The organism is Enterobacter cloacae complex sp. 394F7 (assembly GCF_057320385.1).
Genome location: NZ_JBXWCS010000002.1, coordinates 57,672 through 173,014 on the forward strand (window position 1 = coordinate 57,672; position 115,343 = coordinate 173,014).

The 115,343-nt window shown below is 53.5% G+C and carries 107 protein-coding genes, 2 tRNA genes, 1 other RNA gene, 1 pseudogene and 1 other annotated feature (2 of these 112 cut by a window edge); of the genes and pseudogenes, 51 read left to right on the forward strand and 60 right to left on the reverse strand.

Going from position 1 to position 115,343, the window contains the following annotated elements; genetic code table 11:
• A protein-coding gene (locus tag AC2FAK_RS02745; protein WP_095454496.1) for a YcjX family GTP-binding protein crosses the window boundary here: on the reverse strand, positions 1-237 show its 5' portion. It extends 1,161 nt beyond the left edge of the window; the window shows 237 of its 1,398 coding nt (coding positions 1-237); its start codon is at positions 235-237; its stop codon lies off the left edge, out of view.
• 151 nt (positions 238-388) lie between these two features.
• On the opposite strand from AC2FAK_RS02745, the gene AC2FAK_RS02750 reads away from it, so the two are divergent.
• Entirely contained in the window at positions 389-1,399 is a 1,011-nt protein-coding gene (locus tag AC2FAK_RS02750; protein WP_023621299.1) for a LacI family DNA-binding transcriptional regulator, read from the forward strand.
• A 34-nt stretch (positions 1,400-1,433) separates the two neighbouring features.
• Here AC2FAK_RS02750 and AC2FAK_RS02755 read toward each other — a convergent pair whose 3' ends face one another.
• From AC2FAK_RS02755 to pspA, 15 genes are all read right to left on the reverse strand, one after another.
• Complete coding sequence (locus tag AC2FAK_RS02755) at positions 1,434-2,348, reverse strand: OmpG family monomeric porin (RefSeq protein ID WP_038419574.1); 915 nt, start codon at positions 2,346-2,348, stop codon at positions 1,434-1,436.
• Between the two features lie 66 nt (positions 2,349-2,414).
• A complete protein-coding gene (locus AC2FAK_RS02760) occupies positions 2,415-3,497 on the reverse strand; it encodes an ABC transporter ATP-binding protein (protein WP_095454497.1) in 1,083 nt (360 codons plus the stop codon).
• Between the two features lie 2 nt (positions 3,498-3,499).
• Positions 3,500-4,177 carry a beta-phosphoglucomutase gene (pgmB, locus tag AC2FAK_RS02765; protein ID WP_029883672.1) on the reverse strand — a complete coding sequence of 226 codons (678 nt, stop codon included), beginning with the start codon at positions 4,175-4,177 and terminating at the stop codon, positions 3,500-3,502.
• On the reverse strand, positions 4,167-6,446 hold the full coding sequence (locus tag AC2FAK_RS02770; RefSeq protein WP_095454498.1) for a glycoside hydrolase family 65 protein: 2,280 nt from the start codon (positions 6,444-6,446) through the stop codon (positions 4,167-4,169). Before AC2FAK_RS02770 ends, pgmB begins: the two co-directional genes overlap by 11 nt.
• The gene (gene ycjS, locus AC2FAK_RS02775) at positions 6,440-7,498 is read right to left on the reverse strand and encodes a D-glucoside 3-dehydrogenase (RefSeq protein WP_095454599.1); all 1,059 of its coding nucleotides are present in this window, start codon (positions 7,496-7,498) and stop codon (positions 6,440-6,442) included. Before ycjS ends, AC2FAK_RS02770 begins: the two co-directional genes overlap by 7 nt.
• A gap of 11 nt (positions 7,499-7,509) precedes the next feature.
• Positions 7,510-8,298: a 3-dehydro-D-guloside 4-epimerase gene (gene ycjR, locus AC2FAK_RS02780; protein ID WP_095454600.1), complete on the reverse strand. Its 789-nt coding sequence runs from the start codon at positions 8,296-8,298 to the stop codon at positions 7,510-7,512.
• 18 nt (positions 8,299-8,316) lie between these two features.
• A complete protein-coding gene (ycjQ, locus tag AC2FAK_RS02785; protein WP_013096411.1) occupies positions 8,317-9,369 on the reverse strand; it encodes a D-guloside 3-dehydrogenase in 1,053 nt (350 codons plus the stop codon).
• A gap of 28 nt (positions 9,370-9,397) precedes the next feature.
• A complete protein-coding gene (locus AC2FAK_RS02790) occupies positions 9,398-10,240 on the reverse strand; it encodes a carbohydrate ABC transporter permease (protein ID WP_095454499.1) in 843 nt (280 codons plus the stop codon).
• The gene (locus AC2FAK_RS02795; RefSeq protein ID WP_013096409.1) at positions 10,227-11,108 is read right to left on the reverse strand and encodes a carbohydrate ABC transporter permease; all 882 of its coding nucleotides are present in this window, start codon (positions 11,106-11,108) and stop codon (positions 10,227-10,229) included. The genes AC2FAK_RS02790 and AC2FAK_RS02795 overlap by 14 nt, the downstream gene beginning before the upstream one ends.
• Before the next feature lie 23 nt (positions 11,109-11,131).
• On the reverse strand, positions 11,132-12,424 hold the full coding sequence (locus tag AC2FAK_RS02800; RefSeq protein WP_095454500.1) for an ABC transporter substrate-binding protein: 1,293 nt from the start codon (positions 12,422-12,424) through the stop codon (positions 11,132-11,134).
• 15 nt (positions 12,425-12,439) lie between these two features.
• Complete coding sequence (locus AC2FAK_RS02805) at positions 12,440-14,125, reverse strand: sugar phosphorylase (RefSeq protein ID WP_095454501.1); 1,686 nt, start codon at positions 14,123-14,125, stop codon at positions 12,440-12,442.
• A 209-nt stretch (positions 14,126-14,334) separates the two neighbouring features.
• Complete coding sequence (pspD, locus tag AC2FAK_RS02810; protein WP_013096406.1) at positions 14,335-14,556, reverse strand: phage shock protein PspD; 222 nt, start codon at positions 14,554-14,556, stop codon at positions 14,335-14,337.
• Between the two features lie 12 nt (positions 14,557-14,568).
• Positions 14,569-14,928 carry an envelope stress response membrane protein PspC gene (gene pspC, locus AC2FAK_RS02815; protein ID WP_095454502.1) on the reverse strand — a complete coding sequence of 120 codons (360 nt, stop codon included), beginning with the start codon at positions 14,926-14,928 and terminating at the stop codon, positions 14,569-14,571.
• Positions 14,928-15,152, reverse strand: a complete 225-nt coding sequence (gene pspB / locus AC2FAK_RS02820; protein WP_013096404.1) for an envelope stress response membrane protein PspB — start codon at positions 15,150-15,152, stop codon at positions 14,928-14,930. Before pspB ends, pspC begins: the two co-directional genes overlap by 1 nt.
• A gap of 54 nt (positions 15,153-15,206) precedes the next feature.
• A complete protein-coding gene (gene pspA, locus AC2FAK_RS02825; protein WP_013096403.1) occupies positions 15,207-15,875 on the reverse strand; it encodes a phage shock protein PspA in 669 nt (222 codons plus the stop codon).
• Positions 15,876-16,041: 166 nt separating this feature from the next.
• On the opposite strand from pspA, the gene pspF reads away from it, so the two are divergent.
• Positions 16,042-17,019 carry a phage shock protein operon transcriptional activator gene (gene pspF / locus AC2FAK_RS02830; protein WP_047023082.1) on the forward strand — a complete coding sequence of 326 codons (978 nt, stop codon included), beginning with the start codon at positions 16,042-16,044 and terminating at the stop codon, positions 17,017-17,019.
• Between the two features lie 56 nt (positions 17,020-17,075).
• Here the strand turns inward: pspF and AC2FAK_RS02835 are convergent, their stop codons facing one another.
• Genes AC2FAK_RS02835 through AC2FAK_RS02850 form a run of 4 tightly spaced genes read right to left on the reverse strand, consistent with a single transcriptional unit; the run spans position 17,076 to position 23,228 of the window.
• On the reverse strand, positions 17,076-18,809 hold the full coding sequence (locus tag AC2FAK_RS02835) for a polyurethane esterase (RefSeq protein ID WP_095454503.1): 1,734 nt from the start codon (positions 18,807-18,809) through the stop codon (positions 17,076-17,078).
• 27 nt (positions 18,810-18,836) lie between these two features.
• Positions 18,837-20,195: a TolC family outer membrane protein gene (locus tag AC2FAK_RS02840; RefSeq protein WP_095454504.1), complete on the reverse strand. Its 1,359-nt coding sequence runs from the start codon at positions 20,193-20,195 to the stop codon at positions 18,837-18,839.
• 2 nt (positions 20,196-20,197) lie between these two features.
• Positions 20,198-21,511 (reverse strand): HlyD family type I secretion periplasmic adaptor subunit, encoded by a 1,314-nt coding sequence (locus AC2FAK_RS02845; protein ID WP_013096399.1) that lies wholly within the window; start codon positions 21,509-21,511, stop codon positions 20,198-20,200.
• Positions 21,504-23,228 carry a type I secretion system permease/ATPase gene (locus AC2FAK_RS02850; protein WP_276307899.1) on the reverse strand — a complete coding sequence of 575 codons (1,725 nt, stop codon included), beginning with the start codon at positions 23,226-23,228 and terminating at the stop codon, positions 21,504-21,506. The genes AC2FAK_RS02845 and AC2FAK_RS02850 overlap by 8 nt, the downstream gene beginning before the upstream one ends.
• A 470-nt stretch (positions 23,229-23,698) precedes the next feature.
• Here AC2FAK_RS02850 and AC2FAK_RS02855 point away from each other — a divergent pair.
• From AC2FAK_RS02855 to AC2FAK_RS02885, 7 genes and pseudogenes are all read left to right on the forward strand, one after another.
• Positions 23,699-23,863: pseudogene (locus AC2FAK_RS02855) on the forward strand (site-specific integrase); the annotation flags it as partial.
• Positions 23,864-23,929: 66 nt separating this feature from the next.
• Positions 23,930-25,570 (forward strand): ABC transporter substrate-binding protein SapA, encoded by a 1,641-nt coding sequence (gene sapA / locus AC2FAK_RS02860; protein WP_038419595.1) that lies wholly within the window; start codon positions 23,930-23,932, stop codon positions 25,568-25,570.
• Positions 25,567-26,532, forward strand: a complete 966-nt coding sequence (sapB, locus tag AC2FAK_RS02865; protein ID WP_095454505.1) for a putrescine export ABC transporter permease SapB — start codon at positions 25,567-25,569, stop codon at positions 26,530-26,532. Before sapA ends, sapB begins: the two co-directional genes overlap by 4 nt.
• Positions 26,519-27,409 (forward strand): putrescine export ABC transporter permease SapC, encoded by an 891-nt coding sequence (gene sapC / locus AC2FAK_RS02870; protein ID WP_013096395.1) that lies wholly within the window; start codon positions 26,519-26,521, stop codon positions 27,407-27,409. Before sapB ends, sapC begins: the two co-directional genes overlap by 14 nt.
• A complete protein-coding gene (sapD, locus tag AC2FAK_RS02875; protein ID WP_013096394.1) occupies positions 27,409-28,401 on the forward strand; it encodes a peptide ABC transporter ATP-binding protein SapD in 993 nt (330 codons plus the stop codon). The genes sapC and sapD overlap by 1 nt, the downstream gene beginning before the upstream one ends.
• Before the next feature lies 1 nt (position 28,402).
• On the forward strand, positions 28,403-29,209 hold the full coding sequence (gene sapF / locus AC2FAK_RS02880) for a putrescine export ABC transporter ATP-binding protein SapF (RefSeq protein WP_013096393.1): 807 nt from the start codon (positions 28,403-28,405) through the stop codon (positions 29,207-29,209).
• Between the two features lie 196 nt (positions 29,210-29,405).
• Positions 29,406-30,320: an ATP-grasp fold amidoligase family protein gene (locus tag AC2FAK_RS02885; RefSeq protein ID WP_095454506.1), complete on the forward strand. Its 915-nt coding sequence runs from the start codon at positions 29,406-29,408 to the stop codon at positions 30,318-30,320.
• Between the two features lie 12 nt (positions 30,321-30,332).
• Here the strand turns inward: AC2FAK_RS02885 and AC2FAK_RS02890 are convergent, their stop codons facing one another.
• Both AC2FAK_RS02890 and AC2FAK_RS02895 read right to left on the reverse strand, forming a co-directional pair.
• A complete protein-coding gene (locus AC2FAK_RS02890) occupies positions 30,333-31,400 on the reverse strand; it encodes an ATP-binding protein (RefSeq protein ID WP_029883563.1) in 1,068 nt (355 codons plus the stop codon).
• On the reverse strand, positions 31,397-32,101 hold the full coding sequence (locus AC2FAK_RS02895) for a response regulator (RefSeq protein WP_020690953.1): 705 nt from the start codon (positions 32,099-32,101) through the stop codon (positions 31,397-31,399). The genes AC2FAK_RS02890 and AC2FAK_RS02895 overlap by 4 nt, the downstream gene beginning before the upstream one ends.
• 315 nt (positions 32,102-32,416) lie before the next feature.
• On the opposite strand from AC2FAK_RS02895, the gene crrC reads away from it, so the two are divergent.
• The 7 genes from crrC (at position 32,417) to pdeR (ending at position 43,506) form a co-directional block, all read left to right on the forward strand.
• Positions 32,417-32,803, forward strand: coding sequence for a colistin resistant protein CrrC (gene crrC, locus AC2FAK_RS02900; protein ID WP_028027998.1), 387 nt, complete (start codon positions 32,417-32,419; stop codon positions 32,801-32,803).
• A 128-nt stretch (positions 32,804-32,931) separates the two neighbouring features.
• On the forward strand, positions 32,932-33,834 hold the full coding sequence (locus AC2FAK_RS02905; RefSeq protein ID WP_040022219.1) for an ABC transporter six-transmembrane domain-containing protein: 903 nt from the start codon (positions 32,932-32,934) through the stop codon (positions 33,832-33,834).
• Positions 33,835-33,869: 35 nt separating this feature from the next.
• Positions 33,870-36,965, forward strand: a complete 3,096-nt coding sequence (locus AC2FAK_RS02910) for a multidrug efflux RND transporter permease subunit (protein WP_095454507.1) — start codon at positions 33,870-33,872, stop codon at positions 36,963-36,965.
• A gap of 271 nt (positions 36,966-37,236) precedes the next feature.
• Positions 37,237-38,025, forward strand: coding sequence for an enoyl-ACP reductase FabI (gene fabI / locus AC2FAK_RS02915; RefSeq protein WP_013096384.1), 789 nt, complete (start codon positions 37,237-37,239; stop codon positions 38,023-38,025).
• A gap of 154 nt (positions 38,026-38,179) precedes the next feature.
• Entirely contained in the window at positions 38,180-39,166 is a 987-nt protein-coding gene (locus AC2FAK_RS02920) for a CMD domain-containing protein (protein WP_095454508.1), read from the forward strand.
• Positions 39,167-39,254: 88 nt separating this feature from the next.
• The gene (locus AC2FAK_RS02925; protein ID WP_095454509.1) at positions 39,255-41,189 is read left to right on the forward strand and encodes an exoribonuclease II; all 1,935 of its coding nucleotides are present in this window, start codon (positions 39,255-39,257) and stop codon (positions 41,187-41,189) included.
• Positions 41,190-41,514: 325 nt separating this feature from the next.
• Positions 41,515-43,506, forward strand: a complete 1,992-nt coding sequence (gene pdeR, locus AC2FAK_RS02930; protein WP_013096381.1) for a cyclic di-GMP phosphodiesterase — start codon at positions 41,515-41,517, stop codon at positions 43,504-43,506.
• On the opposite strand, the gene AC2FAK_RS02935 is transcribed toward pdeR, so the two are convergent.
• The gene (locus AC2FAK_RS02935; protein WP_023620809.1) at positions 43,503-44,372 is read right to left on the reverse strand and encodes a crotonase/enoyl-CoA hydratase family protein; all 870 of its coding nucleotides are present in this window, start codon (positions 44,370-44,372) and stop codon (positions 43,503-43,505) included. The genes pdeR and AC2FAK_RS02935 overlap by 4 nt on opposite strands.
• 193 nt (positions 44,373-44,565) lie before the next feature.
• Here AC2FAK_RS02935 and AC2FAK_RS02940 point away from each other — a divergent pair, with 193 nt between their 5' ends.
• From AC2FAK_RS02940 to osmB, 3 genes are all read left to right on the forward strand, one after another.
• Entirely contained in the window at positions 44,566-44,748 is a 183-nt protein-coding gene (locus AC2FAK_RS02940; protein WP_013096379.1) for a YciZ family protein, read from the forward strand.
• 43 nt (positions 44,749-44,791) lie between these two features.
• Positions 44,792-45,544 (forward strand): DNA-binding transcriptional regulator YciT, encoded by a 753-nt coding sequence (gene yciT, locus AC2FAK_RS02945; protein ID WP_485453287.1) that lies wholly within the window; start codon positions 44,792-44,794, stop codon positions 45,542-45,544.
• A gap of 261 nt (positions 45,545-45,805) precedes the next feature.
• The gene (gene osmB, locus AC2FAK_RS02950) at positions 45,806-46,024 is read left to right on the forward strand and encodes an osmotically-inducible lipoprotein OsmB (protein WP_008501216.1); all 219 of its coding nucleotides are present in this window, start codon (positions 45,806-45,808) and stop codon (positions 46,022-46,024) included.
• A 102-nt stretch (positions 46,025-46,126) separates the two neighbouring features.
• On the opposite strand, the gene yciH is transcribed toward osmB, so the two are convergent.
• The 5 genes from yciH to pgpB all read right to left on the reverse strand — a co-directional run bounded on the left by yciH (position 46,127) and on the right by pgpB (position 49,776).
• The gene (gene yciH, locus AC2FAK_RS02955) at positions 46,127-46,453 is read right to left on the reverse strand and encodes a stress response translation initiation inhibitor YciH (protein ID WP_013096377.1); all 327 of its coding nucleotides are present in this window, start codon (positions 46,451-46,453) and stop codon (positions 46,127-46,129) included.
• Positions 46,453-47,190, reverse strand: a complete 738-nt coding sequence (gene pyrF / locus AC2FAK_RS02960) for an orotidine-5'-phosphate decarboxylase (protein ID WP_095454510.1) — start codon at positions 47,188-47,190, stop codon at positions 46,453-46,455. The genes yciH and pyrF overlap by 1 nt, the downstream gene beginning before the upstream one ends.
• 185 nt (positions 47,191-47,375) lie before the next feature.
• Positions 47,376-48,545, reverse strand: coding sequence for a lipopolysaccharide assembly protein LapB (lapB, locus tag AC2FAK_RS02965; RefSeq protein ID WP_485453288.1), 1,170 nt, complete (start codon positions 48,543-48,545; stop codon positions 47,376-47,378).
• Between the two features lie 6 nt (positions 48,546-48,551).
• Positions 48,552-48,860, reverse strand: coding sequence for a LapA family protein (locus AC2FAK_RS02970; protein WP_013096374.1), 309 nt, complete (start codon positions 48,858-48,860; stop codon positions 48,552-48,554).
• A gap of 148 nt (positions 48,861-49,008) precedes the next feature.
• On the reverse strand, positions 49,009-49,776 hold the full coding sequence (gene pgpB / locus AC2FAK_RS02975) for a phosphatidylglycerophosphatase B (protein WP_028027956.1): 768 nt from the start codon (positions 49,774-49,776) through the stop codon (positions 49,009-49,011).
• Between the two features lie 198 nt (positions 49,777-49,974).
• On the opposite strand from pgpB, the gene ribA reads away from it, so the two are divergent.
• Positions 49,975-50,565 carry a GTP cyclohydrolase II gene (gene ribA / locus AC2FAK_RS02980; protein WP_013096372.1) on the forward strand — a complete coding sequence of 197 codons (591 nt, stop codon included), beginning with the start codon at positions 49,975-49,977 and terminating at the stop codon, positions 50,563-50,565.
• Between the two features lie 44 nt (positions 50,566-50,609).
• Here the strand turns inward: ribA and acnA are convergent, their stop codons facing one another.
• The 5 genes from acnA to topA form a co-directional block, all read right to left on the reverse strand.
• Positions 50,610-53,285, reverse strand: coding sequence for an aconitate hydratase AcnA (gene acnA, locus AC2FAK_RS02985; protein WP_058682255.1), 2,676 nt, complete (start codon positions 53,283-53,285; stop codon positions 50,610-50,612).
• Between the two features lie 164 nt (positions 53,286-53,449).
• The gene (gene ymiC / locus AC2FAK_RS02990) at positions 53,450-53,548 is read right to left on the reverse strand and encodes a small membrane protein YmiC (RefSeq protein WP_044159376.1); all 99 of its coding nucleotides are present in this window, start codon (positions 53,546-53,548) and stop codon (positions 53,450-53,452) included.
• 311 nt (positions 53,549-53,859) lie between these two features.
• The gene (locus tag AC2FAK_RS02995; RefSeq protein ID WP_213382645.1) at positions 53,860-54,000 is read right to left on the reverse strand and encodes a YmiA family putative membrane protein; all 141 of its coding nucleotides are present in this window, start codon (positions 53,998-54,000) and stop codon (positions 53,860-53,862) included.
• Between the two features lie 337 nt (positions 54,001-54,337).
• Positions 54,338-55,312, reverse strand: a complete 975-nt coding sequence (gene cysB / locus AC2FAK_RS03000) for an HTH-type transcriptional regulator CysB (RefSeq protein ID WP_006175683.1) — start codon at positions 55,310-55,312, stop codon at positions 54,338-54,340.
• A gap of 187 nt (positions 55,313-55,499) precedes the next feature.
• Entirely contained in the window at positions 55,500-58,097 is a 2,598-nt protein-coding gene (gene topA, locus AC2FAK_RS03005) for a type I DNA topoisomerase (protein WP_029883572.1), read from the reverse strand.
• A 399-nt stretch (positions 58,098-58,496) separates the two neighbouring features.
• Here topA and AC2FAK_RS03010 point away from each other — a divergent pair, with 399 nt between their 5' ends.
• Entirely contained in the window at positions 58,497-58,748 is a 252-nt protein-coding gene (locus tag AC2FAK_RS03010; protein ID WP_003856804.1) for a YciN family protein, read from the forward strand.
• 34 nt (positions 58,749-58,782) lie between these two features.
• On the opposite strand, the gene sohB is transcribed toward AC2FAK_RS03010, so the two are convergent.
• Positions 58,783-59,829, reverse strand: coding sequence for a protease SohB (gene sohB / locus AC2FAK_RS03015; RefSeq protein WP_095454511.1), 1,047 nt, complete (start codon positions 59,827-59,829; stop codon positions 58,783-58,785).
• A gap of 251 nt (positions 59,830-60,080) precedes the next feature.
• On the opposite strand from sohB, the gene AC2FAK_RS03020 reads away from it, so the two are divergent.
• Positions 60,081-60,842: a YciK family oxidoreductase gene (locus AC2FAK_RS03020; protein ID WP_023620279.1), complete on the forward strand. Its 762-nt coding sequence runs from the start codon at positions 60,081-60,083 to the stop codon at positions 60,840-60,842.
• The gene (gene cobO, locus AC2FAK_RS03025; RefSeq protein WP_013096364.1) at positions 60,839-61,429 is read left to right on the forward strand and encodes a cob(I)yrinic acid a,c-diamide adenosyltransferase; all 591 of its coding nucleotides are present in this window, start codon (positions 60,839-60,841) and stop codon (positions 61,427-61,429) included. The genes AC2FAK_RS03020 and cobO overlap by 4 nt, the downstream gene beginning before the upstream one ends.
• A 36-nt stretch (positions 61,430-61,465) precedes the next feature.
• On the opposite strand, the gene rluB is transcribed toward cobO, so the two are convergent.
• The 3 genes from rluB to rnm form a co-directional block, all read right to left on the reverse strand.
• Complete coding sequence (rluB, locus tag AC2FAK_RS03030; RefSeq protein WP_013096363.1) at positions 61,466-62,341, reverse strand: 23S rRNA pseudouridine(2605) synthase RluB; 876 nt, start codon at positions 62,339-62,341, stop codon at positions 61,466-61,468.
• Positions 62,342-62,437: 96 nt separating this feature from the next.
• The gene (locus tag AC2FAK_RS03035; protein WP_013096362.1) at positions 62,438-63,058 is read right to left on the reverse strand and encodes an L-threonylcarbamoyladenylate synthase; all 621 of its coding nucleotides are present in this window, start codon (positions 63,056-63,058) and stop codon (positions 62,438-62,440) included.
• Entirely contained in the window at positions 63,055-63,936 is an 882-nt protein-coding gene (gene rnm / locus AC2FAK_RS03040; RefSeq protein WP_095454512.1) for an RNase RNM, read from the reverse strand. Before rnm ends, AC2FAK_RS03035 begins: the two co-directional genes overlap by 4 nt.
• Positions 63,937-64,075: 139 nt before the next feature.
• Here rnm and trpL point away from each other — a divergent pair, with 139 nt between their 5' ends.
• The 10 genes from trpL (at position 64,076) to AC2FAK_RS03090 (ending at position 73,432) form a co-directional block, all read left to right on the forward strand.
• A complete protein-coding gene (trpL, locus tag AC2FAK_RS03045; RefSeq protein ID WP_106993556.1) occupies positions 64,076-64,120 on the forward strand; it encodes a trp operon leader peptide in 45 nt (14 codons plus the stop codon).
• Positions 64,097-64,190: a sequence feature (Trp leader region), on the forward strand. Its footprint overlaps the gene before it by 24 nt.
• 25 nt (positions 64,191-64,215) lie before the next feature.
• Entirely contained in the window at positions 64,216-65,778 is a 1,563-nt protein-coding gene (locus AC2FAK_RS03050; RefSeq protein WP_095454513.1) for an anthranilate synthase component 1, read from the forward strand.
• Positions 65,778-67,373 carry a bifunctional anthranilate synthase glutamate amidotransferase component TrpG/anthranilate phosphoribosyltransferase TrpD gene (gene trpD, locus AC2FAK_RS03055; protein WP_095454514.1) on the forward strand — a complete coding sequence of 532 codons (1,596 nt, stop codon included), beginning with the start codon at positions 65,778-65,780 and terminating at the stop codon, positions 67,371-67,373. The genes AC2FAK_RS03050 and trpD overlap by 1 nt, the downstream gene beginning before the upstream one ends.
• A 3-nt stretch (positions 67,374-67,376) precedes the next feature.
• Positions 67,377-68,735: a bifunctional indole-3-glycerol-phosphate synthase TrpC/phosphoribosylanthranilate isomerase TrpF gene (trpCF, locus tag AC2FAK_RS03060; protein ID WP_095454515.1), complete on the forward strand. Its 1,359-nt coding sequence runs from the start codon at positions 67,377-67,379 to the stop codon at positions 68,733-68,735.
• Between the two features lie 10 nt (positions 68,736-68,745).
• Positions 68,746-69,939: a tryptophan synthase subunit beta gene (gene trpB / locus AC2FAK_RS03065; RefSeq protein WP_028013413.1), complete on the forward strand. Its 1,194-nt coding sequence runs from the start codon at positions 68,746-68,748 to the stop codon at positions 69,937-69,939.
• The gene (gene trpA, locus AC2FAK_RS03070; protein ID WP_095454516.1) at positions 69,939-70,748 is read left to right on the forward strand and encodes a tryptophan synthase subunit alpha; all 810 of its coding nucleotides are present in this window, start codon (positions 69,939-69,941) and stop codon (positions 70,746-70,748) included. The genes trpB and trpA overlap by 1 nt, the downstream gene beginning before the upstream one ends.
• A 182-nt stretch (positions 70,749-70,930) precedes the next feature.
• Positions 70,931-72,142 (forward strand): selenium metabolism membrane protein YedE/FdhT, encoded by a 1,212-nt coding sequence (gene yedE / locus AC2FAK_RS03075; protein WP_029883576.1) that lies wholly within the window; start codon positions 70,931-70,933, stop codon positions 72,140-72,142.
• Positions 72,139-72,372 carry a sulfurtransferase-like selenium metabolism protein YedF gene (yedF, locus tag AC2FAK_RS03080; RefSeq protein ID WP_013096288.1) on the forward strand — a complete coding sequence of 78 codons (234 nt, stop codon included), beginning with the start codon at positions 72,139-72,141 and terminating at the stop codon, positions 72,370-72,372. The genes yedE and yedF overlap by 4 nt, the downstream gene beginning before the upstream one ends.
• 132 nt (positions 72,373-72,504) lie before the next feature.
• Positions 72,505-72,939 carry a universal stress protein UspF gene (gene uspF / locus AC2FAK_RS03085; protein ID WP_013096287.1) on the forward strand — a complete coding sequence of 145 codons (435 nt, stop codon included), beginning with the start codon at positions 72,505-72,507 and terminating at the stop codon, positions 72,937-72,939.
• An 88-nt stretch (positions 72,940-73,027) separates the two neighbouring features.
• Positions 73,028-73,432 (forward strand): cell envelope integrity TolA C-terminal domain-containing protein, encoded by a 405-nt coding sequence (locus tag AC2FAK_RS03090; RefSeq protein WP_046889824.1) that lies wholly within the window; start codon positions 73,028-73,030, stop codon positions 73,430-73,432.
• 53 nt (positions 73,433-73,485) lie between these two features.
• On the opposite strand, the gene ompW is transcribed toward AC2FAK_RS03090, so the two are convergent.
• On the reverse strand, positions 73,486-74,118 hold the full coding sequence (gene ompW, locus AC2FAK_RS03095; protein WP_013096285.1) for an outer membrane protein OmpW: 633 nt from the start codon (positions 74,116-74,118) through the stop codon (positions 73,486-73,488).
• 281 nt (positions 74,119-74,399) lie between these two features.
• Here ompW and AC2FAK_RS03100 point away from each other — a divergent pair, with 281 nt between their 5' ends.
• The 4 genes from AC2FAK_RS03100 to yciA all read left to right on the forward strand — a co-directional run bounded on the left by AC2FAK_RS03100 (position 74,400) and on the right by yciA (position 76,670).
• A complete protein-coding gene (locus AC2FAK_RS03100) occupies positions 74,400-74,804 on the forward strand; it encodes a YkgJ family cysteine cluster protein (protein WP_058650762.1) in 405 nt (134 codons plus the stop codon).
• A 25-nt stretch (positions 74,805-74,829) separates the two neighbouring features.
• The gene (locus AC2FAK_RS03105) at positions 74,830-75,573 is read left to right on the forward strand and encodes a YciC family protein (RefSeq protein ID WP_013096283.1); all 744 of its coding nucleotides are present in this window, start codon (positions 74,830-74,832) and stop codon (positions 75,571-75,573) included.
• Positions 75,574-75,629: 56 nt separating this feature from the next.
• Positions 75,630-76,169, forward strand: coding sequence for a septation protein A (locus tag AC2FAK_RS03110; protein ID WP_038419778.1), 540 nt, complete (start codon positions 75,630-75,632; stop codon positions 76,167-76,169).
• A 105-nt stretch (positions 76,170-76,274) separates the two neighbouring features.
• Positions 76,275-76,670 carry an acyl-CoA thioester hydrolase YciA gene (yciA, locus tag AC2FAK_RS03115; RefSeq protein WP_013096281.1) on the forward strand — a complete coding sequence of 132 codons (396 nt, stop codon included), beginning with the start codon at positions 76,275-76,277 and terminating at the stop codon, positions 76,668-76,670.
• Between the two features lie 38 nt (positions 76,671-76,708).
• On the opposite strand, the gene tonB is transcribed toward yciA, so the two are convergent.
• Positions 76,709-77,434: a TonB system transport protein TonB gene (tonB, locus tag AC2FAK_RS03120; protein ID WP_013096280.1), complete on the reverse strand. Its 726-nt coding sequence runs from the start codon at positions 77,432-77,434 to the stop codon at positions 76,709-76,711.
• Between the two features lie 220 nt (positions 77,435-77,654).
• Here tonB and AC2FAK_RS03125 point away from each other — a divergent pair, with 220 nt between their 5' ends.
• Entirely contained in the window at positions 77,655-77,951 is a 297-nt protein-coding gene (locus tag AC2FAK_RS03125; RefSeq protein WP_013096279.1) for a YciI family protein, read from the forward strand.
• 36 nt (positions 77,952-77,987) lie between these two features.
• On the opposite strand, the gene leuE is transcribed toward AC2FAK_RS03125, so the two are convergent.
• Together leuE and AC2FAK_RS03135 are read right to left on the reverse strand one after the other, a co-directional pair.
• On the reverse strand, positions 77,988-78,623 hold the full coding sequence (gene leuE, locus AC2FAK_RS03130; protein WP_013096278.1) for a leucine efflux protein LeuE: 636 nt from the start codon (positions 78,621-78,623) through the stop codon (positions 77,988-77,990).
• 107 nt (positions 78,624-78,730) lie between these two features.
• Positions 78,731-78,904, reverse strand: coding sequence for a YciY family protein (locus AC2FAK_RS03135; protein WP_086528096.1), 174 nt, complete (start codon positions 78,902-78,904; stop codon positions 78,731-78,733).
• Positions 78,905-79,048: 144 nt separating this feature from the next.
• On the opposite strand from AC2FAK_RS03135, the gene cls reads away from it, so the two are divergent.
• Both cls and AC2FAK_RS03145 read left to right on the forward strand, forming a co-directional pair.
• Positions 79,049-80,509, forward strand: coding sequence for a cardiolipin synthase (gene cls / locus AC2FAK_RS03140; protein ID WP_020690926.1), 1,461 nt, complete (start codon positions 79,049-79,051; stop codon positions 80,507-80,509).
• Positions 80,510-80,542: 33 nt separating this feature from the next.
• On the forward strand, positions 80,543-80,872 hold the full coding sequence (locus AC2FAK_RS03145; RefSeq protein WP_013096276.1) for an HI1450 family dsDNA-mimic protein: 330 nt from the start codon (positions 80,543-80,545) through the stop codon (positions 80,870-80,872).
• Between the two features lie 29 nt (positions 80,873-80,901).
• On the opposite strand, the gene AC2FAK_RS03150 is transcribed toward AC2FAK_RS03145, so the two are convergent.
• From AC2FAK_RS03150 to AC2FAK_RS03180, 7 genes are all read right to left on the reverse strand, one after another.
• Positions 80,902-81,771 carry an ion transporter gene (locus AC2FAK_RS03150; protein ID WP_170942729.1) on the reverse strand — a complete coding sequence of 290 codons (870 nt, stop codon included), beginning with the start codon at positions 81,769-81,771 and terminating at the stop codon, positions 80,902-80,904.
• Positions 81,772-81,785: 14 nt separating this feature from the next.
• Positions 81,786-82,790 carry a murein tripeptide/oligopeptide ABC transporter ATP-binding protein OppF gene (gene oppF, locus AC2FAK_RS03155; protein WP_020690924.1) on the reverse strand — a complete coding sequence of 335 codons (1,005 nt, stop codon included), beginning with the start codon at positions 82,788-82,790 and terminating at the stop codon, positions 81,786-81,788.
• Complete coding sequence (gene oppD / locus AC2FAK_RS03160) at positions 82,787-83,800, reverse strand: ABC transporter ATP-binding protein (protein ID WP_013096273.1); 1,014 nt, start codon at positions 83,798-83,800, stop codon at positions 82,787-82,789. Before oppD ends, oppF begins: the two co-directional genes overlap by 4 nt.
• A gap of 11 nt (positions 83,801-83,811) precedes the next feature.
• Positions 83,812-84,720 carry an oligopeptide ABC transporter permease OppC gene (oppC, locus tag AC2FAK_RS03165; protein WP_013096272.1) on the reverse strand — a complete coding sequence of 303 codons (909 nt, stop codon included), beginning with the start codon at positions 84,718-84,720 and terminating at the stop codon, positions 83,812-83,814.
• Between the two features lie 12 nt (positions 84,721-84,732).
• Positions 84,733-85,653, reverse strand: a complete 921-nt coding sequence (gene oppB, locus AC2FAK_RS03170; protein ID WP_013096271.1) for an oligopeptide ABC transporter permease OppB — start codon at positions 85,651-85,653, stop codon at positions 84,733-84,735.
• An 83-nt stretch (positions 85,654-85,736) separates the two neighbouring features.
• On the reverse strand, positions 85,737-87,368 hold the full coding sequence (oppA, locus tag AC2FAK_RS03175; protein WP_020690922.1) for an oligopeptide ABC transporter substrate-binding protein OppA: 1,632 nt from the start codon (positions 87,366-87,368) through the stop codon (positions 85,737-85,739).
• A gap of 770 nt (positions 87,369-88,138) precedes the next feature.
• Positions 88,139-88,786: a YchE family NAAT transporter gene (locus AC2FAK_RS03180; protein WP_020690921.1), complete on the reverse strand. Its 648-nt coding sequence runs from the start codon at positions 88,784-88,786 to the stop codon at positions 88,139-88,141.
• Between AC2FAK_RS03180 and AC2FAK_RS03185 the strand changes: the two genes are divergently transcribed.
• Positions 88,692-88,967 (forward strand): hypothetical protein, encoded by a 276-nt coding sequence (locus tag AC2FAK_RS03185; RefSeq protein ID WP_162185062.1) that lies wholly within the window; start codon positions 88,692-88,694, stop codon positions 88,965-88,967. The genes AC2FAK_RS03180 and AC2FAK_RS03185 overlap by 95 nt on opposite strands.
• A gap of 297 nt (positions 88,968-89,264) precedes the next feature.
• The gene (gene adhE / locus AC2FAK_RS03190) at positions 89,265-91,943 is read left to right on the forward strand and encodes a bifunctional acetaldehyde-CoA/alcohol dehydrogenase (protein WP_013096268.1); all 2,679 of its coding nucleotides are present in this window, start codon (positions 89,265-89,267) and stop codon (positions 91,941-91,943) included.
• A 73-nt stretch (positions 91,944-92,016) separates the two neighbouring features.
• On the opposite strand, the gene tdk is transcribed toward adhE, so the two are convergent.
• Complete coding sequence (gene tdk, locus AC2FAK_RS03195; RefSeq protein WP_013096267.1) at positions 92,017-92,631, reverse strand: thymidine kinase; 615 nt, start codon at positions 92,629-92,631, stop codon at positions 92,017-92,019.
• A 550-nt stretch (positions 92,632-93,181) separates the two neighbouring features.
• Between tdk and hns the strand changes: the two genes are divergently transcribed.
• Positions 93,182-93,595: a histone-like nucleoid-structuring protein H-NS gene (hns, locus tag AC2FAK_RS03200; RefSeq protein WP_008502781.1), complete on the forward strand. Its 414-nt coding sequence runs from the start codon at positions 93,182-93,184 to the stop codon at positions 93,593-93,595.
• A 199-nt stretch (positions 93,596-93,794) separates the two neighbouring features.
• Here the strand turns inward: hns and galU are convergent, their stop codons facing one another.
• The 3 genes from galU to rssA all read right to left on the reverse strand — a co-directional run bounded on the left by galU (position 93,795) and on the right by rssA (position 96,912).
• A complete protein-coding gene (galU, locus tag AC2FAK_RS03205; protein WP_029883446.1) occupies positions 93,795-94,703 on the reverse strand; it encodes a UTP--glucose-1-phosphate uridylyltransferase GalU in 909 nt (302 codons plus the stop codon).
• A gap of 201 nt (positions 94,704-94,904) precedes the next feature.
• Entirely contained in the window at positions 94,905-95,918 is a 1,014-nt protein-coding gene (gene rssB, locus AC2FAK_RS03210) for a two-component system response regulator RssB (RefSeq protein ID WP_320736865.1), read from the reverse strand.
• 91 nt (positions 95,919-96,009) lie between these two features.
• A complete protein-coding gene (gene rssA, locus AC2FAK_RS03215; RefSeq protein WP_095454518.1) occupies positions 96,010-96,912 on the reverse strand; it encodes a patatin-like phospholipase RssA in 903 nt (300 codons plus the stop codon).
• Between the two features lie 115 nt (positions 96,913-97,027).
• On the opposite strand from rssA, the gene AC2FAK_RS03220 reads away from it, so the two are divergent.
• From AC2FAK_RS03220 to AC2FAK_RS03240, 5 genes are all read left to right on the forward strand, one after another.
• Positions 97,028-97,486 carry a YchJ family protein gene (locus tag AC2FAK_RS03220; RefSeq protein ID WP_141236753.1) on the forward strand — a complete coding sequence of 153 codons (459 nt, stop codon included), beginning with the start codon at positions 97,028-97,030 and terminating at the stop codon, positions 97,484-97,486.
• Positions 97,487-97,534: 48 nt separating this feature from the next.
• On the forward strand, positions 97,535-98,377 hold the full coding sequence (purU, locus tag AC2FAK_RS03225; protein WP_013096262.1) for a formyltetrahydrofolate deformylase: 843 nt from the start codon (positions 97,535-97,537) through the stop codon (positions 98,375-98,377).
• A gap of 156 nt (positions 98,378-98,533) precedes the next feature.
• Positions 98,534-98,618: transfer RNA gene (locus tag AC2FAK_RS03230), tRNA-Tyr, on the forward strand.
• Between the two features lie 35 nt (positions 98,619-98,653).
• Positions 98,654-98,738 (forward strand) — tRNA-Tyr (locus tag AC2FAK_RS03235).
• 44 nt (positions 98,739-98,782) lie between these two features.
• Positions 98,783-98,913, forward strand: a non-coding RNA gene (locus tag AC2FAK_RS03240) — RtT sRNA.
• A gap of 85 nt (positions 98,914-98,998) precedes the next feature.
• On the opposite strand, the gene AC2FAK_RS03245 is transcribed toward AC2FAK_RS03240, so the two are convergent.
• A complete protein-coding gene (locus AC2FAK_RS03245) occupies positions 98,999-99,442 on the reverse strand; it encodes an Lrp/AsnC family transcriptional regulator (protein WP_029740417.1) in 444 nt (147 codons plus the stop codon).
• Between the two features lie 107 nt (positions 99,443-99,549).
• Here AC2FAK_RS03245 and AC2FAK_RS03250 point away from each other — a divergent pair, with 107 nt between their 5' ends.
• Positions 99,550-100,446 carry a DMT family transporter gene (locus AC2FAK_RS03250; RefSeq protein WP_062857059.1) on the forward strand — a complete coding sequence of 299 codons (897 nt, stop codon included), beginning with the start codon at positions 99,550-99,552 and terminating at the stop codon, positions 100,444-100,446.
• On the opposite strand, the gene narI is transcribed toward AC2FAK_RS03250, so the two are convergent.
• The 5 genes from narI to AC2FAK_RS03275 all read right to left on the reverse strand — a co-directional run bounded on the left by narI (position 100,443) and on the right by AC2FAK_RS03275 (position 108,881).
• A complete protein-coding gene (narI, locus tag AC2FAK_RS03255) occupies positions 100,443-101,120 on the reverse strand; it encodes a respiratory nitrate reductase subunit gamma (RefSeq protein WP_013096259.1) in 678 nt (225 codons plus the stop codon). The two genes, AC2FAK_RS03250 and narI, sit on opposite strands and share 4 nt — an antisense overlap.
• On the reverse strand, positions 101,120-101,830 hold the full coding sequence (gene narJ / locus AC2FAK_RS03260; RefSeq protein WP_095454520.1) for a nitrate reductase molybdenum cofactor assembly chaperone: 711 nt from the start codon (positions 101,828-101,830) through the stop codon (positions 101,120-101,122). Before narJ ends, narI begins: the two co-directional genes overlap by 1 nt.
• The gene (gene narH / locus AC2FAK_RS03265; protein WP_013096257.1) at positions 101,827-103,362 is read right to left on the reverse strand and encodes a nitrate reductase subunit beta; all 1,536 of its coding nucleotides are present in this window, start codon (positions 103,360-103,362) and stop codon (positions 101,827-101,829) included. The genes narJ and narH overlap by 4 nt, the downstream gene beginning before the upstream one ends.
• Entirely contained in the window at positions 103,359-107,102 is a 3,744-nt protein-coding gene (locus AC2FAK_RS03270; RefSeq protein WP_013096256.1) for a nitrate reductase subunit alpha, read from the reverse strand. Before AC2FAK_RS03270 ends, narH begins: the two co-directional genes overlap by 4 nt.
• 381 nt (positions 107,103-107,483) lie before the next feature.
• On the reverse strand, positions 107,484-108,881 hold the full coding sequence (locus AC2FAK_RS03275) for a NarK family nitrate/nitrite MFS transporter (protein WP_013096255.1): 1,398 nt from the start codon (positions 108,879-108,881) through the stop codon (positions 107,484-107,486).
• A 309-nt stretch (positions 108,882-109,190) separates the two neighbouring features.
• Between AC2FAK_RS03275 and narX the strand changes: the two genes are divergently transcribed.
• Together narX and narL are read left to right on the forward strand one after the other, a co-directional pair.
• Entirely contained in the window at positions 109,191-110,987 is a 1,797-nt protein-coding gene (gene narX, locus AC2FAK_RS03280) for a nitrate/nitrite two-component system sensor histidine kinase NarX (RefSeq protein WP_020690912.1), read from the forward strand.
• Positions 110,980-111,630 carry a two-component system response regulator NarL gene (gene narL, locus AC2FAK_RS03285; RefSeq protein WP_003856701.1) on the forward strand — a complete coding sequence of 217 codons (651 nt, stop codon included), beginning with the start codon at positions 110,980-110,982 and terminating at the stop codon, positions 111,628-111,630. Before narX ends, narL begins: the two co-directional genes overlap by 8 nt.
• Before the next feature lie 3 nt (positions 111,631-111,633).
• Here the strand turns inward: narL and AC2FAK_RS03290 are convergent, their stop codons facing one another.
• Together AC2FAK_RS03290 and AC2FAK_RS03295 are read right to left on the reverse strand one after the other, a co-directional pair.
• A complete protein-coding gene (locus tag AC2FAK_RS03290) occupies positions 111,634-113,040 on the reverse strand; it encodes a YchO/YchP family invasin (protein WP_040022167.1) in 1,407 nt (468 codons plus the stop codon).
• 137 nt (positions 113,041-113,177) lie between these two features.
• On the reverse strand, positions 113,178-115,343 hold the 3' portion of the coding sequence (locus AC2FAK_RS03295; protein ID WP_095454521.1) for a nitrate reductase. Its footprint extends 312 nt past the window's final position; only the last 2,166 of its 2,478 coding nucleotides appear in the window; its start codon lies beyond the right edge, outside the window — the gene reads right to left on this strand; its stop codon occupies positions 113,178-113,180.

Sequence of the window (115,343 nt, forward strand, 5' to 3'; positions counted from 1 at the left end):
AAAGCGAGGGATACCGAAATCGCGCTGGGGAACGCGCTTAACGCCCAGCAGACGCTCTTCCCGCACCGCACTGAGCAGCGGCAGGCGTGCCCCGGCGTGCAGGTTCAGCAGCTGGTTAACCATCGCCGTGATAAATGCCGTTTTGCCACTGCGGCTAAGCCCGGTGACCGCCAGACGCAAATGGCGATCGACGCCACGGTTCACCAGAGAATTGAGTTCGTTTTTAAGTCGCTTCATCGCCGTCCTTCGTCGCTGGAAGCCTGGAATGACTTGCTTCAGAATACAGTAAATGGGGGCAGATCGTTGATTATCAATTCATAATTATTGCTATTGCCGTTTTTTCTCCAGTAAGATGAACGACATTGCCGTCCCGGAGTGAGTAAGGTGTATGTCACCCACCATCTATGATATTGCGCGCGTTGCTGGTGTTTCTAAATCAACCGTGTCCAGAGTGTTGAATAAACAAACCAATATTTCTCCTGAAGCGCGGGAGAAAGTGCTGAAGGCGATTGAAGAGCTAAATTATCAACCAAATAAACTTGCCCGTGCTCTGACCTCATCTGGCTTTGACGCCATTATGGTGATTTCCACCCGCTCAACAAAAACCACTGCCGGTAATCCTTTTTTCTCCGACGTATTGCACGCCATAACCGCCAAGGCGGAACAGGAAGGGTTTGATGTTATTTTGCAAACGTCAAAGAGCAGTGAAGATGACCTGCTAAAATGCGAAAGCAAAATAAAGCAGAAAATGATTAAAGGGGTCATTATGCTGAGTTCCCCCGCCAATGAATCCTTTTTCTCACGGCTCGATACCTACGGTGTGCCGGTGGTCGTAATCGGTAAAGTCGAAGGCGACTTTCAGAATATTTACTCCGTCGATACCGACAATTTTCGTGACAGCGAGATGCTGACCGACACGTTTATTAAAAACGGACGGAAAAAAATTGCCTGTCTGCATGCGCCACTCGATTATCACGTGTCTATTGATCGTCTCGCGGGTTATAAAGCCAGCCTGGAAAAGGCGAATATTGCTGTTAACCCGGACTGGATCATTGATGGCGGTTATACCCATGAGAGCGCACTTTCAGCGGCCATTACGTTGTTGTCTTCTTCCACCCCACCGGATGCGGTATTCGCCACCGACAGCATGAAATTGCTGAGTCTTTATCGCGCTGCGGATGAGTTAAATTTGATGCTACCTGAGCAGGTTGCCGTGGCGGGTTACAGCGATCCGATGCTCTCCCTGATTCTGACGCCTGCGCCAGCTGGATTTGATATTCCTACGCGCAAGCTGGGCGAAGAGAGCTGCGACCTGCTTTTCAGGCGTATCTCCGGTAAACCCGCCCCGCATAAGGTGCTGATTGAGACCCACTTTTCGTTCGCTGATTCTCTTCGCTAAAACCAGGGGCTGATAGCCCCTGGTGAACAGCCGATCAGAAGGCGTAATTCACGCCCACGCCCGCATAGTGGAATCGATCGCTTTCGCCTTCATCGTGGTTTTCCCATTCATAGGCATACTCCAGCGTCATTGAAAGACCGTTATTGAAATCGTAGGCATAAAGCAGGCCCAGACGGTTGAAATCATGCCCTTCACGCTCAGGATCGTCTTGCCAGTCCCAGTTTGACCAGCGGTCGAGCCCCAGGCGGGTATACGGCGTCAGCGTGGTATTGCCTAATGAAATGGGTAAATAGGCGCGGATCTCCTGCGTTGAAAACTCACCGTTATTACGTGAACTGTCCATATTGAAACCGCGCTCTAAATAGTAATTCACTTTTGCCGCGAAGGTTTCATTAATGGTCCAGGTAAAGCCCGTTTCTGTTTCAACGCGACTGTCGGCATAACCCGTTTTTTCCAGGTCATTGGCAAACTGATACATGGCAAACCAGCCGCCGAAACGCCAGTCATCGCTTAACTTAATATCCCAGTCTGGTTGTATTTTGTAGCGCTGCATATTCGCGCTGCCGTCTTTCGCGCCGTGTTCATCTTTGAAATGATAACCGTAATTACGGAAGCCGCCGGTCAGGCCGAGGGTAAAATCATCGGTTCCAATAAAACGATAGCGCAGCTCGAATTCGGGACGATCAAAATAGGTCCCGCGGGTCATACTGCTGTAATCAACGGGGCCTTCCTGATACATGGCAAGGGAAATCGTCCACGCATCCCATGTGGCGTTAAACCACACGGAGGGTTCATATAATCCGTCTTTATCATCCCCCTGACCTTCGACGTTTTCAATTTCATACATAGCACCTATATTAAAATTCCAGTGTGGTGCCGGTTCTGAGGCGTGTGCGTAGCTAACCCCTGCGCATAGAATAAGCGCAGCACTTCTTAGTAGAGTACTCATTAAAATATTCCTTTATAATGGACAAACAAAAAAACCGGAAATTAATATTTCCGGCGAACATTTTTATTATCTGATTGCCGCTTCTGTTTCCGCGTCAAAAAAATGACACTTATTCATATCGAACTGAATGCCGATATTATCCCCTGCAGCATAATCAGTGGCAGCCCCTGCCCGGACGACCAGTTCGTGGCCCCCGACGGTGGCATACAGCATAAATTCAGCACCGGTCAGTTCGGCAACGCTGATTTTGGCGGCAATCACCTCACCGCTGGCTTGCGAGGTGAAAATATCCTCCGGTCTGATGCCAAAGACCACGGCTTTACGTTGATACCCCTGAGCGTTAAGTACCGAGAGCATGTCTTCGGGGATCTCCAGGCGCAGCGTTTCCGTCACGAAGAAGCGTTCATTGATCGCCCCCCGAATAAAGTTCATTGCTGGCGAACCAATGAAACCTGCCACAAACATATTTGCCGGTTCGTTATAGACCTGCTTCGGCGCGCCCACCTGCTGAATGTATCCATCTTTCAGGATCACAATGCGGGTTGCCATCGTCATGGCTTCGGTCTGATCGTGCGTCACATAAATCATGGTGGTATTCAGCTTTTGATGCAGCTTGCTGATTTCGGCACGCATTTGAACACGCAGTTTAGCGTCAAGGTTTGAGAGCGGTTCATCCATCAGGAAGACGCCCGCTTCACGCACAATCGCCCTGCCTAATGCCACGCGCTGGCGTTGGCCACCCGACAACGCACCGGGCTTACGCTTGAGGTAATCGCGCAGCCCAAGAATATGAGCGGCCCAGTTAACACGCTCTTCAATGACAGCGGGCGCGATCTTCTGCATCTTCAGCCCAAATGCCATGTTGTCGTACACCGTCATATGGGGATACAGCGCATAGTTCTGAAAGACCATCGCAATATCCCGGGACTTGGCCGGGACATCATTCATACGCACGCCGTCAATCACCAGTTCACCGGCGCTGATCTCCTCCAGCCCGGCAATCATGCGCAGCGTCGTCGATTTACCGCAGCCCGATGGCCCGACGAAAACGATGAATTCTTTATCCTCAATGTCGAGGTTGAAATCTTTGACCACATGGACCTGGTTGTCATAGATTTTCTGGATATGTTTTAGCGATAGTTGCGCCATTCTTAATTCCTTATCAGTACCGTCCGGGAAGCCCAGAAATCTGTCAGGCATTTCCAGGTCAGCTCCCGCGTTGAATGAAGTTGAAGTCCCGCATGGTTGAGGCCTGCCCCTATTCCCACCGACAACATCCCTGCGGCGTTGATCGCCTCAACGCCGGAGGCGGCATCCTCAATCCCGATGGCCTCCTCCGGGAGGACGTTAAGACCCGCGCAGGCAGCAAGGAAGATTTCCGGGTCCGGTTTGGAGCGGGCAATACGGGACGCATCGGCACAGAAATCAAACGCCCTGTGGATCCCCAGCGCCTGCAAAATGCCGGGAGCGTTGAGTGAAACAGACGCCAGCCCAATTTTGACGTTTGCCGCGCGTATGTCGGCCAGCACCTCACGAATGCCCGGGAGCAGTGACGCTTGCGTAAGCGATGCCAGCGACTGGACATAGAGCGCATTTTTTTTACGCGCAAGCGCCAGGCGCTGCTGTTCATCGAACGCGTCTTCTTTGCCACCGTGACGCAGGATCCGCTGCAGGGAATCCATGCGGCTAATCCCTTTCAGCGTTTCATTAAAGGCTTCATCAATGGTGATCCCGACCTCCTTCGCGACAGCGCGCCAGGCCAGGAAGTGCAGATGAGCGGTGTCGGTGATCACCCCATCCAGATCGAATACAACGGCATTAAGGTTCATCTCTTCCCTCCGTGGTAGCGGTCCCAGTAACAGACGTAAGAAAATCCTTGCAGGACAAGACCTGCCGTCCCGAAAGCTGGAGGGTTTTACCCCAGAGCGTTAGCGTGACAGGAGCGGAGCTGGTCACCGTGAGTGTCTCTTTCGTCACGATGAAGTGCAGCTGCGCATTCTGCCAACGCAGCGGAAACGCCAGCCTTTGCCAGTGCGCAGGCATCCTGGGTGCCAGATGTAGCTCCCCGTCCACGATCTGCAGCCCGGCAAATCCCTGAATAACACCTGACCAGATCGCACCTGTCGCGGCAGCATGAATACCGTCATCACTGCTGTGCGGATCGTCGCCCAGATCGATGGCAATGCCATCACGCCAGAAGGTGTAAGCCCCTTCTGTATCACCACAGCGCGCGTTCACAATCCCGTGGATGGCTTTGCTCAGAGACGAGTCATGAATTGTGCGCGGCTCATAGAATGCCAGGTTGGCCGCGCACTGCTGCGGCGTAAAGCGTTCCGGCAACAGGTAGTTAAGCATTACCACGTCGGCCTGTTTGAGGATCTGCATCTCGTTAACTTCAGCGCGCGAGTAATCCAGCAGAATGGTCTGCTTGCCCGCTTTGGCTTTATAGCGGCTCAGATCGATCGCTGGTTTCGACATAAAGGTGTCATCCTGCGGTATGACCCCGTCGGCGTTAGCCTCAGGCAGCCATAGGCGCGCCAGGAACCGTTGCGCATTTTCCGTAAAACGCGCATCTTCACGCTCTAACATTGACATAAACCGGCAGGCACTGGCGACGTTGTGCCACGCCAGATAGTTGGTGTAGGCGTTGTTATTCACGTGTTCCGTGTATTCATCCGGCCCGATCACGTCATGGATCTCCAGACGGTCGCCAACTTCCGTCGCGCGTCCCATCCAGAACAACGCGGTTTCCATGAGCAGCGTCAGGCCTTCATTGCGCATAAAGGCGTCATCGTGCGTTGCCTGCCAGTAGGCGACAACGGCCCACGCGATATCCGCCACGATATGATGTTCAGCCAGCGCGGAGGCCACTTTCTGACGAACGCCCGTGCGGATGTTGATCGCTGCGAATTCTGGCGTCTCTTCCTGACCGCTCGCGGCACTCTCCCAGGGGAACAAGGCGCCTGGCCAGCCGTTCCGGCGTGCTTTTTCCCGCGCCCCCGGCAGGTTAAGCCAGCGGTAGCGCAGCAGACGACGGGCAACATCTGGTCGGGTAAAGAGATGGAAAGGCAGCAGGAAAATTTCGGTGTCCCAGAACACGTGGCCTTTATAGCCCTCCCCGGTCAGGCCCTTGGCCGCAATACTGCTCCGTTCATCATGGGCAGGCGTCATGGCCGTGAGGTGCCAGACCGCGTAATCCAGCGCCAGCTGATCCTGATGTTCGGTCGACGTGACGTCCACCCGGCAGTCATGCCAGACCTTTTTCCAGACGCACGCCGCGCTTTCAAGTAACGCGGCATACCCTCTTGTCGCGCAGGTTTTGAGCTCAGCCAGAGCATTGCGGGCAAACGTGTCCTGTGAAAGCGCTTTATCGCTGCGATGCGTCACCCAGACCAGCTTCTCAAGCGTGACAGTGTCACCCTGAGCGACCTTCACGGCGTGATGAACCGTGATACGCCGGTTTTTCGCGGTAAAGCAGCTGTCGCTGGTGGTTGAGAGACGACAGCATGCCGATATCACCACATCCGCAGCGCGATCCTGCGTTTCATACACGCCCTGCATGTAGTGCTGGTCAAAGACTCTGACCGAGATTTCATCCAGATGCTGACGGCCGCTGTTGGTTTGTGTCGCATCAATCCCCGTGCTCAGCATAACGTCTGATGAGGCATCCAGCGGAGTGACGGAGAGCTGCATTGCCACCAACGGCAGTTGATCCAGTGAGACAAAACGGCGGCTTTCCACACGGTAGCGCTTTCCGTCTGGCGAGCGCCACACTACGCGACGACGCAGTTCGCCATTGGCAAAATCCAGCTCCCGCTGCCAGTCAATAATCTCCCCTGACAGCAAGGTGAAATGGATGCCGTCCAGTTCGATATCCATGCCGGTGATGTCAGGCACGTTGATCAGTTCGTTGGTCTCATTACGACCAGCACGATGATAAAGCCCGGCAAGATACATTCCCCGGGTCTGCTGCGTGTAGTTTTCCTCATGCGCCGCACGTATGCCCATATAGCCGTTGCCGCAGGCCATGATTGACGCGTATTTATTGAGGCTGTGAGGGCAAAAACCCGGATCGTTTAATACAGACAGGTTCAGCATAACGTTACGCTTTCCCCTTTTTCTGCCGCCTCGTACAGTGCGGCGACCAGTTGCTGGATCACCAGCCCTTGTTCGGCATCGGCAATCATAACCGGCTCTCCCATGACGTGACGGACAAACGCATCCATGCTGCGTAAATGCCGCTGATCGTCTGCCTCTTCGCGCAGGGTTAGGGTCTGCAAAACTCCGCCCTCATCGGTGTAAATGTGGGCCGGGAACAGCGTTGCCCCCGCTTTTTCACCGCAAAAGGCGACATTCATGATGGACTGCTCGCGGATGTTGAGCGCAAAGGAGGTATCCAGACGCAGAATGCCGCCATTGCAAAATTCAATCGTCCCGAACAGGGCATCTTCAACGGTAAACTGTGCAGGATCCCATTCACCAAACTGGCCACAGTTTTTGCGGTTTCCCAGTTTTTGAAAGCTGTGCGCCGTCACGCGTTTTACCGCCGGGAAACCCAGTACATACATTGCGGCGTCGAGCATATGGATGCCAATATCAATCAGTGGCCCGCCCCCCTGCAGTGCTTTATTGGTGAATACGCCCCAGCCGGGAACGCCGCAGCGGCGCAATGCCTGCGCCGTAGTGAAGTAGATTTCGCCCAATGTCCCGTTCATTACCGCCTCGCGCAGCAGTTGCGTATCACGTGCAAAGCGGTGGTGAAAATCATAGGCCAGCACTTTTCCCGCCGTTCGGGCCGCCACACGCATCCGGTCGGCTTCATGTGGCGTCATGGCCGGGGGTTTTTCGCACATTACATGGCACCCGGCTTCCAGGGCTGCCATCGCATGTTCAAAATGAAAACGGTTGGGCGAACAGACGCTCACCACATCCGGTTTGACCGCCTGCAGCATTTCATTCACGTCCTGCCATGCCGACGGAATGGCATGGCGTTCAGCAAACGCCTGAGCCTGTTCAGGATGGCTGTCCATGACAGCCACCATCTGAACATCACTGCGCGTGGAGTAATACGAGGCATGCACTTTGTCCGCGACCTGCCCGGCACCAATAATGGCGACACGCAGGGACGAAGGTGTTAAAGCACTCATCACGCTGGTCATCCTTAGCATTCACGCAGATAAGTGAGAGAATCCTGATAGGCCTTCTCAGGATCGTCAGCGCGAACGCGGCACTCGTAAACAACGTAACCCTGATAACAATCGGCACGCAGCTGGTCGAACAGAGCGGCAAAATCAAGAGAGCCGCTTCCCGGCTGATAGCGATGGTTATCGGCAATATGCACATGGCCCAGCAGGTCGCGGTTCTGGTGCAGCGCTTCCGTCAGCGAGTCTTCTTCAATATTCATATGATAGAAATCGCCGATAATCTGCACATGTTTCAACCCATTCTCTTCGATGTAGCGACGTGCATCCGCGAGGGTGTTGATCATGTGATCCTGATAGCGGTTCAGCGGCTCCAGGTAAACGGTGGTGCCGGTACGCGCCGCCACCTCATCCAGCCAGCGCAGCGAGGCGCTCACCGCCTTGCGGTCTCCTTCAAGGCTACGCGGCGATGTCATCGGCGGCAGGCGGAAGGTAAACATCCCCCAGGCGGCAGGAACCACGATTCCTTTACCGCCCACTTCTGCTAATGCTTCAAGGATGCGTTCGATCTGCGTTAATCCGTTCAGGCGACGCTCTTCGATGAAGTCACCAATCCAGCCATCGTACCCGCCGCAGGCCGTGGTAACCGGCAGCCCTGTAGCCTTAATGGCCGCTTTAACCTCTTCAAGGTTCTCCACCAGCAGCTTGCCGTCTATCTCATACCCATCAAAGCCCATAGCTTTGATGTATTGGAATTTTTCCAGGATATTGGTCGGGAAAAAGGCCTGGTTTTGCGTTGCGATTTTCATTTTCATGCTCTCCATAGCTCAGAACGTGACGCCCATTTTGATACTCAGTTCAGGATGCTGATCGACATAGGTCATGTAACTCTCAGCGCTGGTGGTAAACGTTACGACCGGGTCGATTAAATCTTCGCAATTGAGATAGCCGTTCATCAGCAATTCCCAGCAGGTCTCTTCAATACGCTTACGGTTCCAGCGTGGGTAATCAGGATTTGGCTCGCTGCAGGCGCGGGAGAAGACAATTTTCGCATTATTGAAATGCGCTTCACGGCCGAGGTTAAAGCCTTCCGCGAACGGTTTCGCAAAGGCCACGTATGAGATGGTGCCGCCGTAAGCGAGTCCGCGCAGCGCAGACTGCAGCGCATCAGCAAAGCCGCTGGTTTCGATAATCACATCCGCGCCCTGCTTGCCGGTCAGTTTTTTGATTTCCAGACCAACATCCGTGCCAATCGGATCCAGACAGTGGTCTGCCCCATGGCGACGGGCAATGTCGCAGCGGTGCGCGATAGGGTCGACACCGATAACGATTGACGCACCGGCTTTCTTTGCCAGCTGGATGGCAATCTGACCAATCGCGCCAAGCCCAACGACGACGACAAAATCCCCTACCCGCACATTGGCGTCACGTACGCCGCTCATTGCGAATTGTGCCGGGTCGTAGCAGACCGCATTTTTCCAGGAGGCGCCCTGAGGCATTTTGCGCAGTTTGTAGTTATTGACGGCATTCACAATGACCGTTTCCTGTAGCGGTCCATAACAGCAAACGCGGTCTCCGACACGATATTCCGTTACGTCAGCGCCACACTCAATGATGTCCCCGACAATCATGTTCCCGAGCTGGAATTTGCCAAACTCGATCCCGCGAGCCGCCCCCTCTTCACGCGGCGTAAAGAGCTGCCAGTCAGGGTTAAACTCTTCATCGATAAACGGACTCGCCGCCCTGAAATCCACCACTTCGGTGCCGTGTTTCGGTGCGCCAAAGCGGGCGCGAATTTTCACTTCATGAACGGCAACGGGACGGTCTTCATATTCGACCAGCGCTGCCACACGCGGCGCTGTCGCAACTAACTTCTTCATTACTCACTCCTTGTTAAAATTGGCCGCCTCAGCCCTTAACGCCACCGGCGGTCAAACCACTTTTAATAAAACGTTCAGACAGCGCATACATGATGACCACCGGCAGTGCCGTCACCAGCGATGCCGCCATCATGCGGCCCCAGATGTAATCTGGCGTACTGAAAAGGGTGTTCAGCCCTACCGGCAAGGTGAAGTTGCTGGCACTGGACAGGAAAATGGAGGCAAACAGATAGTCGTTCCACGCCACCATGAAGCAGTAGACAAAGACCGACACCAGGCCCGAAATCGCTAACGGAACGGTAATGCGAAAGATGATTTGCAGGCGGTTAAGGCCATCCATCATCGCGGCTTCTTCTATTTCGTCCGGGATAGTGTCGAAATAGCTGCGCAGCATAAATACCGCCGTGGGTAACGTCTGAGTCACCATGGTGATAATCAGCGCCAGTTCGGTGTCATAGATGCCGAGCGCGGTGATGATTTTGAACAGCGGCACCACCAGCAGAATCCCTGAGAACATGTAGACGGTGTAGAAACTGGCGTTGATCGTCGTGCGCCCTTTAAAACGCAGTTTGGATAAGGCGTAAGCCCCCAGCGTGCCGAGAAGCACGGCAACGATCGACGAGGTCAGTGACACCACCATGCTGTTACGGAAGTAATCCACAAACGGGAAAATCAGCGGGTTAAAGATGTCGATGTAATGCTGTAACGTCCACTCCTGCGGCAGAATGGTCGGATGCAGCGATATCGCCTCTCTGGCGCTTTTAAAGGAGGTCATTAGCATCACGAAAAATGGGAACAGCGTGATGATCAGGAACGCCGCGAGCCCCAGATAAAAACCAATACGTCCCAGTACGCGTTTATTTGTTGCCATTGAGATTTACCCTTTTTCTGGTCAGCAGAATGACGGCGAAAATGATCACAAACAGCACCACTGAGATAGCCGCAGCTTTACCCAAATCATTAAAGGCAAACGCCGTTTTGTAGAGATAGACGCCCAAAATATCGACTTTGGTAGTCAGCAGGTACACGTCCGCAAACATGTAAAACATCCAGATGGTTCGCAGCGTGATGACCGTGGCCAGCACCGGCATAATCGCGGGCAGCGTGACGATGCGAAAACGTTGCCAGCCATTCGCGCCATCCATTTCTGCGGCTTCGTATAACGATTTATCAATCGTTTGTAAGATCGCGAGAAACGAGATAAACGCATACGGGAAGTAGCGCCAGATGGCGAATAGCACCACCAGCACAAAGCTGCTGCCGGGGTTGTCGAACCACAGCGGTGCCTGGTCATACAGATGCAGCAGGTCTACCCCAAGGTAGTTCACGATGCCGTAGCCGTTGTTGAACATGTACTTCCAGGCAAACACCAGTGAAATTGACGGCGTGACGTAAGATAAAATCACCAGCGAACGCGCCGTTTTGCGCAGCCGAAACTCCCGGTTAAAGAAGATGGCGACAGCCAGCCCTAGCCCCGTGCTACCTATCACCACCAGGGCCGTATACCAGAAGGTCATCCACAAGGAGTGCCAGAACGCTGCATCACTCAAAATACGGATGTAGTTATCCAGCCCAACAAACACCGCGCTAATGCGCGGGTTGAGCGGCAAGCGTAAGAAACTGATTTCAATGTTGGAAATCATTGGCCAGGCCACAAGGCCCCCCAGCAAAATCAGGCTGGGGGCCAACAGCAGCATGGCGAAAGGCATATCTGAACGACCAGAAAACAACGTCTTCATAATTTCCTTCCGCAGAAGCGCTCCTATCGTTGAGAAACCAGGTCAGTCAGGCGTTTCTGGCTGTTGCTTAACGTGGTGTTGAGGTCTTGCTGACCTACCGTCACGTTATGCACCATCGAACTGATGATGCCGGAACCTGTCACGTCGCCCATGCGGGTAAAGTTTTTGTCGCCCACTGCCCCAAATACCTGCACATTCGGGAACTGTGCGATCAGCTCATACGGCAGTTGACCAAAGGCTTTGATGACCTCGTTGTTTTTCCAGCTCTCGGTATCCACCACCAGTTTGTTCACCGGTAACGCCGCCCCCGGAGACATCATGACCCAGTCCGACGCGTTTTGAGCCTGCTCCATCCAGGTCACAAATTTCTCAGCGGCTTTGGTTTCGTCTTCAGTCTGACCGGTCGTGATCGTCAGCGACGTCACCATGCCGTAAACCGCAGACGATTTTTCCCTTGGAACCACGAAGCCCAGGTTGGCAGGATCCCCTTCTTTAAACACGGCAGGCAGAATGTAGGTGGAGTAAACCGCCATTGGCGCGGAACCGTTCATGAACGCGTCTTTGATCTCCATGACGTCGTTCGAGCCAGGCATCGTGTTCTTCGCCAGTTCTTTATAAAACGCCAGCGCGTTTAACATTTCAGGCGTATCGATCTGGATGTTGCCCTGCGCGTCGAAGACGTTTGCCCCACCTGAAAGGGCAAACTGGGAGAAGGCCTGCTCGGTCATGACGCTTTCAGCGGTAGGAAGCGCGATACCGTAGTGTTTCTTAGCCGGGTCGTTGAGCATCTGACTGGCTTTCAGCAGCTGTTGCCAGTTATGCGGCTCTTTAATACCCGCCGCGGCGAGAACATCTTTGTGGTACCAGACGCCTGACAGCCAGGCGCTAATTGGCACCCCCGTCCACGCGGTGCCGTCTTCCGTGCGAACAACACGGAGAATGCCGTCATAAAATGTCTTTTCACCGACGGCTTTAATGGCTTCGCCAATTGCGTCACGGTCCAGCAACTGCTCTTTATCCATCACTTTTGCATAGTCATGGCTGACCTCAATCACCTCCGGCAGTGCGCCGGTCCGCGCGAGGGTAATGACCTTGGTGTTGTATGCATCCTCTTCTACCGGCACCTGTTTCACCGTAATGGAGGGATTCTCTTTCTCGAATTTCTCAATCAGTTTCGTGATGACGGCCTGACGCTCCTGTTCCACCGACGAATGCATAAACTCGATGGTCACAGAAGATTGTGTGTCGTCCTTGCAGCCTGATAACAGGGCGCACGAAACCAGTGCTGAAATCAGCACAATTCTCGGCATTTTCATTGTTAAGGTCCTTTTTTAGTTTTCTTTAATCCACATAACCTGCCATGGATTTAGGGTCAACGTCGTATCGTTAATATTGTTCCCGGTTATTAAATCTTTTCCTGCCTGACTATTTGAAGGGACGTGCTGAATATCATTACTGAAATTAAAGAGTGCTGTAATTCGCTCGCCGTTATCGGCAATGCGAACTATTTTCAAAACATGCTCCCCGGATGTTTCAAAGCGCGCCTGACTGTCCGGGTGGAACGCTTTTTCCTGACGGCGTAACGAAATTAACGCACTCAATCCAGAATAAACTTTATGACGAAGGCTATTAATATCGTCGAGTTTATGATCAATTTCACCGGCCTGATATTTCTTTCGGTTTATTGCTCTATTATACCCTAACCGCTCCACACCCTCATAATCATTACGGGAGCCAATAATACTCTGAATATAGATTGCAGGCACACCCGGGAAACTCAACAGAACGGCATGAGCCAGAATAAAACGGGCGATGCGCAGAGTATCTTCATCCTTCTTAGCACTTAATGCATCCAGATAGGTTACATTGATTTCATACGGGCTGCGCGTACCGTCAGGGTTATTTTTCCAGTTAACCATCGCACCTTCCTGCTGGAGTGTTTCTACCAGCGACAGAATTTCCGATTCCGGTAAAATTCCGCGTAACGGATTAAGTCCAATCCCGTCGTGCGAAGCCAAAAAGTTAAACCAGGTGGTTTGCTTTGACGGCAGTTCCAGCGATGAGGCCCACTGACAAAGTGCCCGTACATCCTGACGATGAACGGCATGCAGAACCAGTGGTGGCAAGGAGAACTGATACACCATCTGGGCTTCATTCTTGCCGTCACCAAAGTAAGAAACGTTGTCTTTATGCGGGACATTAGTCTCAGTGATGATCACCGTACCCGGTGCCACAGCGTCCGTAATGGCGCGGAAGAGTTGAATCAAACGGTGCGTTTGTTCAAGATGGATGCAGCTTGTTCCAGGGATCTTCCACATAAAACCGACCGCATCAAGGCGGATATAGCGCGCTCCTTCCATCAGGTAATGGAGAAGCACATCCACCATTGCAATCAACACCTCAGGAGAGGCGAAATTGAGGTCAATCTGATCATCGCTGAAGGTCGTCCACAGATGCCGAACGCTTCCGTCATCAAGTGTAAAAGGTGTCAGGAGAGGCAATGCGCGAGGCCGTGTCACAGCAGATAAATCGATTTGCGGATCCACGGAAATAAAGAAATCTTCATAGCCCGGTTTTTGCGCAAGATAATGAGCGAACCACTGGCTTTTCGCAGACATATGGTTGCAAACAAAATCGAACATTAAACTGGCATATTGTTTTAATTCAGCAACGTCTTGCCATGTTCCCGTTTCAGGCGCAACGTCATGGTAATCGATAACGGAAAAACCATCATCAGAGGACCACGGGTAAAAAGGTAAAAGATGCACATGAGAAAATGAACGAGAAAGCCATCTGTTATAAAAACGGGTAAAAACAGGCAGCGCTTTCTCCCCTTTATTGTAGAACTGATCGGCATAGGTTATCAGGACGATATCTTTTTCATCCCAACCGGGTTTACGCCTTTCGATAATAACGGCAGCAGCTCTGGATATTTTCCCTGACAGTGTTTCACGGTGCGCCTCAGAAAACGATTCGCCGTAAACAAGATTGATTAAATTTTTAATTTTATCGTTCACTTTACTTTTCCATGGTAGCGGTCCCACGAAACGCAATCTACTCCCATGAAAAATATCTGTCAACGGACCTGAGGGGGTAAAAACGTCTTCTCAAGGCAACTCAGCGCAGTAATGTGAGCTGCCGCAAAGAAAGACAGAAAAGGGAGAAAACGAAGAGAAATGCCAGCAGCCCTCCTCTCATAAGAGAAAGACTGCGGTATACATGGGGATCAGGATAAGTATCGACGGGAAAAACGTTTGGCCAGTTTTTGCAGCAGCGGCTCCAGCGCCACGGCCAATAACAGTCTTACCGGCTTACGGGCAACAGATTTTATTGCCCAGCCAGCCACGCCTGCCGGACCATAACGTAACGCCGTCAGCAGGACCAGTTTACCTGCGATTTTCAGGCCGGGTTTTACCTTCTGACCGGCCTGTTGCCAGTTTTTGTTCATCTATGTTCTCTCTTAAAGCTGACGAAAACGACTTCTCAGCGTAAAGGTATCAGACGTGACGTAACGTTCCATTTCGCGCAACCGCTTTTCACCTGCGGTCAGTTCAGCATCCACCTGGTTCAGAATGTCACTACTGCTCGGTGCGCCTTCTGCAGCCAGTTCACCTTCCGGCATGGGGTCGAGCACAAACGACAATACGATGTACGCCACCAGAGTGATAAACGCCAGACCGAAGAAAATCGATAACACCGTTACCACGCGCACCAGCTTAACCGGTACATCCAGATAGTGGGCAAGCCCCGCACAGACGCCGCGAACCATGCCCTGCTGTGGGATCCGCCACAGCTTTTTATTCAGATTCAGTCCAGACATTAACGCTCCCTCCAGTTCGGGTGTTCCGCATCCAGGATAGCTTCCAGCGCCTGAATACGTTCACGCATCTTATTCGCCTGATCGGACAGCTGTACCAGACGTTGTTGCTCGCTCTGGGAAAGGGCGTCCCGTGAAGAACGGTTGCTGTAGTGCAGCCATAACCAAATCGGCAGCACGAACAGCACGAAAATGGTCAGGGGAATAGCGAGAAAAAGCGCGCTCATGTGTACTCCTTGTCGTACGATGCGTGGCGGCACGCTCAGGTGCCGCATGAATTATTATTGATTGTCTTGCTTCATTTTGGCTTTCAGGGCCGCCAGCTGCTCGCTGATTTCATCGTCGGCTTTCAGATCGGCGAACTGCTGATCGAGCGATTTTTGCTTACCGATGCTGTGGCTTTCCGCTTCCGCTTCCATCTGATCGATACGACGTTCGAAGGACTCAAAACGCGCCATTGCTTCATCAAGCTTACCGCTGTCCAGCTGACGGCGTACATCGCGGGAAGAGTTTGCCGCCTGGTGACGCAGCGTAAGTGCCTGCTGACGCGCACGGGTTTCGCTCAGCTTGTTCTCAAGCTCGCCAATCTCTTTCTTCATACGGGTGAGCGTGTCGTCCACCAGCGTAACTTCATGTTCCAGCGCGGTAACCATATCCGCCAGTTTCTGTTTTTCAATCAGTGCGGCACGGGCCAGATCTTCTTTATCTTTACGCAGCGCCAGTTCGGCTTTTTCCTGCCATTCATTAAGCTGGGCGGTAGCCTGCTCAATACGGCGGGTTAACTGCTTTTTCTCAGCCAGCGCACGGGCGGAGGTAGAACGCACTTCAACCAGTGTATCTTCCATTTCCTGAATCATCAGACGCACCAGCTTTTGCGGATCTTCCGCTTTCTCAAGCAGCGAGTTGATGTTGGCGTTCACGATGTCGGCAAAACGAGAAAAAATACCCATAATTCAATCCTCACATTTCTGTTATCGGGCGATGCCCTGCTGTACAGATAATACAATTCCCGTGCCAACTTTTTATCTTATTGATTTCACTGAATGTGATTGATTTTCGATCACAGTGGAACTAAGCTCACCTGGTGAATCTCGCTAAGGAGTGGTTAATTTCATCATGGCTGAATATAAAGACAATTTACTCGGTGAGGCTAACAGCTTTCTCGAAGTGCTGGAGCAGGTTTCACGCCTCGCCCCTCTCAACAAACCGGTGCTGATTATCGGTGAGCGCGGCACGGGCAAGGAGCTGATCGCCAACCGACTCCACTATTTGTCCGGGCGCTGGGATGGTCCTTTTATTTCGCTTAACTGCGCCGCGCTGAATGAGAACCTGCTGGATACCGAGCTGTTCGGCCATGAAGCGGGAGCCTTTACCGGGGCGCAAAAGCGCCATCCTGGCCGTTTCGAGCGTGCCGACGGCGGCACCCTGTTCCTCGACGAACTGGCCACCGCGCCAATGCTGGTACAGGAAAAATTGTTGCGCGTCATTGAATATGGCGAGCTGGAACGCGTCGGCGGCAGCCAGCCGCTACAGGTTAACGTGCGTCTGGTCTGTGCGACAAATGCCAACCTTCCGGAAATGGTGGCTGAGGATAAATTTCGCGCCGACCTGCTCGACCGCCTCGCTTTTGACGTCGTCCAGCTTCCACCGCTGCGTGAACGGCGCAGCGATATTATGCTGCTGGCGGAACAGTTTGCCATTCAGATGTGCCGTGAGCTGGGTCTGCCGCTCTTTCCGGGCTTTAGCGATAATGCCCGGGAGACGCTGCTTAACTACCCCTGGCCGGGGAATATTCGCGAGCTGAAGAACGTCGTCGAACGCTCTGTCTACCGTCACGGCAGCAGCGAAACGGAACTGGACAACATTATTCTCGATCCTTTTCAGCGTAACGCGCCATCTGTTACCGCCCCGGCGCGTTCGAACGATGGGCCCTCACTCCCGCTCGATCTGCGCCAGTTTCAGCATAAGCAGGAACAACAGCTACTGGAGCAGAGCCTGAGGATGGCGAAATATAACCAGAAAGGGGCAGCTGAACTGTTGGGGCTGACCTACCACCAGTTAAGAGCATTGCTCAAAAAGCACCAGATGCGCTGACGGGCAGAGCCATTCTGACGGGATTTATCCCCGCGAGGATCCCGCGGGGATAAGAGTCATGCTACCGCAATATGCATCTGCGAAAGCATATCGGTATTCACACCGACCAGCGTGACGCTGCTGTCGCCCCAGGTGAGTAAGGCATTATCACCTTCAAACGACAGGTGGTTGAGATAGCTGTCATTATCGGCAATGTTCTGGTTAGCCATAAAGATCAGGCTGTCGCTGGCGGAGAGGTTATAGACCGTGTCATGACCAAAATCACCGTAGAAGAGAAGCGTGTTTTCGCTGCCGTTAAGGTGGATGGCGTCGTCGGCATATCCGGAAACCACATTGTTATTGTTCCCGTTTACGCTGATCTCACTGTCATTGGCTCCTGAATAGAACCAGCTGTCATTACTGGCGGTCGAGATAGTGAAGCTGTTCTCTGTATCGGCGTAATAGCTTTTCGCATACGCGATTGAGCCACTGTCACCTTCTAAGCCATAATCCGTGACCTGCCATGTCGCGTTCTGGTTGATGTTAATACCAAACAGGCTGAACAAGGTGTGGTCTGCATTAACGTAATGGATATCTTCCGCCCGTGTAATATCGCCGGTGGAATATTTAAAGTACAGCGTCCCTTCTGCATCGTGGCTAAACGTAAAATCGGCAATATGACATTCCGTTACGTAGGTGTTAGTCCCTGCGCCACCATAAATAACGTTGTAGCCGCTGTGATCTTTAAAACTGTCATCTCCGCCACCACCGCAGAGATAATCGTTACCCTTCCCGCCTTGTAATAAATCATTTGTTTCGGTACCAATAATAAATGTCGACCCCACATGCGTTACGGATTTATTGAGATCCGAAACCCAGGTCGTGGAACGGTATGCTTCAGAAAGATTAGAAACAATGATATTGGAATTTTGATGGGTGAAATCATAGATTTCAGAATCCATAATTCGTAATGCACCATCCGTATAGCCCTGACCGGAGTGCCCGGCCCAGGACGCCATATTCGCGATCGAAAAGATCTTACAATCGTTGGTCAGGCCGGCATAGTAATCATTAAAGGAGACGATGTTGTTAGTGCAGGTTTCAAGCGGCGTGTCGTGGTTAAATAAACTGTCCAGCGTCAAGCTATGACCCGTTAACACACGAAATACCGGATCGTTCTCATAACCAATATTAAGCACTTTGTCATCGGCCAGGTTTTGAGTCGGAGAGGCGAATGCGACGTAGCTTGCGTCCTCAAAGAAACCACCCCATTGGCCCTGTGCGGACAGGGTTGCCATGCTGTTAACAGCCAGTCCGCCAAGACTATGTCCGGTAATGATGATGTCATTACCGGTCAGGCCATTTGCCGTGGCAAACGCGGCCACCGAACTCATGAGGTTTTTATACGCGTTGAGAACATAGTTATCCGCATAGCCGTCGACCAGTGCAGATAATACGTCGCTGACGGTATCCATCGCGGTATTGATGGTATGCTGAAGTGAAGGCGCGCTGGCGTAAGTGCCCGTCCCCCAGAAGCTAATGCCTATATTGACCAGCTTGCCATTGGCGTCATATTTTCCCATAACATTGCATTCGGCACTGGTTTCAAGAAGACTTTCGCCATAAAAAGCACCATAGGGATTAGTACAGCCGCTGTAGTTAAGCGTGGTCCCATCTAATACTTTCCAGCCATTTTCTTCTGTATAGGTATAATCCGCATACGTGGCTGCACCAAAATTGATACTTTCAATGGTCAGTGCATCCTTAATAAGCTGCGTGTTTTTCTCGCCCTGATAATCGAATACAGGCATAGTCGTCCCTCTGTTTATTATCAACAATCATTGAGCAAAATACGAATCAAGTAACATAACGTTATCATTGTTTATTTCGCCCGTCTGCGCGAGCAAACTGACCCATGCCTTAATGACAGCATGTTTTTCTGCAGTAAGCTCAACTTTGGTTTTATAGAAAGATTGTTCTGCATTTAATAAATCGATATTCATGCGCTGACCAGCCTGAATGCTTTTTTTCGTCGCTTCAATCTGACGCCTGGCGGCGTCCACCGCGGAAGCATAGGCAGCAAGGCGCTCTGACGCATGGAGGCATTTATTTAAGGATTTTTTAATTTCGCTGTAGGTCGCCAGCCGCTGTGCATCATGAAGATATTTTGCCTGCTCATAGCGGGCCGCCGCCTGACGCAGGGACGCTGAAACGCCGCCCCCGGAAAAGAGATCCATGCTGACGCGCAGGCCTATGCTGTCGGTACGATATTTCTGATGAATGGTATTGTCGTTGCTTGAATCGTTCTCCGAATGCATCGCGTAAAGCTGTACCCGGGGAAGCGCGCCAGCGCGGCTGCGTTCAATTTCATAGCGTTTTTCTTCCACGCTATGTCCGGCAGAAAGAATATCGGGATTATGCGCGGCTGCCTTTTGTTCCCAGTATCGATAGTCTCCTGATGCCAGCGGCAGCTTAAGCGGCTTTTCACCGAGTATCGGTAGCGCTGCCGTCTGCGAGAGATCCACGCCCACGATCGCTGATAACGCAACGTTAGCCGTATCCAGCGTATCACGCGCCTCCACCTCATCCGCAATCGCCAGGCTGAGCGCAGAGGCGGTCTCGGTGACATCCGTTACTGCGCCCTCACCGGCCTCGAACTGTCGCTGAGCCTGCTTTTTCTGCTGTTCTAGCCCCTGACGATGCAGAGTCGCAAGCTGGAGCCGTTGATGCGCCTCGGTAAGATCCAGCCAGGCGGTAATGAAGCGGTTTTGCAGATCAATCAGGCTGCTTCGGTAGCGTTCATCAGACTGCATTTTTTTGATAATGCCGATGCGATACCCCGCATAGGCATCGTAATCAAACAGCGGCTGAACAACGGTAACCGATCCCGAATAACTGTCATATTGTTGATGTTGCACCACCTCAGAACGCTCCCCCAACAAATTTGTCTGCTGGTACTGCTGTCGCTGCCAGTTACGCGGTGCGCGTTGATAGCTAACGCTGACTTTTGGCAGTAACCCGGCGCGACCGATGGGGATGTACTCTTCTCCGGCAAGCTGATCCTTCACGGCAGCGCGGTACTGCGGATCGTTGTCCAGCGCCATGAACCAGCCCTGAGTCAGTGTCAGCGCACCTGCTGAAAAGGACGTCATCAGCGCGAGCAGATACACAACAGGTATGAATTTTGCGGTAAGCATCTTTACTCCTCGATGAACGACCGCGATGCACGATCCACAATGGGTTTCAGCAGATAGCTCAACAGCGAGCGCTCTCCGGCTTTAATAAAGACCTCTACTGGCATACCCGGTTTAACCTCCTCGCTCTTCAGCTTTTTCATCCCCTCCGGCGTAACAGCGATCTGAATCTTGTAGTACGGCTGCTGGGTGGTGGGATCGGTCTGGCGATCCGCTGATACCAGCGATACCCGGGCCGGGATTTTCGGCGTGCTTTGCTGGTTGAAGGCGGTAAACATCAGGGTAACGGGCATGCCCTTATGGACTTTATCGATCAGGGCGACGTCAATTTGTGAGTCGATAATCAGGGGGGAGGCCTGCGGGACAATTTCCAGTAGCTGCTCGCCCGCACTCACCACCGCGCTGTCGCTGGCAAGCGCGAGGTTCATTACCACGCCATCCTGCGGTGCGACGACGCGGGTCAGGGAGAGATCGACACCGGAGAGCGTCAGCTGTTTTTTGCTCTCGCTGACCTGCAGGCGAAGCTGGTCAATTTGCGTTTCAATATCTTTCCGGTTATCAATCAACCGCTGCTGCATGCCGCGTTTGAGCTGGGCGATCTGATTCCCTAACTCTACGATTTTGCTGCGGGTTTCACCCACCTCGCCCGCCAGAGACGCCGATTGCACCTGGATATCGAGATAGCGGTTACGGGGGAAATAGCCCTCTTCCATTAGTGGTTTCAGGTCTTTGAGTTGACGATTTAACAGTGCGAGCCCTTGCGCTTTCGTCTCGCAGGTTCTGGCAAGCGAATCGCGCTGGCGAGCCAGCCCTGCAATGGCCTGAGCGTCGTTTTCCTGAGCATTTTTCAGCGCCTCCTGTCGGGCATGCATAAGCTGGCGTTGCTGAGCCACAATGGGCTTGATCGCATCCCGCAGGGCTTCGTCTTCTGTCTCAGGGGGCAAGGTCAGCGTTTGCATGCCCGCCAGCTCAGACTGAAGGCGGCTTTCAGCAATGAGCGACGTCAGATAATGCTGGCGCGCAGCGGAGAGTTGGGCGAGCGTCGATTGCTGGCTGAGCAGCACCAGCAGGTCGCCTTTATGTACCGTCTGCCCCTCTCTGACGGCGATGCTTGTCACCACACCGCCTGTGGGTGCCTGTACGGCCTTACGGTAGCCGTCCACCACCACGGTTCCGGTGGAAACAACACCTTTATCCAGCGGCGCCAGTGCCGCCCAGAGCAAGAAAGATCCCAGACCAGCCAGCAACACTACCCAGCCAAGGCGGACAAACGGAACGACGTCAACAAGGGGCGTCTTCTGCGCATCGCTATTATGCATGGACTCTTCCTTGTTCAGCAGGGACGCTGTTTGTCTTATTTACCGGGCGAGCTGACTGCTGTAAGAGTTGTGCCGTTGGGCCATAAAGCTTGGTTTTTCCGCCTTCGAGGACGAGCAGATGGCTGGTCAGCGGCAATATTCCCGGACGATGAGAAATGATGACGACGCTTTTTTTCTGCTGCCGGAGCCGCCGGATAACCTGCTGCAAAGCCTGCTCACCCGATTCATCGAGGTGAGCGTTGGGCTCATCAAGGATCACCAGTGCCGGATTGCCGTACAGCGCCCGGGCCAGGCCAATGCGCTGTTTTTGCCCACCCGACAGGGCCATACCCTGCTCGCCAGTCAGGGTGTTATACCCGTCAGGCATACGCAAAATCATGTCGTGGATCCCGGCCAGCTTTGCCGTGGCGATCAGTTGCGTTGAATCAATCTCACCAAACTGGGCAATATTTTCAGCGAGGGTTCCCGTAAAAAGCGTAACGTCCTGCGGCAAGTAGCCGATTCCGGGACCCGGCGTCTGCTTCTGCCACTGATAAATATCCGCCCCATCCAGCCTGACGTCCCCCTCTCCGGCAGGCCAGACACCGCACAACACTCTGGCGAGACAGGATTTCCCCGATGCACTGGCTCCCACAATTCCCAGCACCTCACCCGGGTTTACCCGTAGAGTGATGTTTTGCAGTATGGGTTGCCGGGGGTTTCCCGGAGGGAAAACGGTGACATTCTCCACCGTGAGCACTCCCTGCGCAGCTGGCAGGCGAATGCTCTCCTGCGCCGGGGGAAAGTCTCCCGTCAGACGAACCACGCGTTCCCATGCCAGACGAGCTGACCGGTAGCCTTTCGCCACGCTGATGAGTTGTTCCACCGGTGACAGCGCTCTTCCGAGCAAAATTGAGCCCGCGATCATCATACCCGGCGAGATATCTCCCAGAATCGCCAGCCAACAGCCCAGCCCCAACATCAGGGACTGAAGCGCCATGCGTACGGTTTTGGTGACGGCAGACATCAATACAGCGCGTTCACTGGCCGCACTCTGGCAATAAACGAACTGTTGATGTCCGCGCCACCAGCGCGCCTTAACGTTATCAGTCATCCCCAGGGCATGCAGCGTCTCAGCGGATTGTAAGGAGCTGTTAGCCTGGTGATTTGAGATCAAGGCATACCCCCCCGCTTCATTCAAAAGCTGACGCGTCGTTTTTTCGTTAATAAACGCCAGGGCCAGCAGCAGACATGCGCCTGAAAGCGAGAACACCCCGAGCCAGGTGTTAAAAAGAAAAATAACGCCAAGGTAAACGGGAAACCAAATGGAATCAAAAACCGCAAATAACGCCGGGCCGGTAACAAACTGGCGTATAACGGTGAGGTCACTGATAGCCTGCCCGGCATTCGGGCTGTGCTTAACGAGATTACTTTCACATGCAGCGGTATAGATTGCAGGCGAAAGCGCATTATCAAATTGATTACCCAATCGGATGATGACGATGCCACGCGCGTAATCAAGGAGTGCCATGACGGCAAACATAAATAACACCAGCAGCGTCAACATAAAAAGCGTTGTGGTATTCCCGGATGACAGCGCGCGATCGTAAACCTGCAACATATAAATAGATGGTGCCAGCATCAGTATATTTATGACCGATGAGAAAAACGCAATCGTCACGAATATGCGCGTGCGAACGCGTGCAAAATTCTTAATTAGCCCCAAAGGTTCAATCATCCCTAACCCTCTGATGTTTTGGTTAATTCTCATGCCACGAGAAAGACGTGAGACGTCCATGATGAAAAAGATTTAACATTAAATATAAAAAAGCAGACAATCAGGCGCAGTGCCGTTCGGTATGCCCCAACAGAAAACTGTAATTTTCTTAGATGTTATGATGATTCATTTTATTCTTTTTTTCTTTCGCCCTGCCAAATTGCAGAATCAGAGGGTCAGTATATAAATCAACATTACTCGTAACGCAACCATTAATTAAGCAAGTATACGTTTAGTGAATATTTCTTATTGTAATACATCGACTCAATAATAATTCACGCCATCGCATCATGCTTGCACAGGATAAACAGCGCGCACTTTATTATGGGGTTTTATTGCCCACTCAATATCGCATCGCGAGGTAACGGGAAGATGTCTGTCGTGAGTTCCATCAGCCAATCACGCACGCAATTGCTAACCGCATACGGTCTGTCGGGGCGAATCCTTCGTTTATAGCGAGTCAGACAGGGCATGAAAATGCTAAGATGGTTTATGAGGTATATTCAAAGTGGAGAGTCGGTATGAATGCCGATCAGGTTGGTATGCTGAATGAGCGACTGCAAACGCTACTGCCCCCAGGATGCCCTCAGGGATAAACGACACTGGATAATTTCGTTTAATATTAGTAAGATAGCCACTTAACATATCATACCTTAAAAATTATGCGTCTGGTTTTATCGTCCTTTTTTGCACTCAGTCTGTTCAGTAGCCAGGCCTTTGCTGCCCCCGAGCCAACTGAGCAGCCTGATATTCGTGACAGTGGCTTCGTCTACTGCGTCAGCGGACAGGTTGATACCTTCAACCCACAAAAAGCGGGCAGCGGCCTGATTGTGGATACTCTCGCCGCTCAGCTTTACGACCGTCTGCTTGATGTTGATCCGTACACCTACCGTCTGGTGCCGGAGCTGGCGGAAAGCTGGGAGGTGCTGGACAACGGCGCAACTTACCGTTTCCGTCTGCGTGATGACGTTGCGTTTCAGCATACGCCGTGGTTTACCCCCACGCGCAAGCTGAATGCAGACGATGTGGTCTTTACGTTCCAGCGTATCTTCAACCGCCATCACCCCTGGCATAACGTCAACGGGGGGAACTTCCCCTATTTCGACAGCCTGCAGTTTGCCGACACCGTTAAAAGCGTGCGCAAACTGGATAACCGGACGGTTGAATTTTCCCTGACGCGCCCGGATGCCTCTTTCCTCTGGCATCTGGCGACCCACTATGCGTCCGTCATGTCCGCTGAGTACGCGGCAAAGCTGAACAAGCAGGATCGTCAGGAGCTGCTTGACCGCCAGCCGGTCGGCACCGGTCCGTTCCAGCTGGCCGAATACCGCGCCGGACAATATATTCGCCTGCAGCGCCACGAACACTTCTGGCGCGGCACGCCGCTGATGCCGCAGGTAGTGGTCGACCTCGGGTCTGGCGGTACAGGACGGCTCTCAAAGCTGCTGACCGGCGAATGTGACGTGCTGGCCTGGCCTGCCGCCAGCCAGCTCACTATTTTACGCGACGATCCGCGCCTGCGCCTGACGCTGCGCCCGGGTATGAACATTGCTTATCTTGCTTTTAACACCGATAAGCCGCCGCTGAATAACCCGGCAGTTCGTCATGCACTGGCGCTGGCCATTAACAACCAGCGTTTGATGCAGTCCATTTATTACGGCACCGCGGAAACCGCCGCCTCTATTTTACCGCGCGCCTCGTGGGCGTATGACGGTGAAGCCAAAATCACGGAATACAATCCGGCAAAAGCACGCGAACAGCTTAAAGCGTTGGGTGCTGAAAACCTGACGCTGCAGCTCTGGGTACCGACCAGCTCTCAGGCATGGAACCCTAGCCCACTGAAAACCGCCGAGCTGCTGCAGGCTGATATGGCGCAGGTGGGTGTAAAAGTGATCATCGTTCCGGTTGAAGGGCGTTTCCAGGAAGCGCGCCTGATGGATATGAACCATGACCTCACGCTGACGGGCTGGGCGACTGACAGTAACGACCCGGACAGTTTCTTCCGTCCGTTGTTAAGCTGCGCGGCAATAAACTCACAGACCAACTACGCTCACTGGTGCAACCGCGAGTTTGACGCCGTTCTGCAAAAAGCGCTGGCGTCACAACAGCTCTCGTCACGCATTGATGCCTATGATGAAGCGCAAAAGATCCTCGCTAAGGAACTGCCCGTGCTGCCGCTGGCCTCTTCCCTGCGTCTGCAGGCCTATCGTTACGATATTAAAGGCCTGGTACTCAGCCCGTTTGGCAACGCCTCCTTCGCCGGGGTCGACCGTGAAAAAGAACAAGAGGTGAAAAAACCATGATCATTTTTACCTTGCGTCGACTCCTGTTACTGCTGGTGACGCTCTTTTTACTGACCTTCGTGGGCTTCAGCCTGAGCTACTTTACGCCGCACGCCCCGCTTCAGGGATCGTCGCTGTGGGATGCCTGGCTGTTCTGGTTCAACGGCCTGCTGCACTGGGATTTTGGCGTCTCCAGTATCAACGGACAGCTTATCTCTGAGCAGTTGAAAGACGTGTTCCCGGCCACGATGGAGCTCTGCATTCTGGCCTTCGGTTTTGCCCTGATGGTGGGCATTCCGGTGGGCATGCTGGCGGGGATTTATCGCAATAAATGGCAGGATAAATTTATCAGCGCCCTCGCCCTGCTCGGCTTTTCTATCCCGGTTTTCTGGCTGGCGCTGTTGCTGACGCTGTTCTTCTCTCTGACGATCGGCTGGCTGCCGGTTTCAGGCCGCTTTGACCTCCTCTACACGGTTAAATCGGTGACCGGTTTCGCCATAATTGATGCATGGCTCTCTGACTCCGTCTGGCGTCACGAAATGATCGTCAGCGCCCTGCGTCATATGGTGTTGCCGGTGCTAACGCTTGCGGTGGCACCCACCACCGAAGTGATCCGCCTGATGCGCCTGAGCACCATGGAAGTGTTTGATCAGAACTACGTTAAAGCTGCGGCCACGCGCGGGCTTTCACGCCTGACTATCTTGCGTCGTCACGTACTGCATAACGCGCTCCCGCCTGTCATTCCGCGCCTTGGGCTGCAGTTTTCGACCATGCTGACCCTGGCGATGATCACCGAGATGGTCTTTAGCTGGCCAGGTCTGGGCCGGTGGCTCATTAACGCCATTCGTCAGCAGGATTACGCCGCCATTTCAGCAGGCGTCATGGTGATTGGTTCGCTGGTGATTATTGTTAACGTGATTTCCGATATTTTGGGTGCAATGGCCAACCCGTTGAAGCATAAGGAATGGTATGCCTTACGATAGCGTATACAGTGAAAAGCGCACGCCCGGTGCGCTACGTACCGTGTGGCGTAAATTCTATGGTGACACCACGGCAATGATCGGCCTGTACGGCTGCGCCGGTCTGGTCTTGCTGTGCGTATTTGGATCGTGGTTTGCGCCGTACGGTATCGACCAGCAGTTCCTCGGCTATCAACTGTTGCCCCCGTCGTGGTCGCGCTATGGGGAAGTTTCCTTCTTCCTGGGCACCGACGATCTGGGCCGTGATGTGCTGAGCCGCCTGCTGAGCGGTGCCGCCCCAACGGTGGGTGGCGCGTTTGTGGTGACGCTTGCCGCCACAGTTTGCGGTCTGGCGCTGGGCATTTTTGCTGGTTCCACCCACGGTCTGCGCTCGGCGGTGCTGAACCATATTCTGGACACCCTGCTCTCTATCCCGTCGCTGCTGCTGGCGATCATTGTGGTGGCCTTTGCCGGGCCGCACCTGATGCATGCCATGTTTGCCGTGTGGCTGGCTATCCTGCCTCGTATCGTTCGTTCTGTGTACAGCATGGTGCATGACGAACTGGAGAAAGAGTATGTTGTTGCTGCCCGTCTGGACGGTGCCACCACGCTGAATATTCTCTGGTTTGCCGTCCTGCCGAATATCGCAGCCGGGCTGGTCACCGAGATCACCCGCGCCCTGTCGATGGCGATACTGGATATCGCTGCGCTGGGTTTCCTCGATTTGGGTGCCCAACTGCCGTCACCGGAATGGGGTGCGATGCTGGGCGATGCGCTGGAGCTTATCTACGTCGCCCCGTGGACAGTTATGTTACCGGGTGCGGCCATTATGGTCAGCGTGTTGCTGATTAACCTGCTGGGCGACGGTATTCGCCGCGCAATTAATGCGGGGGTGCAATAATGCCGCTTCTTGATATCCGCAACCTCACCATCGAGTTTAAAACCGGTGAGGGCTGGGTTAAGGCTGTCGATCGAATCAGCATTACCCTTGCTGAAGGTGAAATTCGCGGGCTGGTGGGCGAATCCGGCTCCGGGAAAAGCCTCATCGCCAAAGCCATTTGTGGTGTAGCGAAAGACAACTGGCGCGTCACCGCCGACCGCATGCGGTTTGATGATATTGACCTGCTGCGCCTCTCTCCGCGCGAGCGTCGCAAGCTGGTGGGCCATAACGTCTCGATGATTTTCCAGGAGCCACAATCCTGCCTTGACCCGTCCGAGCGCGTAGGTAAGCAGTTGATGCAGAATATCCCCGGCTGGACCTATAAAGGCCGCTGGTGGCAGCGTTTCGGCTGGCGCAAACGCCGCGCCATTGAGCTGCTGCACCGCGTCGGGATCAAAGATCATAAAGACGCAATGCGCAGTTTCCCCTACGAACTCACCGACGGTGAATGCCAGAAAGTGATGATCGCCATCGCGCTGGCCAATCAGCCGCGCCTGTTGATTGCGGATGAACCAACGAACGCCATGGAGCCGACCACGCAGGCGCAGATATTCCGTCTGCTGACGCGGCTGAATCAGAATAACAACACCACCATTTTGCTGATCAGTCACGACCTGCAAATGCTCAGCAAATGGGCGGATAAAATTGATGTGATGTACTGTGGGCAAACGGTGGAAACCGCCCCCAGTGAAGATCTGATTACCACGCCGCACCACCCCTACACCCAGGCGCTGATTCGTGCGATCCCGGATTTTGGCAGCGCCATGCCGCACAAGAGCCGTCTGAACACGCTGCCGGGTGCGATCCCGCTTCTGGAATCATTGCCGATAGGCTGTCGTCTTGGGCCACGTTGCCCGTATGCTCAGCGTAAATGTATTGAAACGCCGCGTCTGACGGGGGCGAAGAACCATCTTTACGCCTGTCATTTCCCGCTGAACATGGAGAGAGAGTGAAATGGTCGAAACCTTACTGGAAGTACGCAACCTGAGTAAGACCTTTCGCTACCGCACCGGGCTGTTCCATCGCCAGACCGTGGAAGCGGTGAAACCGCTGAGCTTTACGCTGCGCGAAAAGCAGACGCTGGCGATTATTGGCGAGAATGGTTCCGGCAAATCCACGCTGGCTAAAATGCTGGCGGGCATGGTTGAGCCAAGCGGCGGTGAAGTGCTGATTGACGATCATCCGCTGGCATTCGGCGATTACTCCTTCCGCAGCCAGCGCATCCGCATGATCTTCCAGGATCCCTCCACCTCGCTCAATCCGCGCCAGCGTATTTCGCAGATCCTGGATTTCCCGCTGCGGCTGAATACCGATCTGGAGCCTGACGCTCGCCGTAAACGTATCTTTGAAACCCTGCGTATGGTCGGACTGCTGCCCGATCACGAAAGTTACTATCCGCATATGCTGGCTCCGGGACAGAAGCAGCGTCTGGGGCTGGCGCGCGCCCTGATTTTGCGCCCGAAGGTGATTATTGCAGACGAAGCCCTCGCCTCACTGGATATGTCGATGCGTTCCCAGTTAATTAACCTGATGCTGGAACTGCAGGAAAAACAGGGGATCTCTTATATCTACGTCACCCAACATCTTGGCATGATGAAACACATCAGCGACCAGGTGATGGTCATGCATCAGGGTGAAGTTGTCGAGCGCGGCAGCACGGCGGATGTGCTGGCCTCCCCACTCCACGATTTAACAAAACGCCTGATTGCCGGACATTTTGGTGAAGCGCTAACTGCTGATGCATGGAGAAAGGATCGGTAACCGCCCGTCAGGCGTCTCCCGCGACAGCGAATATTTCGACTCAGAACTTCAAAGGATTAAACAGACGTTTAATCCTTTTGTTTTGCGTTGCACATCGCCATCCGCTTTATAAGCGGCTCTCCATTTTTCCTCCATACTCCAGGCAATAAGAATCAATCCTTCTCCTTCAGAATATGCAGATATTTCGGAGGAAAGAATGAACAAAACCACATATTATTTAAAACACCTTGAGTATCTGTTCAGGAAGTGTCGGTCTTATTTAATATCAGACATTAACTTTCATCTGTCCCGTCTCAAAGCAACCCACGGCGACACATTTGATATAAAATCACCTGCTACCCTGAACGAAAAAATTTGTCATCGTCTGGTCTATGACCATAATGCGCATTATACGATGCTGGCGGATAAACTGGCTGTGCGGGAATATGTCCTGTCGAGAACGCAACGTCTGAAAATCGTTCCATTGATTGGCGTATACCGTCGCGTTGAGCACATCGACATGACGAAACTGCCGCATAAATTTGTGTTAAAGTGCAACCATGACAGTGGAAGCGCGATCATATGCACAAACAAAGCTGAATTTGACCTTAAAAAATCGCAAAACAAGCTTCGGCTGGCATTAAAGAGAAATCTATATTACACCACACGGGAGTGGCAATATAAAAACATCCCTCCTGTTATTCTGTGCGAGAAGTATATCGATCTCTTTAATGACGCGGACAAAAACACAACACCCGAAATGTTGAGGATTCATTGTTTCCACGGTGTCGCGCAGTTTATGGAAGCTGATTTCACTGATGAAAACGGCAATGGTTTTATCAACGTTTACGATCGCCACTGGCAGTTGCAGCCTTTCCAGATGGAATATCCCAACACTCCGCAGGACATACCCAAGCCCGCCTCTTATCAGGAAGCGCTGCTGGCGGCGCAAGAGCTGGCCCTGGGGATTGACTATTGCCGTGTCGACCTCATGCTCACCCGGGACGAGATCTACTTCAGCGAGATAACGTTAAGCCCGAAACGGGGCAAACTGGCTATCACGCCGCCGGAATGGGATGCCAGGTTAGGTGAAATGTGGCAAATGACGCCCGTCGCAAACAGGCTCATTTGAGCCTGTTCGCAGTTACGACGCGTTCGGCCAGGTTAATTTGAAGAGGGAGTGGTTTTGCTTCGTCAACACATAGGTGACATCGCCACCGTGCGCAGACATGATGGCTTTGACCACCGACAGCCCTAAACCACACCCTTCAGGATTCAATTGTCTGGCCCCTTTATCCCGCTGAAAGGGCTGGAAGAGAAAATCATGAAATTCGCGGGGAATGCCCGGCCCTTCGTCCTGAATCAGAATGTAATTTTCTCTGCCAAACACGCCATTTTTTACGATGAGTTTACGTGATGTCGAATAATGCAGCGCATTGTCGAACAGCACGGTTAAGCACTGATTAATACGTAGCGGATCGCAGAGACACCGCTGGGCTTTAAGTTCGGTACGAAGAGTAAATTGCTTACGCTCAAACTCGGGTCTGAAGGTTTCCAGCGCCGTTTCGAGGGTTTCCTTCAGATCGATTTCACTCTTGTATAACGTATAACCGGCACCGCCGTCTGAACTGACAACCCGGAGATCTTCTATCAGCCGCGCCAACCCTTCGGTTTGTTTAAGCAGGTTATTAAACAGAACGGGTTCCGGCGTAAAAACACCGTCGACGAGCCCCTGAAGCCGCCCGCGTAAAATCGTGACGGGCGTTCTCAACTCATGCGCAATCGCCGCATTCCAGGATTTACGTTGACTGTCCAGCGTCTGTAATTTTTCAGCCATTTCGTTGAAGTCGTTGACGAGATGATTTATCTCGCCAAGCCGGGAACTGGCGCACCAGGCCCTGGCATCCAGCTCGCCCTGCGAGATGCGTTTCAGGCTTGTGGCTACCGCGTTTAATGGCGTGAGGATGCGCGATGACAGCTTTACGGTTAAAAAGAGGGAAATCATCACACTGATTGCAGAGACCGTCACGATCCACACCCAGTCCCACATCGTCATATTTTCATCGTTACCGGCCGCTACGCCGCCCGGAAGGTAATCGAGTACGAAGCTGTAAAACAGCCAGGACCCCAGGATAGCGATGGCGATAATCATCAACGCCAGCGTTAACATGTAGGTCAGAATCTGGCGGCTCAGAACAGATTCTCTGCTCATTTCTTTTCTCCCAGCCGGTAGCCCATTCCTCTAATGCTTTCTGGCACACCATGAAGACCTGCAAGCTCCAGTTTTTTACGCAGTTTGCTCATGTGGCTGTCGACCGTTCTGTCTAAGGTATCGCCTTCCGGCAGGCAGGCGTTAAGTAATTCCTCACGGGAGCAGACCTTTCTTGGGTTCCTGACCAGGTAAGTCAGCAATTTAAATTCTGTGGTGGTCAATACCGGGCAAACCACCTCTTCCCCCACCGTAACTTCTATATAGAAATCATCCGGGTAGACCGTGATGAAGGGCGTCCTGAGCGGCATTGCAGCCACCTGTTGAACGTGAGCCTTCGTCCTGCGCAGTACGGCTTCGACTCGCGCGACAACTTCAGAGGGATTGAAAGGCTTGATCACGTAGTCGTCAGCGCCCAGGCGCAATCCCATCAGTTTATCAACATCCTGATCGAGGGCGGTGACCATAATAACAGGCACCGTACTCTCCCGGCGCAGCGTGGTAAGAACGCTCCAGCCATCAAATACCGGCAACTGGATATCCAGCAAAATGAGATCCGGTTTATGCAGACGCGTCAGGTTTATCGCCTGCTCACCGTCAGTTGCCCTTAACGTTTTCATCCCAGCCCGCTGCAGGTAGCTCATCAGTATATCGGCGATTTCATCTTCATCTTCGGCGACAAGGATTAAATTATTTTTGTACATTTTATCTCCACAGGAACTGAAAGCGTCTCTATTATGTTGAGAAAATACGCTATACGTCATTTTATAAAAGTCTAAGACCCACGCACGACAAAAAAGTGCCGTTGGGCGACGACTTTTTATAAACATTTCTGCCACAACCGAACCCCCTTAGGTTATTGTCTCCACACTTCCTCCACATTTCGGAAATAAATACTCCATATACAGACGTAATCTTTTTTATTCAGAAAAAAAACGACCAAAGAGAATAAACCGTTGAACTTCTCGCACGCACCCCGGTCTATCAATTGCTTTCATTAATACCCGAAGACACTCACCATGAATATTAATAGATATGTCTCACCTGCTAACGTTGGCACGTCATGTTTGTTTCTTATTGTATCGTGGGGATTATTGCATCTTTGGATGATCCTGATACATGAAGTCGATGAAAAAGTGGCGGCAACCATTATCTCCTCACCTGTTATTTATGGTTGTATCGCAGCGACATCGTTTTTTCTTGCGATTCAACATAAAGGAGGCGGATTGACGGAACTCCTTGTCATGGCCCTGTGCCTGGCATTGATTTTTATCTACCTGATCATCATTTTCAGTATTTTGTTAAACATCGCACCTGATATTGCCGATCTGGTGTTTTACTGCGAATGTTTTCTCATTATATTTTTTGTTGGCTCACCCATTTATCTCATGTTAAGGATGATTTAAGTTTACTGTCTCCATATAGCCTCCACAAATCGCACATCAGTACTAAACATGCGCTGTATAAAGTAACGGTTAATGGATAAATTCCTGACGGAATTCCCCTGCTCTCTGGCATTAATAACTCGAAAAATATGATCCTTAAAAATACTCATCGTCCTCCGGTCGTTTCCGGGGTTGTTGGCTCGCTCAAGGCACTTGCCGTGCGGCACCGCAAGAAGCTGTTTATTACCTTCTTTCTGGTTATTGCCGAAAATGTGACCTTTTTACTCTATCCCGTACTTGCGGGGATCGCGATAAATGCCATTCTCGCCGGGGATACCGTGAGCGCTGCACTGTATGGGCTAATGGTCCTGTTTATCTGGTGCATTGGTGCCGCCAGGCGCAGCGTGGACACGCGCACCTTCGCAAGGATTTACGCCGGGCTTGCGGTCTCTGTGGTGCTGGCTCAGCGAAAATACCAGCTTAATCATTCGACAATCGCGGCGAGAGTTACCTTATCGCGTGAGTTCGTGGATTTCTTTGAAATGCATCTGCCCATGCTCATTACCTCAATGAGTTCGCTTTTTGGTGCAGCCATTATGCTGCTGATCATTGAATTCTGGGCTGGCATCGTCTGCGCCATCATCGTCTTAATCCTGATGGGATTTGTTTCCGGTTTCACCCATAAGAATGAATTGCTGTTCAGACGCCTCAATAACCGCCTCGAGAAAGAGGTGGATTATGTACATAAAGCGGGCTCTGCGACCCTCAAACGTCATTATTCTACGCTTGCACACTTACGTATTGCGCTCTCTGACCGCGAAGCGTGGGGATATTTACTGATTGGTTCGCTGATCGCCCTGCTTTTTACGCTGACCATTATCCTGATGACCCACTCGACGGGAATTACGGCGGGTCATATTTACTCCGTGATGACCTATATGTGGATGTTTGCGACAAGCCTGGATGACGCCCCGCAACTCCTTGAGAAATTTTCACAGCTCAGAGACATCGGTAAACGGGTATCGACCGATGACGAGGCACTGCACCCGTAATGCGTTTCACTGTTAGTTGACTGGAAGTAATCCTCATGCCGCAATTTTTTATTGATCGTCCTGTTTTCGCCTGGGTCGTCGCGCTTTTTATTGTTTTGACGGGCGTGTTGTCTATCCCCCGACTGCCGGTTGCGCAATATCCGGCCGTTGCACCGCCGGGTATTATCATTACTGTCTCGTATCCCGGTGCCAGCCCTGATGTGATGAATACATCGGTCGTCTCTCTTATCGAACGTGAAATATCCGGCGTGGATAATTTGCTCTATTTTGAATCCTCGAGTGACACCACCGGTTCAGCCTCAATTACGGTGACGTTTAAGCCAGGCACAGATATTAAACTGGCGCAGATGGATCTCCAGAATCAGATAAAAATTGTCGAGCCGCGTCTGCCCCAGTCGGTCCGGCAAAACGGCATTAACGTCGAGGCGGCGAACGCCGGTTTTCTGATGATGGTGGGGTTAAAATCCACCTCAGGGAAATTTCAGGAAGCGGATTTGAGCGATTATTTTGCCAGAAATATTAGCGATGAGCTTCGCCGCGTGCCGGGGGTTGGCAAAGTCCAGCTTTTTGGTGGGGAGAAAGCGCTACGTATCTGGCTCGATCCGATGAAGCTTCACAGCTATGGGCTGTCGGTGAGCGATGTGCTTACGGCGGTCAGCCAGCAGAATACCATTGTTTCCCCCGGCAGAACGGGCGATGAACCGGCAACAGAAGGCCAGGGAGTGACTTATCCGATTACGGTCAAAGGACAACTTTCTTCGGTCGAGGCATTTCGCCATATTACCCTTAAATCCGATACCACAGGGGCCCGCCTGCAGTTGTCGGACGTTGCCCGCATTGAATCCGGCTTGCAAAGCTATGCGTACGGTATTCGCGAAAACGGCGTCCCGGCGACGGCAGCCGCAATCCAGCTGTCCCCGGGAGCGAATGCCATCAGTACCGCCTCAGGCGTGCGGGCGCGCATTGATGAGCTCTCTCACGTGCTTCCGGAGGGAATGACCTTCACCGTCCCTTTTGATACGGCACCCTTCGTAAAGCTATCAATTATGAAGGTGGTACAGACGTTTGTTGAAGCGATGGTGCTGGTGTTTCTGGTCATGCTGCTTTTTCTGCACAAGATACGCTGCACGCTTATTCCGGCGATTGTCGCCCCCGTGGCGCTCCTGGGCACCTTTACGATCATGCTGCTCAGCGGTTATTCCATCAACATCCTGACCATGTTCGGCATGGTGCTGGCAATCGGTATTATCGTTGATGATGCCATCGTCGTGGTTGAAAACGTCGAAAGACTGATGGAAGAAAAAGCGCTTTCACCGCGCGAAGCCACTCGGCAGGCCATGCAGGAAATCACCCCTGCCATCGCGGGTATCACGCTTGTGCTCACGGCGGTGTTTATCCCGATGGGCTTTGCTGAGGGATCGGTGGGGATCATCTATCGACAATTCTGTATTTCAATGGCCATTTCCATTTTGTTATCGGCCTTTCTGGCGCTGACGCTGACACCCGCGCTTTGTGCCACGTTACTCAAGCCCCATGAGGCGAACAAGAGAGGCGCCGGGAAATTTGCGACCTGGTTTAACGCGCATTTTCACGCCCTCACGGCGGTATATGCCTCCAGCCTGGGCGCCGTATTAAAACGAACGGGCCGCATGCTGCTGCTGTATGTTGCCCTTTGCGCTGCCCTGTTTGCTGGCCTGTCGTCTTTGCCCTCCTCGTTTCTGCCGGATGAAGATCAGGGCTACTTTATGTCATCCCTGCAACTGCCGTCTGATGCAACCATACAGCGTACCCTTAAAGTGGTTGAAAAATTTGAAGAGGAAATTGCATCGCGACCGGCGATTGAGAGCAACATTATGATTCTGGGCTTTGGCTTTTCAGGTTCTGGCCCCAACTCGGCCATGGCCTTTACCACGCTTAAGGACTGGAAAAACCGTCAGGGGATCACCGCCCAGGATGAAGCAAACGCGATCCAGTCGGGCATGGAGAGCGTTTCTGATGCCGTGACGATGAGCCTGCTCCCTCCGGCGATTTCGGATATGGGGACCTCATCCGGATTTACTTACTATCTGCAGGACCGGGCAGGACTGGGATATCAGGCTCTAAAAAAGGCTGCGGATGACCTTGTTCAGCAGGCAAATCAACGGCCTGAACTGAATGATGTCTACATAGATGGCCTGCCGGATGGCACCAGCCTGGCGATTCAGATCGACCGGGAAAAAGCCGAGTCCATGGGCGTCTCGTTTGACGAAATTAATCAAACCCTGTCTGTGACCACGGGCTCCAGTTACGTTAATGACTATACCAATAACGGCCGCGTTCAACAGGTGATTGTTCAGGCCGATGCGCCCTACCGCATGCAGCCCGAACAATTGTTAGCCTTATCGGTAAAAAATCGGACGGGACAGATGGTGCCGGTCTCTACGTTTGCCACCCTTTCATGGAACGTTGCGCCCCAGCAGTTGAACCGCTATCAGGGTTATCCTGCGATACGCATTACAGGAAGTGCCGCCTCGGGTGAATCCAGCGGTACGGCAATGAAAGCCATGGAAGCGCTGGCAAGAGAGATGCCTGCGGGTATCGCAGGGGAATGGGCCGGGAGTTCATTGCAGGAGAAAGCGTCTGAGTCACAGCTTCCCGGCCTTATTGTGCTGTCGATCCTCGTTGTGTTTATGGTTCTTGCCGCGCTCTATGAGAGCTGGTCTATACCCTTCGCGGTTATGCTGGTCGTGCCATTGGGTCTTATTGGCGCGGTAGCGGCCGTACACATTGCCGGCATGACAAATGATGTTTTCTTCAAGGTGGGGATGATCACCCTGATCGGGCTGTCTGCAAAAAACGCCATTCTGATTGTCGAGTTTGCCAGGCAGTTGCAGCGGGAGGGGGAAACAATCGTGGCAGCAACGCTACAGGCTGCCCGGCAACGCTTGCGACCTGTTCTGATGACCTCACTGGCCTTTACGCTAGGGGTTGTCCCGTTAATGCTGGCCCGTGGCGCAAGTGACAGCACGCAGCATGCCATTGGCACCGGGGTTTTCGGCGGTATGATTAGCGGTACATTTCTCGCCATTTTCTTCGTCCCGGTTTTCTTTATTGTCGTCGCGCGTTTCATCGAGCAGGCCAGGAAAAGGTGAAACGCTTTATGGGATCACGCTTCGACGCTGGTTGGATGAGGTGAACCTGACGCCGGATGATATACTGGACGAATGCCGAAATTTTCACAGCCGCGTTTCCCATATCAGCCCCTTACGCGTGTTCATTCCCGGGAGATTCGCGAGAAATAGCGTGACACAAGGGGCAGTGAGTGGGCTATAATTTCGAGCTGATTTCGAATAATTTTGAAATACTGCCTGTAACGCTATGAATTACAAGGCAAAATAAGCAATGAATATAAGGATTAAAGCTATGGGTTTTCTTTCCGGTAAGCGCATTCTGGTAACCGGCGTTGCCAGCAAACTGTCCATCGCATACGGCATCGCACAGGCAATGCATCGCGAAGGCGCTGAGCTGGCGTTCACCTACCAGAACGACAAGCTGAAAGGCCGTGTTGAAGAATTTGCCGCGCAGCTGGGTTCCAGCATTGTTCTGGAATGTGACGTTGCACAAGATGAAAGCATCGATGGCATGTTTGCTGAACTGGCAAAATCGTGGGACAAATTCGACGGTTTCGTTCACTCCATCGGCTTCGCACCTGGCGACCAGCTTGACGGTGACTACGTGAACGCGGTAACCCGCGATGGCTTTAAAATCGCTCACGACATCAGCTCTTACAGCTTTGTTGCGATGGCGAAATCTTGCCGTGCCATGCTGAACCCGGGCTCCGCCCTGCTGACCCTGTCCTACCTGGGCGCAGAGCGCGCAATCCCTAACTACAACGTGATGGGTCTGGCTAAAGCGTCTCTGGAAGCAAACGTCCGCTACATGGCGAACGCAATGGGCCCTGAAGGCGTGCGCGTTAACGCCATCTCTGCAGGTCCAATCCGCACCCTGGCGGCTTCCGGTATCAAAGATTTCCGTAAAATGCTGGCACACTGCGAAGCGGTTACCCCGATTCGTCGTACCGTTACCATTGAAGATGTGGGTAACTCTGCAGCATTCCTGTGCTCTGACCTTTCCGCGGGTATCTCCGGCGAAGTGGTTCACGTTGACGGCGGCTTCAACATCGCTGCAATGAACGAGCTGGAAATTAAATAAGTTTGTGACTCTCTTCCCGCCCGGGAAGAGAGTTTTTCCCGGCCCGCCCTCTCTCGTTATTCCGTTCTGCTATTTGTTATCACCTAACAATATTTTTCCCCTCATCCGCCTTACGCCAGGATATTGATCGCCATTTTGAGATCAAGGAACGCCCATGGAACAACGCCGTTTTTCCGGCAAAGGCCACTGGTACCACGAAACCCAGTCAAACCACGCGCAGACGGATGTCCTGCCTCTGGTGCCCGAAGCCGCTAACGTCGACGATCGTTTTTTGCTCGATTTAGCCTTACCGGATGAGATTGTTACTGCCTGCGCTGGCTGGCTTACTCCTGCCCGGGCGTTATGTCACCGGCTGTTTCCACTCGATATCGCCGTCAACCGTCTGCATACGCTGAGTGCCTACGACAGGCTGAGCACCGCGCTGACGGTGGCGCAGGCCTGCGGGGTTCAAAGGCTCTGTAACCACTACGCCGCCCTTCTCGCCCCCCTTCCCGGCCCGGACTCCTCTCGCGAAAGTAACCGCCGTCTGGCCCAGATCACGCAGTATGCCCGCCAGCTTGCCAGCTCACCGGATGTCATTGATGATAAAGCGCAGAACCAGCTTGATGAGGTGGGTCTGACAACGTATGACATCGTGCTCATCAGCCAGATTATTGGCTTCATCGGTTTTCAGGCCCGCGTGGTAGCAGTATTTCAGGCGCTGCTGGGCCACCCTGTACGCTGGTTGCCGGGACACCATATTCAACCGCACACGCTGCCCGCCAGGCCCGGCGCCTGGATCGCTCTACTGCCTGTCGTGGAACTGCGCTATGCCAGTGCGCATCAACTTGAGTCGCTTTCACGCTGGCAAGCCGAGCCCGCCCTTCAGGCGCTGACGCCTGTGCTCTGCCACGAACCCACGTTGCTCGATCTGACGGGAGAAATCCTGAACCATTGCCGCAATGAAGACCGAGCCGCGTCGCCAGCGCTCTCAGCGGCCGTGGAGTTGTTGACACGTTCACCGGACCGTTTCAGTGCAGCACAGTTTAACCCGCTCACGGAGGAAGGTCTTCCCGCTGGCCGGGCGATTGCACTGCTTACGCGAAGCGCGTTAGACGGCTGGCTGGAGCGTCTGAAAGTAGCGCTTGGCAAAGCGGAATAACCATACTATTTACCCAAAGAGCGCTTGCTGTGGCAGTGAGAATCGCGTAAAACTGTCAGCCGCTCAATGGCTACGAAAATAGAACATTATGTTTCAGGACAACCCGCTGCTAGCGCAGCTTAAACAGCAACTGCATTCCCAGACGCCGCGTGCAGAAGGGGTCGTAAAAGCCACGGAAAAAGGCTTTGGTTTCCTTGAAGTCGACGCGCAGAAAAGCTACTTCATTCCGCCACCGCAGATGAAGAAAGTGATGCACGGCGACCGCGTCATGGCGGTTATTCATACCGAAAAAGAGCGTGAATCTGCCGAGCCGGAAGAACTGATCGAGCCGTTCCTGACCCGTTTTGTGGGCAAGGTGCAGAGAAAAGACGATCGTCTCTCCATCGTGCCGGATCATCCTCTGCTGAAAGACGCCATCCCCTGCCGTGCCGCTCGCGGCGTTGAGCATGATTTTAAAGAAGGTGACTGGGCCGTTGCCGAAATGCGCCGTCATCCACTGAAAGGCGATCGCGGTTTCTATGCGGAACTGACCCAGTTCATCACGTTCGGTGATGACCATTTTGTACCGTGGTGGGTTACGCTTGCGCGCCATAATCTTGAGAAAGAAGCCCCGAACGGCGTCGCCACCGAGATGCAGGACGAAGGTCTTGAGCGTCGCGATCTGACCGCCCTGGAATTTGTCACTATCGACAGCGCCAGTACGCAAGATATGGATGATGCGCTGTATGCTGAAGAACTTGCCGACGGCAAACTGCTGTTAACCGTGGCCATTGCCGATCCTACCGCCTGGATTGCTGAAGGCAGCAAGCTGGACGATATCGCGAAAATCCGTGCGTTCACCAACTATCTGCCGGGCTTTAACATCCCGATGCTGCCTCGTGAACTCTCCGACGATCTCTGTTCGCTGCGGCCGAACGAAGTGCGTCCGGTGCTCGCCTGCCGCATGACCATTGCTGCGGACGGCACAATTGAAGACGATATCGAATTCTTCGCCGCCACCATTGAATCTAAAGCCAAGCTGGCTTACGACGACGTCTCTGACTGGCTGGAGAACACGGGCAGCTGGCAACCGGCCTCTGAGGCCATTGCCGCACAGATTCGTCTGCTGCACCGCATCTGTCTGAGCCGCAGCGAGTGGCGTCAAACCCATGCGCTGGTGTTCAAGGATCGTCCGGACTATCGCTTTGTTCTGGGCGAAAAAGGTGAAGTGCTGGATATCGTGGCCGAACCACGACGCATTGCGAACCGCATCGTCGAAGAAGCGATGATTTCCGCCAATATTTGTGCCGCACGTGTGCTGCGCGACAAGCTTGGCTTCGGCATTTATAACGTTCATACCGGGTTTGATCCGGCGAACACCGAAGCGCTGGCCGCCTTACTGAAGAACCATGATGTGCATGTTGACCCGGAAGAAGTGCTGACCTTGCAGGGCTTCTGCAAGCTGCGCCGCGAGCTGGACGCACAGCCTTCTGGTTTCCTCGACAGCCGTATTCGTCGCTTCCAGTCCTTTGCCGAGATCAGCACTGAGCCTGGCCCACACTTCGGCCTCGGCCTTGAAGCCTACGCCACCTGGACATCTCCAATTCGTAAGTATGGCGATATGGTTAACCATCGCCTGCTGAAAGCGATCATTAAGGGCGAATCAATTGCGCGTCCTCAGGATGACACTACCCTGCAGATGGCAGATCGTCGGCGCCTGAACCGCATGGCGGAACGTGACGTAGGTGACTGGCTGTACGCCCGCTTCCTGCAGGACAAAGCCGGCACAGACACTCGCTTCGCTGCAGAAATCATTGATATCAGCCGTGGGGGGATGCGCGTACGTCTGGTGGATAATGGGGCGGTGGCCTTTATCCCTGCGCCGTTCCTGCATACCGTTCGCGATGAACTGGTCTGTAGCCAGGAAAACGGGACTGTGCAAATCAAAGGTGAAACGGTTTACAAGGTCACCGACGTGATTGACGTAACTATCGCCGAAGTCCGCATGGAAACCCGCAGCATCATCGCGCGCCCTGCCGCCTGATAAGCTGTTCAATTGTCGGCCCTTTCCTTGCAGGACGGGCCGACAATTTTTTCTTTTACGCCACGCTGCAAATTCTTCATTTTTTCTTACTATTTTCAGACTTCCCCCGCCCAAATTCGCCAGAATTATCTACAGTAAAAGAGTGCCGTTATATTCGGTTACGTGAATTTTTATTTGCTAAGTATCCTTTTTTACCTGACTCGTTTTATTATAAGAAACCCGGGAAAAAACAATAAGTTCACATCGGTCTGGCCGTGGTCTCACCTCGAAAAAGCCGATTGCAACGGAATAAATTGTGCGCTAACAGGTAGCTGCAGGAGAAAACATGATGGACGATCTGGAGCAGAATTTGCTGTTTCGTTACATGGGAACTCACAGCCCCTGGTGGCGACTGACAGCAGACAGCAATGCTCTGCACCTTTCTACCAGCGAAAATGCCGATGTCACTCAGGTGGTGGCGCTGGATGATGAACAGGCCGAACTTATTCGCCAGTTAACCGTTATTACGTCCAGTATCTCTATGACGCTCTCGTTGTACGGCGAAGATGTTCCTGTTCACCTTGTCGGACGCAAAATAACCCGTAATGAGTGGGCCGGAACAGCCTCTGCGTGGAACGATACGCCTTCCGTAGCCCGGGACCTTGCTCAGGGGCTGTCCTTTGCGGAACAAGTGGTTTCGGAAGCCAACTCCGTTATCGTAATCCTCGATCAGAACGGCAATATTCAGCGGTTTAACCGCCTGAGCGAGGAGTACACCGGCCTGAAAGAACAAGAAGTCATCGGCCAGAACGTGTTTAAGCTGTTTATGAGCCGCAGTGAAGCGGCAGCCTCTAAGCGCAACATCACCGGCTTCTTTCGCAACGGCAGCTCTTACGAAGTCGAGCGCTGGATCAAAACGCGAAAAGGACAACGATTGTTTCTGTTCAGAAACAAATTTGTCCACAGCGGTAGCGGTAAAAATGAAATTTTTCTTATCTGTTCCGGCACCGATATTACGGAGGAGCGCCGCGCCCAGGAGCGCCTGCGGGTGCTGGCCAATACCGACACCATCACCGGGTTGCCGAACCGCAACGCGATCCACGAACTGATTTCAGATGCCATAGACAGCCGCGGTGAGACGCAGGTTGGCGTGGTGTATCTCGATCTCGATAACTTCAAAAAGGTGAACGACGCCTACGGGCACATGTTTGGCGATCAGTTATTACAGGCGGTCGCGCTGGCCATTCTGAGCTGTCTGGAAGAAGGCCAGGTGCTGGCGCGACTCGGCGGCGATGAATTTATTGTCATGGCCACCAATACCTCTCAGGGTTCTCTGGAAGCGATGGCATCACGCATTCTGACCCGTCTGCGCCAGCCGTTCAGAATTGGTTTGATTGAAATTTATACCGGTTGCTCGTTAGGTATCGCCCTCGCCCCGCAGCACGGTAACGATCGGGAAAGCGTCATCCGCAATGCCGATACCGCCATGTACACCGCAAAAGAGAATGGCCGGGGTAAGTTCTGCGTCTTCTCGCCGGAAATGAACCAGCGCGTGTTTGAGTATCTCTGGCTGGATACCAACCTGCGCAAAGCGCTGGATAACGATCAGTTGCTGATCCACTACCAGCCTAAAGTCACCTGGCGCGGTGAAGTCAGAAGCCTTGAAGCGCTGGTGCGCTGGCAATCACCAGAACGCGGGTTGATTCCACCGCTGGAGTTTATCTCGTATGCTGAGGAGTCAGGGCTGATTGTGCCGCTTGGCCGCTGGGTCATGCTAGATGTGGTTCGCCAGGTGGCGAAATGGCGCGACAAAGGCATTAACCTGCGCGTGGCGGTGAACGTCTCGGCCCGTCAGCTGGCAGATCAAACCATTTTCAGTGACTTGAAACAGGCCCTGAAGGATCTGGATTTTGAATACTGCCCTATCGACGTTGAGTTAACGGAAAGCTGCCTCATTGAAAACGAAGAGCTGGCGCTGTCGGTGATCCAGCAGTTCAGCCAGCTTGGTGCGCAAATCCATCTGGACGATTTTGGTACCGGCTACTCGTCTTTGTCGCAGCTGGCACGCTTCCCCATCGATGCGATAAAACTCGATCAGTCATTTGTCCGGGATATTCATAAACAGTCTATTTCCCAGTCGCTGGTGCGGGCCATCGTCGCGGTGGCACAGGCGCTTAATTTGCAGGTCATTGCCGAAGGTGTGGAGAACGCAAAAGAAGACGCCTTTCTGACTAAGAACGGCGTCAACGAACGGCAGGGTTTTCTCTTTGCTAAGCCCATGCCCGCTGCCGCATTCGAGCGATGGCTAAAGCGATATCAGGCGCGTAAACAGCACTAACTGGCTTTGCGTAAACCCGCCGCATGATGGCGGTTTTGCAGCATGACCAGACGCTCCATATAAGCGATATCTTTTGGTTCAAGGCAGAACGCGGCGTCAACCCAATCTTCCGTGATATCCATCAGCTCACTGCGAGGCAGCTGCAGCACGCGGGTACGGGCGCGTAACATCGCCTTTACGCCGTTCATCTTCGGCCGCAGCGTGTCAATGAACGTTCTGACGGAGACGTAACTTTGCCCGGGTTCGAACAGGACATCCACTAACCCATGCTGTTCATACCATTCTGCCGTATGGGACTCCCCTTTGTAGATGAGCTCCTCCGCCAGCTTCATGCCTGAGCGGCGAGCAACCAGCGAGTATCCCCCCATACCGGGGAAAAGGTTGAAGGCGATCTCAGGGAAGCCTAAGCGGGCATCGCGCTGGGACAGCACAAAGTGGTGCGCCAGCGCAGCTTCGAATCCGCCTCCTAACGCACTGCCTTCGACCATCGCCAGGGTAATAGCCCCCGTATCAAACCCCCGTGACGCCGCATGAACGCAGTCCACGCAGGCACGGGCATAGGCTCTTAACGCCTCGCGACGTCCGTTTTGGATACATTCGACAAAGAACTGTAAATCACCTCCCGCATTGTACATCTCGGGTACCAGCGAACCGGTAACCCAAAAATCGACCGCAAACCCGGACTGGCGAACGAGCCAGGAGAGGTTCATGATCTCTTCGATTAACGCATGGTTGAAGCAAGGTCGTGGCTGCGCCCGCAACATCATCCAGACTGTGCGGCGCTCCTCCTCATAATACCCGGACAACTGAGTGAAACGTTCAGTATCGGTAAACAGTGTGCAGGTAGCCTGATTGATAACTGTCATAGTCTAATTCCTCATATAAAAAAGCGCCTTGCGCGCAGTTTTAGACTAATCCACTCATTCATCACGCTGCATGCGGGGGAATAAATTTATTACTTTCATTTATGTAATTTAGTTATTGCATTTTTTCCCTTCTCTTTTGAATCCATTTTCTGCATCATTGAAAATATTAACTTTTCGTACCCGGGATGAGATTATGTCTAACATTGATGCGCAGGCCGTAGCCCAACGAATTGATACCGTGCTGGATATACTGGTGGCGGGCGATTATCACTCTGCGATCCGTAACCTTGAGATCCTGAAGTCTGAACTTCTGGCTCAGACTGGCGCCGAAACCGCGTCAGAAAACAGACAGCCAAAAGCCCCGTGGGAAGTTTAACCACGCCCTATCCGCCCTCGTTTCGCTTTATTAAATGGATGCTATGAATTCCCGACAACAAATCATTTTGCAGATGGTCATCGATCAGGGGCGCGTGAGCGTCGTCGATCTCGCTAAAACGACAGGCGTTTCTGAAGTCACCATCCGTCAGGATCTGAATCTACTCGAAAAACAGAGCTACCTGCGTCGTGCGCATGGGTATGCGGTCCCGCTGGACAGCGAGGACGTAGAAACCCGCATGATGAATAACTATGCCCTCAAACGTGAGCTGGCTAGGTTTGCCGCGTCCTTAGTGAACAATGGCGAAACGGTCTTTATTGAGAACGGCAGTAGCAACGCCCTGCTGGCCCGCACCCTGGCCGAGCAAAAAGACATCACCATCATTACCGTCAGTAGCTATATCGCTCACTTGTTGAAGGAGACACGCTGCGAGGTCATCCTGCTGGGCGGTATCTATCAGAAAAAAAGTGAGAGCATGGTCGGCCCGCTGACGCGTCAGTACGTGCAGCAGGTGCATTTCAGCAAGGCCTTCATCGGTATTGACGGCTGGCAGCCAGAAACCGGCTTTACCGGCCGGGATATGATGCGTTCAGACGTTGTGAACGCGGTACTGGAAAAAGAGTGTGACGCAATCGTGCTGACCGACAGTTCAAAATTTGGCGCGGTCCATCCCTATACGATGGGGCCAATATCCCGGTTCAGCCGCGTAATTACCGATGACCGTCTGAGCGAAGCGCATCGGAATAAACTCCAGGAAGACGGACTTATCGTCGACATTATTAAAAAACCCGCCTGAGTCCGCGAGCGCCTGAATTTCAGGCGCCTCTTAACCTCTCTCTGAGAGGAATCCTAACCCCCCTTTAAGAGTTTTTACCTGTTTAACTGACCCTGAAGACGTAAAATTAATGTTAGCGATATAACAGGAAGTGACTATCACCTGCGTGATGACGTAACACCTGCGCGACCAGCTTTCACGGAGAACAGAATTTAAGTATTCGTTTAGTCTATACTTAAAGCGTGCATCTTTCCGTGAATCGATAATTCAGGAGAAAGTATTATGACCTTAACCAGCAAAAAATTAGCCGCCGCTGTTCTGGCAATCACTGTAGCAATGTCCCTGAGCGCATGCTCTAACTGGTCTAAACGTGACCGTAACACCGCCATTGGTGCCGGTGCTGGTGCACTGGGTGGTGCAGTATTAACAGACGGTAGTACGCTGGGTACATTAGGTGGTGCTGCTGTTGGTGGTATTATCGGTCACCAGGTCGGCAAATAATTATTATACGCCCTGATGGGCATCGCGATATTTATCGCATTTCAGGTCTGACTTACGCACGTATAAAACAAGAGCCACGGTAAATACCGTGGCTCATTTATTTTAGCCGCCCGCCAGTTTTACTTTCATCCCTTTGGCTTCGAGATGCGATTTAATGACATCGCGTTTATCACCCTGGATTTCGATTATCCCGTCTTTGACGGCACCGCCGCAGCCACATTTCTTTTTCAGTTCAGCCGCCAGTTTCGCCAGTTCTGCATCATCCAGATCGATACCCGTGATAAGGCAAACACCCTTACCTTTACGCCCGCTGGTCTGGCGCTGGATACGGACAATACCGTCGCCCTTCGGGCGCTCTGCTTTCGCTTTCGGTTCATCAATGCGCCCGGTTTCGGTTGAATAGACCAGACGGCTGTTTGAGTCGGTCATTACGCCCCCTTTTTCAGTGATGCGTTGATAGCCTTAAGCGTCTCTGCCGGATTAGCAGATTGTGTCACCGGACGGCCGATGACCATGTAATCCACGCCTGCCGCCAGCGCCTGCTCAGGGGTCATAATACGGCGCTGATCGCCAGCCTCGCTACCCGCTGGGCGAATACCCGGCGTGACCAGTTTGAAATTCTGGCCCAGCTCCGTTTTGAAACGCACCGCTTCCTGCGCGGAACAGACTACACCGTCCAGGCCGCAATTCTGCGTCAGCCGCGCAAGACGCTCTGCATGTTCAGCCGGTGACAACGTCACACCGAGGTCACGCAGGTCATTTTCGTCCATGCTGGTCAGCACCGTTACCGCAATCAACAAGGGGGCGTCGCTGCCAAACGGCAGAAGCGCTTCACGCGCGGCTATCATCATTCTCGCCCCACCCGATGCATGCACGTTAACCATCCATACACCCAACTCGGCAGCCGCGGCAACGGCGTGCGCCGTGGTGTTTGGAATATCATGGAATTTGAGGTCGAGGAAAACGTCAAAACCGCGCTGTTGCAGATCGCGTACGATTTGCGGTCCAAATAACGTAAACATCTCTTTGCCCACTTTAAGGCGACAGTCGCGAGGATCAATACCGTCGACAAAAGCCAGAGCAGCGTCACGTTTATTGTAATCAAGAGCAACAACAACAGGAGAATCAGTAACTACGCGGGAAGTGGAGGAAGTAACAGACGTCATGACCAGCCCTTTTCGTCTATGGGCGCGCAGCGGCGCGGAACAGATAAACGGCGTGCATTCTACCTGCCAGCGCCACAAATTGACAGGATCGTTTTATTCCCTGCCAGGCTGGCAAACCGCACAATGCTGAACGGGATTATAAAAGTGATAAGTATGTTGTAACTAAAGTGAGGTGTTTTAAAAAATTACTGCCCATCGAGACCGCGAATAGGCTTGATGGTTGACCAGGCCCGGCACGAAGGACAGTGCCAGTACAGCGTATACGCGGTAAAACCACACTTCTGACAGCGGTAGCGCGGCTTGCTACGCACCTGTTCGCCCACCATGTCACGCAGCACCATCAGGCTCTCTTTAGCACGCCCTTCTTCTGCGTCGTTCAGGTGGTAATCCATGAGCTTATGGAAAACCCGCATGGTAGGATGACGCTGCAGCTGACGCGTAATATAAACCTGCGCCGTGTCGCTGCCCTCATGCTGCTCAACCACATCGGAAAGCATCAGCTCCGCAGTGGCTCCGGTGTTCTCTTCCACGCAGCGGCGCAGGAACGCTACCCACTCATCCTGTTTACCCAGCTGTTGATAACAGGTCTGCAGCATTTCAAGGGTTTCACTGACCAGTTCTTTGTCCTGATCAATGACGCGCAGCAGGCTTTCAACGGCTTTGGCATAGTCGCCACTCGCCATAAACACGCGCCCCATCATGATGGAAATACGCGCGCTGTTGCGGTCTGCGGCGGCCCCTTTTTTCAGCAACGCCATGGTTTTGTCCATGTCGTCGTTCCCCATCTGCTGCAGGGCCAGTTCGCAGTAAAAATGGGCTATCTCGACGCGCTGTTTGTCTTTACCCAACTTAACCAGACGTTCAGCGGTATCAATGGCTTTCTGCCAGTCGCTGGTGGCCTGGTAAATCTGCAGCAGCTGCTGCAGCGCACCTATGCGGAAATCTGTTTCATCCACCAGCTGCGAGAACATGTCTTCCGCACGGTCATACAACCCCGCCGCCATGTAATCGCGGCCCAGCTGTTGTACTGCCAGCAGGCGCTGATCGTAAGTTAACGAGGCGCTTTCCATGAGGGTCTGGTGAATACGAATGGCACGGTCAACCTCACCGCGCGAGCGGAACAGGTTGCCCAGGGTAAGGTGTGCTTCAACGGTGCCTGTGTCCTCTTTTAACATGTCGAGGAACAGGTCAACCGCTTTGTCCTGTTGATTGCTCAGGAGGAAGTTCACCCCTGCAACGTAGTCGCGGGAGAGTCGGTTCGCCTCATCCTGTTTTGTTTGTTGCGCACTTCTGCGGCCCATATACCAGCCATAGGCAGCGGCTACAGGCAAAAGCAGAAACAACAACTCCAGCATATTCGATTATTCCTTGACGACCGGCACACCAGAGCTTTCCGGAATGTCGGACGCAGGCGCAATTTGATGTTCGAGGCGTTTAATTTTACGTTCAGCGCGCGCAAGCGAAACACGTACTTTTAACCAGAACAGACCGCAAACCAGCCAGCCGATGGCGAAACCCGCTGCGAACAAGACCGCCAGCAGGCTCGAAACCCGATACTCGCCCTGCGCCAGCAGATAGTTAAACGTCACCTGTTGATCGTTTTGTGCACCCAATGTGACTGAAATGACAAAAATCGCCAATACCAGTAAGAAAATGAGTAAATATTTCACATTACTTCCCGTTATGTGGTTCAAGCGAATAAAGTGTGTTCAACTTACCGCAATCAGCCTTATAAACTACCATTTTAGCGACGGGCGCGAAACGGAAAAAGTGACGCGCCCGTCATGGATTTATGGGCTGAATGCGCAAAATCAACCTTCAGACGCCACTGTGCTCCCTTTCGGCGATCTCTTCTTTCTCTTCCGGCGGCGGCGTTAACGGACCGCAGAGCCGTTCAGCCAGCCAGGTGGCAAGGGTAACAAGCAGCCATGAAATGAGCGTCGCCACCACTAAATCGCGTGGCCAGTGCATGCCCAGCAGTAGACGGCTCCCCATCACCCCCGTCGCCCAGACCAGTAAAATGGCGATAGTGACAGTACGACGCCGCGGCCATAAAAGGCCGACGGCAAGAAGTGCCCAACTGGCGGCAAACATGGTGTGCCCGGATGGAAACGCAAAGCCGGTCTCTTTTTGCCAGTGTTTACGTAAAAACGTCGGGATATCCTGCTGTTCCGCAAGCTGTTCTTTTACCAGCGCACCGCGATCTTTACGTTTTAAATTGTAGAACTCATTCACCGGAACATGATGCGTTTTTTCCAGCCAGACCACAAAAGGCCGCGGCTCCTGCACATGGCCTTTCACCCAGGATTTTACCCCCTGGCCAACAAGGATCGCCCCACCGAGGATAGCAAAGAGCACCAGCGCTGCGCGGAGACGAAAGCGCAGGCACCACAAAAACCAGGCGCAAAGCACTACATGAGTAATGATGCCCCATGGCTGGGTGACCGTCTCTGTTATCCAGTATAACGTTTTCAGCCACAGGGTATTGTGCCCGGGCTGCCACATCCAGCCTGATACCCAAACGGCTAATGGCATTATCAACAATATGGCCGCACCTGCTGCCGTTCGTCTGGCGATTGAAAGCATGTCTTCTCCTTTTTCGCTAAGCGTCACAATCATAACTGAAATTCATCCGACGGGTGGATATGTCGGATCGTGCGTTTAACGTTCGTATAGCATGGCAGCCATTAGGCGAACCTGCTGAGCTTGTGGCAAAATGAACGGATACAGAAAGCAAAAACAGGCGGAAGACACGAAACGTGTCAGCCTACTCTGGAGAATCACATGCAGCTTAAACGTGTGGCAGAAGCCAAACTGCCAACCCCATGGGGCGATTTCCTGATGGTGGGATTTGAAGAACTGGCGACCGGACAGGATCACGTCGCGCTGGTGTACGGCGACATTTCAGGACAAACCCCGGTACTTTCTCGCGTTCATTCGGAGTGTCTGACCGGCGATGCGTTGTTCAGCCTGCGCTGTGATTGCGGTTTCCAGCTGGAGGCAGCGCTCTCTCATATTGCCGAAGAGGGTCGCGGTGTGCTGCTTTATCACCGCCAGGAAGGGCGCAATATTGGCCTGCTGAATAAAATCCGCGCCTACGCGCTGCAGGACCAGGGGTACGACACGGTAGAAGCAAACCACCAGCTCGGCTTCGCTGCCGATGAGCGCGATTTCACGCTGTGTGCGGATATGTTTAAGCTGCTGGGCGTGGATGAAGTACGCCTGCTGACTAACAACCCGAAAAAAGTCGAAATTCTGACCGAAGCGGGGATCAATATCGTTGAGCGCGTACCGCTCATTGTGGGACGTAACCCAAAAAACGCGCACTACCTCGACACCAAAGCCGCCAAAATGGGGCATCTGCTGAGCGAGTGATCGCAAAGTGCCCGGCAACGCCCTCGCGTGCCGGGCTGGCTCCATCAGTCCAGCATCTTACGAATCACGTAATGTAGAATGCCGTCGTTCTGGTAATAGGTGAGTTCCGTTGCCGTATCGATACGACACCGGCAGTCGAGCACCTCTGTTTTACCGTCTGCGCGCGTTAATTTCACCGGCACCGTTTTACCCGGCTGCAGATTTTGCAGGCCGCTGATGTCAATCAGCTCTTCCCCGGTTAGGCCCAGCGTTTTACGGGTGACGCCCTGCGGGAATTCGAGTGGCAGGATCCCCATCCCTATCAGGTTTGAACGGTGGATACGTTCAAACGATTCGGCAATCACCACCCGAACCCCAAGCAGACGCGGGCCTTTCGCCGCCCAGTCACGGCTGGAGCCAGAGCCGTACTCTTTCCCGGCGATAACCGCCAGCGGCGTGCCTTCCTGCTGGTATTTGACGGCGGCGTCATAAATTGAGATCACATCGTTCCCCGGCAAATGTCGCGTCATGCCCCCTTCCACGCCCGGCACCATTTCATTGCGGATACGGATATTGGCAAACGTGCCGCGCATCATCACTTCATGGTTACCACGACGCGAGCCGTAGGAGTTGAAATCCCGGCGCTCCACACCCCGGCTCTGCAGGTAACGGCCTGCTGGACTGTCGGCTTTGATGCTTCCCGCCGGCGAAATGTGGTCCGTGGTGACGGAGTCTCCCAGCATCGCCAGAATGCGCGCGCCGTGGATATCCTGCAGCGGTGCAGGTTCAGCCAGCATCTCATCGAAGAACGGCGACAGGCGGATATAGGTCGAATCATCCTGCCAGTCATAGGTATCTGAACCCACGACGTCGATGGCCTTCCATTCCGGCGTACCTTCAAACACCTCCGCATACTCTTTGCGGAACATTTCGGTAGAAACTTTCTCTACGGCCAATGCAATTTCCCGGGCAGATGGCCAGATATCCTTCAGATAGACCGGATCATTCTTGCGATCGTGGCCAATCGGATCGGTGACCAGGTTGATATTCATATTCCCGGCCAGAGCGTATGCCACAACCAGCGGTGGAGACGCCAGCCAGTTGGTCTTGACCAGCGGATGAATACGGCCTTCAAAGTTTCGGTTACCGGAGAGAACGGCCCCGACGGTGAGATCGCCCTGCTTGATCGCCATCTCAATCGGTTCAGGTAACGGACCCGAGTTCCCGATACAGGTGGTGCAACCGTACCCCACCAGGTTAAAGCCCAGCTCATCCAGATACGGCGTTAATCTGGCCTGTGCAAGGTAATCTGAAACCACTTTGGAGCCCGGTGCCAGAGAGGCTTTTACCCACGGCTGTGGCTTAAGCCCCAGCTCTACCGCTTTCTTCGCCAGCAGACCGGCGGCCATCAGCACGCTGGGGTTCGACGTATTTGTACAGGAGGTTATGGCTGCAATGACAACCGCACCATCCGGAAGCTGATACTGATGTCCGTTCAGGACATAGTCGATTGGGCGGTGGTCTTTTTTCGCCGTGTTAACCTCCAGTTCATTACTGGCGGCAAAGGCTTTCGGTACGTCACTCAACGCCACCCGATCCTGCGGACGTTTTGGCCCCGCCAGGCTCGCCTCGACGGTCCCCATATCCAGTTCAAGTGTGCTGGTAAATACCGGTTCATCGCCCGGGTTACGCCACATCCCCTGCGCTTTGGTATACGCTTCAACCAGCGCCACCTGCTCTTCGCTACGGCCACTCAGGCGCATATATTCCAGCGTGACAGTATCGATGGGGAAAAAGCCGCAGGTTGCGCCATACTCCGGCGCCATGTTGGCGATGGTGGCACGGTCGGCAAGCGGTAATGAATCCAGCCCGTCACCGTAGAATTCGACAAATTTACCCACCACACCATGCTTACGCAGCATCTGCGTGACGGTAAGTACCAGGTCGGTGGCAGTAATGCCTTCCGACAGTTTGCCGGTAAGCTTAAAGCCCACCACATCAGGGATCAGCATCGATACCGGCTGGCCAAGCATGGCCGCTTCGGCTTCAATTCCGCCAACGCCCCAGCCCAGAACGCCCAGGCCGTTAATCATGGTGGTGTGCGAATCGGTGCCCACCAGAGTATCCGGATAGGCCACCCACTCTTTATCCTGCAATTCACTCCAGACCGCTTTGCCCAGGTATTCAAGATTCACCTGGTGGCAGATACCCGTACCGGGCGGAACGACGCTAAAGCGGCTAAAGGCCTGCTGCCCCCACTTCAGAAAGACGTAACGTTCGTGGTTACGCTCCATTTCCAGACGCACGTTTTCGCCAAAGGCATCGTCGTCACCAAAGTGGTCCACGGTGACAGAGTGGTCGATAACGAGATCAACGGGAGAGAGCGGATTTACTTTCGCGGTATCGCCGCCAAGGCGCTTCACCGCTTCGCGCATTGCCGCAAGGTCAACCACAGCAGGGACCCCGGTAAAGTCCTGCATCAGGACCCTTGCCGGACGATAGGCAATTTCTCTGTCAGCATGGGCATGCTTAAGCCACCCTGCCAGCGCCTGGATATCTTCAAGGGTGACGGAATCACCATCCTGCCAGCGTAAGAGGTTTTCCAGTAAAACTTTCAAGGACTTGGGTAAACGCGAAATGTCCCCAAGCGTCCTGGCTGCCAGCGGCAGGCTGTAGTAGTGCCAGGTTTTATTTTCTGCCTGTAATGTGTCCTTACTGGCTTCGCGTAGGGTTACCGACATAAGCTCCTCCTTAATTACAGAGATGTCCTGACAATCATCAGGGCTGTAATTAAAGATAACACAAAGATGTCGTAACGTTTTGATAACAACCCGAAATGATAAATCCAGGAATGTTCCAGTGCGGGGGAGAAAACAAAAACCCCGCCGTAGCGAGGTTTTACGATTTAGTGGAGGGCCAGCCAGATAAGCTGTGACCAGAACAGAATCGACGCGGAAAAAACGCCGAGCCATGACCAGTATTTCATAGACATCATGTTATTCATCATAGGGACACCAGGCATTATTTATTAAAGGTTCCGAGGTCTGCCCTCAGTTCAATATTGCTGATGTGTATTTATTAAAGAGTACAAATGCATTGAGCCTTTATTCAGACTATTTGCATCATTACGCAATTAAGTAAATTATTGTTTTTTGGGTTCGTCTTCTGCGAACACATCAATAAACGCTTGCTGCTGCGGCGTCAGTTTCCAGGACGCGGGTACGGCAGTGGCAGGTGCTTTGCGCACTTTGTGGCCCCTGTCACGAAGCTGACACATCTGTTTAACTGTTTCTGTACGTACCGTCACTGCCATATTCAACCCCAATAGTTCCAGGCCAGGAAAGCAACCACCACCCAAAACAAGGCGGAGACGAGAAAGACCGCCAGCCAGGCTTTACGCTTGAGCGCAGGATCCCTTTGCGGTTCTTCACTTCCTGAAGGCATTGCTAACCTCATACAATCGATATCGCTTATCATTTAGAGACCAAACAATTGGTACAATTAATCATCTGTTGAGATAAATCCTAAAGAAACTTTAGCCGAAAAGCCAGTGAATTTACGTATCTATAGATGGGAAATATTCATTCTTTTGACCAGAAATAAATATTTGAAAGGAAATATTTGCGAAGCCAAAAATTAGTTCTACTTTTGTCGCCAATTCACGACATTATGACCACATGGAATAAATGGTTAATGACATTATACGGCAGTTAAGTGCAGATGATGATAATTCTAATTTAGCTTTGAGAGGTTATTTCGGTATCTTTCCTGGGCGGAAAGATACCGGGAGTGATTATTTTGCCGGAAGTTTGATGTCTTTAAACATCTCTTCGATATCTTCATTTGAACGTAATGCCACTGCCGTATCGACCACGTCGCGCGTTAAATGTGGGGCAAAGCGCTGAATAAAATCATACATATAGCTACGCAGGAAGGTACTGCGGCGGAAACCAATCTTGGTGGTGCTATGGCTGAAAATATCATGCGCATCAAGACGCACGAGGTCAGGGTCAGATACGGGATCAACCGCCATGCTGGCAATCACGCCCACCCCCAGTCCAAGCCGCACGTAGGTCTTAATTACGTCAGCATCGGTTGCGGTGAAGACGATACGCGGCGTTAATCCTGCACGATTGAATGCAGTATCAAGCTCGGAGCGCCCGGTGAAGCCGAAGGTATACGTCACTAAGGGATATTGCGCCAGCTCTTCAATAGTGACCGACCCTTTACCGGCTAACGGGTGATCGGGCGTGACGACAATAGAACGGTTCCAGTGATAGCACGGCAGCATAACCAGATCGTCATACAGATGCAGCGCTTCGGTTGCGATAGCAAAGTCCGCATTACCCTTCGAAACCGCTTCAGCGATTTGCGTCGGCGAGCCCTGATGCATATGGAGAGAGACACGTGGATAGCGCTCAATAAAGCCCTTAATAACGCCCGGCAGCGCATAGCGTGCCTGGGTATGGGTGGTGGCAATATACAGCGACCCTTTATCCGGCCAGGTATGCTCTCCCGCCACCGATTTAATGGCGTCGACTTTAGAGAGGACCTCCCGCGCGATGCGGATAATCTCCTGCCCTGCTGGCGTCACCTGGGTGAGGTGTTTACCGCTACGAGCAAAAATCTGAATACCTAACTCATCTTCCAGCATGCGGACCTGCTTGCTGATACCCGGCTGAGAGGTATATAGCCCCTCAGCGGTAGAAGAGACGTTAAGGTTGTGGTTTACCACCTCAACAATATAACGAAGCTGCTGTAATTTCATGCCAGACCATCCGATTTAGCGCATGCGGTCAATCGCTTAAGACGATTTGATAATAAGAAAAGGGTTAACTATAACCACTATATCATTTATAGCCTGACTGTATAGTACGGAACAAAAAATAATAACAAGGTAATAAAAAAGGGCCGGAAGTCCGGCCCTTTCACAGGTAAGTTACGGTAAGGAAAGATTATTTCTTGCCTTCAACCCATTTGCCATCAACAAAGAATGCTGACCAGCCGGTCGCCTTGCCGTCTTTCTCTGCCGCAACATACTGCTGCTTCGTTTTACGGCTAAAACGCACCACGGTTTTATTGCCTTCCGGATCCTGCTGTGGCGCATCGGCCAGGTAGCGCAGTTTCTCAGGCAGGCGGTCGCGGAAACGGTACAACTCTTCCACCAGTGGCGCGCGGGTTTCGCGCGATTTAGGGAAGGTGTTTGCCGCAAGGAACACGCCGGCAGCACCATCACGCAGCACGAAGTAAGCGTCGGACTTCTCGCACGGCAACTCTGGCAGCGGAACCGGATCTTCCTTCGGCGGCGCGACTTCACCGTTACGCAGGATTTTACGCGTGTTCTTACACTCGTCGTTGGTGCATGCCATGTATTTACCGAAGCGCCCCATTTTCAGGTGCATCTCAGAACCACACTTCTCACACTCAACGATAGGACCGTCGTAACCTTTAATGCGGAACTCACCCTCTTCGATCTCATATCCATCGCAGGTCGGGTTATTACCGCAGACGTGCAATTTACGTTTTGGATCGATGAGGTAGCTGTCCATCGCGGTGCCACATTTCTTGCAGCGACGTTTTGCACGCAGAGCGTTGGTTTCCGCATCATCACCTTCCAGCACGTTGAGCACTTCGTTCTCAGGTACCAGGTTAATGGTGGTTTTGCAGCGTTCTTTCGGCGGCAGCGCGTAGCCAGAACAGCCGAGGAAAACGCCAGTGGTGGCAGTACGGATCCCCATTTTACGACCACAGGTTGGGCAGTCGATGCTGGTCAGGACCATCTGATTCGGCAGCATGCCGCCCTCTTCAGGATCTTTTTCCGCTTTTTCAAGCTGGTTGGTAAAGTCGCTGAAGAAGCTGTCGAGAACCTTTTTCCACTCGGCCTGATGGCTGGCAACCTGATCGAGGCTGTCTTCCATTTGCGCGGTGAAGTCGTAGTTCATCAGTTCGCGGAAGTTGGCTTCCAGGCGGTCAGTGACGATCTCACCCATTTTTTCCGCATAGAAACGACGGTTTTCAACACGCACGTAACCGCGGTCCTGAATGGTCGAAATAATCGACGCATAGGTGGATGGACGGCCAATACCGCGTTTTTCCAGCTCTTTAACCAGAGACGCTTCGCTGAAACGCGCTGGCGGCTTGGTGAAGTGCTGGGCAGGCACGAGATCAACCAGAGAGAGCACATCCCCTTTGTTTACCGCAGGCAGGGTTCTGTCTTCATCACCCTTACGTAGCGCAGGCATCACTTTAGTCCAGCCATCGAAGCGCAGAATACGGCCACGCGCTTTCAGGCGGAAATCACCCGCGCCAACGGTCAGCGTGGTGGAGTCATACTGTGCTGGTGTCATCTGACACGCCACGAACTGACGCCAGATAAGCTGATACAGCTTCTGGGCATCGGCTTCCATATCTTTCAGCGATTCGGCTAATACGGAGACGTCAGAAGGACGAATGGCTTCGTGCGCTTCCTGTGAGTTCTCCTTGCTGGCGTACTGGTTTTCACTCGCTGGCAGGTATTTCTTACCGAAGTTGTCACTGATGTAGCCGCGCACCATGTTGACGGCATCCTGGCTCAGGTTTGTCGAGTCAGTACGCATATAGGTGATATAACCCGCTTCATACAGACGCTGGGCCATCATCATGGTTTTCTTCACGCCATAACCCAGGCGCGTGCTCGCAGCCTGTTGCAGCGTAGACGTAATAAACGGTGCGCCAGGTTTGCTGCTGGTCGGTTTGTCTTCACGCTCCAGAACCTGGTAGCGCGCTTTTTCCAGCAGCGCCACGGCAGCCATGGTCTGCTCACGGTTTTCAGGACGGAACGGTTTGTCATTCTGATGACTCACCTGCAGCGGCAGCGCATCTCCACCCGGCGTGGTGACATTGGCATCCACTTCCCAGAACTCTTCCGGGACGAAGGCTTTGATCTCACGCTCGCGTTCAACAACCAGACGCACAGCAACGGACTGCACACGCCCTGCGGACAGACCGCGGGCAATCTTTTTCCACAGCAGTGGAGAGACCATGTAACCCACGACACGGTCCATAAAACGGCGTGCCTGCTGCGCGTTTACGCGGTCGATGTTCAGTTCACCCGGCTTCTCAAACGCCTGGCGAATCGCATTCTTCGTAATTTCGTTAAACACTACACGGCTGTAGCGTTTGTCGTCACCCCCGATCACTTCCCGCAGGTGCCAGGCAATGGCTTCCCCTTCGCGGTCAAGGTCGGTTGCGAGATAAATGTGGTCTGCTTTTTCAGCAAGCTGCTTCAGCTCGTTAACGACTTTTTCTTTGCCGGGCAGCACTTCATAGTGTGCATCCCAGTTATGCCATGGGTTAACACCCATGCGGTTGACAAGCGCGCTACGTTCATCCTTTTTAGGCTTTTTAGCCCCTTTGGTGGAGGTAGAGTCTGCGCTCTTTTTGCTGGCTGAGCCACTGGTCGGCAAATCGCGGATGTGACCGACGCTGGACTTAACCACGTAGTCATTACCCAGATACTTATTGATCGTTTTGGCTTTTGCCGGGGACTCAACGATGACGAGAGCTTTACCCATATTCACCTTTACCTAATTTAATTCTTCCAGGAATACGCCGCATGTTGATTTCCCTTCCACTGACGACGAGCCATTGATATTGCGACTGCGTCAGGGGATATCAACCCCTTTGTCTTACTGAACGTCAAAGCGTTAACGCCCAGGTGATTGAGTTATCGGGTATTTTTCTCACATCGGATGTAATTCGTGACGAATTCCCGGTCGAATGTCAAGCAATTCTGTTGCCAGAATGACGAAAGCGCACACTCTACCTGATAAAATTCGTTACGCAACTTTATTAGCATGCAAAAGCAAATCCTGCCAGCCAGGTCACGGCGCCTTACCCCCTCACATTACAGGGAAAATTTGCCCCCAAAGCGCCCCCGGCGTAGACTATTGTCACTGTTTAAGGAGTGGATTATGCAGAATACAACCCAACCCATTGATCGAGCCTCTCTGCTTATCGAAGCAAATAAGCTGATTCGTGACCATGAAGACACCCTGGCGGGCATTGAAGCGACCGGCGTGGAACAACGTAACGGCGTGCTGGTATTCAGCGGCGAATACTTCCTTGACGAACAAGGGTTACCCACCCCGAAAAGCACCGCCGTATTCAATATGTTTAAATACCTGGCGCACACGCTTTCAGAGAAATATCACCTGGTCGATTAACGCAAAACGCGAGGCTCTGGCCTCGCGTTTTTGTTTACAGCAGCGGTTTTTGTCCACGTTGCAACCAGCGGAGCAGCAGGCGATCCGCGCTTTCGGCCACGCTGTTCGTAAAGCGGTCAAGCAGTCGCTTACGCTGGGTAAAGCGCACGCCAACCAGTTCGCGCCCTTCCATCAGATTCAACAGCAGGTCGTCACTGGTGCCCACTTCATCCACCAGCCCTTTTTCCAGCGCCTGCGTACCGTACCAGTGTTCCCCTGTTGCCACCTGGTCAATATCAAGCGCCGGGCGCATATGGTGCACAAAGTCTTTAAAGAGGTGATGGGTTTCATTGAGATCTTCACGGAATTTCTGCCGTCCTTCTTCCGTGTTCTCCCCCAGCAGCGTCAGGGTACGTTTGTACTGACCCGCCGTGTGCAATTCAATGTCGATCTCTTTGTTTTTCAGGAAGCGGTTAAAGTTCGGGATTTGCGCAACCACCCCGATGGAGCCAATAATAGAAAACGGCGCCGCAACAATTTTATCCGCCACGCAGGCCATCATATAGCCACCGCTCGCCGCGACTTTATCCACCGCAACCGTCAGCGGGATCTGTTTTTCACGCAGACGCTGTAGCTGCGAAGCCGCCAGCCCATAACCATGAACGACCCCACCCGGGCTCTCAAGACGGACGACCACCTGATCCTGCGGTTTAGCCACGGCAAGCACGGCGGTGACTTCTTCACGCAGAGAAGAGACTTCATGGGCATCCATGCTGCCTTTAAAATCGAGCACATAGACACGCGGGGTTAACGTTTCCTCCGGCGCGTTAAGCTTCGCTTTGGCTTTTGCCGCTTTGGCGTCCTGCTTATGCTTTTTCTTCTGCGCCTTGTGCCACAGTTTCTGTTGATGGCTGTCAAGCAGGGCCAGCGACATCTCTTCCTGCATCTCTTTATACTGCTCGCTCAGGCGGGTAATGCGTAACTCACCACGCTGACGTTTGCGCTGCGTCAGGTTAACAATCAGAACGGCCACTACCGCAATGGCAATCACCACCGTCGCGATCTTTGCCAAAAACAACCCATATTGAGAAAGTAATTCCACGCGTTCCACCTTGATTTAACCACGAATCTTTCACGGCAGTGTACAACAGCCCTGCCCATGCGTCTCGCTCGTGACATTACCTCTGCGAGCCGTCTTCAGGAATCCCCCGATTCTGGTTTAAATATTTGCAAATTGTTAATTTTACAGCGATGCGTCCTGTAGACTGATTGAATTCTCATGCTAATTCGGGCATAAAGCCGAAAAGTCACACAATAAGGCGTCTTTGCATCACTGTGCGCCGAGGAGTCACCGTGCATTATCAACCGCAAAAAAATCTGCTGCAGAACCGCATCATTCTGGTCACTGGTGCCAGCGATGGCATTGGCCGCGAAGCGGCACTGACCTACGCTGACTATGGCGCGAGCGTAATTCTCATTGGCCGTAACGAAGAAAAACTCAAAGGAGTGGCTCAGGAGATTGACGCCGCCGGTGGCATTCCTGCCCGCTGGTACACGCTGGATCTGCTCACCTGTACCCCTGAAACGTGCCAGGAGCTTGCCCACCGCATCAGCACCCACTACCCACGGCTGGATGGCGTACTGCACAATGCCGGCTTGCTTGGGGAGGTTCGCCCGATGGATGAACAGGATCCTGAGATCTGGCAGCAGGTCATGCAGGTCAATATCAACGGCACCTTTTTCCTGACCCAGGCACTGCTTCCTTTATTACTCAAATCTGATTCCGGTTCGCTGGTGTTCACCTCCTCCAGCGTAGGGCGCGAAGGCCGCGCAAACTGGGGGGCGTATGCGGTCTCAAAATTCGCGACCGAAGGGATGATGCAGGTGCTGGCGGAGGAGTATCAGAGCCGTCATCTGCGCGTAAACTGCATTAACCCAGGCGGAACGCGCACCAAAATGCGCGCCAGCGCCTTCCCGACGGAAGATCCGCAGAAGTTAAAAACCCCGGCAGATATTATGCCGCTCTATCTCTGGCTGATGGGCGATGACAGCCGCCGTAAAACAGGGATGACCTTTGATGCCCAACCAGGCCGTAAACCCGGGATTTCGCAATGAGTGAAGAACGTCATCAGCAACGTCAGCAGCGCCTGAAAGAACAGGTTGATGCCCGTGTCGCCGCTGCGCAGGATGAACGCGGGATCATCATCGTGTTTACCGGCAACGGCAAAGGCAAAACCACCGCCGCCTTTGGTACCGCCACGCGCGCCGTTGGTCATGGGCAGAAAGTGGGTGTCATTCAGTTCATTAAAGGGGAATGGCCCAACGGTGAACGTAACTTACTTGAACCGCACGGGGTTGAGTTCCAGGTGATGGCGACAGGCTTTACGTGGGATACCCAAAACCGGGAAACCGACACCGCGGCCTGCCTCGCGGTATGGGAGCATGCAAAACGAATGCTGGCAGACCCGGCCCTGAACATGGTGTTACTGGATGAGATCACCTACATGGTCGCCTACGACTATCTGCCGCTGGACGCCGTACTGGAGGCACTCAGGAATCGCCCGGCACATCAGACGGTGATCGTCACAGGCCGCGGCTGTCATCGGGATATTCTGGAATTAGCGGATACCGTCAGCGAATTGCGTCCGGTTAAACATGCTTTTGATGCCGGTATCAAAGCGCAAATCGGCATTGATTACTGATAAAAAAGCCCGGTGATGTTAACCGGGCTTCTATTTTTAACCGTTGTTATTACGGCTGCCAGCGCGGCGATTATTGTTCACCTGGCTGTGGCGTTTCACCGCACGACGGATCTGGTTCGCCTTCATGCGACGACGATCTTTCTCTACCGCCACTTTTGAGGTGGTTTCTGGCGCCAGGCCCACCAGTTCACGCAGGTAATTGGTCTGCGTCAGGTCCAGTTCGGTATAGCCACCACGTGGCAGACCTTTTGGCAGCAGAATATCGCCGTAACGGACACGGATCAGACGGCTAACCTGCACGCCCACCGCTTCCCACAGACGACGAACCTCACGGTTACGGCCTTCGGTCAGGGTAACGTTGTACCACTGGTTGATCCCTTCACCACCGGTAAATTTGATGGTTTTGAACGCTGCAGGACCGTCTTCCAGCTGAACGCCACGCGACAGATCGCGCAGTTTGTTCTCATCAACCTGGCCGAACACGCGTACGGCGTATTCGCGTTCCACTTCACGGCTTGGGTGCATCAGACGGTTTGCCAGTTCACCATCCGTTGTGAACAGCAGAAGACCGCAGGTGTTCACATCCAGACGCCCCACGGCAATCCAGCGTGCGCCACGCAGTTTAGGCAGACGGTCAAATACCGTCGGGCGACCTTCCGGGTCGTTGCGCGTACACAGTTCACCTTCCGGCTTGTAGTACGCCAGCACGCGGCAGATCTGCTCAGCAGATTCTTTAACCGAGATAAGATGACCGTCGATACGGATTTTAAGGCCCGGCACGATTTCTACGCGGTCACCGAGCGTGGCGATTTTACCGTCCACACTCACGCGTCCGGCTTCAATAATGGCTTCGATTTCACGGCGTGAGCCGTGGCCGGCACGCGCCAGCACTTTCTGTAACTTCTCGCTCATTGAGCTTCCTCAGGTGTCGCCTTCACAGGCGTCGAATCAGGTCAAACCAGGGCTATGCCCTGATTTGATGGCCGCGTAGTATAGCTGCTTACACCTTTACAAGAAAGGCTTAACATCACCCACGCCTTCGCGAATCACTTCCGGTGCATCTTCCGTTAAATCGACAACCGTGGTCGGCTGCTGACCGAGGTAACCGCCATGAATAATCAACTCAACTACCTTTTCCAGACGGTCTTTGATCTCTTCCGGATCGGACTCGGTGAATTCACTGCCGGGCAGCATCAGCGAGGTTGAGAGCATCGGCTCACCCAGCGTTTCCAGCAAGGCCTGGGCAATCGGGTTAGACGGCACGCGCATCCCGATGGTTTTGCGCTTTTCCTGTAACAGACGGCGCGGAACCTCTTTCGTCCCTTTCAGGATGAAGGTGTAGTTGCCCGGCGTGTTATTTTTAATCAGACGAAATGCCACGTTATCGACATAAGCATAGGTCGATAGCTCAGAGAGATCCCGGCACATCAGGGTAAAGTTGTGACCGTCCGGCAACTGGCGAATACGGCAAATACGCTCCATCGCCGCTTTATCTTCAATCTTACAGCCCAGCGCATAACCCGAATCGGTCGGGTAGACGATAACGCCCCCTTTACGCACGATCTCCACGGCCTGATTGATCAGGCGCGGCTGCGGATTATCCGGATGAATATAGAAAAACTGACTCATACTTCCCTCTCTTCAAGTTGCTGTGGCTGTTCCCAGAGCTGCCAGACAGGCTCAACGCCTGCGGGTAGCCAGAGCTTGCGTCCCAGTTCTATCCACGCACAGGGCTGATGAAAATCTGAGCCTTGCGACGCCAGCAAACCAAACTGGCGGGCGTAGGTCGCAAGCTGCGAACGCTCGTTGGGCGCCTGCTGACACTGGGCGACTTCCATCGCCTCGCCACCGCATTCGGCAAAATGCGCCAGCAGTCTTTTCAGCCATTTAGCAGAAAGATTATACCGCCCCGGATGGGCCAGCACGGCCTTACCGCCAGAATGATGAATCACATCAATAGCTTGTTTTATTGTACACCACTGTGGCGGAACATATCCGGTTTTCCCGCGAGCCAGATAGCGTTTAAAGACATCCGCTATCGTTGTGGCCTTGCCCACCTCAACCAGAAAACGGGCAAAATGACCGCGCGTTACCGCGCCCCCATTTGCCAGCCTTTGTGCCCCCTCCAGTGCGCCCGGAATATGCGCCTTTTCAAGACGTTCAGCGATCATTTCTGCGCGCTGGTTGCGGCGCGTTTTTTGTTCTTGCAAAAACGCACACATTACCGGATGGTCTATATCGATGTTCAGGCCAACGATATGGATTTCGTGATTCTCCCAGACGGTCGATATCTCGACGCCAGGAACCAGTTTGAGTGCCAGACCACTGCGGGCAATCTCGGCGCGCGCGGCTGGAATGGCATCGGTTGTATCGTGATCGGTTATGGCCAGCGTGCCAACCCGCATTTCAACGGCACGATGCACCAACGCTTCGGGCGTCAGCAGACCATCGGAGGCCTGGGTATGGCTGTGTAAATCATAAATTACGGCGTAGGTGGTATCGTTCAAAGCACTTCCCGTCACAGGTTAGAGACATCTTAAAAGCCCATGATACCGACTTGCCACGAAATTCTGAAATCAAGGGTTGACAATACGCCATCGAACTAGTTAACTAGTACGCAAGTTCACACGAGAAAGGTATCTGAAAATGACTGCACATTTCACTCTGCACGGTTGGTGGCGCACTTCCTGATTTCCGGGCAGTGTCACACGTCTGCGTACAGCAAACAGATACCCGCCCGCTCATCAGCGGGCTTTTTTTTGAACAGAATAAATGAGAACAACATAATGCAAACAGCCAAACCACACCTCGAATTGCTGACCAGCGAGGCGGCCTATCGCCACAACCCAACCGCGCTGTTTCATCAGGTCTGCGGTGCGCGTCCAGCCACGTTGTTACTGGAATCCGCCGATATTGACAGCAAAGACGATCTCAAGAGCCTGCTGTTGGTGGACAGCGCGCTGCGCATTACGGCGCTAGGTGACACTGTCACTATCAAAGCGTTATCGGATAACGGTGCGGCTCTGCTGCCGTTACTGGATGCGAGCCTGCCTGCTGGTATCGAAAATGAACACCATCCTGAAATGCGCGTTCTGCACTTCCCGGCGGTGAGCCAACTGCTGGACGAAGACGCACGCCTGTGCTCTCTTTCCGTTTTTGATGCCTTCCGTCTGCTGCAAAATCTGGTCACCGTGCCGGAAGATGAACGCGAAGCAATGTTCTTTGGCGGGCTGTTTGCTTACGACCTGGTGGCCGGGTTCGAAGATTTACCGGACATTGAACAGGGTAACCGCTGCCCCGACTACTGCTTCTACCTGGCCGAAACCTTACTGGTGATCGACCACCAGAAAAAAAACACCCGTATTCAGGCAAGCCTCTTCACGCCATCCGCGACAGAGAAAAAACGCCTTGAGCAGCGTATTGAGCAGTTGCAGCAACAAATGACCGAAGCGCCGCCTGCGCTGCCTGTACATCGTGTCGAGAAAATGACCTGTGAGGTTAATCAGAGCGACGATCAGTACGGTGCCGTGGTTCGCCAGATGCAAAAAGCGATTCGCGCCGGAGAAATTTTCCAGGTTGTTCCGTCCCGTCGTTTCTCTCTGCCCTGCCCGTCGCCGCTCGCGGCCTATGACGTGCTGAAAAAGAGCAACCCAAGCCCGTACATGTTCTTTATGCAGGACAACGATTTCACCCTGTTTGGCGCATCCCCTGAAAGTTCACTGAAATATGACGCCACCAGCCGCCAGATTGAGATCTACCCGATTGCCGGAACCCGGCCACGCGGCCGTCGAGCCAATGGCTCGCTGGATCGCGATCTCGACAGCCGTATTGAGCTGGAAATGCGTACCGACCATAAAGAGCTCTCCGAGCATCTGATGCTGGTTGATCTGGCCCGTAACGACCTGGCGCGCATTTGTACCCCTGGCAGCCGCTACGTGGCGGACTTAACCAAGGTCGACCGCTACTCGTTTGTTATGCATCTGGTATCCCGCGTGGTGGGCGAACTGCGCAGTGACCTCGACGTGCTTCACGCCTACCGCGCCTGTATGAACATGGGCACGCTGAGCGGCGCGCCGAAAGTTCGCGCCATGCAGCTGATCGCGGCGGCTGAAGGGCGCCGTCGCGGCAGTTACGGTGGTGCAGTGGGCTACTTCACTGCCCATGGCGATCTGGATACCTGCATTGTGATCCGCTCCGCCTACGTTGAGGACGGTATCGCTACCGTGCAGGCAGGCGCAGGGATTGTTCTGGATTCTGTTCCGCAGTCTGAAGCTGACGAAACCCGCAGTAAAGCCCGCGCGGTATTGCGAGCCATTGCTACCGCACATCACGCACAGGAGATTTTCTGATGGCTGACATTCTGCTGCTCGATAACATCGACTCTTTTACCTATAACCTGGCAGATCAGCTGCGTGCGAATGGTCACAACGTCGTTATCTATCGTAACCATGTTCCGGCACAGACGCTGATAGACCGTCTGGCAACCATGCAAAACCCGGTGCTGATGCTCTCTCCTGGCCCAGGTGCCCCCAGTGAAGCGGGCTGTATGCCGGAGCTGCTGACCCGTATGCGCGGTAAACTGCCGATTATCGGTATCTGCCTGGGTCACCAGGCGATTGTGGAAGCCTATGGCGGCTATGTGGGTCAGGCAGGTGAAATCCTGCATGGCAAAGCCTCCAGCATTGAACATGACGGCCAGGCGATGTTTGCCGGCCTGCCAAATCCGCTGCCGGTTGCGCGCTATCACTCCCTGGTGGGCAGCAACATCCCGGCCGGGCTGACCATTAACGCCTCGTTTGAAGGGATGGTGATGGCCGTGCGCCACGATGCGGATCGCGTCTGCGGCATGCAGTTCCATCCGGAGTCGATTCTCACGACCCATGGCGCGCGACTGCTGGAGCAGACGCTGGACTGGGCGTTGCAGAAACTGGAGCAGACCAACACGCTGCAACCGATTCTGGAAAAGCTGTATCAGGCGCAGACCCTGAGCCAGCAGGAGAGCCACCAGCTCTTTTCTGCCGTGGTTCGCGGTGAGCTGAAACCTGAACAGCTGGCGGCCGCACTGGTAAGCATGAAAGTGCGCGGCGAAAGCCCGCAAGAAATCGCCGGTGCCGCCACGGCCCTGCTGGAAAATGCCGCCTCCTTCCCGCGCCCGGATTATCAGTTTGCGGATATCGTCGGCACCGGGGGAGATGGCAGCAATAGCATCAATATCTCCACCGCCAGTGCCTTCGTGGCCGCGGCGTGTGGCCTGAAGGTGGCGAAACACGGTAACCGCAGCGTCTCCAGCCGCTCGGGCTCGTCCGATTTGCTGGCTGCCTTCGGCATTAACCTGGATATGAACGCCGAACGCTCCCGTGAAGCGCTGGACGATCTGGGCGTCTGCTTCCTGTTTGCGCCGAAGTATCACACTGGTTTCCGCCATGCGATGCCGGTTCGTCAGCAGCTCAAAACACGCACGCTGTTTAACGTACTGGGGCCGCTGATCAACCCGGCGCACCCGCCGCTGGCGCTGATTGGTGTTTACAGCCCGGAACTGGTTCTGCCAATTGCGGAAACCTTGCGCGTGCTCGGTTATCAGCGCGCAGCAGTGGTTCACAGCGGGGGTATGGATGAAGTGTCCCTTCACGCGCCAACTCTCGTCGCGGAACTGCGCAATGGCGAAATCCTGAGCTACCAGCTGGAAGCCGCCGACTTTGGTTTAACGCCGTATCATCAGGAGGCGCTGGCAGGCGGCACGCCGGAAGAAAACCGTGACATTCTCACGCGCTTATTACAAGGTAAGGGAGAGGTCGCCCATGAGGCAGCCGTGGCAGCCAACGTCGCCATGCTGATGCGATTGCACGGCGAAGAGGATCTCAAAGCCAACGCACAAAAAGTTCTGGACGTACTGCGCTCTGGTGCAGCTTACGATCGCGTTACCGCACTTGCGGCAAGAGGGTAAAGAATGCAGACCGTTTTAGCGAAAATCGTTGCCGATAAGGCCATCTGGGTGGAAGCCCGCAAAGCGCAGCAGCCGCTTGCCAGTTTTCAGAACGACGTCGTCCCAAGCAGCCGTCGTTTCTATGATGCCCTGCAGGGCGCGCGCACCGCATTTATTCTTGAGTGCAAAAAAGCCTCCCCGTCGAAAGGCGTTATCCGTGAGGATTTCGATCCGGCGCGTATTGCCGGCATTTATAAGCATCATGCGTCGGCGATCTCTGTGCTGACGGATGAGAAATATTTCCAGGGCAGCTTCGATTTTCTGCCTGTTGTCAGCAGCATCGCGCCGCAACCGATTCTGTGCAAAGACTTTATTATCGACCCGTATCAGATCTGGCTGGCGCGTTTTTACCAGGCTGACGCCTGCCTGCTAATGCTCTCGGTGCTCGACGACGAGCAGTATCGCCAGCTGGCTGCGGTGGCGCACAGCCTCAACATGGGCGTGCTGACCGAGGTGAGCAACGAAGAAGAGCTGGATCGAGCCATTGCACTGCAGGCGAAAGTGGTCGGGATTAACAACCGCGATCTGCGCGATCTGTCAATTGACCTGAATCGTACGCGTCAGCTGGCACCGCGTCTGGGCTCTGGCGTGACTGTTATCAGTGAATCCGGGATCAACAGCTACGCCCAGGTGCGTGAGCTGAGCCACTTTGCCAACGGTTTTCTGATTGGCTCCGCGATGATGGCACATGACGATCTCAATGCCGCAGTGCGTCGGGTGCTGTTGGGTGAAAACAAAGTGTGTGGCTTAACCCGCGAACAGGATGCCCAAGCCGCCTATGAGGCGGGGGCTATTTACGGCGGGTTGATCTTTGTGGACGCCTCACCGCGTGCGGTGAGCGATGAACAGGCACGCAAGGTGATAGCGGCAGCCCCACTCAGCTATGTGGGCGTCTTCCGTAACGCTGATATTGCGGACGTTACGGCAAAAGCCGAGGCGTTATCCCTTAGTGCAGTACAACTGCACGGTGATGAAGATCAGGCATACATCGATGCCCTGCGTGCCGGGCTGGCTCCTCAGGTTCAGATCTGGAAAGCGCAGAGCGTGGGCAGCACCCTGCCAGCACGTAACCTGAATCATGTTGATAAATACGTGCTCGATAACGGCCAGGGCGGTACAGGCCAGCGTTTTGACTGGTCACTGCTGAACGGCGAAGCGCTGGACAATGTCCTGCTGGCGGGTGGACTTAGCCCGGATAACTGTGTGGAAGCAGCCAAAACCGGCTGCGCGGGCCTCGATTTCAATTCAGGCGTAGAGTCGCAACCGGGCATCAAAGATGCCAGTAAGCTGGCCTCGGTATTTAAAACTCTGCGTGCATATTAAGGAAGAAAAAATGACGACATTACTTAACCCGTATTTTGGTGAGTTCGGCGGGATGTACGTTCCGCAGATCCTGATGCCCGCACTGCGCCAGCTGGAAGAAGCGTTTGTGAGCGCACAGAAAGATCCAGCGTTTCAGGCTGAATTTACCGACCTGCTGAAAAACTACGCGGGCCGTCCAACAGCGCTGACCAAATGCCGCAACCTGACGGAAGGCACCAAAACCACGCTGTACCTCAAGCGTGAAGACCTGCTGCACGGCGGCGCGCATAAAACCAACCAGGTGTTAGGACAGGCGCTGCTGGCAAAACGGATGGGCAAAACCGAGATCATCGCCGAAACCGGCGCGGGTCAGCACGGCGTGGCATCAGCACTGGCCAGCGCCCTCCTCGGCCTGAAATGCCGCATCTATATGGGGGCGAAAGACGTTGAGCGTCAGTCTCCGAACGTATTCCGTATGCGTCTGATGGGCGCAGAAGTGATCCCGGTTCACAGTGGTTCAGCCACGCTGAAAGATGCCTGTAACGAAGCGCTGCGCGACTGGTCTGGTAGCTATGAAACCGCGCACTACATGCTCGGCACGGCCGCTGGCCCGCACCCGTTCCCGACTATCGTGCGTGAATTCCAGCGCATGATTGGCGAAGAGACCAAAGCGCAGATCCTTGAAAAAGAAGGCCGTCTGCCGGACGCGGTGATTGCCTGTGTGGGCGGAGGGTCAAACGCCATCGGGATGTTCGCTGATTTTATCGACGAAACCCGTGTTGGCCTGATCGGCGTGGAGCCAGCGGGTCACGGGATTGAAACCGGTGAGCACGGCGCTCCGCTGAAACATGGCCGCGTGGGGATCTACTTCGGCATGAAAGCGCCGATGATGCAGACCGATGAAGGTCAGATTGAAGAGTCGTACTCCATCTCTGCCGGTCTGGATTTCCCGTCCGTCGGGCCACAGCATGCGTTCCTGAACAGCACCGGACGCGCGGACTACGTCTCCATCACCGATGACGAAGCGCTGGAAGCGTTTAAGACGCTGTGCCGCAGCGAAGGGATCATACCGGCACTGGAGTCCTCGCATGCTCTGGCGCATGCGCTGAAAATGATGAAAGAAAACCCGGAAAAAGAGCAACTGCTGGTCGTTAACCTTTCCGGTCGCGGTGATAAAGATATCTTCACCGTTCACGATATTCTGAAAGCACGAGGGGAAATCTGATGGAACGCTACGATAACGCATTTGCACAACTGAAATCCCGCCAGGAAGGCGCGTTCGTTCCCTTCGTCACGCTGGGCGATCCGGGCCCGGAGCAGTCGCTAAAAATTATCGACACCCTGATTGAAGCCGGTGCCGATGCGCTGGAGTTGGGGATCCCGTTCTCTGACCCGCTGGCGGATGGCCCGACCATTCAGAACGCCACCCTGCGTGCCTTTGCCGTGGGCGTCACCCCAACGCAGTGTTTTGAGATGCTGGCCGCGATCCGTCAGAAGCACCCGACCATTCCGATTGGCCTGCTGATGTATGCCAACCTGGTCTTTAACCGCGGAATCGACGAATTTTATGCCGAGTGCGCGCGGGTCGGCGTAGACTCCGTGCTGGTGGCCGACGTCCCGGTTGAAGAATCTGCACCGTTCCGCCAGGCGGCTATGCGTCATAACGTGGCGCCGATTTTCATCTGCCCGCCAAACGCCGATGACGAACTGCTGCGCCAGATTGCATCTTACGGCCGTGGTTACACCTACCTGCTCTCCCGCGCGGGCGTGACGGGTGCTGAAAACAAAGCCGCGCTGCCGCTGCATCATCTGGTAGAAAAACTGGCTGAATACCACGCAGCGCCTCCGCTGCAGGGATTCGGGATTTCATCCCCGGATCAGGTTACGGCGGCAATTGACGCAAAAGCGGCAGGCGCGATCTCCGGCTCTGCTATCGTCAAAATCATTGAGAAGAACGTGGACAAACCCGATCAGATGCTGGCTGAACTCAAAGCATTTGTTACGGCGATGAAAGCAGCAACGCGTAAAGCCTGATCCTTCCACCGTCTGGCGACTCAGCCAGACGGTCTTCCTCTTATATTCCCGCTATCACTTAAGCGTTACGCCAAAATTGATCCCATCGATATTTTCGGCGTGAATGGCTTTTCAAACCTTGCCGTAAGCGTATGATTTGGTCTCTTTTCGGCTTTAAACCTTCTGAGTTCAGAGGCTTACTCATGTCATGGCAATACTTCAAACAGACTTACCTGGTTAAGTTCTGGTCACCAGTACCGGCCGTCATCGCGGCGGGGATCCTTTCCACCTACTATTTCGGCATTACCGGCACCTTCTGGGCCGTAACCGGCGAATTCACCCGCTGGGGTGGGCAACTGCTGCAGCTCGCTGGCGTACATACCGAGGAGTGGGGTTACTTTAAGCTTATTCATCTGGACGGCACGCCGCTGACCCGTATCGACGGTATGATGATTATCGGCATGTTCGGGGGCTGTTTTGCCGCCGCGCTGTGGGCTAACAACGTTAAGTTGCGAATGCCTAAAAGCCGGATACGCGTTATGCAGGCGATTGTCGGCGGCATGATTGCCGGATTCGGCGCCCGTCTGGCGATGGGGTGTAACCTGGCCGCTTTCTTTACCGGCATTCCACAGTTTTCGCTGCACGCCTGGTTTTTTGCTGTCGCCACGGCGATTGGCTCTTACTTTGGCGCGAAGTTTACCCTCCTGCCGCTGTTCCGCATTCCGGTCAAAATGGTGAAGGTCAGCGCTGCCTCGCCGCTGACGCAAAAGCCTTCTCAGGCGCGTCGTCGTTTTCGTCTCGGCATGTTGGTCTTTTTCGCCATGGTCGCCTGGGCGCTCTGTACGGCGCTCAACCAGCCTAAGCTGGGCCTGGCCATGCTGTTCGGTGTCGGTTTCGGCCTGCTGATAGAACGTGCGCAGATTTGCTTCACCTCGGCGTTTCGCGATATGTGGATCACCGGCCGTACAATGATGGCCAAAGCGATTATTGCGGGTATGGCGGTAAGCGCCATTGGCATCTTCAGCTATGTGCAACTGGGTGTTGAGCCGAAAATCATGTGGGCTGGTCCGAACGCGGTGATTGGCGGTCTGCTGTTTGGCTTCGGAATTGTACTGGCTGGCGGGTGTGAAACCGGCTGGATGTACCGCGCGGTTGAAGGTCAGGTGCATTACTGGTGGGTAGGTCTGGGGAACGTCATCGGCTCCACCCTGCTGGCCTGGTACTGGGACGATTTGTCTCCGGTGCTGGCCACGAACTGGGACAAGGTGAATCTGCTCAGCACGTTTGGCCCGCTCGGCGGGCTGCTGGTGACCTACGCCCTGCTGCTGGTCGCTTTTTTACTGGTTGTCGCGCAAGAGAAACGCTTCTTTCGCCGTGCCACGGTTAAACCTGAACCCCAGGAGAATGCAGCATGAAAGAGATTGTGCCTGACTACCGCCTTGATATGGTCGGTGAACCGTGTCCTTACCCGGCTGTCGCTACGCTTGAAGCGCTCCCGCAGCTTCAAAAAGGGGAAATTCTGGAAGTGGTGAGCGACTGCCCGCAGTCCATCAACAACATTCCTCTGGATGCCAAAAACCACGGTTACACCGTACTGGATATTCAGCAGGATGGCCCGACCATTCGCTATCTTATCCAGAAGTAAACCGCCAGGTGACGGGGGGCGTCCCCCCCGTCAAAAAAGCTGCCTCACCTCCCATTTTGATGGCGAATACAGCGCCACTGAAAATGGTAGCACTACACTTAAAGTGGATAAAAAACAAACAGGAGGTGAGGTATGTTTAATTCAATTTTAGTCCCTGTCGATATCTCTGAAAGTCGTCTGACCGAACAGGTGATTCCCTATGTTCAGGCAAACGCAGCAATCGGTAACGGTAAAATCCATTTTCTGACGGTAGTGCCTTCTTTCCCTTACTATTCATCGCTTGGGCTGGCGTATTCGGTTGAAATGCCAAAGCTGGCGGAGATTCAGGAGGAAGCCCTTACGAAGCTCAAAGAGATGGTTAAGCAGTTTAATTTACCTGCCGATCGTGTGGAGACACACGCCATCTCAGGTGCGCCTAAAGATCAGATCCTGAAGCTGGCTGACAGTATCAACGCAGACCTTATTATCATTGCGTCCCATCGACCGGATATCACAACCTACCTTTTAGGTTCAAACGCGGCGGTTGTGGTACGCCATGCAAAATGCCCGGTGCTGGTTGTACGCTAGCGAGGCTGCTGAGAAACTTAAGCCCCGGAATTCCGGGGCTTATTTAAGACGTTGTACAATAAAATAATTTCGATAAACGGACTTAACAATGAAAAAAGTAGTGATGCTGGTATGCCTTGCCACAGCAATAACGGGCTGTGCTCCTCTCGCGCCTGAAGGTTGTCAGAAGAAAACCGCTCTCGACTCGTGCTCCTATAAGCAGTCCGGTAAAGTCTCCGATAAGGATATCTATGGTCAACAGGCTGCCGCGATAAAGAAAGCGCTGGACTCGGCGCTGGCCGATCCACACGCCTGGAATGGTAAGCGATGCAACATGCATCTCGACTTTACCGTCGACGGGCTACTGCAGAACCTGGAGATAAAAGGCGGAGACAAAGCATATTGCCAGGCTTTAGCCGACGCGGCAACACGGGCCACCTTCCCGCCCTTCACAGACGAGCGTGTGTTTCAGGATATGGGTTCTGCCCGCTGGAACATGGAGGGGCAACCGTAGAGGTAAGCCGGTAGAAAGACTGGCCATGTTCTGGCCAGTCCCGGAAAGTAGAATCAGAAACGATAACCTGCAGAGAACATAAATACCCATGGATCCAGACGGGTACTGATGCTTTGTTGCTGTCCGCCTGCCTTGAAGCGGACATCGGTATCGATATCCATATACCAGACTGAGGCGTTAATTAACCAGTCGCGGTTAATGAGATAGTCCATCCCCACCTGTCCTGCCACGCCCCATGAATCTTTCAGACTGAGATCGGTCAGTCCGGCCTCTTTACCGGTATCGTTAAACTTCTCATCAAAGAAGGTTGTGTAGTTCACGCCTGCGCCAATATAGGGACGCAGTTTGCTGCTTGAGTCACCAAAGTACCACTGCGCCATCAGCGTTGGCGGCAGATGATGCACCGTGGCGATATCACCGGTTGGGCCTAAACCAACGCGATGACGGAATGGCGTCGCTGCCAGAAGCTCAACGCCAATGTTATCCGTCGCCATATACGTGAATGTTAAACCTAACTGGGTGTTGTTGCTGACGTTGAAGCCGCCCATTCCCAGCACGTTATCAGAACCTTCAGTTGGACGTACCGTTGCCGAACCGGCACGAATAAAGAATTCACCTGCTTCATGCGCATACGCGCCGCCAGAGAGACTGCTTAAGATAAGGGCTGCCACCGCTAATTTTTTCATATCCGCTCCATCGTTGTGGTTTTAGCTGCGGATGAGAATATACTCACAAATGAGTAATAAGTGATCTGTCACAGATCACATTAAAACCAGTAACTTAACATTCATTGATCTGGGTTAATTTTTGGTGACACACCGTAAGGCCAAAAGTTGTTCTTACGTCAATTTTTGGCATTTCCCGGTTACAAAATTTTCTGTTTCCCCCCTCTTGCTCTTCGAATGGCGGCTGGATAATTTAGCGCTCTCACAATGTGATTTGATGCGTTCTTTTTTGCAGGTGTGCCATGAGTGATATGAACCCGTGCATGACGTGCGGAGCCTGTTGTGCGTATTTTCGAGTCTCTTTCTACTGGGCCGAAGCCAGCGATGGCGGCGGCACCGTTCCGGTTCATCTCACTGAACCGTTATCCCCTTTTCTGCGCTGCATGAGCGGTACGAATCAAAAGCAGGCCCGCTGTGTGGCGTTACAAGGCGAGCCAGGCGTGTCGACCCGCTGCTCCATCTATGAGGATCGCCCCAGCCCGTGTCGGGACTTTGCGATGTCTGGCGAAGAGGGTCAGGTCAACGAAGCCTGTAATCGCGCCCGCGCGCGCTTCGGATTACCGCCGCTTTACAAAGATATGCTTTTCCATACAAGCCTTGATGCTGCCACGACCGCGTTATCCGGTGTACAATTGCCGGCTAATTAACACCTGCAATACTCAAGGAGAGTGCATGTCTATCACGGCGAAGTCTGTCTACCGTGACACGGGAAACTTTTTCCGCAATCAGTTCGTAACCTTTTTACTGATCGCGTTGTTATGCGCCTTTATTACGGTGGTGCTGGGTCACGCGTTCTCTCCGAGTGACGAACAGATCGCCAGCCTGAGCCAGGGCGACCATCTTGCAGGGAGCGTGGGGTTGTTTGAGCTGGTGCAAAACATGACGCCAGAGCAGCAGCAAATCCTGCTGCGGGCCTCTGCGGCATCGACTTTCTCTGGACTGATCGGTAATGCCATTCTCGCGGGCGGTGTTCTGCTGATGATCCAGCTGGTTTCTGCAGGCCACCGCGTCAGCGCCTTACGGGCGATCGGTGCCAGCGCGCCGGTATTGCCTAAGCTGTTTATCCTCATCTTTTTAACCACCCTGCTGGTACAAATGGGGATCATGCTCGTTGTGGTTCCAGGCGTGCTGCTGGCTATCGTCCTCGCGTTCGCTCCGGTGATGGTGGTGCAGGACAAAATGGGGATCTTTACCGCCATGCGCAGCAGCATCAAACTGGCATGGGCCAACATGCGCCTGGTGGCACCGGCCGTAATTAGCTGGCTGCTGGCCAAAACGCTCCTGCTGCTGTTTGCCCCAAACTTTGCAGTCTTAACGCCGAACGTCGGTGCGGTGGTAGCCAACACGCTGAGTAACCTGATTTCAGCGATACTGCTGGTTTATCTGTTCCGCCTGTATATGTTAATTCGTCAGTAATCCTGTGGCCGGGTGCATCGCAAAACCCGGCCCCACACAGAAGATGGAATCACAGAATGAAGCAGTTTCTTGATTTTTTACCGCTGGTCGTGTTTTTCGCGTTTTATAAGCTGTATGACATTTATGCAGCCACAATGGCGCTGATCGTTGCTACCGCTATCGTGCTGATCTACAGCTGGGTTCGCTATCGTAAAGTCGAAAAAATGGCTCTGATTACGTTCGCACTGGTGGCCGTGTTCGGTGGGCTGACGCTGTTCTTCCACAATGATGAATTCATTAAATGGAAAGTCACCGTGATTTACGCGCTGTTTGCCGGTGCGTTGCTGATCAGCCAGTGGGTAATGAAAAAGCCACTGATCCAGCGCATGCTGGGTAAAGAGCTGACGCTGCCACAGGAAGTATGGTCTCGTCTGAATATCGCCTGGGCGCTGTTCTTTATTCTTTGCGGCCTGGCGAATATCTACATCGCCTTCTGGCTGCCGCAGAGTATCTGGGTCAACTTCAAGGTCTTTGGCCTGACAGCGCTGACGCTCATCTTCACTCTGTTAAGCGGTGTCTATATCTACCGGCACATGCCGCAGGATGATAAACACTGATGAATCCCCGACCAGAACGTGCACAACAGGCGTTCTGGTCTATTCTCTCCTGCCAAAAATCATAGTAGCATCCCGCCTGAAGTCTTCAGTTACGAGTTTAAAACAATGACAACAAATGACGCCCCTCAGGGCGAACTGGTTTTACGCACACTGGCAATGCCTGCGGACACGAATGCCAATGGCGATATTTTTGGCGGCTGGCTGATGTCGCAAATGGATATGGGCGGCGCAATTCTGGCAAAAGAGATCGCGCATGGTCGCGTTGTGACCGTCCGGGTGGATGGGATGACCTTCCTGCGCCCGGTCGCGGTGGGTGATGTGGTCTGCTGCTATGCACGCTGCGTCAAGCGCGGTAATACTTCCATTTCCATTAACATTGAAGTCTGGGTGAAAAAGGTCTCATCTGAACCGATTGGACAGCGTTATAAAGCAACAGAAGCGCTGTTTATTTATGTGGCAGTCGATAGCGAGGGCAAACCCCGCCAGCTGCCTCAGGCCTGATCGTCAGACATAAAAAAGCCTCCTTTCGGAGGCTTTTCTTATTCCATCTGCGCCCCGCCGTTCAGGCGGAAAACAATATTAACGATCAACCCACTGCCTGGTTTGCCTGGCTCATAACGCCATCTGCGCATCGCCGATTTCACTTCTCGCTCAAACATATTTGAAGGCTGAGCAGACAAGATTTCCACGTTATCAACACGCCCGTCCGGGGTAACGTCAAATTTGACCCGCACACGACCTTCAATGCGCAACGCCTGAGCACGAGGAGGATATTGCGGCTGGTTGCGGCTCACGGCGCGCGGGCCAGCGGGCGCGGTTGGCGTCGGTTTTGCGGTCGCGGGCGTGTTATTCATCAACGGACGCGAAGGCGCTGTGTTTTCTACCCTCTGCGTAGCGCGTGGTTCAACCGGACGTTCTTCCCGTTTAGGGCGCTCCTCCACCTTTTTCACCGGTTTTGGTTTCGGCTTAGGCTTCGGTTTGGGTTCTGGCTTATGGATCACCACCGGCGCTTCCTTTGGTGGCTCCGGAACCGGCTCAGGTTCTGGTTCTGGCTCCGGCTCAGCAACCGGCTGCGGCGGTGGTGCAACCTGCGGCGGCTCAAGATCCGCAGGCGAGACCATCGTCACTGAAATGGGCTGCGAAGGCGCTGGCATTTCAATAACCTGATGAACCGAGGTATAGAGCAAACCCGCCACGACAGCACCGTGAATCACGACAGAAAGCAGCGTCGGCCAGGGAAAGCGGCGAGGTAAATCAAGGGTCATCGAAGTCATAATCATCAACGTTAAAAAACCGAATCCTGATTTTAAATGCAAATAGCAATCATATTCAATAAGACACTTTGTTCTGGCGCAATTTAGGCGCGGGAGAGGCCAAAAAAGAGGCATTCAGATCAGGGTATTAACATTGTTTTTATTTTACATTGCAGTCAGTTGTCCTTTCACATAACGTAACTGACACTTTTAATGGTTAAGGAGCTTCACCGTGTTTTACGTGATTTACTCTGAAGATGTCGCTGATTCCCTGGAAAAACGCCAGTCTGTACGCCCTGCTCACCTCGCACGCTTACAGTTGCTGCAGGATGAAGGGCGTTTACTGACTGCGGGCCCTATGCCGGCCGTCGACAGCAACGATCCGGGTGCTGCCGGTTTTTCTGGCTCCACGGTGATTGCCGAGTTTGAATCCCTGGAGGCCGCTCAGGCCTGGGCCGATGCCGATCCGTACGTTGCTGCGGGTGTGTATGCGAAAGTGACGGTTCGACCGTACAAGAAAGTGTTCTGATACTAAAAAAGGCTCCCTCAGGAGCCTTTCTTTCAATCAATGCAGCGATGCTAACCGCGCCGCAAACCCGACAAACAACAGTCCTATCAGGCCGTTCCCCAGCTTTGCCAGTTTCTTTTTCGTTTTCAGATAACGTGTGACAAAAGCGCCTGAGAAGATCAGGAAGCTCATATACATAAAGCTTATTAGCTCAAGCGTGGTCGCGAGGATCAGGAAAGAGGTACCGGTATTCTTCGCATTCACATCGATAAATTGAACAAAGAACGAGACGTAGAACAGAATCGCTTTCGGGTTCGTCAGGCTCAATACCAGCGAGCGTTTCATGATCATGCTGGCAGGCTCGGTACCGCTTTCATGTGTATTATTCTGACGGGTAATGACCGACCAGAGCATTTTGCCGCCCAGCCACAGCAGATAAAAAGCACCTAAATAACGTACGATATTAAACAGTACCGGTGTGGTCTGAATTAACGCGGCAACGCCCGCCCAGGCCAGGAACATCAGTACGGCATCGCCGATAAACACGCCGGTGGCGGCGAGATACCCTTTTTTAACGCCGTGACCAATCCCGGTTTTCAGCACAAATAAAGTATTCGGCCCTGGCACCAGTACGATAAAAAATGCGCCGACAACGTATGTCCAGAAATTCAGTACGCCAAACTCCGCAAACACTTCTCCCTCCTTTTGCTCAACACAACAGGAATAGCGCTGCAAAGACGCTATTCCCAACAACCAGACGCCATAAAATCATTGGGCACCTTGCGGTGCCCTGATGGTTCTCAGAAATCCTGGACTGCGAACAGCAACGCGTTGCGGTGCCGGGTCATTCCACATTTCCTGATGGCGTGTATACGCATATTGCGGCGGGATTGTGCTTCCAGCCAACGAGCCTTACGACGGTTCACCTGTCGCAACATGCGCCAGCGCCCTACTTCAGTTCTACTGCGCTTCATGTCTACAACTCTTTCTTTAAAAGAGAGGCCATTATAAACCCAACCCTGCAGCAAACCAGCGCTTTTACCTGGCGTTTTTATTTGCCAGATGATTCCTTATGCGTACACTCATAACAATACGCTTTCAAAAGGATTTTTTTACCTATGACAACCTTCTACACCGTGGTGAGTTGGCTGGTCATTCTGGGATACTGGCTGTTAATCGCGGGTGTGACATTGCGCATCCTGATGAAGCGCAGAGCCGTACCCTCTGCCATGGCCTGGCTTCTTATAATTTATATCCTGCCGCTGGTAGGAATTATTGCCTATCTCTCTTTCGGTGAACTTCATCTGGGCAAGCGTCGTGCCGAGCGTGCCCGGGCCATGTGGCCTTCCACCGCCAAATGGCTGAGCGATCTTAAAGCCTGTAAACACATCTTCGCAGAGGAAAACAGCAGCGTTGCCTCCTCATTATTTAAACTGTGTGAACTCAGACAAGGTATTGGAGGGGTAAAAGGTAATCAGCTCCAGCTGCTGACCTCTTCTGATGACGTCATGCAGGCCTTGATCCGCGATATTCAACTGGCTCGTCACAATATCGAGATGGTGTTCTATATCTGGCAGCCCGGCGGGATGGCAGACCAGGTAGCGGAATCACTGATGGCTGCCGCACGTCGTGGCATTCACTGCCGTTTGATGCTCGACTCCGCAGGCAGCGTCGCCTTTTTCCGTAGCCCCTGGGCAGGGATGATGCGTAATGCCGGCATCGAAGTGGTCGAGGCGTTAAAGGTCAATTTACTGCGCGTTTTCCTGCGCCGGATGGATCTTCGCCAGCACCGCAAGATGATCATGATCGACAACTATATTGCCTATACCGGCAGCATGAACATGGTTGACCCCCGCTTCTTCAAGCAGGACTCGGGGGTCGGCCAGTGGATTGACCTGATGGCAAGGATGGAAGGGCCGATCGCCACCTCCATGGGGATTGTCTATTCCTGCGACTGGGAGATAGAAACCGGTAAGCGTATTCTCCCGCCGCCACCGGATGGCAATATCATGCCCTTTGAAGAGGCCAGCGGACATACCATCCATACCATTGCCTCCGGGCCGGGTTTCCCGGAGGATTTAATCCATCAGGCGCTGCTGACCGCCACTTACGCGGCGCGTGAGTATCTGATCATGACCACGCCCTACTTCGTACCCAGCGATGACCTGCTGCACGCAATCTGCACTGCGGCACAGCGCGGTGTTGATGTCAGCATTATTCTGCCGCGCAAAAATGACTCGCTTCTGGTGGGCTGGGCCAGCCGCGCGTTCTTTAGCGAACTGCTTGCCGCCGGGGTTAAAATTTACCAGTTTGAAGGCGGGCTCCTGCATACCAAAAGCGTCCTCGTGGACGGTGAGCTAAGCCTGGTGGGCACGGTAAACCTGGATATGCGCAGCCTGTGGTTAAACTTTGAAATCACGCTGGTCATTGATGATGCCGGATTCGGCGGTGATCTGGCGGCGGTACAGGACGATTATATCTCCCGTTCGCGCCTGCTGGATGCCCGGCTGTGGGTAAAACGTCCGCTGTGGCAGAGAATTGCTGAACGACTGTTTTACTTCTTTAGTCCGTTGCTGTAAAACGTGCCCAACGATGTTTAACAGGTAGTCATCATGGAAATGGATCTGAACAATCGCCTGACCGAAGACGAAACGCTCGAGCAGGCCTATGACATTTTTCTCGAACTGGCGGTTGATAACCTCGATCCCGCAGATGTGATCCTCTTTAATCTGCAGTTCGAAGAGCGCGGCGGTGCGGAGTTATTCGACCCTGCAGAAGACTGGGCTGAGCACGTGGATTACGATCTCAATCCTGACTTCTTTGCCGAAGTGGTGATTGGGCTGGCAGATGAAGATGGTGGCGAAATTAATGACATCTTCGCCCGCGTGCTGCTCTGCCGCGAGAAAGACCATAAGCTGTGCCATATCATCTGGCGCGAATAGTAAAAGGCTGCGGATGCAGCCTTTTTTGTTTAATCCGGTAGCGCACTCCCGCAACGGTTACAGAAGCGGGCGTTAAGCTCATGTTCAGCCTGGTGACAACCCGGACATTTTCGCTGCTGTTTGCGGCTCTGAAATGCGCTGCTCATATGGGTTGTGATAAGACCTGTCGGAATGGCAATCACCGAATACCCAATCAGAATCAGTACCGATGCGACGATACGTCCAAGCGGCGTATGCGGCGTGATATCCCCGTAGCCAACGGTCGTGACGGTGACAATGGCCCAATACACAGAGGCATTCAGCGTTGTGAAGCCATATTTTGGCCCTTCTATCAGGTACATCAACGCACCGAAAACAATCATGACGATCGCGATAAACGAGTAAAACAGAATGAGCTGATGCCGGGCACTGACTATTGCGCTCCAGAAGACCCGCAGAGACGGCATAAAACGCAGCAATTTCAGAATACGTAATACACGAATAACGCGCATCGCCCGCCATGCAAAGACATAGCTCAGGCTAATTTCCGGCCACAACCACATGACGTAGAGCGGCAGGACGGTGGTTAAATCGATAAATCCCCAGAAGCTGAAAACATATCTCGCCGGGTTGGGCCAGCAGACAACCCGCAGCAGATATTCGGCAGTAAAGACCAGAGTAATAATCAGTTCGATCCAGACAAATATATGCCATTCATCATAGGTCAGGTGATACTGCGTCCCGGCTCCCGATTCAAAGAAAATAACCACCACGCTGATGAGTGCAAACAGTCCGCAGATCCCTTCGAAGCGGCGTCCGGATATCGTTTTAGGATCAATTAAAAAATGATAAAGCCGCCGACGGGCTGAGGTGAATAGACTCGACACGGTAACCTCGCAAAAAATAAGGGCTGACATCATGTCAGCCCTTGCGATTATAACGGGTCTACTTTCAGGCAGGAAACCGCATGTCGGAAACTGCCTTCCAGAACCGGTCGTGTTTTCGCACACTCCGGCCCGGCCAGTGGGCATCGCGTACGGAACACGCAGCCTGATGGCGGGTTAATCGGCGACGGCAATTCGCCTTCCAGCAACTGGATGGTTTTATTTTTTTCCAGATCGGGATCGGGAATTGGCACCGCGGACATCAGCGCTTTGGTGTAGGGGTGCAGTGGATTGTGGTACACCTCATCATAGGTGCCCAGCTCCACGGCATGGCCCAGGTACATGACCAGTACGCGGTCAGAAATGTGCTTCACCACCGCCAGGTCGTGCGCAATGAAGATCAGCGATAGCCCCATCTCACGCTGCAGCTTCTGCAGCAGGTTAACCACCTGCGCCTGAATCGACACGTCCAGCGCGGAGACAGGCTCATCGCAGATGATCAGCTTCGGCTCAAGGATTAACGCGCGGGCAATACCGATACGCTGACACTGGCCGCCGGAGAATTCGTGCGGATAGCGGTTGATGAGGTTTGGCAGCAGCCCCACTTTCATCATCATCGCCTTAACACGATCGCGTACTTCCTGACGTGGCATCTTCGGATGATAGGTCCGCAGCGGCTCGGCAATGATTTCACCGATGGTCATACGCGGGTTTAAGGACGCCAGCGGATCCTGGAATATCATCTGGATATCGCTGCGTACGTCGCGCCACTCTTCGGGCTTCATCCCCAGCAGATCTTTACCCAGCCATGCCACTTTACCGCCGGTCGCTTTCACCAGCCCGATAATGGCACGCGCAAAGGTCGATTTACCGCATCCGGACTCACCCACCACGCCCAGCGTTTCCCCTTCATACAGACGAAGCGTTACGCCATCCACAGCTTTCAGGGTCTTGGGCGGCTGCCAGAACCACTGTTTACCGTCTTTGATGTCGAAATGCACTTTAAGATCGGCAATTTCGAGCAGCACATTTCTTTTTTCATCTAATGCGTTCATACCAGCTCCTCCTGCGGCTTAAAGCAGGCGCGCAGACGGCCTGGTGCAAACTCTTCCAGCGGCGGAGCGCTGTTACAAATCTCCATCGCGTGCGGGCAGCGCGGCTGGAACGGGCAGCCTTTCGGCAGGCGCAGCAAGTTTGGCGGGTTGCCCGGAATGGTCAACAGGGATTCCCCTTCCGCATCAAGACGTGGCACCGCATTCAACAGGCCGATCGAGTACGGGTGCGCAGGCTGATAGAAAACATCGCGCGCTTTGCCATATTCCATCGTACGGCCGGCATACATCACCAGCACTTTGTCACAGATACCGGCAACCACGCCTAAATCGTGGGTGATCATAATAATCGCCGTGTTGAACTCACGCTTAAGCTCGTTCAGCAGGGTCATGATTTGCGCCTGGACGGTCACATCCAGCGCGGTGGTGGGTTCATCGGCAATCAGCAGTTTTGGACGACACAGCAGCGCCATGGCAATCATCACACGCTGACGCATACCGCCAGAGAACTCATGCGGGAACATGCGCATGCGCTTACGCGCCTCTGGCATTTTTACCGCATCGAGCATTTTAACGGACTCTTCAAAGGCTTCAGCTTTGCTCAACCCTTTGTGCAGCATCAGGACTTCCATCAGTTGCTCACCGACGCGCATGTACGGGTTCAACGAGGTCATCGGATCCTGGAAAATCATCGAAATCTGCTCAGCACGCAGCTTGTTCAGCTCGTGTTCAGGCAGGTTGAGGATCTCACGTCCGTTGAATTTGGCGGATCCGCCAATTACACCGTTTGCGGCCAGCAGCCCCATCAGCGCGAACGCCGTCTGAGATTTCCCGGAGCCGGATTCGCCCACGATACCCAGCGTTTCACCCGCGCGCAGGTTGAAGTTGAGATCGTTTACGGCGGTGACATCCCCGTCCGGTGTCTTAAAGGTGACGCGGAGATCGTTTACATCCAGCAGAAGGTCACTCCGCTGTTGCGCCTGTGGCGCAGTTGCCGTTTCAATAATTGTCATGACGGCGCTCCTTAACGGTCTTTCGGGTCGAGGGCATCACGCAGGCCATCGCCGATAAAGTTGAAACAGAACAGGGTCACGACCAGGAAACCCGCCGGGTATAACAGCAGCCACGGTGAAACTTCCATTGAGTTTGCGCCATCGCTCAACAGCGCGCCCCAGCTGCTCAGCGGCTCTTGCGTGCCCAGCCCCAGGAAGCTCAGGAAGGATTCAAACAGGATCATGCTAGGTACCAGCAGTGAGGCATACACCACCACCACGCCCAATACGTTAGGAACAATGTGGCGGACAACGATATTCCCTGTCGATACACCCCCCACCTGCGCCGCTTCGATAAACTCTTTGCGTTTAAGGCTCAGCGTCTGGCCACGTACGATACGCGCCATATCCAGCCAGGAGACCATGCCGATGGCCACGAAGATCAACAGGATGTTCTGGCCGAAGAAGGTCACCAGCAGGATCACGAAGAACATGAACGGGAAGGAGTTTAAAATCTCCAGCAGACGCATCATGACCGAGTCCACTTTCCCGCCGAGATAGCCGGAGAGCGAGCCGTAGAGCGTACCGACGATCACGGCCACCAGCGCCGCTGCAATCCCCACCATCAATGAAATACGGCCCCCAATGGCGACGCGGACCAGCAGGTCACGGCCGGACGAGTCCGTACCAAAGTAGTGGCCGGACTCCATATCCGGCGCGCTGGACATCATGCCCCAGTCCGTATCGAAATAGGTGAATTGCGACAGCATCGGCGCCAGGGTCACAAACAGCGCGATCAGCACCAGAACAACCAGACTGGCGACCGCTGCGCGGTTATGCATAAAGCGACGGCGGGCGTCCTGCCAGAGGCTACGACCTTCGACTTCCAGTTTTTCACTGAAGTTTTCCAGCGCCTCGCTGTTTTTCTTACTCAACATCATGGCGTGCTCCAGTTAGTAACGGATTTTCGGGTCGATAACGGCATACAGCACATCGACAACAGCGTTAAAGAGAATGGTCAACGCACCCACAAGGATCGTCAGGCTCAGCACCAGGGAATAGTCGCGGTTGAGGGCACCGTTAACAAACAGCTGGCCAATACCTGGCAGACCGTAGATGGTTTCAATAACCATTGAACCGGTAATAATACCGACGAACGCCGGTCCCATGTACGAGAGCACAGGTAACAGAGCTGGCTTGAGCGCATGGCGGAAGATAATCCGGCGCATCGGCAACCCTTTCGCGCGCGCGGTACGGATGAAGTTTGAATGTAACACTTCAATCATCGAACCACGGGTGATACGCGCGATACTGGCGATGTAAGCCAGAGAAAGCGCCACCATCGGTAAAATCATGAATTTCAGTGCCCCGCCGTTCCAGCCGCCGCCGGGCAGCCATTTCAGCGTGATGGCAAATATCATCACCAGTAACGGCGCGACAACGAAGCTGGGGATAACCACCCCGGTCATTGCGACCCCCATTACCGTATAATCCCATTTGGTATTTTGTTTAAGCGCGGCAATAACGCCTGCGGTGACCCCGAGAACCACGGCCAACAAGAATGCCGCAGCACCCAGTTTTGCCGATACCGGGAAGCTGGATGCCACCAGGTCGTTAACGGAATAGTCTTTATATTTGAATGACGGCCCGAAATCGCCATGCGCCAGTTGCTTCAGATAGTTGAAGTATTGCGTGGAGATAGGATCGTTTAAATGATATTTCGCTTCGATATTCGCCATCACTTCAGGTGGCAGCGTACGTTCACCCGTGAATGGACTTCCCGGCGCGAGACGCATCATAAAGAAGGAAATTGTAATTAGAATAAATAACGTTGGTATCGCTTCTAAACAGCGACGCAGGATAAATTTCAACATTGCCCGTACCTTCTGGCGTGTGCCTGATGAATGTTACAAAGTAGACACGGTGGGGCAAGCCAGGCCCGCCCCACGTATTGCCATTAATGCTTGATAATATAAAGATTCTTAACGGAAATATTATCCAACGGGTCTTTACCGGTATAGCCGCCAACCCATGGTTTCACCAGGCGGGCGTTCACGTAGTAGTAAACCGGTACAATTGCCGAGTCTTTATCGAGCTGTTGTTCTGCTTTGGCGTACAGGTCTGCGCGTTTTGCATCGTCAGTAACCTGCAGCGTTTCAGCGATAAGCTTATCGAATGCCGGGCTCTTATAGTGCGCCGTGTTGTTCGAGCTGTCGCTGAGCATGGTATTCAGGAAGGATGTCGGTTCATTATAGTCCGCACACCAGCCTGCACGCGCCACGTCAAAGGTGCCCTGATGACGGGTATCCAGGAAGGTTTTCCACTCCTGGTTTTCCAACTTAACGTTCGCGCCCAGGTTTTTCTTCCAGATAGAGGCAACGGCAATCGCCAGTTTTTTATGCAGATCGGACGTGTTGTACAGCAGGTTAAACGTCAGCGGCTTATCTGCGGTATACCCCGCTTCGGCCAGCAGTTTTTTCGCTTCTTCGTTACGTTTTTCCTGTGACCACTTGAACCACTCAGGTTCAACCAGTTTCATGCCATCGGTATACGGCGGGGTGTAGCTGTACGCTGGCAGATCGCCCTGGTTTTTCACTTTGTTCACGATGATATCGCGATCCAGTGCCAGCTTCAGCGCCGTACGGACACGTACGTCGGTGAACGGTGCTTTCTGGTTGTTAATTTCGTAGTAATAAGTACACAGGTATGGATCGACGTGAACTTCTTTCGGGATCTCTTTCTTCAGTTTCTGGAACAGTTCAATCGGCATGTTGTTATAGGTCATGTCGATTTCACCGCTGCGGTAGCGGTTCACGTCAGTCACTTCAGAAGAGATTGGCAGGTAGGTCACCTGGTTAATCACGGTTTTGGCGTTATCCCAGTATTGCGGGTTACGCTCCAGAACCATACGTTCGTTGACCACCCAGTCTTTCAGTTTATAAGCACCGTTGGTCACAATATTGGCAGGCTGAGTCCATTTTTCACCGAATTTTTCCACTGCGGATTTCGGTACCGGGGAGACAGACGGGTGAACCAGCAGCTTATAGAAGTACGGAACAGGTTCGCTCAACGTCACTTCAAACGTGTTGGCATCAATCGCTTTTACACCCAGATCGGTGACCGGTTTTTTACCGGCGATGATGTCATCGATATTGGCGATATGGCCATATTGCAGATAGCTCGCATACGGAGAGGCGGTGTTTGGATTCGCCAGGCGCTGCCAGCTGTAAACGAAATCTTCGGCGGTAACCGGTGTACCGTCGGACCATTTAGCATCTTTGCGCAGATGGAAGGTCCAGACTTTAAAATCTTTGTTTTCCCACTTTTCGGCGACGCCCGGCGCCGGGTGGCCTTCTACGTCAGTGACCAGCAGCCCTTCAAACAGGTCGCGGTTGACGTTTGACTCTGGCACGCCCTCAATTTTATGCGGATCAAGAGATTGTACTTCCGCCCCGTTGTTACGTACCAGCGTCTGCTTCTCAGCCAGCTGTACCCCTGCAGGCACGTCCGCAGCCATTGCAGCGTTGCCCGCGATTAGCGCAGTTAAAATCCCCGCCGCTACCAGATTTTTTTTTGTGATGATGGACATTGTGTTGGTACTCCACTCATTATAATTACTGGCCTTCGCCAGCTGTGTAATCCCCTGTTGGGGCCTGTACAGCGCAGGAGTTTTTTTTGCTGCTGTCAGGTTCTTTTTTTACTTCTTGCTATCACCGACTTCTTTATTACTGACCGCTCGTATGGCCGTCTTGCGTCGATTCTTTACACGTCTCCCCTGTCTGAGACATGTGTTGGATATTCGCGAAGATGACTATATGAAAATAATTCTCATCTTCTTGTTTTATGCTGCAAAATATTAGGCCGGAAAGTATCAAAAGGCGTAAACGCACGCCAATACATTTTGCAAATTTGTTAAGCAATTCTCTTTTACGAAGTGTACTAAATCGTTGAGGGCAGCCCTGCCTGACATGAAAGGACAAGAAAAATCTTTTCATTCAAAGAGATAAAAAAATCAGTCTCTCTGCGCGCGTCGCTGCGCTACCATCACGTCATTTTGTACAAAAATTTAACAACTGATTATTATTTAGCACATTCCTCTAAGGGAACGTTGAATTTACTAATATCATTTCGGTTATCACTCAGCAAGCCCCAGAGTATCGTGTGAGTAAAATAACAGAATGATCGCAGGTTTTCTGTGCAGGCGGGAAACGGTGGGATTAATAACTTGTTGAAATATAAGAATTGAACATTATTAGTAGAATTTATTATGACAGGTAAGCATTTCAACTTTATTTATATGATTTGCTGATATTCACGTAAAAAAACGGAGCCGTTGGCTCCGTTCTTTCGTACGAAATGTCAGTGCAATAAGCCGGGGAAAATGCTTTTGATGCCGGTCACAATGAATTCGATGCCCAGGGCCATCAATAGCAACCCCATAATACGGGTAATGACGTTGATGCCTGTCTGCCCAAGCAGACGCACCAGCCAGGGTGCCATGCGGAAAACGCCCCAACAACAAAGCGCAAAAATGGCAATGGCGACAGAAAAGCCAATCAGATGCATCCAGTTGTGGTAGCGCGTACCCCAGACAATCGTCGAGCTGATAGCGCCGGGACCGGCCATCAGCGGTAACGCCAGCGGCACTACGCCAATGCTCTCGCGAATGGCGGTTTCTGATTTTTCCTGCTTGTTCTGTTTGTCTTCCCCCAGCTTACCGCTGATCATCGACATAGCGATGGTGACCACCAGGATCCCACCCGCAATACGGAAAGAATCAATCGAGATACCGAACACCTGAAGAATGGCATCCCCAAGGTAAAGGGAGGTCAGGAGAATAATCGCCACTGACAGGTTAGCGGTAAGATTGGTTTTGTTTCTGGCCGCCGCCGTCTGGTAACTGGTCATACTAATGAAGACAGGAATGATCCCCACCGGGTTGACCAATGCAAACAAACCAATAAAAAACTTAAAATATGTAGGAAAATCAAAGAGCGATAAGATCACATTTTGCTCCGCTTATGCGTATGCCCCGGGGCTGACAACTGTCAGTGAAAATCGCGCTGAAGATACGCTTTTTATCAGCATACTTCACCAGAAATCTGTGCCAAAACGTTATCAATTCATGATGTTAAATATTTGTATAAGCAATGATAGCGCCACTTCCAATAGTTACTTAATTATTTAACACTGGAATAATCTCAAAGAAATAACCCTGCTGAAAGGTATCAGCTTGGGGGAAAATTGACGCAGATCATGATTTTCGTACTCAGAAGTGAGTAATCTTGATTACGCCCCCAGGGAGATGACCTGCCAAAAAAGGATGATGCTAAGGTAAGGCTCTTTTAGTAAATTAGTGTGCTGGTGCAGGAAGTAACCCATTGTTTTACTGTGTGTTACGCAAGTCGTATTGGCTCTGTCTATACTGTCTGACGTATCGAGCGCTGGTTTACTAAAAGAGTTTAAACATTATCAGGAGAGCATTATGGCTGTTACTAATATCGCTGAACTGAACGCCCTCGTCGAGCGCGTTAAAAAAGCCCAGCGTGAATATGCCAATTTCACCCAAGAACAGGTTGATAAAATCTTCCGCGCGGCCGCTCTGGCTGCTGCAGATGCTCGAATCCCTCTCGCTAAAATGGCCGTTGCCGAATCCGGCATGGGTATCGTTGAAGATAAAGTGATCAAAAACCACTTCGCTTCAGAGTATATCTACAACGCCTATAAAGATGAGAAAACCTGTGGCGTGCTGTCTGAAGACGACACTTTCGGTACTATCACCATTGCAGAACCTATCGGCATTATTTGCGGTATCGTTCCAACCACCAACCCAACGTCTACCGCTATCTTCAAATCTCTGATCAGCCTGAAGACCCGTAACGCAATCATCTTCTCCCCGCACCCACGTGCAAAAGATGCGACCAACAAAGCCGCTGACATCGTTCTGCAGGCTGCGATTGCTGCCGGTGCCCCTAAAGACCTGATCGGCTGGATCGACCAACCGTCCGTTGAGCTTTCTAACGCGCTGATGCACCACCCGGACATTAACCTGATCCTGGCGACCGGTGGTCCTGGTATGGTTAAAGCGGCATACAGTTCCGGTAAACCTGCTATCGGCGTAGGCGCGGGTAATACCCCAGTGGTTATTGATGAAACGGCCGATATCAAACGTGCTGTTGCATCCGTGCTGATGTCCAAAACCTTCGACAACGGTGTTATCTGTGCTTCTGAACAGTCTGTTGTTGTTGTTGATTCCGTTTATGATGCTGTTCGCGAACGTTTCGCCAGCCACGGCGGCTACCTGCTGCAGGGCAAAGAGCTGAAAGCGGTTCAGGATATCATTCTGAAAAATGGCGCGCTGAACGCGGCTATCGTAGGTCAGCCAGCGTATAAAATCGCTGAACTGGCAGGCTTCACTGTTCCGGCAACCACCAAAATTCTGATTGGTGAAGTTAAAGTTGTCGACGAAAGCGAACCATTTGCTCACGAAAAACTGTCCCCTACTCTGGCGATGTACCGCGCCAAAGATTTCGAAGACGCAGTAGAGAAAGCAGAGAAACTGGTTGCGATGGGTGGTATCGGCCACACCTCTTGCCTGTACACTGACCAGGATAACCAGCCAGAACGTGTTGCTCACTTTGGTCAGATGATGAAAACTGCACGTATCCTGATCAACACCCCGGCTTCTCAGGGTGGTATCGGCGACCTGTACAACTTCAAACTCGCACCTTCCCTGACTCTGGGTTGTGGTTCCTGGGGTGGTAACTCCATCTCTGAAAACGTTGGTCCAAAACACCTGATCAACAAGAAAACCGTTGCTAAGCGAGCTGAAAACATGTTGTGGCACAAACTTCCGAAATCTATCTACTTCCGCCGTGGTTCTCTGCCAATCGCGCTGGATGAAGTGATTACTGATGGCCACAAACGTGCGCTCATCGTGACTGACCGTTTCCTGTTCAACAACGGTTACGCTGACCAGATCACCTCTGTTCTGAAAGCCGCTGGCGTAGAAACTGAAGTGTTCTTTGAAGTTGAAGCTGACCCAACCCTGAGCGTTGTGCGTAAAGGTGCGGAGCTGGCTAACTCCTTCAAACCAGATGTGATTATCGCACTGGGTGGTGGTTCCCCAATGGACGCCGCGAAAATCATGTGGGTGATGTACGAGCATCCAGAAACCCACTTCGAAGAACTGGCGCTGCGCTTTATGGACATCCGTAAACGTATCTACAAGTTCCCGAAAATGGGCGTAAAAGCGAAGATGATCGCCGTTACCACCACTTCCGGTACAGGTTCTGAAGTTACGCCGTTCGCGGTGGTCACTGATGACGCAACGGGTCAGAAATACCCACTGGCTGACTACGCGCTGACCCCAGATATGGCCATCGTTGATGCCAACCTGGTGATGGATATGCCGAAATCACTGTGTGCATTCGGTGGTCTGGACGCTGTGACTCACGCCCTGGAAGCCTATGTTTCCGTACTGGCTTCTGAGTTCTCTGATGGTCAGGCTCTGCAGGCGCTGAAACTGCTGAAAGAAAACCTGCCAGCGTCTTACAACGAAGGGTCTAAAAACCCGGTTGCCCGTGAGCGTGTCCACAGTGCAGCAACCATCGCCGGTATCGCGTTTGCTAACGCCTTCCTCGGGGTTTGCCACTCCATGGCTCACAAACTGGGTTCTCAGTTCCACATTCCTCACGGTCTGGCGAACGCCCTGTTGATCAGCAACGTTATCCGTTATAACGCGAATGACAACCCAACCAAGCAGACTGCTTTCAGCCAGTACGACCGTCCGCAAGCACGTCGTCGTTACGCTGAAATCGCAGACCACCTGGGTCTGAGCGCACCGGGCGACCGTACTGCTGCGAAGATCGAGAAACTGCTGGCATGGCTGGAAAGCCTGAAGGCTGAACTGGGCATTCCTAAATCTATCCGCGAAGCGGGTGTTCAGGAAGCTGACTTCCTGGCACACGTTGATAAGCTGTCTGAAGATGCATTCGATGACCAGTGTACAGGTGCGAACCCGCGTTACCCACTGATCTCCGAGCTGAAACAGATCCTGCTGGATACGTTCTACGGACGTGAGTTCAAAGAAGGTGACGTTGCTGCTGTGAAAACAGAAGCACCCGTCATTAAAGCTGACAAAAAAGCGAAGAAAAGCGCTTAATTGACCGCTGTTAAAAAACCCGCCTCTGGCGGGTTTTTTTATGTCTGAAGATCAGGCTTTGAGTTCTTTGAAACTACTTCCGGTTATCGTGCTGAATCGCCGTCAGGGAGCCCACAGACAACGCCTCTTTATAATGCTTACGACAGACCGACACATAGCGTTCATTGCCCCCTATCACCACCTGCTCACCGTCTGCATAGGGTTTACCAGACTGATCAAGACGAAGCACCATACTGGCTTTACGGCCGCAAAAACAGATGGTTTTCAGTTCGACCAGTTTATCGGACCAGGCAAGCAAATACTGGCTACCGGCAAATAGCTCCCCGCGAAAGTCCGTGCGCAAACCATAGCAGAGAACGGGAATATCAAGTTCATCTACGACCTCTGAAAGCGCATGCACCTGTTCACGCGTCAGGAACTGGCTTTCATCGACCAGAACGCAATGAATGGGCTGGGAAGTATGCTCGGCACGGATATCCTGCAACAGGTCCGTTTGCGGGTTAAACAGTCTGGCCGGTGACGAGAGACCAATTCTTGAACTCACCTTACCTGCACCGAAGCGATCGTCGATTTCAGCGGTGTAAACAACGGTGCGCATCCCTCGTTCCTGATAATTGTAGGAGGATTGCAGTAACGCCGTGGATTTTCCGGCATTCATTGCCGAATAGTAGAAATAAAGTTGTGCCATTGGCCGTCAAACCCTAATCAATGTGTAATATTCCCAATGATTCATTGTATCATATTTTGTCTGGTCATCAGCGATACACCACACAGAGTATGGGGTTCAAGCCGCGGTTAACCACGAGATGTACAGGAAAATAATGCGATAAAACAGGAGGTAAACTGATTCAGCATGCTCTATATGTCGCGAACCCACTAAACATAACACTTCTTTTTATACTGGAATCCACGTTCATTAAAATTCACTATTTATTAACTATTTTTGCCCTGGCAACGCTGGCAGAAACTAATACAAAAGGCTGATATTTATCCGCCGCAACTATAATTCCTGCGGTAAATGTCACAAAAAAAAGATGCAACCGAACGGGTTAAGCAGGTAAGCGTGATAACAAGCGAGCCTGTGTGGGTATGAAATTTAAGTTAGCGTAATTAATAATAGCGCCCATTATTCCGTATTTTTTGAATTCCTTACATTCCCACCTATTGCACAACTGAATTTATCGCTCTATTATTAGGACAACAAACCACCCCCCCATTATAAGTTTGAGATTACTACAATGAGCGAAGCACTTAAAATTCTGAACAACATCCGTACTCTTCGTGCGCAGGCAAGAGAATGCACCCTGGAAACGCTTGAAGAAATGCTGGAAAAATTAGAAGTTGTAGTTAATGAACGTCGCGAAGAAGAAAGCGCTGCTGCTGCTGAAATCGAAGAGCGTACGCGTAAACTGCAGCAATATCGTGAAATGCTGATTGCTGATGGTATCGATCCAAATGAATTGCTGAACAGCATGGCTGCAGCGAAGACCGGTACTAAAGCAAAACGCGCTGCTCGTCCTGCTAAATATAGCTATGTCGACGAGAACGGCGAAACTAAAACCTGGACTGGCCAGGGTCGTACACCTGCTGTTATCAAAAAAGCCATGGATGAGCAAGGTAAACAGCTGGACGACTTCCTGATCAAGGATTAATCCTAACGTATTCAGAAAAATCCCGCTTAATGCGGGATTTTTTTTATCCTCAATTCCTGCAAACATCCCCTTACATGCCGTCATATTGGGACATCGTACTATTTAACGTTCCTTACAGACCGGCGTGGTTACCCTGAGTTGTGGGCATAAAAAAACCGGTGGGCATCGCCTCACCGGTCTTGATCATTTGCAGACGGGGTTATTTTTTAATACCCACGCTCTCTTTCAGCCAGGCTTTAAATTCTTCACCCAGTGAATTGTGGCGGATGCCATATTCAACGAATGCCTGCATATAACCGAGTTTATTACCGCAGTCATGGCTCTTACCTTTCATATGGTAGGCTTCAACGGTCTCTTTCTCGATCAGCATATCGATGGCATCGGTCAGCTGGATCTCATCTCCTGCTCCTGGAGGCGTTTTCGCCAGCAGTGGCCAGATTTCAGCACTCAGGACATAGCGACCTACTACCGCCAGATTAGACGGCGCTACGTCGGCTTTAGGCTTCTCTACGACGCCTACCATTGGCACGCTTTCACCGGGTTCAAGATTAACGCCTTTACAGTCAACAACACCGTAAGCCGTCACGTCTTCAACAGGTTCAACCATAATCTGGCTGCTACCCGTTTCGTCAAAGCGCTTGATCATCTCAGCAAGGTTATCCTGAGACAGATCGGATTCATATTCGTCCAGAATGACGTCTGGCAGAATGACCGCAACAGGTTCATTACCCACAACAGGATATGCACAAAGTACCGCGTGGCCCAGACCTTTCGCCAGCCCCTGACGCACCTGCATAATGGTAACGTGCGGAGGGCAAATAGACTGAACTTCTTCTAACAGCTGACGCTTAACGCGTTTTTCCAGCATGGCTTCGAGTTCGAAACTGGTATCGAAATGGTTTTCGATGGAGTTTTTAGATGAGTGTGTAACCAGCACAATTTCAGTGATGCCTGCCGCGATACATTCGTTTACGACATACTGAATTAATGGCTTATCAACCAGTGGCAACATCTCTTTAGGAATTGCCTTAGTTGCTGGTAACATCCTGGTCCCCAATCCCGCTACCGGGATGACGGCCTTTCTGACTTTCGAATTTAGGGCAGCCATTCAAATTCTCCTGAGCTGTTCAAGTTTTGAACTTTTATGCATTAAATAACGCGTTGAGTATATCAGCCTCATCACACAGTCCGGGTCTGAAAAGAACGCGTTGCCGATCAATTAGGATAAATACGCATGAAACTGGGCAGCGATAGTAGCACTCCCCCACAAAACACAGGTAAGGCAATCTTAAAATTAAGATCCAACTGCTTATTCCGTGGACAACATTAACCGCAACCGCCCCCCGGCGCCCCAAATTTGGCACTGCCAGGAAGAACAGCGATGGCTAATTTGATTAAGATAAGCCGTACCCAATGTACCCAGCGGCACACCGTTGCTAACCTGAATATGATGTTCCCCGGTATTCAGAGAGGCGTTCAGACCCGCTGAAACGAGGATAAGATTTTTCAATCCACTATGGTAATAGCCAACCAGCAATGGAAATTGTCCTGGTAAATTGGCCTGGCGAAAAAGCTGGTTAACCTGTTTAAGTAAACTGCCTAACTCCGGAAGCCGTTGCCCCTGATGCGATAACTGTTCCTGCAACAGCCCGTTAAATAGCGCACGAAGTAATAATGCTGCTAATACACCATTATCCCCGGCACGGGTAACATCCAGGGAATAAAACGCAAGATCGGAATCCGATAATGGCGCAATATCCAGCACCAGACCGCGCTGATCCGCGGCCACAAGTTGGCGATAATTTATTCGACAGTGTGAAAAGGTCTGTTGTACCGGCGGCTGAAGTTCCTGCAATAGCTTGGCCGCGGCAGGCGGATTACTGACTAAAGCATCCCAGTCCTGGAAAAGGCGCTCTTCTTCCTCGACGCGGGAATTAAACATATTCGGATAAAGGCAGGCCAATACCGTTTCACGCAAACGGTTCAGATCTTTTACTGGTTTCAGCAGAATATCCTGCACCCCCAGACGCAATGCTTTGGCAATATCCGCCATATTTTCCGTCGCGGAGATCACCAGTATGGGCGTCTGGTTGCCCTCATTACGCAGATGTTCAACCAACTTCAGGCCATTCATCCGCGGCATTGCGATATCGCAGATCATCAGATCGGGCGTGATACTGACCATTTTTTCCAGGGCATCAACACCATCTTCAGCCAGGGCAGTGGTTGCCCCCAGCGAGGATAACCACGAATCCAGTAGCGATCGGAAAACGGGCTCGTCTTCAACAATCAAAATGTGTTTTCCGGCCAATGGCTGCGTCATGGTTCCTCCCCTGGCTGACAGTTACTAAATAGTGGCATGCTATCGGCACTATCGCCTGTCAGATTTTGCTGAAGTAGTCAAAAAAAGGTGCTCAACGTGCGGTTCGCACAAATGGCAATAATTCGTCCATTTTCTTTTCGACGGCTAAAGAGCCCGCTGCGATGGCGGCCTCAGCCCGATGGAAATCAAGGGTAGAGATTTGTGGACAATAGGGTTGAATCAGAATATCCGGTGGGTCGCCCGCCATACGGTTACGTTTCAGGCGGTTTTCCAGCACCTGGATTGAGGTGGTCATAATCTCCATTGCCGTGGGTGCAGCGACCGAGCGGCGCGCGGCTATCCGACCAATTCGCCCGCGTAAGCGCTCATGCCAGGCCAGTTTTTCCGCCTCCGCATCTTCGCTTTGCAAATTGACAGGCATGAGGTCTTGTTGCATCAGGTGAGCGTCGTGCTGTAAATCGACGGCAATCACAATATCAGCCCCCATCGCACGTGTCAGAGAGATTGGCACCGGGTTAACGACCCCGCCATCAACGAGCCAATAGCCGTTATGCGGGACAGGTGCCATGAGCCCCGGCATGCTGCAGGAGGCACGAACGGCAAGGTGGATATCCCCTTCGGTCAGCCAAAGCTCACGCCCCGTACTGAGATTCGTCGCCACGGCGCCGAAAGGCATCTGACAGTCGTTGAAATCCTGGAGAGGCATAATCTGACGGAACTGGTTAAAGACGCGTTCACCGCGAAGCAACCCGCCACGCTGCCAAGAAAGGTCCATCAGGCGCAGCACGTCCCAATAGCTGAAGGATCGCACCCATGTTTCGAGTTCCGGCAGTTTTCCACACGCATAGGCGGACCCCACCAGCGATCCAATCGAGCACCCTGCAACAATATCGACATCGACGCCCATCTGGTTTAAGGCATTTATCACGCCGATATGTGACCATCCGCGGGCTGCACCTGAGCCCAGCGCCAGTCCAATTTTAACCTTTCTCATTAGCCCTGTTTTACTTCCCCTGGATTCCCGACATAGCGTCGACGCAACAGCTCAGTTAACATGGTGCTACCCGAAGCGTTTTACGCCCTTAATTTTTTGTTCCAGGAAGAGAATCGTGTCTCAACTCTGCCCCTGTGGTAGCGCTCTGGAGTATAGCCTATGTTGCCAGCGATATCTTTCTGGCGATCAGGTTGCACCAGACCCATCACACCTTATGCGTTCACGTTATACCGCTTTTGTGATCAAAGACGCAGACTACCTGATTAAAACCTGGCACCCCACCTGCCAGGCCGCCGGTTTCAGACAGGAGATCGAAGCCGGGTTCGCCAATACCCAGTGGCTCGGTCTTACGGTTTATGAATCCGCACCCGGCAGTCACGACAACGAAGGTTACGTCAGCTTTGTTGCCCGGTTTACTGAACACAATAAACCGGGTGCCATTATCGAGCGTTCCCGGTTCTTAAAGGAAAGCGGGCAATGGTATTATATTGACGGAACGCGCCCGCAGTTTGGTCGTAACGATCCCTGCCCTTGTGGTTCTGGTAAAAAATTTAAAAAGTGTTGCGGGCAGTAACGCCCGACAACCGAGACTTCGCAAATACTCAAACAGGATTTCCCGGCGATGCAATCACTACAACGTAAAGTTCTGCGCACCATCTGTCCCGATCAAAAAGGGCTGATCGCACGAATTACCAACATCTGTTACAAACATGAATTGAATATCGTGCAGAACAACGAATTCGTTGACCACCGTACCGGTCGTTTCTTCATGCGTACCGAACTGGAAGGTATTTTCAACGACACCACTCTGCTTGCCGATCTGGACAGCGCGCTGCCGGAAGGTTCCGTACGCGAGCTGACACCAGCAGGCCGTCGTCGCATCGTGATTCTGGTGACCAAAGAAGCCCACTGCCTGGGCGATCTGCTGATGAAAGCTAACTACGGTGGTCTGGATGTCGAAATCGCCGCCGTTATCGGTAACCACGAGACGCTGCGTACGCTGGTTGAACGTTTTGATATTCCCTTCGAGCTGGTGAGCCATGAAGGCCATACGCGTGAAGAGCACGACAACCTGATGGCTGAGGCTATTGAAGCGCACAACCCGGACTACGTTGTCCTGGCGAAATACATGCGCGTGTTGACACCCTCCTTCGTGGCGCGTTTCCCGAACAAAATTATCAACATTCACCACTCCTTTCTGCCCGCCTTTATTGGCGCACGCCCCTACCACCAGGCCTATGAACGCGGCGTGAAGATCATCGGCGCAACGGCGCATTACGTAAATGACAATCTGGATGAAGGCCCAATCATCATGCAGGACGTGATTCATGTGGATCACACCTACACGGCGGAAGACATGATGCGTGCCGGACGCGATGTTGAGAAGAACGTTCTGAGCCGCGCACTCTATCAGGTGCTGGCGCAGCGCGTATTCGTTTACGGTAACAGAACGATCATTCTTTAATCGACAGTGAAATGAATTGGTTAGCTTTACAGCTTTGCGGGTAAAAATCAGGCAACCAGTTTATTTTTCTTGTGGTAACGCTTTACAGGGGCGTGTCATTTGATATGATGCGCCCCGCTTCCAGCAGGAAGCAGGCCAGTACAAGCATTACCCCGTGGTGGGGTTCCCGAGCGGCCAAAGGGAGCAGACTGTAAATCTGCCGTCATCGACTTCGAAGGTTCGAATCCTTCCCCCACCACCATCTCTCAGCACGACCTCAAAATTTGAATTACCCCTGGTGGGGTTCCCGAGCGGCCAAAGGGAGCAGACTGTAAATCTGCCGTCATCGACTTCGAAGGTTCGAATCCTTCCCCCACCACCATTACTTCCATGTCGTATCAAACTCACACTTCGCTAAGTGCTCTATATTCATCGCATGCGGGAAGGATGAGAAGCTTCGACTAAGGTTCGATTCGAGCGTAGCGAGAAAGCGTTGCCGCAGGCAACGACCCGAAGGGCGAGGCGCAACGCGCCGAGTAATCCTTCCCCCACCACCATTACTTCCAAAAAATCATAATAAAACCAAACCGAGCACACTTTCGTAGGCCGGGTAAGGCGCAGCCGCCACCCGGCGACAGACGGCTACATTGGCGGCAAGCGTCGCTTCACCGGTGAGCTCTTCACAATCGACGTATTACACTGGGCGTGCTCCGCCAGCCCGTCCAGCAACACATCCAGTTGCTCAATTGACCGCACCACCAGCCGGATGACAAAACAGTCTTCACCGGTCACTTTGTCACTTTCAATGCACTCCGGCATCGCCTGGATGTATTTATCCACTTTATGTAACAGTCCAGGCAACGGGCGAACCCGCACCAGCGCCTGCAGCGTATAACCTAACGCCGCCAGATTGACCCGCGCACCGTAACCCTGAATCACTCCACGCTCTTCCAGCCTTTTCAGGCGTTCTGCCGTGCTGGGCGAGGTCAGACCGATACGGCCGCTGAGCACCTTCAGCGACATACGCGCATCCTCGACCAGACAAGCCAAAATTTGCCGATCGATATCATCGAGAAGGTATTCCATCGTTTTCACCTAATTTTAAAAAGTCATTCGCGTATTTAACCTTATCTCAACCCTGTAAAACCCGACAGCAATTTTCGACAATAGCGTCATCAACCAGGAGGTGAATGATGCGTGACTTACATAAAGGCGTCTGGCAAATGAGCCTGGCGATGTTAATTTCCGGCTCGATTGGCGCGTTTGTTTTACTCTCCGGACTGCCAGTGTCAGAAGTGGTTTTCTGGCGCTGTCTGATCGGCGCAATCGCACTGTTCATTTTCATTCGAATGAGCCAAAAACCCTTTAGTCCCCTCACCCGCACCTCTCTGCTGCTGGCTATTCTCGGCGGGGTAGCATTAGTGGTGAACTGGCTGCTGCTGTTCGCTGCCTATGAACGTATTTCGATTGGCCTTTCCACTGTGGTCTATAACACTCAGCCCTTTATGCTGGTGATGATGGGTATGTTATTAGGCGAACGCGTCAGTCTGGTAAAATGGGGCTGGCTGTTTCTTGCCTTCGGCGGGGTGGTAATTTTGCTCTCAGGCGAACTGTCCGGTTCCCATGGCTCAGCCTGGCTCGCGGGGATCGGTCTGGCACTGGGTGCGGCGTTCTTCTATGCGTTGACGGCGATTATTGCCCGCAAACTGAAATCCATCGCGCCACAGCATATAGCGTTTATTCAGGTGCTGACAGGCGTGGTAATGCTACTGCCGTTTGCCCGTATGCCCGCCTTGTCCGCTGATTTTCCGTGGCCAATTTTACTGACGCTGGGCATTGTCCATACCGGTATCATGTATCAGCTGCTGTATAGCGCCATCCAAAAACTTCCGACGCCCATTACCGGTTCACTGTCCTTTATCTATCCGGTAGTAGCCATCGTTGTCGATAACGTGGTCTTCGGGCATTCGCTCGATATTACCCAACTGGCGGGCGGCGCGCTGATCCTGTTTGCTGCGGCAGGCAATAACCTGGGCTGGGGCGAAAAAAAACCCCGCGAATGCGGGGTTAGTATCAAAACGACAAATTAGCGACGGGCACGCACAATCTGGTATTTGCGCGTCAGGTACTCCACCGGCGCGCTCCAGATGTGCACCAGACGAGAGAACGGGAACAGCACAAACAGGGTCATACCCAACACCAGGTGCAGGCGGAAGATAAACGCCACCCCGTCCAGATGTTCAGATGCACCACCGTGGAAGGTCACTACGGACTGCGCCCATCCCACCAGCTTCATCATCTCGCTGCCGTCCATATGCTGCGCCGAGAATGGAATGGTCAGCAGACCCAGTGCGCACTGAACCATCAGCAGAGAGAGGATCAGGATATCCGCCGTGGTAGTGGTAGCCCGCACGCGCGGACTGAACAGACGGCGTTTCAGCAGCAGCAGACCACCCACCAGGGTCATCACGCCGCAAGCGCCACCGGCGATCATCGCCATCTTCTGCTTCACTTCGATAGGCAGCCACGCTTCATACATCCAGTGTGGCGTCAGCATTCCCAGGAAGTGACCGGCAAAAATCCCCAGAATACCGATGTGGAACAGGTTAGACGCAACGTGCATCCCTTTACGATCCAGCATCTGGCTGGAGGCAGCACGCCAGGTGTACTGGCCATAGTCATAACGCAGCCAGCTTCCCACCAGGAACACGGTGCCCGCGATATACGGGTAAATGTCAAAGAAGAACATATTCAGGAAGTGCATTAGTGCCGTCCTCCGTTAGAGATATTCAAATATTGCGGGGCAACCGCGCCGGCAAAACGACGCTGGTGAGCCGAAATTTCAGATTCGCCGCAGCTCTGGTCAGCAAAGAATTTCACCTGCTCTTCTTCCCAGACTGCATCCAGCGCCTGTGGCGTGTCGTCGCGGGCTTCGTCCGCAATTTTCTCCGCCACTTTTTCACTGTCGACCGAGGCATTCGCCAGCTTCACCAGCACCCCAAACAGCACCGCATAGCGGCTCTCGCGCTGCTGAAGACGGGCGCTGAGCAACGCCAGAATCGGCGCGATGTCCTGCAGACCACCCAGCGCTTCTTCTTTTGGCAACTGCGCCAGATACTCCAGGTACAGCGGCAGATGATCCGGCAGCTCGCGGCTGTCGAGCTGCAGGCCGTGCTGCTCGTACTGGGCCATCAGGTCCACCATCGCCTGCCCCCGATCGCGGGATTCACCGTGAACGTGTTCAAACAGCAGCAGCGAGGTTGCGCGACCGCGATCAAACAGCTGGCTGTAATCCGCCTGCGCATCGAGAAGATCGCGCGCTAACAGGTCGCGGAGGAAAACGCCCAGGGTCTGGGCATCTTCTTTATCCAGGTTTTCAGAGGACGCGAGCGCATCAAAGAGTTCCTGCTGATGCTGCGCCAGCGCGGTATCCGGGTACTCCAGCAGACGCGAAATAATCACGAGTTCAATCATGGGTGCGGCTCCGTTTTGCTGGTCACATCCATGGCATCGATGCGGCGGCTGTTGAACAGGTTGAATTTGCTGTCAGACCCGTGGCAACCGTCGCCAAAGCTAAAGCCACAACCGTTTTTCTCCGGGAAGGCTTCGCGGGCCAGTTCACGGTGGCTGCTTGGTACCACGAAACGATCTTCGTAGTTGGCAATGGCCAGGTAGCGGTACATCTCCTGCGCCTGCGCTTCGGTCAGGCCGACCTCTTCCAGCGCACGGGTGTCGGTCACGCCGTCCACGGTTTCCGCACGTTTGAAGTGGCGCATCGCCAGCATACGTTTCAGCGCCAGCAGTACCGGCTGGGTATCGCCTGCGGTCAGCAGGTTTGCCAGGTACTGAACCGGGATACGCAAGCTCTCCACGTCCGGCAGAATGCCGTTGCTGCCCAGCTCGCCTGCATCCGCGGCTGACTGAATCGGCGACAGAGGCGGCACGTACCAGACCATCGGCAGCGTGCGGTATTCCGGGTGCAGCGGCAGGGCCAGCTTCCAGTCCATCGCCATTTTGTATACCGGAGACTGCTGCGCCGCGTCGATTACGCTCTGCGGAATGCCGTCTTTCAGCGCCTGCTCAATCACTTTCGGATCGTTCGGGTCAAGGAATACGTCCAGCTGACGCTGGTACAGATCTTTCTCGTTCTCGGTGCTCGCGGCATTTTCAATCGCGTCCGCGTCATACAGCAGCACGCCGAGGTAACGAATACGGCCTACGCAGCTCTCGGAGCAGACGGTCGGCATACCGGCTTCGATACGTGGGTAGCAGAAGATGCACTTCTCAGACTTACCGCTCTTCCAGTTGAAGTAGATTTTTTTGTACGGGCAGCCGGTGATGCACATACGCCAGCCGCGGCACTTGTCCTGGTCGATCAGCACGATGCCGTCTTCTTCACGCTTGTAGATGGCGCCGCTCGGGCAGGTCGCCACGCACGCCGGGTTGAGGCAGTGCTCACACAGACGCGGCAGGTACATCATGAAGGTGTTTTCAAACTGGCCGTACATCGCCTTCTGCATGTTCTCGAAGTTCTGGTCTTTGGCGCGCTTTTCGAACTCGCCGCCCAGAATTTCTTCCCAGTTTGGACCGCTGGTAATTTTGTCCATGCGCTGGCCGGTGATCAGCGAGCGAGGACGGGCGATCGGCTGGTGCTTACTTTCCGGCGCGTTATGCAGGTTCTGGTAGTCGTAGTCAAACGGTTCGTAATAATCTTCGATACCCGGCAGATGCGGGTTGGCGAAGATTTTACCCAGCAGCATCGCACGGTTACCCATGCGCGGCTGCAGCTTACCGTTGATTTTACGGATCCAGCCACCCTTCCACTTCTCCTGGTTTTCCCAGTCGGTCGGGAAGCCGGTACCCGGCTTACTTTCCACGTTGTTGAACCAGGCGTATTCCATCCCTTCACGGCTGGTCCAGACGTTCTTACAGGTGACTGAGCAGGTATGACAGCCGATGCATTTATCCAGATTCAGCACCATGCCGACTTGTGAACGAATTTTCATTTTACGCTCTCCTGTACCTGGTCATTACCTTCGCCATCTAACCAGTTAATATTTTTCATCTTACGTACCACCACGAACTCATCGCGGTTAGAACCTACCGTACCGTAGTAGTTAAAGCCGTAGGCCAGCTGTGCATAGCCACCGATCATGTGGGTCGGCTTCGGCGTAATACGGGTCACGGAGTTGTGAATACCGCCGCGCTGCTCGGTGATCTCTGAACCCGGCAGGTTCACGATACGTTCCTGCGCGTGGTACATCATGGTCATCCCGGCCGGTACGCGCTGGCTCACCACCGCACGCGCCGTCAGGGCGCCGTTGCTGTTGAACACTTCGATCCAGTCGTTATCTTCAATACCCAGATCTTTGGCGTCCGCTTCACTCATCCACACAATCGGACCACCGCGAGACAAGGTCAGCATTAGCAGGTTGTCGCTATAAGTAGAGTGGATCCCCCACTTCTGGTGCGGCGTCAGGAAGTTCAGCGCCTTCTCCGGGTTGCCGTTCGATTTCGCGCCCATCACCGCTTTCACGGAGCGGGTGTCGATTGGTGGACGGTAAACCAGCAGGCTTTCACCGAAGTCACGCATCCACTGGTGATCCTGATACAGCGACTGACGACCGGACAGAGTACGCCATGGGATCAGCTCGTGAACGTTGGTATACCCGGCGTTATAAGAGACATGTTCATCTTCCAGGCCAGACCAGGTCGGGCTGGAGATAATTTTGCGCGGCTGCGCCTGAATATCGCGGAAGCGGATTTTTTCGTCTTCTTTGTTGAGCGCCAGATGCGTGTGGTCGCGACCGGTGAATTCACTCAGCGCTTTCCAGGCCTTCACGGCAACCTGGCCGTTGGTTTCCGGTGCCAGGGTCAGGATCATTTCTGCCGCATCAATCGCCGTATTCAGCATCGGCTGGCCTTTGGCCGGGCCGTCCGCTTTGGTGTAATTGAGCTTGCGCAGCAGATCCATTTCGCTCTGGGTGTTCCAGGCAATCCCTTTCCCGCCGTTACCGATTTTCTCCATCAGCGGGCCGATAGAGGTAAAGCGCTCGTAGGTCGCCGGGTAGTCACGTTCCACCGGAATAATGTGCGGTGCCGTTACGCCCGGGATCAGGTCACATTCACCTTTTTTCCAGTCCTTCACGTCCAGCGGCTGCGCCAGTTCAGCGGCGGAGTCGTGCTGGATAGGCAGCGTCACCACGTCGGTCTCTTTGCCCAGGTGCCCTACGCAGACTTCAGAGAACTTCTTCGCGATGTCTTTGTAGATATCCCAGTCGCTTTTTGATTCCCACGCCGGATCAACGGCCGCAGACAGCGGATGAATAAACGGATGCATATCCGAGGTATTCATGTCGTCTTTTTCGTACCAGGTAGCGGTAGGCAGCACGATATCGGAGTACAGGCAGGTGCTGGAGAGACGGAAGTCGAGGGTCACCACCAGATCCAGCTTGCCGTCGAGACCGTTGTCTTTCCACTCCACCTCTTCCGGCTTCACGCCGCCCTGCTTGCCGAGATCTTTACCCTGGATACCGTTTTCGGTACCGAGCAGGTATTTCAGCATGTATTCGTGGCCTTTACCGGACGAGCCCAGCAGGTTGGAACGCCAGATGAACAGGTTACGCGGATGGTTTTTACCGTTTTCCGGCTGCTCGGCCGCAAAACGGATTGAACCGTCTTTCAGAGACTTAACGGTGTAATCCACCGGCGACATCCCTGCCTGCTTCGCCTCTTCCGCAATACGCAGCGGGTTAGTGCCCAGCTGAGGTGCAGACGGCAACCAGCCCATGCGCTCGGCACGGACGTTAAAGTCGATCAGATGACCGCTGTAGCGGGATTTATCTGCCATTGGCGACAGCAGCTCCTGCGCGGTAACCGTCTCGTAACGCCACTGGCTGGAGTGGTTATAGAAGTAGGAAGTGCTGTTCATATGACGCGCCGGACGCTGCCAGTCAAGGGCAAACGCCAGCGGCTGCCAGCCGGTCTGCGGACGCAGTTTTTCCTGGCCCACGTAGTGCGCCCAGCCGCCACCGCTCTGACCGACACAGCCGCAGAAGATCAGCATATTGATCAGGCCACGGTAGTTCATATCGAGGTGATACCAGTGGTTCAGACCGGCACCGACGATAATCATTGAACGACCGTGGGTTTTGTCGGCGTTTTCTGCGAACTCACGGGCGATACGGGTGATCTGCGCACGCGGTACGCCGGTGATCTGCTCCGCCCAGGCTGGGGTGTACGCCTTCACATCGTCATAGCTGGTCGCGCAGTTTTCATCATTCAGACCGCGCTCCAGGCCGTAGTTGGCCAGCGTCAGGTCATACACGGTGGTCACCAGGGCGCTAGAGCCGTCGGCCAGCTGCAGGCGTTTCACCGGCAGTTTGTGCATCAGCACGTTCTGTAGCTCGACCTTGTTGAAGTGCTCAGAACCTTCGCCGCCAAAGTACGGGAAGCCCACTTCTGCGATCTCATCCTGGCTGCCCAGCATGCTCAGGCGCAGCTCGGTCTCTTCGCCGGTTGTACCGTTACGTTGTTCAAGGTTCCATTTGCCCTTCTCACCCCAGCGGAAGCCGATTGAACCGTTTGGCACCACCAGCTCGCCGTTGCTGTTATACGCGACGGTTTTCCACTCAGGGTTGTTTTCCTGGCCCAGCGCGTCCACCAGATCCGCCGCACGCAGCGTACGGCCTGCTGCGTAGTAGCCGTCACGCTCTTCCAGCATCACCAGCATTGGCATGTCGGTATATCGACGCACGTAATCGGTGAAATACTGGCTTGGTTTATCGAGGTGGAATTCACGCAGCATGACGTGGCCCATCGCCAGCGCCATCGCGGAGTCAGTACCCTGTTTAGGCGCCAGCCACAGGTCACACAGCTTGGCAATTTCGGCGTAGTCCGGGGTCACCGCAACGGTTTTGGTGCCTTTGTAACGCACTTCAGTAAAGAAGTGGGCATCCGGGGTACGGGTCTGCGGTACGTTTGAGCCCCAGGCGATAATGTAGCTGGAGTTATACCAGTCGGCGGACTCTGGCACGTCGGTCTGTTCACCCCAGGTCTGTGGAGACGCTGGCGGCAGGTCGCAGTACCAGTCGTAGAAGCTCAGACAGGTTCCCCCAATCAGGGAAAGATAGCGCGCGCCGGAAGCATAAGAGACCATCGACATCGCCGGGATCGGCGAGAAGCCTGCCACGCGGTCAGGACCGTAAGTTTTGACGGTATAGACGTTAGAGGCGGCAATCAGCTCATTCACCTCTTTCCAGGAGGAGCGAACAAAACCACCGCGGCCACGCGCCTGCTTGAAGCTTTTCGCTTTGTCGGCGTCTTCGATGATGGATGCCCACGCCTCTACCGGATCGCTGTGCTGCACCTTGGCTTCACGCCACATTTTCATCAGGCGCTTGCGCATCAGAGGATATTTAAGACGGTTCGCACTGTAGAGATACCAGGAGTAGCTGGCGCCACGCGGGCAGCCACGTGGTTCATGGTTCGGCATATCCGGGCGGGTGCGCGGATAGTCGGTCTGCTGCATTTCCCAGGTCACCAGACCGTTTTTAACGAAAATCTTCCAGCTACACGAGCCAGTGCAGTTTACACCATGGGTTGAACGGACGACTTTGTCATGCTGCCAGCGCTGGCGGTAACCGTCTTCCCAGTCCCGGTTGGTATCCAGAACCTGGCCGTGCCCATCGGCAAAAGTTTCACCCTTCTGTTTGAAGTAGCGAAACCGGTCCAAAAATTTGCTCATCGGGTATCTCCTGTGTGGAGCCTGTGGCTCTCTAAATCGACATTGCTGATTTGCAGCGAAGGTAACGTCCTGTAAGAGAGGGAGAATTGATAACGATCAAGACGGAGGGGGACTATGAAGTGAGGTGTTATAACGAATACCACCAAAGCGGTAGAATTTTTATTTTTATATCTAATTGATTTTAAATGGTATTTTTTATTTATCGTACAATAAGCCCGCCTGTTTTTAACATCTCGGGTATTAAGGGGTAGGCTCGGCTGAAAAGCGATGGCGATCACAGAGTTACCTGCGGGCAGGACGTTAGAAAAGTCATGAGTATGTTGTAACTACTGAGGAAACAAAAAAACGCGACCCGAAGGTCGCGTAAACGGATAATCAAACTTACTTATTTTTCTTGGAATTACGGCCATATACCAGCCACGTGATGGCGACACAGGCGATATAGAAAACGAGGAATACTTTCATTGCTCCTGCCGGGGAGCCGGTCAGGTCCAGCGAGATCCCGAACGCTTTTGGAATAAAGAAGCCACCGATAGCGCCAATCGCGGAGATAAAGCCCAGCGCTGCCGCCGTATCCGTTGCCGCTTCGCGCATGGCCTGCTCTTCGCTACCGCCCTGCGCTTTCACGCGGTCCATGGTCAGCTTACGGAAGATGACGGAGATCATCTGGAAGGTAGAAGCACTTCCCAGCCCGGCCGTCAGGAACAGCACCATAAACACGCCGAAGAAGGCGATGAAGTTACCCCCCTGTCCGTCGGCTGGCAGGGTCAGGAACAGCAGCGCACAGAAGACCGCCATCACAACGAAGTTAATCAGCGTCACGCGGGTCCCGCCAAGACGGTCAGAGACCATGCCGCCCAGCGAACGCGCCAGCGCGCCAATAAACGGTCCGAAGAAGGCGAACTGCAGAATTTGCACTTCCGGGAACTGGGTTTTCGACAGCATGGCAAAGCCCGCAGAGAAACCAATGAACGAGCCGAAGGTCGCCAGATAGAGCAGCGCCATCACCCACAGGTGGCCGCGCTTCAGCACCGGCAACTGCTCGCTCAGGGATGCCTTCGACGCAGACAGGTCATTCATAAAGAACCAGGCCGCAAGGGTAAAGACCACCAGGAACGGTACCCAGATCCAGGCCGCGTTTTGCAGATAGAGGGAAGAGCCATCTGCCTGCGTCACCCCACCGCCGCCAAACGCCGCGAAGATAGAGACGGAGATCGCCAGCGGTGCAATCAGCTGCATTACGCTGACGCCCATGTTACCCAGGCCGCCGTTAATCCCCAGCGCACCGCCCTGCTTCGCTTTCGGGAAGAAGAAGCTGATGTTTGCCATGCTGGACGCGAAGTTTGCGCCCGCAAAGCCGCAGAGCAGAGAGATGATCACGAACACGCTAAATGGCGTGGAGGTGTCCTGCACAGCAAAACCGAGCCACACACAAGGCACGATCATGATACCGGTACTGAACGCCGTCCAGCGACGACCGCCAAAAACCGGCACCATGAACGCGTAAGGCACGCGCAGCAAGGCTCCCGACAGCGACGGCAGCGCAGTCAGCATAAACAACTGATCGGTGGTAAAGGTAAATCCGACCTTAGGCAGGTTCACCGCTACCGCGCTGAATAACATCCATACGCAAAACGCTAACAATAAACATGGAACGGAAATCCACAGATTTCGGCTTGCGACACGGTGGCCGCGCTGCTGCCAGAACGCCGGATCTTCCGGACGCCAGTCAGTTATAACGGCACCATTTTCCCTTTCGGGAGCGGATGTGTGACTCATAGACACCTCTGATTCTCGAATGATGCTGCAAACATTAGGGTTTTAGGGCGGCGGTAAGTTGATATAAATCAAAGGAAAAGTGGGAGGATTTGCGGCGAAAAAAAAGCCATCATCCTTAGTGAGTAGAGTAAAACGGTAAAAAAGACGTGGTTTTTCACAGGACTGACGTCTCGCTGTCAATTCCTCCCCCTGAGCCTTACCCCATTGGCAATTTAGAGGTAATCCTTTATTGGTATGGGTATACTCCAGGGTATGCACCAGAATAACGCCATTCCTGCAAGCAGGCCACGTCAGGAGCCCGGCAACTCTATGTTAAAAAGATGTTTATCTCCGCTAACACTCGTCAATCAGGTCGCCCTGATCGTTTTGCTGTCCACCGCCATCGGCGTGACCGGCATGGCGATTTCCGGCTGGCTGGTACAGGGTGTACAGGGTAATGCCCATGCCATCAACGAGGCAGGCTCACTACGCATGCAGAGTTATCGTCTACTGGCATCGGTGCCGTTAACCCAGGACGATCAGAAGCTGCTGGACGATATGGAACATACCGCTTTCAGCACCGAACTGGAAAGTGCCGCGATTCGTGCCGGTCAGGAATCCCAGCTTAAAGCCCTTCAGGGCTACTGGCACACTCAGCTGGAGCCGGGGTTAAAGCAGGCGAAAAATCCTGATACCGTTGCCCGTGATGTCGCCGGGTTCGTTTCCCGCATTGATACCCTAGTCTCCTCTTTCGATCAAACCACCGAATTACGCATCGACCGGGTGGTGATGATCCACCGGGCGATGGCGCTGTTTATGGGGCTGCTGCTGATTTTCACCATTGTCTGGCTGCGCGCCCGGCTGCTGAATCCCTGGAAGCAACTGCTGGCGATGGCCCGCGCGGTGACTGCCCGGGATTTTACCCAGCGCACCCACATCAGCGGACGTAACGAAATGGCGATGCTGGGCCAGGCGCTCAACACCATGTCAGATGAACTCGCCGAGAGTTATGCGGTGCTGGAAAAACGCGTACAGGAGAAAACCGCGGGGCTGGAGCAGAAAAACGAGATCCTCTCGTTCCTGTGGCAGGCTAATCGACGCCTGCATATGCAGGTGCCGCTGTGCGAACGTCTCTCTCCGGTCCTGAATGGCCTGCAGAATCTGACCCTGCTGCACGACCTGGAGCTTCGGGTGTACGACATGGAAGATGAAGAAAATCACCAGGAGTTTACCTGTCAGTCAGACATGACCTGCGATGACAAAGGCTGCCATCTGTGCCCACGCGGCTTACCGCCGCTGACCACCAGCGGCACGACGCTAAAATGGCGGCTGACAGACAGCCACACCCAGTACGGTATTCTGCTGGCGACCCTGCCCGCCGGGCGTCATCTGAGCCACGACCAGCAGCAACTGGTGGATACGCTGGTTGAACAGCTGACGGCCACGCTGGCACTCGACCGCCATCAGGAGAAGCAGCAGCAACTGATCGTGATGGAAGAGCGCGCCACCATCGCCCGCGAACTCCACGACTCTATCGCCCAGTCGCTCTCCTGTATGAAAATGCAGGTCAGCTGTCTGCAAATGCAGGCCGCAGAAATGCCGGAAAGCAACAAAGCGCTGCTGAGCCAGATCCGCAACGAGCTGAATACCTCCTGGGTACAGCTTCGCGAACTGCTGACCACCTTCCGCCTGCAGCTCACCGAGCCCGGCCTGCGCCCGGCGCTGGAAGCAAGCTGCCAGGAATTTAGCGCCCGACTGGGGTTCCCGGTGAAGCTCGATTACCAGTTACCGCCTCGTTTTGTGCCTTCTCATCAGGCCATTCATTTACTGCAGATCGCCCGCGAAGCGCTGAGCAACGTGCTAAAACACGCTGACGCGACGGCGGTCACCGTTACCGTTAGCCAGCACGATAATCAGGTGAAGCTCACGGTTCATGACAACGGCCGCGGCGTGCCGGAAAATGCCGAACGGACAAACCATTACGGTTTAATTATCATGCGAGACCGCGCCCAAAGCCTGCGCGGTGATTGCCAGGTTCGTCGGCGAGAAACAGGTGGCACAGAAGTGGTTGTCACCTTTATCCCCGAAAAACCCCTCACAACTATCCAGGGAGAAACCCATGACTAATCAGGAACCGGCATCCATCCTGTTGATTGACGACCATCCGATGCTGCGTACTGGCGTAAAACAGCTGGTCAGCATGGCACCTGATATCACCGTCGTTGGCGAAGCCAGCAACGGTGAACAGGGTATTGAACTTGCCGAATCGCTTGATCCTGATTTGATCCTGCTCGATCTGAACATGCCAGGCATGAATGGTCTGGAGACGCTCGATAAGCTGCGTGAAAAATCGTTGTCGGGACGCGTGGTGGTCTTCAGCGTCTCAAACCATGAAGAAGATGTCGTCACGGCGTTAAAACGCGGTGCAGACGGCTACCTGCTGAAAGATATGGAGCCGGAAGATCTGCTCAAGGCCCTGCAACAGGCTGCCGCAGGCGAAATGGTACTGAGCGAGGCGTTAACCCCGGTGCTGGCCGCCAGCCTGCGGGCAAACCGCGCCACCTCCGACCGCGACGTCAGCCAGTTAACCCCGCGCGAGCGCGATATTCTGAAGCTGATTGCCCAGGGTCTGCCGAACAAAATGATCGCCCGTCGTCTGGATATCACCGAAAGCACGGTCAAGGTGCATGTGAAACATATGCTGAAGAAGATGAAGTTAAAATCCCGCGTTGAAGCCGCCGTGTGGGTGCATCAGGAACGTATTTTCTGAGGATTACTCATCCGGGAGTAACTTCCAGCGCGGGTCGTCGTCAGGTAACGCGACAAGCGGCTGAACCACGGTAAGCGTGATCTCATTGGATGAGACGCGCTGTCCTTTTTCATCTTCAACCACCGCCGACAGGTGCCAGCGGTTCTTCGCCCCGTCACTGTCATCCCAGGCAGGCATAATCACACTCCAGCCGTCGCTGCTGTGCGTGTTGGCCGGTGCAGTCAGGCTCAGTGCCTGGGTATCGCCCTGCCAGTGGATCTGCCGAATACCATGAGTGCTGCGTACCTGAAGCTTGAGCATCACGGTCTCGCCCCCTTTCAGATCCCACGGCGGAGTCGCCAGCCAGACGGAGAGCGTTTTGCGCTGGCGGAACTCCATTACCGGCAGATTATCCCGCTCCGGTGAATCATAGCGACTGCCGCGCAGGGAGCGCGTGGCGGCAACTTCGCTGGCAGAAAGCTGCTTGGCAAGGGGCACACCAAAGCGGTAGTTGAGCTTAAGCCCGAGGTTGTTCTGACTCGCACCGCTCTCGCCCTGCTTATGCGCCGCCGTCAGGGTGACCAGCGGAACAGGCGTATAGTTAAGCCCCAGGTTGACCGCCACCGGGTTGTGATAGCCGGTTCCACTGTTGAACAGGTCAACGTTGTCACCAAAGTACTGCTCAAAGCTGACACTGGTGTTGAAATGATGAAACCACGGCAACCAGGCTTTAGCGGTCACGTCATAGCCACGCGCCATGCGCTGCTCCTGCACGTCCGAACTCTCGCGCCAGCTGGCCAGCGGTTGATAGTAATTGGCAGACAGACGCAGATTCTCGCCCCACGCCTCCGCGCCCAACCCGGCACGCTGCAGGTTTTCATCAAGCAGGTTATCGTAAAAGGTGTTGTAGCCGAGCAGCCATTTTCCGGCAACCCAGCGCTGACCGATGCCGGCATTGCTCACCAGGCCGTCACTCTGCTGCGTCAGCCCCAGCTGGCTCCAGCTCAGGTAACGGTTGTTATCATTCCAGGGGATGAACCAGCTCCCGCTGCTGCCGTTAAAGTTCCCCTCGTCATCCACCAGTAAATTGACGCTGGCGTTGCCCCAGGGCGAGAGCCAGGACTCAATCTGCTGATTCACCTCGCCGCTCACCGCGTCACGCACCTTACCAAACGCGAACTGACGCGCCTGCTCGCCGGTGGTGAGGCCGTTATCGGTCATACTGGCTTCGCCAAAGGCTTTTGCCATTTCGGCCAGGTGCTTTTCCCCCTCGTCTGTTGGCGTCGCCATGCCGAGATCGGGCAAACTGTCCCCGTTGTTATCAAAGGGGTTTTCTGCCTGATGCATAAAGGAATTCGGGGCACCGTGAACGGCACCCGCCGTAAGAAGTGGGAGTAATAACAGAAAGCGAATGCGGGACGATACAGCCATCAACGTCGTAAATAAGAACCTGTGTTTATGAGGCAACGCTTTTAATGTTAACGCGATAAGCTGTGAAATGCAGTCTTAGCGCAAATTTCAGGAATATCCTGAACATTATTGTCGCCTTACCCGACACTCTTAGACCATTATCCAAACAGCCCTTTCAGCTCCGGCACGCATGAGCCGCAGTTGGTGCCACACCGTAGTTTCGCCCCCAGCGCTGCAACGGAATCGCACCCGCCGACAATCGCCTCCCGTATCGCATTTTCCCCGACGCAGTAACAGCTACAGATAATGCGTCCCGGATCGACACTCTCCCCCGCGCCCGCGCCGTTCAGGAGCGCATGCCGCTCCGCAAGCGTCTCTGGAGCCCGACGAAAAGCCTCTTCAATAGTCGCATGCGCCAGCGCTGGCAACGTAGTCCCTTCCCAGAATCCGAGCATCAGCTCGCCGTTATGCCATGCCAGTACGCTGCTGCGCGCATCCGTCCGGGCAAGTTGCAGCTGCCAGCCCTGCTGTTCAGCATACTCTTTCACCCACGGCATCAACGGTTCGTCAGCCGCCACCGTCAGGCGTGATGCTTTGCGCCACCAGTGTACCGAAGACGGCAGTTCCGGCAGCACACGGGCATACAGCTCTCCCTGCCATTCAGGTTGCCATGGCATGATCCTGACGGCGGTCTGTTTACTCTCCGGCTGGCCGGACTGCGGATCGCAGCGCCCTGCCACCAGCGTATTAACCTTTCCCTGACGGGCAAACTGCGCATTCCAGTGCATGGGCGCGAATACTTCACCCTCCCTTTGTCCATCGTTGATACGTACTTTTGCCACCATCACTCCACGCGGAGAACTGATCCGTGCCAGTTGCCCGTCGCAAAGGGCGAAACGCGCGGCATCTGCAGCGCAGATCTCAACGCAGGGCTCAGAGATATGCTGCATCAGCCCGGGAACATATCCCGTACGGGTCATGGTATGCCATTGATCGCGGATGCGTCCGGTATTCAGCAGCAACGGATATAACGCATCTGGCGCCGCGCCGTGCGGACGCGGGTCAACGGGCACCACATTCCGGTGGGGAAAATCGCCCGCCGCCCACTGATAAGGCTCAAGCTGATCCCACGCCTCACGGGTAAGCCCCGCCAGCGCATGCAGATGAAACGCCCGTGCCCCGTCATTCTCAAACGCCGACAGCGCCGCATGTTCACAAAAAATCTCCTGCGGATGTTCCCAGGCAAAGGCCTCACCATAGCCCAGCTGTTTCGCCACCTGGGCAACTATCCACCAGTCCGGTTTTGCCTGGCCCGGGGCTGCCAGAAAGGCGCGCTGACGCGAGATCCGCCGTTCGGAGTTGGTGACCGTACCGTTTTTCTCTCCCCAGCCCAGCGCCGGGAAACGAATATGGGCGTAGCGGCTGGTGTCGGTCTCCTGCATCACCTCAGAAACAATGACCAGCGGACAGTTCGCCAGCGCCTGGCATACCGCGTGACTATCCGGCAGCGAGACAGCCGGATTGGTGCCCATGACCCATACCGCCTTTACCTCACCGCGGGCAATGGCGTCAAACAGCTCAACGGCCATCAGGCCCGGCGTTTGCGCCAGCCGTTCTGTTCCCCAGAAGCGCGCCACCCGCGAGAGATCGTCCGGCTCGAAGTTCATATGCGCCGCCAGTTGATTCGCGAGGCCACCCACTTCCCGTCCCCCCATCGCGTTTGGCTGGCCGGTCAGCGAAAACGGCCCGCAGCCCTGACGGGCAAATTTCCCGCTCGCAAGATGAACGTTAATGATGGCGTTGCACTTGTCGCTGCCGCTGGAAGACTGGTTGATCCCCATGGTGTAGAGCGTAATGGCACGCGGCGCCGTGAGGAACCAGTCGTAAAACGTGGCAATCTCCTGTGCATCAAGACCACAAAACCCGGCCACGCGGGCAATCGGCCAGTCGTCGGTACCCTGGATCAGGTTGAGCAAACCGACAAACAGCCCGGCGTCACTGCCGGGCGCGAGTGCCAGATGCAGGTCGGCGATATCACAGGTGGCGGTTTTACGCGGATCGATCACCACCACTTTCATTTGCGGATTGTTTTGCCGCGCCTGAACCAGCCGCTGATAAAGCACCGGATGCGTCCATGCCGCGTTTGAACCCACCAGCACCACCAGATCGCTGTTCTCCACGTCCTCATAGCTGCACGGCACCACATCTTCGCCAAATGCGCGCTTATAGCCTGCTACCGCCGACGACATGCAGAGCCGCGAGTTGGTATCGATGTTCGCCGCGCCGATAAACCCTTTCATCAGCTTATTGGCAGCGTAGTAATC

Bases quoted from the DNA above. Each gene is read 5' to 3' on its own strand.
- AC2FAK_RS02750 (WP_023621299.1), top strand. From the start codon at position 389: ATGTCACCCACCATCTATGATATTGCGCGCGTTGCTGGTGTTTCTAAA.
- AC2FAK_RS02755 (WP_038419574.1), bottom strand. From the start codon at position 2,348: ATGAGTACTCTACTAAGAAGTGCTGCGCTTATTCTATGCGCAGGGGTT.
- AC2FAK_RS02760 (WP_095454497.1), bottom strand. From the start codon at position 3,497: ATGGCGCAACTATCGCTAAAACATATCCAGAAAATCTATGACAACCAG.
- pgmB (WP_029883672.1), bottom strand. From the start codon at position 4,177: ATGAACCTTAATGCCGTTGTATTCGATCTGGATGGGGTGATCACCGAC.
- AC2FAK_RS02770 (WP_095454498.1), bottom strand. From the start codon at position 6,446: ATGCTGAACCTGTCTGTATTAAACGATCCGGGTTTTTGCCCTCACAGC.
- ycjR (WP_095454600.1), bottom strand. From the start codon at position 8,298: ATGAAAATCGCAACGCAAAACCAGGCCTTTTTCCCGACCAATATCCTG.
- ycjQ (WP_013096411.1), bottom strand. From the start codon at position 9,369: ATGAAGAAGTTAGTTGCGACAGCGCCGCGTGTGGCAGCGCTGGTCGAA.
- AC2FAK_RS02790 (WP_095454499.1), bottom strand. From the start codon at position 10,240: ATGGCAACAAATAAACGCGTACTGGGACGTATTGGTTTTTATCTGGGG.
- AC2FAK_RS02795 (WP_013096409.1), bottom strand. From the start codon at position 11,108: ATGAAGACGTTGTTTTCTGGTCGTTCAGATATGCCTTTCGCCATGCTG.
- AC2FAK_RS02800 (WP_095454500.1), bottom strand. From the start codon at position 12,424: ATGAAAATGCCGAGAATTGTGCTGATTTCAGCACTGGTTTCGTGCGCC.
- pspD (WP_013096406.1), bottom strand. From the start codon at position 14,556: ATGAACAAAAACTGGCAACAGGCCGGTCAGAAGGTAAAACCCGGCCTG.
- pspC (WP_095454502.1), bottom strand. From the start codon at position 14,928: ATGTCTGGACTGAATCTGAATAAAAAGCTGTGGCGGATCCCACAGCAG.
- pspB (WP_013096404.1), bottom strand. From the start codon at position 15,152: ATGAGCGCGCTTTTTCTCGCTATTCCCCTGACCATTTTCGTGCTGTTC.
- pspA (WP_013096403.1), bottom strand. From the start codon at position 15,875: ATGGGTATTTTTTCTCGTTTTGCCGACATCGTGAACGCCAACATCAAC.
- pspF (WP_047023082.1), top strand. From the start codon at position 16,042: ATGGCTGAATATAAAGACAATTTACTCGGTGAGGCTAACAGCTTTCTC.
- AC2FAK_RS02835 (WP_095454503.1), bottom strand. From the start codon at position 18,809: ATGCCTGTATTCGATTATCAGGGCGAGAAAAACACGCAGCTTATTAAG.
- AC2FAK_RS02840 (WP_095454504.1), bottom strand. From the start codon at position 20,195: ATGCTTACCGCAAAATTCATACCTGTTGTGTATCTGCTCGCGCTGATG.
- AC2FAK_RS02845 (WP_013096399.1), bottom strand. From the start codon at position 21,511: ATGCATAATAGCGATGCGCAGAAGACGCCCCTTGTTGACGTCGTTCCG.
- AC2FAK_RS02850 (WP_276307899.1), bottom strand. From the start codon at position 23,228: ATGATTGAACCTTTGGGGCTAATTAAGAATTTTGCACGCGTTCGCACG.
- sapA (WP_038419595.1), top strand. From the start codon at position 23,930: ATGCGTCTGGTTTTATCGTCCTTTTTTGCACTCAGTCTGTTCAGTAGC.
- sapB (WP_095454505.1), top strand. From the start codon at position 25,567: ATGATCATTTTTACCTTGCGTCGACTCCTGTTACTGCTGGTGACGCTC.
- sapC (WP_013096395.1), top strand. From the start codon at position 26,519: ATGCCTTACGATAGCGTATACAGTGAAAAGCGCACGCCCGGTGCGCTA.
- sapD (WP_013096394.1), top strand. From the start codon at position 27,409: ATGCCGCTTCTTGATATCCGCAACCTCACCATCGAGTTTAAAACCGGT.
- sapF (WP_013096393.1), top strand. From the start codon at position 28,403: ATGGTCGAAACCTTACTGGAAGTACGCAACCTGAGTAAGACCTTTCGC.
- AC2FAK_RS02885 (WP_095454506.1), top strand. From the start codon at position 29,406: ATGAACAAAACCACATATTATTTAAAACACCTTGAGTATCTGTTCAGG.
- AC2FAK_RS02890 (WP_029883563.1), bottom strand. From the start codon at position 31,400: ATGAGCAGAGAATCTGTTCTGAGCCGCCAGATTCTGACCTACATGTTA.
- AC2FAK_RS02895 (WP_020690953.1), bottom strand. From the start codon at position 32,101: ATGTACAAAAATAATTTAATCCTTGTCGCCGAAGATGAAGATGAAATC.
- crrC (WP_028027998.1), top strand. From the start codon at position 32,417: ATGAATATTAATAGATATGTCTCACCTGCTAACGTTGGCACGTCATGT.
- AC2FAK_RS02905 (WP_040022219.1), top strand. From the start codon at position 32,932: ATGATCCTTAAAAATACTCATCGTCCTCCGGTCGTTTCCGGGGTTGTT.
- AC2FAK_RS02910 (WP_095454507.1), top strand. From the start codon at position 33,870: ATGCCGCAATTTTTTATTGATCGTCCTGTTTTCGCCTGGGTCGTCGCG.
- fabI (WP_013096384.1), top strand. From the start codon at position 37,237: ATGGGTTTTCTTTCCGGTAAGCGCATTCTGGTAACCGGCGTTGCCAGC.
- AC2FAK_RS02920 (WP_095454508.1), top strand. From the start codon at position 38,180: ATGGAACAACGCCGTTTTTCCGGCAAAGGCCACTGGTACCACGAAACC.
- AC2FAK_RS02925 (WP_095454509.1), top strand. From the start codon at position 39,255: ATGTTTCAGGACAACCCGCTGCTAGCGCAGCTTAAACAGCAACTGCAT.
- pdeR (WP_013096381.1), top strand. From the start codon at position 41,515: ATGATGGACGATCTGGAGCAGAATTTGCTGTTTCGTTACATGGGAACT.
- AC2FAK_RS02935 (WP_023620809.1), bottom strand. From the start codon at position 44,372: ATGACAGTTATCAATCAGGCTACCTGCACACTGTTTACCGATACTGAA.
- AC2FAK_RS02940 (WP_013096379.1), top strand. From the start codon at position 44,566: ATGTCTAACATTGATGCGCAGGCCGTAGCCCAACGAATTGATACCGTG.
- yciT (WP_485453287.1), top strand. From the start codon at position 44,792: ATGAATTCCCGACAACAAATCATTTTGCAGATGGTCATCGATCAGGGG.
- osmB (WP_008501216.1), top strand. From the start codon at position 45,806: ATGACCTTAACCAGCAAAAAATTAGCCGCCGCTGTTCTGGCAATCACT.
- yciH (WP_013096377.1), bottom strand. From the start codon at position 46,453: ATGACCGACTCAAACAGCCGTCTGGTCTATTCAACCGAAACCGGGCGC.
- pyrF (WP_095454510.1), bottom strand. From the start codon at position 47,190: ATGACGTCTGTTACTTCCTCCACTTCCCGCGTAGTTACTGATTCTCCT.
- lapB (WP_485453288.1), bottom strand. From the start codon at position 48,545: ATGCTGGAGTTGTTGTTTCTGCTTTTGCCTGTAGCCGCTGCCTATGGC.
- pgpB (WP_028027956.1), bottom strand. From the start codon at position 49,776: ATGCTTTCAATCGCCAGACGAACGGCAGCAGGTGCGGCCATATTGTTG.
- ribA (WP_013096372.1), top strand. From the start codon at position 49,975: ATGCAGCTTAAACGTGTGGCAGAAGCCAAACTGCCAACCCCATGGGGC.
- acnA (WP_058682255.1), bottom strand. From the start codon at position 53,285: ATGTCGGTAACCCTACGCGAAGCCAGTAAGGACACATTACAGGCAGAA.
- ymiC (WP_044159376.1), bottom strand. From the start codon at position 53,548: ATGAATAACATGATGTCTATGAAATACTGGTCATGGCTCGGCGTTTTT.
- AC2FAK_RS02995 (WP_213382645.1), bottom strand. From the start codon at position 54,000: ATGAGGTTAGCAATGCCTTCAGGAAGTGAAGAACCGCAAAGGGATCCT.
- cysB (WP_006175683.1), bottom strand. From the start codon at position 55,312: ATGAAATTACAGCAGCTTCGTTATATTGTTGAGGTGGTAAACCACAAC.
- topA (WP_029883572.1), bottom strand. From the start codon at position 58,097: ATGGGTAAAGCTCTCGTCATCGTTGAGTCCCCGGCAAAAGCCAAAACG.
- AC2FAK_RS03010 (WP_003856804.1), top strand. From the start codon at position 58,497: ATGCAGAATACAACCCAACCCATTGATCGAGCCTCTCTGCTTATCGAA.
- cobO (WP_013096364.1), top strand. From the start codon at position 60,839: ATGAGTGAAGAACGTCATCAGCAACGTCAGCAGCGCCTGAAAGAACAG.
- rluB (WP_013096363.1), bottom strand. From the start codon at position 62,341: ATGAGCGAGAAGTTACAGAAAGTGCTGGCGCGTGCCGGCCACGGCTCA.
- AC2FAK_RS03035 (WP_013096362.1), bottom strand. From the start codon at position 63,058: ATGAGTCAGTTTTTCTATATTCATCCGGATAATCCGCAGCCGCGCCTG.
- AC2FAK_RS03050 (WP_095454513.1), top strand. From the start codon at position 64,216: ATGCAAACAGCCAAACCACACCTCGAATTGCTGACCAGCGAGGCGGCC.
- trpD (WP_095454514.1), top strand. From the start codon at position 65,778: ATGGCTGACATTCTGCTGCTCGATAACATCGACTCTTTTACCTATAAC.
- trpCF (WP_095454515.1), top strand. From the start codon at position 67,377: ATGCAGACCGTTTTAGCGAAAATCGTTGCCGATAAGGCCATCTGGGTG.
- trpB (WP_028013413.1), top strand. From the start codon at position 68,746: ATGACGACATTACTTAACCCGTATTTTGGTGAGTTCGGCGGGATGTAC.
- trpA (WP_095454516.1), top strand. From the start codon at position 69,939: ATGGAACGCTACGATAACGCATTTGCACAACTGAAATCCCGCCAGGAA.
- yedE (WP_029883576.1), top strand. From the start codon at position 70,931: ATGTCATGGCAATACTTCAAACAGACTTACCTGGTTAAGTTCTGGTCA.
- yedF (WP_013096288.1), top strand. From the start codon at position 72,139: ATGAAAGAGATTGTGCCTGACTACCGCCTTGATATGGTCGGTGAACCG.
- uspF (WP_013096287.1), top strand. From the start codon at position 72,505: ATGTTTAATTCAATTTTAGTCCCTGTCGATATCTCTGAAAGTCGTCTG.
- AC2FAK_RS03090 (WP_046889824.1), top strand. From the start codon at position 73,028: ATGAAAAAAGTAGTGATGCTGGTATGCCTTGCCACAGCAATAACGGGC.
- ompW (WP_013096285.1), bottom strand. From the start codon at position 74,118: ATGAAAAAATTAGCGGTGGCAGCCCTTATCTTAAGCAGTCTCTCTGGC.
- AC2FAK_RS03100 (WP_058650762.1), top strand. From the start codon at position 74,400: ATGAGTGATATGAACCCGTGCATGACGTGCGGAGCCTGTTGTGCGTAT.
- AC2FAK_RS03105 (WP_013096283.1), top strand. From the start codon at position 74,830: ATGTCTATCACGGCGAAGTCTGTCTACCGTGACACGGGAAACTTTTTC.
- AC2FAK_RS03110 (WP_038419778.1), top strand. From the start codon at position 75,630: ATGAAGCAGTTTCTTGATTTTTTACCGCTGGTCGTGTTTTTCGCGTTT.
- yciA (WP_013096281.1), top strand. From the start codon at position 76,275: ATGACAACAAATGACGCCCCTCAGGGCGAACTGGTTTTACGCACACTG.
- tonB (WP_013096280.1), bottom strand. From the start codon at position 77,434: ATGACCCTTGATTTACCTCGCCGCTTTCCCTGGCCGACGCTGCTTTCT.
- AC2FAK_RS03135 (WP_086528096.1), bottom strand. From the start codon at position 78,904: ATGAAGCGCAGTAGAACTGAAGTAGGGCGCTGGCGCATGTTGCGACAG.
- cls (WP_020690926.1), top strand. From the start codon at position 79,049: ATGACAACCTTCTACACCGTGGTGAGTTGGCTGGTCATTCTGGGATAC.
- AC2FAK_RS03145 (WP_013096276.1), top strand. From the start codon at position 80,543: ATGGAAATGGATCTGAACAATCGCCTGACCGAAGACGAAACGCTCGAG.
- AC2FAK_RS03150 (WP_170942729.1), bottom strand. From the start codon at position 81,771: ATGATGTCAGCCCTTATTTTTTGCGAGGTTACCGTGTCGAGTCTATTC.
- oppF (WP_020690924.1), bottom strand. From the start codon at position 82,790: ATGAACGCATTAGATGAAAAAAGAAATGTGCTGCTCGAAATTGCCGAT.
- oppD (WP_013096273.1), bottom strand. From the start codon at position 83,800: ATGACAATTATTGAAACGGCAACTGCGCCACAGGCGCAACAGCGGAGT.
- oppC (WP_013096272.1), bottom strand. From the start codon at position 84,720: ATGATGTTGAGTAAGAAAAACAGCGAGGCGCTGGAAAACTTCAGTGAA.
- oppB (WP_013096271.1), bottom strand. From the start codon at position 85,653: ATGTTGAAATTTATCCTGCGTCGCTGTTTAGAAGCGATACCAACGTTA.
- oppA (WP_020690922.1), bottom strand. From the start codon at position 87,368: ATGTCCATCATCACAAAAAAAAATCTGGTAGCGGCGGGGATTTTAACT.
- AC2FAK_RS03185 (WP_162185062.1), top strand. From the start codon at position 88,692: ATGAAGACAGGAATGATCCCCACCGGGTTGACCAATGCAAACAAACCA.
- adhE (WP_013096268.1), top strand. From the start codon at position 89,265: ATGGCTGTTACTAATATCGCTGAACTGAACGCCCTCGTCGAGCGCGTT.
- tdk (WP_013096267.1), bottom strand. From the start codon at position 92,631: ATGGCACAACTTTATTTCTACTATTCGGCAATGAATGCCGGAAAATCC.
- hns (WP_008502781.1), top strand. From the start codon at position 93,182: ATGAGCGAAGCACTTAAAATTCTGAACAACATCCGTACTCTTCGTGCG.
- galU (WP_029883446.1), bottom strand. From the start codon at position 94,703: ATGGCTGCCCTAAATTCGAAAGTCAGAAAGGCCGTCATCCCGGTAGCG.
- rssB (WP_320736865.1), bottom strand. From the start codon at position 95,918: ATGACGCAGCCATTGGCCGGAAAACACATTTTGATTGTTGAAGACGAG.
- rssA (WP_095454518.1), bottom strand. From the start codon at position 96,912: ATGAGAAAGGTTAAAATTGGACTGGCGCTGGGCTCAGGTGCAGCCCGC.
- purU (WP_013096262.1), top strand. From the start codon at position 97,535: ATGCAATCACTACAACGTAAAGTTCTGCGCACCATCTGTCCCGATCAA.
- AC2FAK_RS03245 (WP_029740417.1), bottom strand. From the start codon at position 99,442: ATGGAATACCTTCTCGATGATATCGATCGGCAAATTTTGGCTTGTCTG.
- AC2FAK_RS03250 (WP_062857059.1), top strand. From the start codon at position 99,550: ATGCGTGACTTACATAAAGGCGTCTGGCAAATGAGCCTGGCGATGTTA.
- narI (WP_013096259.1), bottom strand. From the start codon at position 101,120: ATGCACTTCCTGAATATGTTCTTCTTTGACATTTACCCGTATATCGCG.
- narJ (WP_095454520.1), bottom strand. From the start codon at position 101,830: ATGATTGAACTCGTGATTATTTCGCGTCTGCTGGAGTACCCGGATACC.
- narH (WP_013096257.1), bottom strand. From the start codon at position 103,362: ATGAAAATTCGTTCACAAGTCGGCATGGTGCTGAATCTGGATAAATGC.
- AC2FAK_RS03270 (WP_013096256.1), bottom strand. From the start codon at position 107,102: ATGAGCAAATTTTTGGACCGGTTTCGCTACTTCAAACAGAAGGGTGAA.
- AC2FAK_RS03275 (WP_013096255.1), bottom strand. From the start codon at position 108,881: ATGAGTCACACATCCGCTCCCGAAAGGGAAAATGGTGCCGTTATAACT.
- narX (WP_020690912.1), top strand. From the start codon at position 109,191: ATGTTAAAAAGATGTTTATCTCCGCTAACACTCGTCAATCAGGTCGCC.
- narL (WP_003856701.1), top strand. From the start codon at position 110,980: ATGACTAATCAGGAACCGGCATCCATCCTGTTGATTGACGACCATCCG.
- AC2FAK_RS03290 (WP_040022167.1), bottom strand. From the start codon at position 113,040: ATGGCTGTATCGTCCCGCATTCGCTTTCTGTTATTACTCCCACTTCTT.